The sequence below is a fragment of the Haemophilus haemolyticus genome (assembly GCF_003490935.1).
Taxonomy (GTDB): Bacteria; Pseudomonadota; Gammaproteobacteria; order Enterobacterales; family Pasteurellaceae; genus Haemophilus; species Haemophilus haemolyticus_M.
On record NZ_QQGD01000001.1, the window covers coordinates 57,128 to 172,470 of the forward strand.

At 38.0% G+C, this 115,343-nt stretch carries 116 protein-coding genes and 1 riboswitch (2 of these 117 running past the window's edge); of the genes, 43 read left to right on the top strand and 73 right to left on the bottom strand.

Annotation, left to right across the window (positions count from 1 at the left end):
• On the bottom strand, positions 1-602 hold the 5' portion of the coding sequence (locus DV417_RS00345) for a YtjB family periplasmic protein (RefSeq protein WP_118877905.1). 37 nt of this gene lie to the left of the window's left edge; 602 of the gene's 639 nt are visible here — the first part of the coding sequence; the start codon lies at positions 600-602; the stop codon falls past the left edge of the window.
• Between the two features lie 56 nt (positions 603-658).
• Between DV417_RS00345 and serB the strand changes: the two genes are divergently transcribed.
• The 3 genes from serB (at position 659) to DV417_RS00360 (ending at position 2,748) form a co-directional block, all read left to right on the top strand.
• The gene (serB, locus tag DV417_RS00350; protein WP_118877906.1) at positions 659-1,603 is read left to right on the top strand and encodes a phosphoserine phosphatase; all 945 of its coding nucleotides are present in this window, start codon (positions 659-661) and stop codon (positions 1,601-1,603) included.
• Between the two features lie 17 nt (positions 1,604-1,620).
• Positions 1,621-2,112, top strand: a complete 492-nt coding sequence (locus DV417_RS00355) for a YajQ family cyclic di-GMP-binding protein (RefSeq protein WP_118877907.1) — start codon at positions 1,621-1,623, stop codon at positions 2,110-2,112.
• 135 nt (positions 2,113-2,247) lie between these two features.
• Positions 2,248-2,748: a hypothetical protein gene (locus DV417_RS00360; RefSeq protein WP_118877908.1), complete on the top strand. Its 501-nt coding sequence runs from the start codon at positions 2,248-2,250 to the stop codon at positions 2,746-2,748.
• A gap of 26 nt (positions 2,749-2,774) precedes the next feature.
• Here DV417_RS00360 and DV417_RS00365 read toward each other — a convergent pair whose 3' ends face one another.
• Positions 2,775-3,377: a hypothetical protein gene (locus tag DV417_RS00365; protein ID WP_118877909.1), complete on the bottom strand. Its 603-nt coding sequence runs from the start codon at positions 3,375-3,377 to the stop codon at positions 2,775-2,777.
• Between the two features lie 493 nt (positions 3,378-3,870).
• On the opposite strand from DV417_RS00365, the gene corA reads away from it, so the two are divergent.
• Both corA and DV417_RS00380 read left to right on the top strand, forming a co-directional pair.
• On the top strand, positions 3,871-4,818 hold the full coding sequence (gene corA / locus DV417_RS00375; RefSeq protein ID WP_005629627.1) for a magnesium/cobalt transporter CorA: 948 nt from the start codon (positions 3,871-3,873) through the stop codon (positions 4,816-4,818).
• Positions 4,818-5,363, top strand: coding sequence for a YggT family protein (locus DV417_RS00380; RefSeq protein WP_118877910.1), 546 nt, complete (start codon positions 4,818-4,820; stop codon positions 5,361-5,363). Before corA ends, DV417_RS00380 begins: the two co-directional genes overlap by 1 nt.
• 441 nt (positions 5,364-5,804) lie before the next feature.
• On the opposite strand, the gene rlmD is transcribed toward DV417_RS00380, so the two are convergent.
• Positions 5,805-7,118 carry a 23S rRNA (uracil(1939)-C(5))-methyltransferase RlmD gene (gene rlmD / locus DV417_RS00385; RefSeq protein WP_114908631.1) on the bottom strand — a complete coding sequence of 438 codons (1,314 nt, stop codon included), beginning with the start codon at positions 7,116-7,118 and terminating at the stop codon, positions 5,805-5,807.
• Positions 7,119-7,448: 330 nt separating this feature from the next.
• Here rlmD and DV417_RS00390 point away from each other — a divergent pair, with 330 nt between their 5' ends.
• Complete coding sequence (locus DV417_RS00390; RefSeq protein ID WP_239990458.1) at positions 7,449-7,814, top strand: hypothetical protein; 366 nt, start codon at positions 7,449-7,451, stop codon at positions 7,812-7,814.
• A 4-nt stretch (positions 7,815-7,818) separates the two neighbouring features.
• On the top strand, positions 7,819-8,112 hold the full coding sequence (locus DV417_RS00395) for a hypothetical protein (RefSeq protein ID WP_114908632.1): 294 nt from the start codon (positions 7,819-7,821) through the stop codon (positions 8,110-8,112).
• A 54-nt stretch (positions 8,113-8,166) separates the two neighbouring features.
• Here DV417_RS00395 and recO read toward each other — a convergent pair whose 3' ends face one another.
• The 4 genes from recO to epmB form a co-directional block, all read right to left on the bottom strand.
• Positions 8,167-8,877: a DNA repair protein RecO gene (gene recO, locus DV417_RS00400; protein WP_114908633.1), complete on the bottom strand. Its 711-nt coding sequence runs from the start codon at positions 8,875-8,877 to the stop codon at positions 8,167-8,169.
• Positions 8,878-8,879: 2 nt separating this feature from the next.
• Positions 8,880-9,284 (bottom strand): Opacity-associated protein OapB, encoded by a 405-nt coding sequence (locus DV417_RS00405; protein ID WP_118877911.1) that lies wholly within the window; start codon positions 9,282-9,284, stop codon positions 8,880-8,882.
• A gap of 47 nt (positions 9,285-9,331) precedes the next feature.
• A complete protein-coding gene (oapA, locus tag DV417_RS00410) occupies positions 9,332-10,696 on the bottom strand; it encodes an opacity-associated protein OapA (RefSeq protein WP_118877912.1) in 1,365 nt (454 codons plus the stop codon).
• A gap of 84 nt (positions 10,697-10,780) precedes the next feature.
• The gene (gene epmB / locus DV417_RS00415) at positions 10,781-11,797 is read right to left on the bottom strand and encodes an EF-P beta-lysylation protein EpmB (RefSeq protein ID WP_118877913.1); all 1,017 of its coding nucleotides are present in this window, start codon (positions 11,795-11,797) and stop codon (positions 10,781-10,783) included.
• A gap of 37 nt (positions 11,798-11,834) precedes the next feature.
• Here epmB and efp point away from each other — a divergent pair, with 37 nt between their 5' ends.
• The 4 genes from efp to trhP all read left to right on the top strand — a co-directional run bounded on the left by efp (position 11,835) and on the right by trhP (position 15,319).
• Entirely contained in the window at positions 11,835-12,401 is a 567-nt protein-coding gene (gene efp, locus DV417_RS00420; protein WP_005635150.1) for an elongation factor P, read from the top strand.
• Between the two features lie 296 nt (positions 12,402-12,697).
• Positions 12,698-13,489: an opacity family porin gene (locus DV417_RS00425; protein ID WP_118877914.1), complete on the top strand. Its 792-nt coding sequence runs from the start codon at positions 12,698-12,700 to the stop codon at positions 13,487-13,489.
• 70 nt (positions 13,490-13,559) lie between these two features.
• Complete coding sequence (locus DV417_RS00430; protein ID WP_118775411.1) at positions 13,560-13,754, top strand: transposase; 195 nt, start codon at positions 13,560-13,562, stop codon at positions 13,752-13,754.
• A 185-nt stretch (positions 13,755-13,939) separates the two neighbouring features.
• Positions 13,940-15,319, top strand: a complete 1,380-nt coding sequence (gene trhP, locus DV417_RS00435; RefSeq protein WP_118775410.1) for a prephenate-dependent tRNA uridine(34) hydroxylase TrhP — start codon at positions 13,940-13,942, stop codon at positions 15,317-15,319.
• Between the two features lie 144 nt (positions 15,320-15,463).
• On the opposite strand, the gene ruvX is transcribed toward trhP, so the two are convergent.
• The 4 genes from ruvX to fadR all read right to left on the bottom strand — a co-directional run bounded on the left by ruvX (position 15,464) and on the right by fadR (position 17,970).
• Positions 15,464-15,889, bottom strand: coding sequence for a Holliday junction resolvase RuvX (ruvX, locus tag DV417_RS00440; protein WP_118775409.1), 426 nt, complete (start codon positions 15,887-15,889; stop codon positions 15,464-15,466).
• Positions 15,889-16,449 (bottom strand): YqgE/AlgH family protein, encoded by a 561-nt coding sequence (locus DV417_RS00445; protein ID WP_005627726.1) that lies wholly within the window; start codon positions 16,447-16,449, stop codon positions 15,889-15,891. The genes ruvX and DV417_RS00445 overlap by 1 nt, the downstream gene beginning before the upstream one ends.
• Positions 16,446-17,183, bottom strand: a complete 738-nt coding sequence (rsmE, locus tag DV417_RS00450) for a 16S rRNA (uracil(1498)-N(3))-methyltransferase (protein ID WP_118775408.1) — start codon at positions 17,181-17,183, stop codon at positions 16,446-16,448. The genes DV417_RS00445 and rsmE overlap by 4 nt, the downstream gene beginning before the upstream one ends.
• Before the next feature lie 61 nt (positions 17,184-17,244).
• Positions 17,245-17,970 (bottom strand): fatty acid metabolism transcriptional regulator FadR, encoded by a 726-nt coding sequence (fadR, locus tag DV417_RS00455; protein ID WP_118877915.1) that lies wholly within the window; start codon positions 17,968-17,970, stop codon positions 17,245-17,247.
• A 125-nt stretch (positions 17,971-18,095) separates the two neighbouring features.
• Between fadR and nhaB the strand changes: the two genes are divergently transcribed.
• Positions 18,096-19,640 (top strand): Na(+)/H(+) antiporter NhaB, encoded by a 1,545-nt coding sequence (gene nhaB, locus DV417_RS00460; protein ID WP_118877916.1) that lies wholly within the window; start codon positions 18,096-18,098, stop codon positions 19,638-19,640.
• 9 nt (positions 19,641-19,649) lie between these two features.
• Positions 19,650-20,183 (top strand): disulfide bond formation protein DsbB, encoded by a 534-nt coding sequence (gene dsbB / locus DV417_RS00465; protein ID WP_118877917.1) that lies wholly within the window; start codon positions 19,650-19,652, stop codon positions 20,181-20,183.
• A gap of 46 nt (positions 20,184-20,229) precedes the next feature.
• On the opposite strand, the gene DV417_RS00470 is transcribed toward dsbB, so the two are convergent.
• The 11 genes from DV417_RS00470 to pyrG all read right to left on the bottom strand — a co-directional run bounded on the left by DV417_RS00470 (position 20,230) and on the right by pyrG (position 31,684).
• Positions 20,230-20,712, bottom strand: coding sequence for a surface-adhesin E family protein (locus DV417_RS00470; RefSeq protein ID WP_118877918.1), 483 nt, complete (start codon positions 20,710-20,712; stop codon positions 20,230-20,232).
• A gap of 31 nt (positions 20,713-20,743) precedes the next feature.
• On the bottom strand, positions 20,744-21,484 hold the full coding sequence (gene pflA / locus DV417_RS00475) for a pyruvate formate lyase 1-activating protein (RefSeq protein WP_118877919.1): 741 nt from the start codon (positions 21,482-21,484) through the stop codon (positions 20,744-20,746).
• Positions 21,485-21,599: 115 nt separating this feature from the next.
• Complete coding sequence (locus tag DV417_RS00480; RefSeq protein ID WP_005636456.1) at positions 21,600-21,890, bottom strand: putative quinol monooxygenase; 291 nt, start codon at positions 21,888-21,890, stop codon at positions 21,600-21,602.
• An 82-nt stretch (positions 21,891-21,972) separates the two neighbouring features.
• On the bottom strand, positions 21,973-24,285 hold the full coding sequence (gene pflB, locus DV417_RS00485) for a formate C-acetyltransferase (protein WP_065250317.1): 2,313 nt from the start codon (positions 24,283-24,285) through the stop codon (positions 21,973-21,975).
• A gap of 41 nt (positions 24,286-24,326) precedes the next feature.
• Positions 24,327-25,181, bottom strand: a complete 855-nt coding sequence (focA, locus tag DV417_RS00490; protein WP_048954196.1) for a formate transporter FocA — start codon at positions 25,179-25,181, stop codon at positions 24,327-24,329.
• A gap of 285 nt (positions 25,182-25,466) precedes the next feature.
• Positions 25,467-26,648 carry a glutathionylspermidine synthase family protein gene (locus tag DV417_RS00495; protein WP_118877920.1) on the bottom strand — a complete coding sequence of 394 codons (1,182 nt, stop codon included), beginning with the start codon at positions 26,646-26,648 and terminating at the stop codon, positions 25,467-25,469.
• Entirely contained in the window at positions 26,649-27,230 is a 582-nt protein-coding gene (locus DV417_RS00500; RefSeq protein WP_118877921.1) for a DUF1190 domain-containing protein, read from the bottom strand.
• 12 nt (positions 27,231-27,242) lie between these two features.
• Complete coding sequence (locus tag DV417_RS00505; RefSeq protein WP_118877922.1) at positions 27,243-27,662, bottom strand: DUF2251 domain-containing protein; 420 nt, start codon at positions 27,660-27,662, stop codon at positions 27,243-27,245.
• A gap of 35 nt (positions 27,663-27,697) precedes the next feature.
• Complete coding sequence (locus tag DV417_RS00510; RefSeq protein ID WP_114891482.1) at positions 27,698-28,408, bottom strand: hypothetical protein; 711 nt, start codon at positions 28,406-28,408, stop codon at positions 27,698-27,700.
• A gap of 138 nt (positions 28,409-28,546) precedes the next feature.
• Positions 28,547-29,857 carry a phosphopyruvate hydratase gene (gene eno, locus DV417_RS00515; protein WP_005635098.1) on the bottom strand — a complete coding sequence of 437 codons (1,311 nt, stop codon included), beginning with the start codon at positions 29,855-29,857 and terminating at the stop codon, positions 28,547-28,549.
• A gap of 189 nt (positions 29,858-30,046) precedes the next feature.
• Positions 30,047-31,684 (bottom strand): glutamine hydrolyzing CTP synthase, encoded by a 1,638-nt coding sequence (pyrG, locus tag DV417_RS00520; RefSeq protein ID WP_118877923.1) that lies wholly within the window; start codon positions 31,682-31,684, stop codon positions 30,047-30,049.
• 28 nt (positions 31,685-31,712) lie between these two features.
• Here pyrG and DV417_RS09385 point away from each other — a divergent pair, with 28 nt between their 5' ends.
• Positions 31,713-31,853 carry a hypothetical protein gene (locus DV417_RS09385; protein ID WP_192878517.1) on the top strand — a complete coding sequence of 47 codons (141 nt, stop codon included), beginning with the start codon at positions 31,713-31,715 and terminating at the stop codon, positions 31,851-31,853.
• A 20-nt stretch (positions 31,854-31,873) separates the two neighbouring features.
• On the opposite strand, the gene xerD is transcribed toward DV417_RS09385, so the two are convergent.
• From xerD to proC, 3 genes are read right to left on the bottom strand one after another with little or no spacing between them, the layout of a single operon-like run.
• The gene (gene xerD, locus DV417_RS00525) at positions 31,874-32,767 is read right to left on the bottom strand and encodes a site-specific tyrosine recombinase XerD (RefSeq protein ID WP_118775396.1); all 894 of its coding nucleotides are present in this window, start codon (positions 32,765-32,767) and stop codon (positions 31,874-31,876) included.
• A 30-nt stretch (positions 32,768-32,797) separates the two neighbouring features.
• Positions 32,798-33,964, bottom strand: coding sequence for a 3-phenylpropionate MFS transporter (locus tag DV417_RS00530; RefSeq protein WP_118877924.1), 1,167 nt, complete (start codon positions 33,962-33,964; stop codon positions 32,798-32,800).
• Entirely contained in the window at positions 33,964-34,779 is an 816-nt protein-coding gene (gene proC, locus DV417_RS00535; RefSeq protein ID WP_118877925.1) for a pyrroline-5-carboxylate reductase, read from the bottom strand. The genes DV417_RS00530 and proC overlap by 1 nt, the downstream gene beginning before the upstream one ends.
• A 65-nt stretch (positions 34,780-34,844) precedes the next feature.
• Between proC and rdgC the strand changes: the two genes are divergently transcribed.
• Positions 34,845-35,753: a recombination-associated protein RdgC gene (rdgC, locus tag DV417_RS00540; RefSeq protein ID WP_118877926.1), complete on the top strand. Its 909-nt coding sequence runs from the start codon at positions 34,845-34,847 to the stop codon at positions 35,751-35,753.
• Positions 35,754-35,874: 121 nt separating this feature from the next.
• Here the strand turns inward: rdgC and srmB are convergent, their stop codons facing one another.
• Positions 35,875-37,200, bottom strand: a complete 1,326-nt coding sequence (gene srmB, locus DV417_RS00545) for an ATP-dependent RNA helicase SrmB (RefSeq protein ID WP_118877927.1) — start codon at positions 37,198-37,200, stop codon at positions 35,875-35,877.
• A gap of 69 nt (positions 37,201-37,269) precedes the next feature.
• On the opposite strand from srmB, the gene DV417_RS00550 reads away from it, so the two are divergent.
• Positions 37,270-37,968 (top strand): tRNA1(Val) (adenine(37)-N6)-methyltransferase, encoded by a 699-nt coding sequence (locus tag DV417_RS00550; RefSeq protein WP_118877928.1) that lies wholly within the window; start codon positions 37,270-37,272, stop codon positions 37,966-37,968.
• Between the two features lie 43 nt (positions 37,969-38,011).
• On the opposite strand, the gene DV417_RS00555 is transcribed toward DV417_RS00550, so the two are convergent.
• Positions 38,012-41,098 carry a YadA-like family protein gene (locus tag DV417_RS00555; protein WP_118877929.1) on the bottom strand — a complete coding sequence of 1,029 codons (3,087 nt, stop codon included), beginning with the start codon at positions 41,096-41,098 and terminating at the stop codon, positions 38,012-38,014.
• A gap of 144 nt (positions 41,099-41,242) precedes the next feature.
• A complete protein-coding gene (locus DV417_RS00560) occupies positions 41,243-42,298 on the bottom strand; it encodes a tRNA/rRNA methyltransferase (protein WP_118808136.1) in 1,056 nt (351 codons plus the stop codon).
• Between the two features lie 146 nt (positions 42,299-42,444).
• Between DV417_RS00560 and pssA the strand changes: the two genes are divergently transcribed.
• A complete protein-coding gene (gene pssA, locus DV417_RS00565; RefSeq protein ID WP_118808137.1) occupies positions 42,445-43,812 on the top strand; it encodes a CDP-diacylglycerol--serine O-phosphatidyltransferase in 1,368 nt (455 codons plus the stop codon).
• A gap of 167 nt (positions 43,813-43,979) precedes the next feature.
• Here pssA and pnuC read toward each other — a convergent pair whose 3' ends face one another.
• The 16 genes from pnuC to galT form a co-directional block, all read right to left on the bottom strand.
• On the bottom strand, positions 43,980-44,657 hold the full coding sequence (gene pnuC / locus DV417_RS00570; protein WP_118782009.1) for a nicotinamide riboside transporter PnuC: 678 nt from the start codon (positions 44,655-44,657) through the stop codon (positions 43,980-43,982).
• Between the two features lie 165 nt (positions 44,658-44,822).
• Positions 44,823-45,590: an amino acid ABC transporter ATP-binding protein gene (locus tag DV417_RS00575; RefSeq protein ID WP_114908661.1), complete on the bottom strand. Its 768-nt coding sequence runs from the start codon at positions 45,588-45,590 to the stop codon at positions 44,823-44,825.
• A gap of 9 nt (positions 45,591-45,599) precedes the next feature.
• A complete protein-coding gene (locus tag DV417_RS00580) occupies positions 45,600-46,316 on the bottom strand; it encodes an amino acid ABC transporter permease (RefSeq protein ID WP_118877930.1) in 717 nt (238 codons plus the stop codon).
• Positions 46,300-47,073 (bottom strand): amino acid ABC transporter substrate-binding protein, encoded by a 774-nt coding sequence (locus DV417_RS00585; protein ID WP_118877931.1) that lies wholly within the window; start codon positions 47,071-47,073, stop codon positions 46,300-46,302. Before DV417_RS00585 ends, DV417_RS00580 begins: the two co-directional genes overlap by 17 nt.
• Before the next feature lie 302 nt (positions 47,074-47,375).
• Positions 47,376-48,650, bottom strand: a complete 1,275-nt coding sequence (gene murA, locus DV417_RS00590) for a UDP-N-acetylglucosamine 1-carboxyvinyltransferase (RefSeq protein ID WP_118877932.1) — start codon at positions 48,648-48,650, stop codon at positions 47,376-47,378.
• A 10-nt stretch (positions 48,651-48,660) separates the two neighbouring features.
• On the bottom strand, positions 48,661-48,918 hold the full coding sequence (locus tag DV417_RS00595) for a BolA family protein (protein WP_005631356.1): 258 nt from the start codon (positions 48,916-48,918) through the stop codon (positions 48,661-48,663).
• Positions 48,919-48,929: 11 nt separating this feature from the next.
• Entirely contained in the window at positions 48,930-49,256 is a 327-nt protein-coding gene (locus DV417_RS00600; RefSeq protein WP_118877938.1) for an STAS domain-containing protein, read from the bottom strand.
• A 10-nt stretch (positions 49,257-49,266) separates the two neighbouring features.
• Positions 49,267-49,911 carry a phospholipid-binding protein MlaC gene (gene mlaC / locus DV417_RS00605; protein ID WP_192805953.1) on the bottom strand — a complete coding sequence of 215 codons (645 nt, stop codon included), beginning with the start codon at positions 49,909-49,911 and terminating at the stop codon, positions 49,267-49,269.
• Between the two features lie 28 nt (positions 49,912-49,939).
• Positions 49,940-50,446: an outer membrane lipid asymmetry maintenance protein MlaD gene (gene mlaD, locus DV417_RS00610; RefSeq protein ID WP_065265310.1), complete on the bottom strand. Its 507-nt coding sequence runs from the start codon at positions 50,444-50,446 to the stop codon at positions 49,940-49,942.
• A gap of 10 nt (positions 50,447-50,456) precedes the next feature.
• Positions 50,457-51,242, bottom strand: coding sequence for a lipid asymmetry maintenance ABC transporter permease subunit MlaE (mlaE, locus tag DV417_RS00615; RefSeq protein WP_005628334.1), 786 nt, complete (start codon positions 51,240-51,242; stop codon positions 50,457-50,459).
• A complete protein-coding gene (mlaF, locus tag DV417_RS00620) occupies positions 51,239-52,033 on the bottom strand; it encodes a phospholipid ABC transporter ATP-binding protein MlaF (protein ID WP_118877940.1) in 795 nt (264 codons plus the stop codon). The genes mlaE and mlaF overlap by 4 nt, the downstream gene beginning before the upstream one ends.
• 39 nt (positions 52,034-52,072) lie before the next feature.
• Complete coding sequence (gene lnt / locus DV417_RS00625) at positions 52,073-53,611, bottom strand: apolipoprotein N-acyltransferase (protein WP_118877942.1); 1,539 nt, start codon at positions 53,609-53,611, stop codon at positions 52,073-52,075.
• Between the two features lie 121 nt (positions 53,612-53,732).
• Positions 53,733-54,632, bottom strand: a complete 900-nt coding sequence (gene corC, locus DV417_RS00630) for a CNNM family magnesium/cobalt transport protein CorC (protein ID WP_118877944.1) — start codon at positions 54,630-54,632, stop codon at positions 53,733-53,735.
• A gap of 133 nt (positions 54,633-54,765) precedes the next feature.
• Positions 54,766-55,788, bottom strand: coding sequence for a galactose-1-epimerase (gene galM, locus DV417_RS00635; protein WP_118877947.1), 1,023 nt, complete (start codon positions 55,786-55,788; stop codon positions 54,766-54,768).
• A gap of 7 nt (positions 55,789-55,795) precedes the next feature.
• Positions 55,796-56,950, bottom strand: a complete 1,155-nt coding sequence (gene galK / locus DV417_RS00640) for a galactokinase (protein WP_118877949.1) — start codon at positions 56,948-56,950, stop codon at positions 55,796-55,798.
• A gap of 68 nt (positions 56,951-57,018) precedes the next feature.
• Positions 57,019-58,068, bottom strand: a complete 1,050-nt coding sequence (gene galT / locus DV417_RS00645) for a galactose-1-phosphate uridylyltransferase (protein WP_118877951.1) — start codon at positions 58,066-58,068, stop codon at positions 57,019-57,021.
• A 209-nt stretch (positions 58,069-58,277) separates the two neighbouring features.
• Here galT and DV417_RS00650 point away from each other — a divergent pair, with 209 nt between their 5' ends.
• From DV417_RS00650 to mtgA, 11 genes are all read left to right on the top strand, one after another.
• Entirely contained in the window at positions 58,278-59,276 is a 999-nt protein-coding gene (locus DV417_RS00650) for a substrate-binding domain-containing protein (RefSeq protein WP_005636818.1), read from the top strand.
• A gap of 186 nt (positions 59,277-59,462) precedes the next feature.
• Positions 59,463-60,458: a galactose/glucose ABC transporter substrate-binding protein MglB gene (mglB, locus tag DV417_RS00655; protein WP_065245758.1), complete on the top strand. Its 996-nt coding sequence runs from the start codon at positions 59,463-59,465 to the stop codon at positions 60,456-60,458.
• Between the two features lie 65 nt (positions 60,459-60,523).
• Complete coding sequence (gene mglA / locus DV417_RS00660) at positions 60,524-62,044, top strand: galactose/methyl galactoside ABC transporter ATP-binding protein MglA (RefSeq protein WP_005633425.1); 1,521 nt, start codon at positions 60,524-60,526, stop codon at positions 62,042-62,044.
• An 18-nt stretch (positions 62,045-62,062) separates the two neighbouring features.
• Complete coding sequence (gene mglC, locus DV417_RS00665; RefSeq protein WP_065250291.1) at positions 62,063-63,073, top strand: galactose/methyl galactoside ABC transporter permease MglC; 1,011 nt, start codon at positions 62,063-62,065, stop codon at positions 63,071-63,073.
• A gap of 160 nt (positions 63,074-63,233) precedes the next feature.
• The gene (locus DV417_RS00670; RefSeq protein WP_118877953.1) at positions 63,234-63,968 is read left to right on the top strand and encodes a hypothetical protein; all 735 of its coding nucleotides are present in this window, start codon (positions 63,234-63,236) and stop codon (positions 63,966-63,968) included.
• Positions 63,969-63,973: 5 nt separating this feature from the next.
• Positions 63,974-64,531 (top strand): septation protein A, encoded by a 558-nt coding sequence (locus tag DV417_RS00675; RefSeq protein WP_065245760.1) that lies wholly within the window; start codon positions 63,974-63,976, stop codon positions 64,529-64,531.
• Positions 64,531-65,010 (top strand): acyl-CoA thioester hydrolase YciA, encoded by a 480-nt coding sequence (yciA, locus tag DV417_RS00680; protein WP_005641128.1) that lies wholly within the window; start codon positions 64,531-64,533, stop codon positions 65,008-65,010. The genes DV417_RS00675 and yciA overlap by 1 nt, the downstream gene beginning before the upstream one ends.
• A 15-nt stretch (positions 65,011-65,025) precedes the next feature.
• A complete protein-coding gene (locus DV417_RS00685) occupies positions 65,026-65,322 on the top strand; it encodes a YciI family protein (RefSeq protein WP_005633433.1) in 297 nt (98 codons plus the stop codon).
• 25 nt (positions 65,323-65,347) lie between these two features.
• Entirely contained in the window at positions 65,348-67,129 is a 1,782-nt protein-coding gene (locus DV417_RS00690) for a transglycosylase SLT domain-containing protein (RefSeq protein ID WP_118877955.1), read from the top strand.
• Positions 67,130-67,165: 36 nt separating this feature from the next.
• The gene (gene trpR / locus DV417_RS00695) at positions 67,166-67,471 is read left to right on the top strand and encodes a trp operon repressor (RefSeq protein ID WP_118877957.1); all 306 of its coding nucleotides are present in this window, start codon (positions 67,166-67,168) and stop codon (positions 67,469-67,471) included.
• Entirely contained in the window at positions 67,458-68,198 is a 741-nt protein-coding gene (gene mtgA / locus DV417_RS00700) for a monofunctional biosynthetic peptidoglycan transglycosylase (protein ID WP_118877960.1), read from the top strand. Before trpR ends, mtgA begins: the two co-directional genes overlap by 14 nt.
• 104 nt (positions 68,199-68,302) lie before the next feature.
• Here the strand turns inward: mtgA and frdD are convergent, their stop codons facing one another.
• From frdD to frdA, 4 genes are read right to left on the bottom strand one after another with little or no spacing between them, the layout of a single operon-like run.
• Entirely contained in the window at positions 68,303-68,647 is a 345-nt protein-coding gene (gene frdD / locus DV417_RS00705; protein WP_005631316.1) for a fumarate reductase subunit FrdD, read from the bottom strand.
• A gap of 12 nt (positions 68,648-68,659) precedes the next feature.
• The gene (frdC, locus tag DV417_RS00710) at positions 68,660-69,070 is read right to left on the bottom strand and encodes a fumarate reductase subunit FrdC (protein ID WP_118877962.1); all 411 of its coding nucleotides are present in this window, start codon (positions 69,068-69,070) and stop codon (positions 68,660-68,662) included.
• 10 nt (positions 69,071-69,080) lie between these two features.
• Entirely contained in the window at positions 69,081-69,851 is a 771-nt protein-coding gene (locus DV417_RS00715; RefSeq protein ID WP_005631312.1) for a succinate dehydrogenase/fumarate reductase iron-sulfur subunit, read from the bottom strand.
• Positions 69,844-71,643, bottom strand: a complete 1,800-nt coding sequence (frdA, locus tag DV417_RS00720) for a fumarate reductase (quinol) flavoprotein subunit (RefSeq protein WP_118877965.1) — start codon at positions 71,641-71,643, stop codon at positions 69,844-69,846. The genes DV417_RS00715 and frdA overlap by 8 nt, the downstream gene beginning before the upstream one ends.
• A 216-nt stretch (positions 71,644-71,859) precedes the next feature.
• Here frdA and epmA point away from each other — a divergent pair, with 216 nt between their 5' ends.
• Complete coding sequence (epmA, locus tag DV417_RS00725) at positions 71,860-72,831, top strand: elongation factor P--(R)-beta-lysine ligase (protein WP_118877967.1); 972 nt, start codon at positions 71,860-71,862, stop codon at positions 72,829-72,831.
• 39 nt (positions 72,832-72,870) lie between these two features.
• On the opposite strand, the gene cpxA is transcribed toward epmA, so the two are convergent.
• The 4 genes from cpxA to yejK all read right to left on the bottom strand — a co-directional run bounded on the left by cpxA (position 72,871) and on the right by yejK (position 76,517).
• Positions 72,871-74,277, bottom strand: a complete 1,407-nt coding sequence (gene cpxA / locus DV417_RS00730; protein WP_118877969.1) for an envelope stress sensor histidine kinase CpxA — start codon at positions 74,275-74,277, stop codon at positions 72,871-72,873.
• A 4-nt stretch (positions 74,278-74,281) separates the two neighbouring features.
• Entirely contained in the window at positions 74,282-74,968 is a 687-nt protein-coding gene (locus DV417_RS00735) for a response regulator (RefSeq protein ID WP_118877971.1), read from the bottom strand.
• Between the two features lie 54 nt (positions 74,969-75,022).
• Positions 75,023-75,436: an outer membrane protein assembly factor BamE gene (bamE, locus tag DV417_RS00740; RefSeq protein ID WP_005634176.1), complete on the bottom strand. Its 414-nt coding sequence runs from the start codon at positions 75,434-75,436 to the stop codon at positions 75,023-75,025.
• A gap of 64 nt (positions 75,437-75,500) precedes the next feature.
• Positions 75,501-76,517, bottom strand: a complete 1,017-nt coding sequence (gene yejK, locus DV417_RS00745) for a nucleoid-associated protein YejK (protein ID WP_118789904.1) — start codon at positions 76,515-76,517, stop codon at positions 75,501-75,503.
• A 127-nt stretch (positions 76,518-76,644) separates the two neighbouring features.
• Between yejK and DV417_RS00750 the strand changes: the two genes are divergently transcribed.
• The 6 genes from DV417_RS00750 (at position 76,645) to acrB (ending at position 84,898) form a co-directional block, all read left to right on the top strand.
• The gene (locus tag DV417_RS00750; RefSeq protein WP_118877973.1) at positions 76,645-76,863 is read left to right on the top strand and encodes a YejL family protein; all 219 of its coding nucleotides are present in this window, start codon (positions 76,645-76,647) and stop codon (positions 76,861-76,863) included.
• Position 76,864: 1 nt separating this feature from the next.
• Positions 76,865-78,622 (top strand): DUF3413 domain-containing protein, encoded by a 1,758-nt coding sequence (locus tag DV417_RS00755; RefSeq protein ID WP_118877975.1) that lies wholly within the window; start codon positions 76,865-76,867, stop codon positions 78,620-78,622.
• 197 nt (positions 78,623-78,819) lie between these two features.
• Entirely contained in the window at positions 78,820-79,812 is a 993-nt protein-coding gene (locus tag DV417_RS00760; RefSeq protein ID WP_005631292.1) for an amidohydrolase family protein, read from the top strand.
• A gap of 196 nt (positions 79,813-80,008) precedes the next feature.
• On the top strand, positions 80,009-80,572 hold the full coding sequence (gene acrR, locus DV417_RS00765; protein ID WP_118877977.1) for an efflux transporter AcrAB transcriptional repressor AcrR: 564 nt from the start codon (positions 80,009-80,011) through the stop codon (positions 80,570-80,572).
• A 31-nt stretch (positions 80,573-80,603) separates the two neighbouring features.
• Positions 80,604-81,800: a multidrug efflux RND transporter periplasmic adaptor subunit AcrA gene (gene acrA / locus DV417_RS00770; protein WP_162790767.1), complete on the top strand. Its 1,197-nt coding sequence runs from the start codon at positions 80,604-80,606 to the stop codon at positions 81,798-81,800.
• Positions 81,801-81,817: 17 nt separating this feature from the next.
• Positions 81,818-84,898: a multidrug efflux RND transporter permease subunit AcrB gene (acrB, locus tag DV417_RS00775; protein WP_118775361.1), complete on the top strand. Its 3,081-nt coding sequence runs from the start codon at positions 81,818-81,820 to the stop codon at positions 84,896-84,898.
• Positions 84,899-84,964: 66 nt separating this feature from the next.
• Here acrB and adk read toward each other — a convergent pair whose 3' ends face one another.
• From adk to DV417_RS00845, 15 genes are all read right to left on the bottom strand, one after another.
• A complete protein-coding gene (adk, locus tag DV417_RS00780) occupies positions 84,965-85,609 on the bottom strand; it encodes an adenylate kinase (protein ID WP_005631284.1) in 645 nt (214 codons plus the stop codon).
• An 83-nt stretch (positions 85,610-85,692) separates the two neighbouring features.
• Positions 85,693-86,970 (bottom strand): MFS transporter, encoded by a 1,278-nt coding sequence (locus tag DV417_RS00785; protein WP_118877979.1) that lies wholly within the window; start codon positions 86,968-86,970, stop codon positions 85,693-85,695.
• 143 nt (positions 86,971-87,113) lie between these two features.
• Positions 87,114-88,130 carry a UDP-glucose 4-epimerase GalE gene (gene galE, locus DV417_RS00790; RefSeq protein ID WP_118877981.1) on the bottom strand — a complete coding sequence of 339 codons (1,017 nt, stop codon included), beginning with the start codon at positions 88,128-88,130 and terminating at the stop codon, positions 87,114-87,116.
• Between the two features lie 43 nt (positions 88,131-88,173).
• Complete coding sequence (gene rhlB, locus DV417_RS00795) at positions 88,174-89,421, bottom strand: ATP-dependent RNA helicase RhlB (protein ID WP_192878518.1); 1,248 nt, start codon at positions 89,419-89,421, stop codon at positions 88,174-88,176.
• A 116-nt stretch (positions 89,422-89,537) separates the two neighbouring features.
• Positions 89,538-89,744 carry a DNA gyrase inhibitor YacG gene (gene yacG, locus DV417_RS00800; RefSeq protein WP_005645697.1) on the bottom strand — a complete coding sequence of 69 codons (207 nt, stop codon included), beginning with the start codon at positions 89,742-89,744 and terminating at the stop codon, positions 89,538-89,540.
• Complete coding sequence (gene coaE / locus DV417_RS00805) at positions 89,737-90,357, bottom strand: dephospho-CoA kinase (protein WP_118877986.1); 621 nt, start codon at positions 90,355-90,357, stop codon at positions 89,737-89,739. Before coaE ends, yacG begins: the two co-directional genes overlap by 8 nt.
• 100 nt (positions 90,358-90,457) lie before the next feature.
• On the bottom strand, positions 90,458-90,751 hold the full coding sequence (locus DV417_RS00810; protein WP_118801024.1) for a DUF1294 domain-containing protein: 294 nt from the start codon (positions 90,749-90,751) through the stop codon (positions 90,458-90,460).
• Positions 90,748-92,013 carry a serine hydroxymethyltransferase gene (glyA, locus tag DV417_RS00815; RefSeq protein ID WP_118877988.1) on the bottom strand — a complete coding sequence of 422 codons (1,266 nt, stop codon included), beginning with the start codon at positions 92,011-92,013 and terminating at the stop codon, positions 90,748-90,750. The genes DV417_RS00810 and glyA overlap by 4 nt, the downstream gene beginning before the upstream one ends.
• Before the next feature lie 115 nt (positions 92,014-92,128).
• The gene (locus tag DV417_RS09465) at positions 92,129-92,425 is read right to left on the bottom strand and encodes a hypothetical protein (RefSeq protein ID WP_239990460.1); all 297 of its coding nucleotides are present in this window, start codon (positions 92,423-92,425) and stop codon (positions 92,129-92,131) included.
• Between the two features lie 7 nt (positions 92,426-92,432).
• The gene (locus DV417_RS09485; protein WP_239990461.1) at positions 92,433-92,591 is read right to left on the bottom strand and encodes a hypothetical protein; all 159 of its coding nucleotides are present in this window, start codon (positions 92,589-92,591) and stop codon (positions 92,433-92,435) included.
• A 164-nt stretch (positions 92,592-92,755) separates the two neighbouring features.
• Complete coding sequence (locus tag DV417_RS00825) at positions 92,756-93,979, bottom strand: DUF711 family protein (protein ID WP_065250269.1); 1,224 nt, start codon at positions 93,977-93,979, stop codon at positions 92,756-92,758.
• A 24-nt stretch (positions 93,980-94,003) separates the two neighbouring features.
• Positions 94,004-95,293 (bottom strand): phosphoribosylamine--glycine ligase, encoded by a 1,290-nt coding sequence (gene purD, locus DV417_RS00830; RefSeq protein ID WP_118877990.1) that lies wholly within the window; start codon positions 95,291-95,293, stop codon positions 94,004-94,006.
• Positions 95,294-95,474: 181 nt separating this feature from the next.
• A complete protein-coding gene (purH, locus tag DV417_RS00835; RefSeq protein ID WP_118877993.1) occupies positions 95,475-97,073 on the bottom strand; it encodes a bifunctional phosphoribosylaminoimidazolecarboxamide formyltransferase/IMP cyclohydrolase in 1,599 nt (532 codons plus the stop codon).
• A 181-nt stretch (positions 97,074-97,254) separates the two neighbouring features.
• Complete coding sequence (locus tag DV417_RS00840) at positions 97,255-97,659, bottom strand: DoxX family protein (protein ID WP_046939059.1); 405 nt, start codon at positions 97,657-97,659, stop codon at positions 97,255-97,257.
• Positions 97,660-97,770: 111 nt separating this feature from the next.
• Complete coding sequence (locus DV417_RS00845; RefSeq protein WP_118877995.1) at positions 97,771-99,510, bottom strand: protein-disulfide reductase DsbD; 1,740 nt, start codon at positions 99,508-99,510, stop codon at positions 97,771-97,773.
• Positions 99,511-99,700: 190 nt separating this feature from the next.
• Here DV417_RS00845 and arcA point away from each other — a divergent pair, with 190 nt between their 5' ends.
• The 6 genes from arcA (at position 99,701) to tsf (ending at position 106,085) form a co-directional block, all read left to right on the top strand.
• The gene (gene arcA, locus DV417_RS00850) at positions 99,701-100,411 is read left to right on the top strand and encodes a two-component system response regulator ArcA (RefSeq protein WP_065245785.1); all 711 of its coding nucleotides are present in this window, start codon (positions 99,701-99,703) and stop codon (positions 100,409-100,411) included.
• A gap of 198 nt (positions 100,412-100,609) precedes the next feature.
• Positions 100,610-100,720, top strand: a riboswitch (glycine riboswitch).
• A 111-nt stretch (positions 100,721-100,831) separates the two neighbouring features.
• On the top strand, positions 100,832-102,202 hold the full coding sequence (locus tag DV417_RS00855; RefSeq protein WP_118877998.1) for an alanine/glycine:cation symporter family protein: 1,371 nt from the start codon (positions 100,832-100,834) through the stop codon (positions 102,200-102,202).
• A gap of 235 nt (positions 102,203-102,437) precedes the next feature.
• Positions 102,438-102,761 (top strand): ribosome hibernation-promoting factor, HPF/YfiA family, encoded by a 324-nt coding sequence (gene hpf / locus DV417_RS00860; protein WP_118878001.1) that lies wholly within the window; start codon positions 102,438-102,440, stop codon positions 102,759-102,761.
• Positions 102,762-103,435: 674 nt separating this feature from the next.
• Positions 103,436-104,200 (top strand): class I SAM-dependent methyltransferase, encoded by a 765-nt coding sequence (locus tag DV417_RS00865; protein WP_118878005.1) that lies wholly within the window; start codon positions 103,436-103,438, stop codon positions 104,198-104,200.
• 177 nt (positions 104,201-104,377) lie between these two features.
• Positions 104,378-105,100 carry a 30S ribosomal protein S2 gene (gene rpsB, locus DV417_RS00870; RefSeq protein WP_005645552.1) on the top strand — a complete coding sequence of 241 codons (723 nt, stop codon included), beginning with the start codon at positions 104,378-104,380 and terminating at the stop codon, positions 105,098-105,100.
• A 133-nt stretch (positions 105,101-105,233) separates the two neighbouring features.
• On the top strand, positions 105,234-106,085 hold the full coding sequence (gene tsf / locus DV417_RS00875) for a translation elongation factor Ts (RefSeq protein WP_005627519.1): 852 nt from the start codon (positions 105,234-105,236) through the stop codon (positions 106,083-106,085).
• Positions 106,086-106,267: 182 nt separating this feature from the next.
• On the opposite strand, the gene lpxD is transcribed toward tsf, so the two are convergent.
• The 6 genes from lpxD to uppS form a co-directional block, all read right to left on the bottom strand.
• Positions 106,268-107,293 carry a UDP-3-O-(3-hydroxymyristoyl)glucosamine N-acyltransferase gene (gene lpxD / locus DV417_RS00880; RefSeq protein WP_118878008.1) on the bottom strand — a complete coding sequence of 342 codons (1,026 nt, stop codon included), beginning with the start codon at positions 107,291-107,293 and terminating at the stop codon, positions 106,268-106,270.
• 12 nt (positions 107,294-107,305) lie between these two features.
• Positions 107,306-107,899: an OmpH/Skp family outer membrane protein gene (locus tag DV417_RS00885; RefSeq protein WP_118861287.1), complete on the bottom strand. Its 594-nt coding sequence runs from the start codon at positions 107,897-107,899 to the stop codon at positions 107,306-107,308.
• 117 nt (positions 107,900-108,016) lie between these two features.
• A complete protein-coding gene (bamA, locus tag DV417_RS00890; protein ID WP_118878011.1) occupies positions 108,017-110,395 on the bottom strand; it encodes an outer membrane protein assembly factor BamA in 2,379 nt (792 codons plus the stop codon).
• 19 nt (positions 110,396-110,414) lie between these two features.
• The gene (rseP, locus tag DV417_RS00895; RefSeq protein WP_118878013.1) at positions 110,415-111,746 is read right to left on the bottom strand and encodes a sigma E protease regulator RseP; all 1,332 of its coding nucleotides are present in this window, start codon (positions 111,744-111,746) and stop codon (positions 110,415-110,417) included.
• A gap of 9 nt (positions 111,747-111,755) precedes the next feature.
• Positions 111,756-112,622 carry a phosphatidate cytidylyltransferase gene (locus DV417_RS00900; protein ID WP_118878016.1) on the bottom strand — a complete coding sequence of 289 codons (867 nt, stop codon included), beginning with the start codon at positions 112,620-112,622 and terminating at the stop codon, positions 111,756-111,758.
• A 21-nt stretch (positions 112,623-112,643) separates the two neighbouring features.
• Positions 112,644-113,363, bottom strand: a complete 720-nt coding sequence (uppS, locus tag DV417_RS00905; RefSeq protein ID WP_118878019.1) for a polyprenyl diphosphate synthase — start codon at positions 113,361-113,363, stop codon at positions 112,644-112,646.
• Between the two features lie 152 nt (positions 113,364-113,515).
• Here uppS and yggU point away from each other — a divergent pair, with 152 nt between their 5' ends.
• Together yggU and leuS are read left to right on the top strand one after the other, a co-directional pair.
• The gene (gene yggU, locus DV417_RS00910; protein WP_118878021.1) at positions 113,516-113,803 is read left to right on the top strand and encodes a DUF167 family protein YggU; all 288 of its coding nucleotides are present in this window, start codon (positions 113,516-113,518) and stop codon (positions 113,801-113,803) included.
• A gap of 128 nt (positions 113,804-113,931) precedes the next feature.
• Positions 113,932-115,343: the 5' portion of a leucine--tRNA ligase gene (gene leuS, locus DV417_RS00915; RefSeq protein WP_118878024.1), read on the top strand. 1,174 nt of this gene lie beyond the right edge of the window; 1,412 of the gene's 2,586 nt are visible here — the first part of the coding sequence; it begins with the start codon at positions 113,932-113,934; its stop codon lies beyond the right edge, outside the window.

Here is a 115,343-nt window from a genome sequence, read left to right on the forward strand (position 1 = left end):
CTCGATTTTACTTTCAAATTTACCGCACTTTTTTTCTCTTTGGGTTTGCGGTAAGTCCGTCGATAGTGACTTAAAAAATAATGAATAGAGCTTGCCATCACCGCGCCAAGTAAAAATACGATAATAAGCTCGCCATATAATTGGTGAAAAATTTGATTAATTTTTGATTGATTAGATTGCGTATATTGAGCATCAATGGTGACACGTAAAAATCCTTTAATGCCGCTTTGGGCGTAAAGTGGCTCTACAATTTGTTGATTATTTTCATCGGGTGAATTGTGAGTCTCGCGACTTTGAGCCAGTAATTTTCCTTCGTCATCATATAAGCTCGCATCTAAAATAAAGTCTTCTTTGACTATTTGATCAAGATTGTCCGTTAATTGCTCTGTTTTAGCATTATTTGTGAGTAAAACTGAAAATAAATTGGCTTGTTGACGAACTAAAATATGTGAGATGTTCGCCACTTGGTTTACGCTAGCAAATTGTGAACTCAGCTTAAATTGTTTTACACCAAATAAGATAACGCCAAGTGCAGTTAGGCTTAGCACAATAATCGTTGTAAGCATGGTTGATTTGATTAGTTTTTCTTTAATTATTTGCACTTTTTCAACTCACATCGGTTAAAATCTTTTCATTCGCCACAATTTACAGGATTTTTATGCAAATTCAACGTTTCGAAAGCATTACACAAAAATACCCACAATTTCCTACCGCGCTTTTAGCCAATGAGGATCCAATACAGAGCGGAGAGCCTTTTATCTTATACGGCACAAAGTTGGACATAACTAAGTTGGAGAAATTTCAACAAAAGTGCGGTCAAAATTTTCAGATTTTTGATGTTTGGATGGTGGAGCAAAATATTGTCGTTTTATTGAAAGGCCAGTGGTTTGTTGATTTCATTAACTTTGCTCATGACCTTGAAGTAGATATTGCCAAATTAGATTTTAGCCCTAAATTGTCTCAAGCTGGATTGTTGGTGATGGATATGGATTCTACCGCTATTCAAATTGAATGTATCGATGAGATCGCTAAACTGGCTGGCACGGGTGAATTAGTTTCTGCCATTACTGAAAGCGCCATGCGTGGAGAGCTCGATTTTGAACAAAGTTTGCGTCGTCGAGTGGGAACACTTAAAGGCGCGCCAGAAAGCATTTTGCAACAAGTACGTGAAAAATTGCCTTTAATGCCAGGCTTAATTGAAACCATTAAGACATTACAGCAACATGGTTGGAAAACCGCTATTGCATCTGGTGGCTTTACCTATTTCGCCGATTACTTAAAAAGTTTATTAAACCTCGACTTTGCGGCGTCCAATCAATTTGAAATTATTGATGGCACGCTTACCGGCAATGTAAAAGGTAGCGTGGTCGATGCACAATACAAAGCGAATACCTTGCAAAAACTTGCTGAAGAATACTATATTCCACGCAAAAACACCCTCGCCATTGGTGATGGAGCCAATGATTTGGCGATGATGAATGTTGCCGGATTAGGCGTGGCATTCCATGCGAAACCGAAGGTGCAACAACAAGCGCAAATTGTGGTAAACTTCGCCGACTTAACCGCACTTTTATGCCTTTTAAGTGCCAATGATCGAATTTAATAAAATGGGAGAAGACTATGCCATCTTTTGATATTGTTTCTGAAATCACTTTACACGAAGTCCGTAATGCAGTGGAAAATGCAAACCGGGTGCTTAGCACGCGTTATGATTTTCGTGGTGTAGAAGCGGTCATTGAATTAAATGAAAAAAGCGAAACAGTGAAAGTGACGACCGAATCTGATTTCCAATTAGAGCAATTAATTGAAATCTTAATTGGTGCGTTTGTAAAACGTGGCATTGAGCATAGCTCGTTGGATATTCCAACAGAAAGTGAACACCACGGTAAACTTTACACCAAAGAAATTAAATTAAAACAAGGAATTGAAACGGAGGTGGCAAAAAAAATCACTAAATTAGTGAAAGATTCAAAAATCAAAGTTCAAACTCAAATTCAAGGTGAACAAGTGCGCGTAACTGGTAAATCACGTGATGATTTACAAGCCGTTATTCAATTGGTGAAAGGCGCTGAATTAGGCCAACCATTCCAATTTAATAACTTCAGAGATTAAAAAATCTAGGTATAATCTACTTTGTTTTTTATAATACGATGTAATTATTTTATTGGTCTCGATGTTCTCAAAACATGATATTGAGAACATCAACTTAACTCAACTTACTTAGAGGTTACAATGAAAAGAATTTTAATGGCCATCGTTGCAGTTTTAACATTAGCGACAGCGAATATCACTATGGCGGAAGATGTCTATTATTGGACAGATAGAACCTTAACCACAACTGGCGAAGATACTTTCCGTGTGAATAAAGCACAAGTGAATACCGATGAAGATCGTCGTTTACTTGAGGAAGATAAACAAAAATTCAGAAATATCATCGCCTATTATAAGAAAATTGATGCGGTTATCAAAGAGAAAAACAAAAAACCGTCATCTGCTTTGCAATATTATAACTATATGTTCGAAAAATTCAAAGATGTTTTTTATGCCTCAAAAGAAAAAAATAGATATGATAAAGAATATGTGAATTTACTTAGAGAAATCGCTCAAATCACCACAAATTATTATCTATCAGTGTATAAGGAATTGGGTACAGAACAATCGAAAAAAAGATTGGAATCAAAATCAAGAATTTTAGACGATACCGTTATTCTTCGATTTGTAACTGATAACCCAAATTATTATAAGTAAAGAAAGGGCGGAAATCCGCCCTTTCTTTATATCGTAGCACTAATATTCTTAAAATCATTATCAGATAATTTTATATTATCTTCCTTATCTTGCATATTTATATCTTTATCAACACCGTTTTTGTACTCATCATAAAATTTTCTTTCTTGCCCATAGAATTCGATCGTAGATTTAAACTCACCATTTAATAACTTATCGACAGCTAAATTTAAATACTCTTCAGTCGGTGTCTCTTTTCGATCATATTGAATTTGCGCAATCAACCCTTCTTTTAATTGACTACGCAAATTTTCATTCTTTAACATAGCTTCTATATTAATACGATCAGCAATATCGGGATTCTTATCAATAAAAGCATTAACTGATGTTAATTTCATTAAACCCGCATTAAGCTTATTTATTACCACCTTTTCACCATTAGTTGAATTTGGTACGATAACCATTTTAGGATCATCAGATAAATATTGAGAAAGATAACTGTTCACAAAAGCAATATATTCTTTACCATTTCTTGATAAACCCAAAAATTCAGGATCTAAAGCCTTTGTTAGATATTTATTAGCCACTAGTAAGAAAAGCTTTCTCGACGCTTCTGTACTATTACCAGGTTCATCTGTATATACCTGCATTTCAATAAATTTTCCTGGGTGAGTTGGTGTAGCATTTTATGCTAAGCTGAAAGTGTAATAACAAGCATAAATTGTGGTAAACGTTACACTCAATAAATCAAATTCAATCAAGGAATGGAAATGGCGAAGAAAATCGCTAAATTAGTGAAAGGCGCTGAATTAGGCCAACCATTCCAATTTAATCACTTCAGAGATTAGTTTTCAAATAAGGGCGAAATGTTGTCATAGTTTTTTGATAAAACTTGACGAACACCGCTTTCAAGCGTAACATTCGCCCGATTTTTTAACGAGAAGGACACACACTTTGGACAGTCATAGTCGATACCGAATATCGCTCTAGACGCCCGCCTTTTTATTATCGGCGCGCGTTCGCCGGTAAATTTACCGTTGTTTCGGCATCTCTTAACGAAAACTTTGCGATTTTTCACCGCACTTTCGTTTCTTCTTTAATTTGTTCACTGTTAGCTGTTCATAATCCTATAAGGAGTATGAAATGATCAACGCGTTTGCTATCAATGATTCCCGCTTGGTTCGCATTGACGAAGACCAAACTGATCTCAATACTGCCATTTGGCTTGATTTACTTGAGCCGACAGGCGAAGAGCGTGAAATGCTACAAGAAGGCTTAGGCCAGAGCTTAGCATCTTTTCTAGAATTGGAAGATATCGAAGCTTCCGCCCGTTTCTTTGAAGATGAAGACGGTTTACACCTTCACTCATTTTTTTATTGCGAAGATGAAGACAATTATGCTGATTTAGCGAGTGTCGCTTTTACTATTCGTGATGGTCGTTTATTTACGTTGCGTGATCGTGAGCTACCAGCATTCCGTTTATATCGTATGCGTTCTCGTAGCCAGCGTTTATTAGAATGTAATTCTTATGAAGTTTTACTGGATTTATTTGAAACGAAAATTGAGCAATTAGCGGACGTTATTGAAAACGTTTATGCAGATTTGGAAGAGTTGAGTCGCGTTATTTTAAACGGAAAACAAGATGAAGCCTTTGATGAGGCATTAAATACGCTCACGGAACAAGAAGATACGAGCTCAAAAGTTCGTTTGTGCTTGATGGATACTCAACGCGCACTAGGTTTCTTGGTTCGCAAAACGCGCTTACCAACAAACCAGTTAGAACAAGCACGAGAAATCTTACGAGATATTGAATCTTTGCAACCGCATAATGAATCCTTGTTCCAAAAAGTAAACTTTTTAATGCAAGCTGCAATGGGTTACATCAATATTGAACAGAACAAAATTATGAAATTTTTCTCTGTTGTTTCTGTGATGTTCCTTCCGGCGACATTAGTTGCATCCACTTATGGTATGAACTTTGATTTTATGCCTGAATTACATTTTAAATATGGTTATCCAATGGCAATTGGATTAATGATCGCAGCCGCATTGACACCATATATTTATTTTAGAAGAAAAGGATGGTTATGATGGAATTATCCCAAACCGCATTATTTATCGGATCAATTATTAATCTTTATGCACTTGTCTTAATCTTACGAGCTTGGTTACAGTTTGCTCGAGTGGATTATTACAACCCTGTTTCAACATTTGCAGTAAAAATGACTGATCCAGTATTAAAACCTCTGCGTAAAATTGCGCCTACTATAAAAAATATCGATACTTCTGCTTTACTTCTAGTATTTATTATCGGTATGTTAAAAGGTATTATTTATTCTGGTGTATCGGTAAATGTACTCTTAGTATTAGGTGTATTAACTGTGTTGAAAAGTATTGGTTTATCCATTTTTTATGTGCTTTTTATTGGCGCTGTTTTAAGTTGGTTTAATCGTGGCAATAGCCCTGTGATTTATGCGTTTTATCAACTCTCAGAACCTCTTTTAAAACCTATCCGTCGATTCCTACCAACATTAGGTATGATTGATTTTTCTCCTATGGTCATCGTATTTATCTTATTGTTCTTAAATAACCTAATGCTTGATATGTTAGGTGGACTTTGGATGATTGCTGGTTAGAGACCAATAGGTTATTGAATAATAATTTAGGGGCTAATCTACGTCAGCCCTTTAAATTAATATAGTTATATGTAGGTTAAAGTCTAGCTTACTGGTGAAATTCTTACAATAGCAGGAATTGAATTAAGTGAGCAATTTGGGGCAACGTTATTTTTTCTTTTGGTAAAGCCATCCGCAAGCTCATAAAAGAGCAGAGTTTAACGCAAGAACAACTTGAATTTGAAGCGGATATTTAACGTATTTATATGAGTAAATTAGAGCTTGGTCAATAACAACCGTCTTTAACAACAATTTTTAAATTAGAGAATTGATTAAAGTGTTCTGTAAGCGAATTAATTCAGCAGACAGAAGAAATTAATAGCAAGGGATAGGAATTTAGGGGACTTCCTACCTACCATTGAAATTAATGATGTTTCGGTGGATTAGAAAGCCCACTCTACGTTATTTTCCAAACAACGTTATCGATTCCAAATGCCCCGTATGAGGGAACATATCTATCACCGCAGTTTTTTCAATCTTGTAGCCAAAATCACGTAAAATTTCCGCATCACGCACTAATGTTGCAGGATTACAAGATACATATAAAATTTTCTTTGCTTTCAGCTCGCACAAAGCATTTAACGCGAAAGCTGCACCACTACGTGGAGGATCAAGCAAAATTTTATTGAACGACTGATGAGCCCAAGGTTGTTCAACAAAGGATTGGTCAAGATCAGCTTGGAAAAATTCAATATTCTTGATTTGGTTTCTTGCGGCATTTTGCTCCGCTTTTTGTACCATTTCAAAAACACCTTCAATTCCTACCGCACTTTTCACGCGTTTGGCGAGAGGAAGCGTAAAATTTCCCATGCCGCAAAATAAATCCAATACACAATCCTGTTGGCTCAATTCAAGCCAATCCAACGCAGTATTGACCATACGTTCATTTAATGCACGATTTACTTGGATGAAATCACGAATATCAAAATGTAATTTTATGCCATCAGAAAATTGATAATAAGGTGCATTACCATAAATTTGTTCAATGCCTTCATCACTTTGTAAAAACAGCATTAACTTTTCTTGTTCAGCAAATTTGAGCAATAAAGTGCGGTCAATTTCCGCAAGTTTTTTGGTGTAACGTAACAACATTGCAACGCCATTATCGGTCGCCACTAATTCAATATGCCCAAGCTGTTTCGGCGCAGAAAATTGTTCTAAAAGTGCGGCTAATTTAGGCAGTAAATAATTAATTACAGGTTCTGCCACTTCGCAAGATTGGACGGTAATTAAATCATTGGTATTTTTCTGACGAAAGCCCATTTCGACTTGTTTTGTGTTTGGATTAAACCACAAACTCAAACGCACACGACGACGATACGCCCAAGCATCGCCACAAATCATAGGTTGAAATGAAATCGGTTCTGACTGTAATTTACTTAATCGCTTAAACAATGCGGATTCTTTAGTTTTCCTCTGCATTTCAATCGGAATATGTTGCCCTTGGCAACCACCACAACGCATAAAATGAGCACATTTAGGTTCTAAACGTTCAGAACTTTTTACTAACCATTTTTTTGCCGTAGCATGCCCATATTGGCGTTTATCTTCCAGAATACGACATTCCACTTTTTCGTGCGGAAGTGCATTTTCAATAAACCAAGTTTTACCATTAATTTTCGCGACGCCTAAACCTTGATAATCTAAATCAAGAATATCAGCGGTAATGGTTTGAACATTTTTTGTTTTTTGCTTTGGGGTATAAAGAAGAACCATTGTTTGAAGAATTACGCCAAATTAATTAAGTATACACATTGCAGAATAGTTATTCATTGATATTCCATTTGATGGAATCAATACACTTTGACCCCACAAATATTGGCATAATTTTTATTTAGAGTAAATCACTGATAAGAAAAGGTGTAAATGGCAACCGCATTTACTGTGCCATCTATGATATTTCCATCTTTATATAAGCGAGTGATCGCTGTTTTTTATACGCTTTTTATAGCCAATTTGCTAGTAAGTATACTTACTAGTGTTATCTCTTTACAGAGATAACACAAAACATCTTGCTAAGAAATTTTCTATAATAAGGAATGAAAAATGAACAAGTTTAAAATAACTGTTACTACAACATTACTCGGTTTATCATTAATGAGTGTATCTACTTACGCTAATGTAGTGACTGCTGCACAAGTAGAAATAGAAGCAGCAAGGGCGGAACGCACCCTGCAGGCATCGAATGAACTGCAAAAAGGTAATTATTCTAAAGCTATAGAATATGCTGAACCTGTAGCAAACGCACCTATTACCGAATTCAACCAAGAGATTATTTCAAATTCTCAATTTATCCTCGGCTATAGTTATTTAGCTAAGAAGAACAAAAAGAAAGCAATATTATGGTTTCAAAAATCTTGTAAAAATGGCTTTTCTAGTAGTTGCAGCATGTTAGAAAAAATTAAGAGATAGTAAAATGAATGATCTATTTATTAGTTCTGTAATTCTTATAGCTTTACCTTTAATTGCATTATTGGGATTAAAAGTAATGAATATAGAAAGAACAATTGGAAAAATTATCGTGCTTTTGTCATTAAGTGTTGGATATGCTTTTACCTTAGGCGATGTTCTTACATTTAATAATGAAAATATGCCTATCTTAAATTACATTCAGTTAGCATATTACTCTGCAATAAGTTTCTTTGTTTTCGGCTTTGCTGGATTATTTTTTAGCACAAAAGCGGGAATAAGTGAAAAGGGTTTAAAATAAACATCATAGGCAAACATTGTTTGCCTTTATTTTTGCTTTACATTTTTAAAAAAATCATTTTAACAAGAGAATGTGCTGTGAGAATAATTCTCGGCTTTTTAATGGTTTATCGCCAAGATAAGGTTTCAGCGCAATACGAGTAAAACGTTTTGCCGCTTGACGTACCGCATCATCAGAAAAATCTAGGGCTTCAAAGGCTAACAAATCTCTTCCGTAAAAAGTGAGATTATCTTTCACTAAAGAAGCGATGAAACCTTTTTCCTCACGATAACGATATGTCATTGAAAAATCGACTGGCTCGCCAGAACCCGCACAATGAAGAAAATCCACGCCGTAACCGAGAATTTGTAAAAGTTGAAATTCAAAAAGACGCAACGTTGGCTCAACGTTGGTTTCAGTTGCCAAGCCTGTTAAGCATTTTAAATAATGTTGAAACAGCGAAGGATTCGGCGTTTCAGGCTCAATGACACGAGTCAGTAACTCATTCACATAAAAACCGCTATAAAGTGCGGTTTGTTGTAAAGGAAGTGTTATTGCGGCGGGTTCAGCTTTAGTAAGGGTTTTCAATGAACTTTTTCCCGTCCAACGCAACAATAAAGGTGTGAAAGGTTGCAAAACCGACTTCCAAGATGAACGCTTTGCTCTAGCGCCCTTGGCGATCACGGTTAGGCGACCACTTTCTTCAGTAAACAAATCGACTAAAAGACTCGTTTCACTATAAGGGCGACGATGAAGAATAAAGCCTCGCTGGAGTTCGGTTTGCACAATTAATTACCGGATAAACGCTCTACGGGTTGTAATACACATTGTTCTGCTAAAACTTCACCTAAATTAGTTTTTAGCACACTGAAATCATCGCGCTCTTGCCACGTCCAACGAATATTGCCATAATTTTTACCGCGCTCAGAAATCATTAATGTCAATTTTTCTGACATAGAATTAAAAGTCACCGTAATGTGATGCAATGATTTTTTACGTTTTTTCTGAGTGGAATGAACCACACGAACTTGCTTATCATCTTTACACAAATAAACTTTAGCCTCACCTTTTTGCAAAGCTTTATCTACTTTTTCCACCTGCATCTTTTGCGGCTCTGGCTTCTTTGGTAAACCATTTTGAGCGCAACCGATCAAGCAAAGTGCGGTTAAAATTAGAAACGTTTTTTTAAACATAGAATCCTACTTGCAAAAGAAAAATGGGCGATTGCTCGCCCTAAAAATTATTTTTTATATTCATAAGAACCATCAGACTGACGGACAAATCGCGTACCGTTAGATAAACGCATTTCATTTACTCGCCCTTGACTGTTCACAGATACTGCAACTTTATCACCCGGTTTAAAGCTACTTAAAACATTGCCAGCACCCGCTGCTTTACTCATTGCATTAACATCCGAAATATTAAGTTGATTGTCACGGAATACTTGCATAAGAGAAACGCCTTTAGGCACAGTTAATGTTTTCGCCGATGCAGTTGGTGCTGCTGCTTTCGTTGCAGGTTTTGCATCAACAATTTGAACTTTAGTTTCTTTTTTAACTTGAACCGGTTTTGCTTCAACAATAGGTGCTTTTCCTGCTGTTTTAGCGACGGTTTGTTCAGTTGCTTTTGCTGGTACATGTGCTTTTTCAGCAACCTTCACTTCTTTTTTCGCGATATCTTTATGCGCAACTTGTTGTTCTACTACTTTTTTCACCGGTGGAACTGGTGCTACAACAGTTGGCGCTTTTGGCTGTTCCACTTGAGCTTGTTGAGCTTGAGTTTGTGATTGCTCAGGTTGAGCTGCTTGCATAGGTTTAGCTGAAGCTGAATCCATTGTATTTGAGGTTTGAACTGGAGCTTGAGCCATATTTTGTGACGCAACCATGTTTTGTGGCTCAGCTACGTTTTCTGCAGGTTGATTTTGAGCGGTCGCACTATTAGCCGATTCATCTGCTTTTGGCGCATTTTCAGGTTGGTTAGCTTGCTCTGCCGCCATCTGATTTTGTGCAGGAGGATTATCTAAAATCGTGGTTTCAACTGGTTGATTTTGATCTAAAGATTGGAACTGCACTGGGATTTCATTGCTGTTAGATTGAGTGAAAGACTCAACGGTGTCAGAACTTGGTTTTAATGCAAAGAAAATAATTAATAAAATGACCAACGCCAAAATAGCCATAAATAAACGGCGATGTTTTGCTGGTAATACTTGCAACACTTTCCATTTTTCTGGTTGGGCTAAAATAGGTTTTTCAGCCTTTTCGACGGTTTCATCCGTGTTATTTTCAGCACTGATTTCTTCATCAACAGTAGAAATATTTTCTTCTGTGGAAGAAGTTTGAAGAACTGGCTCTTGTGCTGTTTTCAAATTTTCACTCGGAATTAAAGGAGCATTTTCTTGCGCTGATGAATCGCCAAAAGTAGGTTCTTTACGTTGCTGAAAGTTAGTTTGCACGTGATTTTTTTTGGCAAATAACCCTTTTGCTTTACCTAAAATTGACGAACTTGGCTGAATTGTTTTCTTTGGTGTAATCGGCTCTTGGTTAAGGCCTAAATCTAATTCATCTTGAGATGATTGTTCATTTTGATTTTTATTCATAGAATCCACTGGATTACTCCTGATACTTGTTGTTATTCATGTTAATTAGCCACGGAAGTGCGGCGAAAAAATTACGCGATATTTTATCGGATCTTATTCCGCGTATAAAGTCTTATTTGGTTCGCCAGCAATTTCTCGTGCGAGTTTGGGAACAAGATAGCCAGATGTAAGAGATTGCAAGGTTTTATAAATTTGCATAGCCTCGATATCGCTAATCAGAAAATGGCTCGCTCCTTGCACTTTATCTAGCAAATGCAAGTAATAAGGCAAAATTCCTGTTTGGAAAAGTTTATCACTCAATATTTTTAGAATTTGCGCGTCATCATTCACGCCTTTTAGCAAAACGGATTGATTCAAAAGCGTGACATTCACGGCTTTTAATTTTTGCATCGCATGAGCAAAAATTTGATCAATTTCATTTGGGTGATTAATGTGTGTCACCATAACTGTTTGCAAACGAGTTTCTGCTAATAAGGTACAAAATTCATCAGTAATCCGTTGCGGAATCACAACAGGCAAACGGGTGTGAATACGCAAACGTTGTAAGTGCGGTATATTTTCCAAATGTTTTATTAACCACGCTAACTCATGATCTTTCGCCATTAAAGGATCACCGCCTGAAAAAATCACTTCTTCAATTTCAGGATGCACTGCAATGTAATCTAATGCTAGTTGCCAGCTTTTTTTATTTCCTGGGTTTTCGTCGTAAGGAAAATGTCGGCGGAAGCAATAACGACAATTCACCGCACAACCACCCTTCGCCATAAAGAGCAAGCGGTTTTGATATTTATGAAGAATATTCGGCACGGCATTGGCATTTTTTTCTTCTAAGGGATCTGTACTAAATCCTTTGGCTTGTACAAACTCAAGATCAGAACACATCACTTGCAAGAAAAGGGGATCTTGCGGATTACCTTTTTCTATTTTATCAATGAAGGGTTGTGGTACGCGAAGCGAAAAAAGTTTCCGCGCAGCAATAGATTGCTCAAAATCATCTTCTGGTAAATTTAAGGCTTTTAGCAATAATTTAGGAGCTGAAATCGCATTTTTTAGAATTGTGAGCCAATTTTGTTCTTCTCTAATGACGGGTTCTTGGGTTAAAATACGCACTTTTCAAACCATCTCTAATTTTTAGGATATTAAAAATATGGCTACATATACTACCAGTGATTTCAAACCAGGTCTAAAATTTATGCAAGACGGCGAACCTTGCGTAATCGTTGAAAATGAATTCGTAAAACCGGGTAAAGGTCAAGCTTTCACCCGTACTCGTATTCGTAAATTAATTTCAGGCAAAGTATTAGACGTAAACTTCAAATCTGGTACTTCGGTTGAAGCTGCTGATGTTATGGATCTTAACTTAACTTATTCATACAAAGACGATGCATTCTGGTATTTCATGCACCCAGAAACATTTGAACAATATTCTGCTGATGCAAAAGCTGTAGGTGATGCAGAAAAATGGTTATTAGACCAAGCAGATTGTATCGTGACTTTATGGAACGGCGCGCCAATTACTGTTACTCCACCAAACTTTGTTGAATTAGAAATCGTCGATACAGACCCAGGCCTTAAAGGCGATACAGCAGGTACTGGCGGTAAACCAGCAACATTAAGCACTGGCGCAGTCGTAAAAGTGCCTCTTTTCGTTCAAATCGGTGAAGTAATCAAAGTAGATACTCGTTCTGGCGAATACGTATCTCGCGTAAAATAATTGCTTAGATGACAAAAGTGCGGGTAATTTCTGCGATATATTATGTCGCAGTAATAAAAAGCACTACAATTCATGCGATAAAAATGCCTTTCCGTTCATAAATAGGAAAGGCATTTTTTATAAATAATATAGTTTGGTATAAAGCATAAAAAACCAATCAGTCAAATTTTTCTGTTATTTTATGCTTTAATTAAAACATTTTTACTTATATTATAGAATAGAGTAAAATGAAGCACGATTTTCAAAAATCGACTATAAAATTTTATTTTTAACAAAAATCCTTTGGAGGAACCCTAATGAATATTCGAATTGAGAAATCTTCTCTTCTCTTCTCTTCTCTTCTCTTCTCTTCTCTTCTCTTCTCTTCTCTTCTCTTCTCTTCTGCTGTACAAGCAAAGGAAGATAATGGAAAAGGGATTTATGTGCAAGCCGATTGGGTGCACGCACGTGAAAAAATAGAGACAGACGCTCCAAATCAACCTGAAATATTACAAGACTATTCATACATCAAAACTCATTCCAACCATCCTCGTTTTTCTATTGGTTATGATTTTGGCAATTGGCGAATTGCAGTAGATTATGCTCATTATCGTAAATGGAGTCACGGCAAACATCTTATTAGTGAACCTATCGAAAAAGATCCTGCTGGATCGACTCCTCCGATGAATCTAGTTAAATCTAGCACAGTAATTGATCACAAAGATGCAGGTAGTTTCCAAGCCAAGAATTCTTATGGTATTTCTGTAATTTATGATTTTGATACTGAATATAAAATTAAACCTTATATTGGTGCAAGAATTGGAGTTGGGCATGTTGCTGCCAGCGGTTACACAAAAGATGAATTTACAACAAAACTTACATTAAAGGCTAACAATATGCCAATAGGCGGAGATGTGAAGGCGGCTCAGGAAACATCATATTCCAGAACCATAAAACGCATTGGCTTTGGTTTTATTGGCGGTATTGGCTATGACATTACACCGAATATTACCTTAGACTTAGGTTATCGTTATAATGATTGGGGACATTTAGAAAACGTGCGTTTTAAAACTCACGAAGCCTCTTTCGGTGTACGTTACCGTTTTTAATTAAACAAATTTAGTTTTCTATTTATGATCTGCACCCCAAAACCTGGACACCTAATTTGAGGTGCAGATTATGTCCTACTCTTATCAATTTCGTTTGAAAATTATCAAACTCGTCACCGAACAGGATTATGGTATCCGTGAGGTGGCTAAACTTCATCAAATTTCCCATGCTCTCGTCATTTATTGGCTAAAAGCATTTCGGGAAAGAGGGCTTGATGGCGTAAAATCGCCTTATACAAACCTTCAAACACCGAAAATGCATTAAACTTGGTTTAAAAGGATTGAGCCCAGTACAATGCCGAGCTCAATATTTAAGTTAACTAACCTGTCCAACTTTTGGGGGGGGGCAGATCACTTTTCTTTACAAGCCAAATATTTTCTCTACAATACCCGACCTAACGATTTGCCTAGTGCAAATCCCTGACCTGAAATCAGACAAAAGAGAATATTATGACAACCCAATTCAAACCAGAATTACTTTCCCCTGCTGGCTCCCTTAAAAATATGCGCTACGCCTTTGCTTATGGCGCTGATGCCGTTTATGCTGGCCAACCTCGTTATAGTTTGCGTGTACGTAACAATGAATTTAATCACGCCAATTTAAAAATTGGGATCGATGAAGCCCATGCGCTTGACAAAAAATTCTATGTAGTGGTGAATATTGCACCGCATAATTCCAAACTCAAAACTTTTATCAAAGATTTACAACCTGTGATCGACATGGGCCCAGATGCCTTAATTATGTCCGACCCAGGCTTAATCATGTTGGTGCGTGAAAATTTCCCAAATATTGATATTCACCTTTCTGTACAAGCAAATGCGGTAAACTGGGCAACGGTAAAATTCTGGAAACAAATGGGATTAACTCGCGTGATTTTATCGCGCGAATTATCCATTGAAGAGATCGCAGAAATTCGCCAACACGTGCCAGATATCGAACTCGAAATCTTCGTACATGGTGCGTTATGTATGGCATATTCTGGCCGTTGCTTACTTTCTGGCTATATCAACAAACGTGACCCAAACCAAGGTACTTGCACGAATGCTTGCCGTTGGGAATACAAAATGGAAGAAGGCACCACGGATGAAGTGGGCAACATCGTGCCGAAAATCGACCCTGCTCAACAAATAGAAGTGAAAAATGTGGCACCAACCTTGGGCGAAGGTGCAGTAACGGATAAAGTCTTCCTTTACACCGAATCACAAAAGCCAGATGAGCAAATGACCGCTTTTGAAGATGAGCACGGCACCTACTTTATGAACTCAAAAGATCTGCGTGCAGTACAACACGTAGAAAAATTAACCGCTCTTGGTGTGCATTCTTTAAAAATCGAAGGCCGTACTAAATCATTCTATTATTGCGCAAGAACCGCACAAGTTTACCGCAAAGCCATTGATGATGCGGCAGCAGGCAAACCATTTGATGAAAGCTTAATGGATACTTTAGAATCCCTTGCTCATCGTGGTTATACCGAAGGTTTCTTACGTCGTCATACACACGATGAATACCAAAATTACGAATACGGTTATTCTATTTCTGATCGTCAACAGTTTGTCGGTGAATTTACGGGTAAACGTAACGAACAAGGTATGGCTGAAGTGGCGGTGAAGAATAAATTCTTGCTTGGTGATGAAGTAGAAATGATGACGCCACAAGGCAACATCGTCTTTAAGATTGAAAAAATGCTTAATCGTAAAAATGAAACGGTTGATGCAGCACTAGGCGATGGGCATTTTGTGTTCTTAGACGTACCACAAGATATCAACTTAGACTACGCCTTATTAATGCGTAATTTAGTCAATAGCAATACAAGAAATCCACATAATTAAATGATAAAAAATTATTTGTTAAAAAAATGTTGCATTTTTGTATTTTATTATTATAATACGCCACATACCTGATTTGTTAATTCAACAACTCATAGTATGACTCCAAATATTTTTGCCCTTTCAGCTTTTGAAAGGGCTTTTTTTTTATTCGGAATATTCTGCGACTTCAAACCAACTTTCTAGAATCAAACAAGCAGAGATCCCATCTACTTTGCCTTTTTTTAAGGCACGAAAACCGCCTCTGTCAAAAATTTCACTGCGTGCCTCTGTTGTTGTTAAACGTTCATCTTGTAGCTGAACATTAACACCAAAACGACCCTGTAAACGCTTTGCAAATTTACGAGCACGCAAAGTGAGATCTTGTTCTGTTCCATCCATATTTAAAGGCAAACCAACAACGACAACATCTGGTTTCCATTCTTTCAGGCATTTTTCGATCGCATCCCAGTTTGGAATACCATCTTGCGCCTTAAAAGCAGGCAAGGCTTGTGCGGTGCCAGTAATACTTTGCCCTACAGCACAGCCAATACTTTTGGTACCAAAATCAAAAGCAAGTGCAGTAATCCCCATTAGCTATGCCCCACTTGTGCAAACACAAAATTATGTGGGTGAATACCAAGTAATTGATTCGCTGCAACATAGCGCTCATCATAAGGCATATCAAATAAAATCTGATCGTTCGCAGTAGCGACTAACCAAGCATTATCAGTGATTTCTTTTTCCAACTGCCCAGCCTCCCAGCTAGAGCATCCTAGAGCGATAAGATATTTTTCTGGTGCAAGTTCAGAACCTAGCGTCTCTATTACATCAGCAGAGGTTGTCATTGAAAGATCATCCGTGATTTTATAAGTATGCTGGAATTCATTAGGTGTATTCTTATGTAGAATAAAACCTCTTTCACTATGCATGGGGCCACCTGCTACCACCATTTCATTGCTAAAAGTGCGGTCATTTTTCATCATAAAATTGAGTTTTGAATAAAGCTCCGCAATGCTTAAATCCGTTGGCTGATTAATCACTAATCCCATCGAACCTTGCTCATTATGCTCGCACATAAACACCACAGTACGATTAAAATAATCGTCTAAGTGTGGCATCGCGATCAAAAATTTTCCTTGTAACTCCATCATTCACCTAAATCTCCAAAACAAATTTGTAGTGCACTAATCGCCGCAAGCGATGCAGTTTCAGTACGCAGAACACGCTTTCCTAATAAAATTTCAGTAAATCCTTGCTGTTCAGTTTGTGCAATTTCTTGTGCAGATAATCCACCTTCTGAGCCAATTAATAAGCGAACACCTTCAACGGGAATATTCGGTAAGGTTTTAATCGAATATTGCGCGCGTGGATGCAAATTCAATTTTAGCGCGCCGTCATTTTCTGCACACCAATCTTGCAATTTCATCAGTGGACGAATCTCCGGCACAATATTACGGCCACACTGTTCACAAGCAGCAATCGCAATTTTTTGCCATTGTTGGATTTTTTTATCCATGCGTTCGCCATCAAGCTTTACGCCACAGCGTTCAGACCATAATGGTGTAATCACATTCACACCCAATTCCACCGATTTTTGAATGGTAAATTCCATTCGCTCTCCGCGAGAAATCACTTGCCCCAAATGAATTTTTAAATTGGATTCTTTATCCGCAAGCTCACGCCCCAAAATCGCTACCTTTACAATTTTTTTATTCGACTCAATAATTTTGGCTGGATAAATATGATTAGAACCATCAAAGAGTTCAATTTGCTCTCCTTCTGTCATTCTTAACACGCGCCCTACATGATTTGCCGCGTCTTCTGAAAGCTGGCATTGAGTTTGATTTTCAAGGTATTCAGGATGATAAATTCTTGGTATGCGCATAATGTTTATCTATATTAATGAAAAAGTGCGGTTAAAATTCACCGCACTTTTGATGTTGAAATTAATCCGAAAGATTCTGCGGCAATCGCTCTAGAATAGCTTTCCAATAAGTTGAAGAACGTAAATTGTGTTTACGAATACAATCCTCCACCGCATCCGCATTTCCGGCAAGGCAAATTTGTTGCATTTCTAAATAGAATGTTTTTGTAAGTTCTCGGTGTTTTTCTTCTTTAAAAAATAAAAAACCAATTCGTTGGTAAACCCCTTTCAAACTATTAAAAATTAAACGATAAAAGGGCTTATTAGCCACTACGGTAAATTGACGAAATAATTTGTAATCAAATTCTGTGTAATCTTGCGCCGTATTTTGTAATTGATCTAATTCAGCAAAAAGTGCGGCAGATTGTTGAGGAGAATTTTTTACTGCCTCATAAATATAAGATTCAGACATTTTACTGCGTAAAGACAACATATTGTCAATAATCAAAGGCGCTGACTGCATATCTAAACCGATTAGTGTTTCAATAATATTCGGCCCTGCCGTATCCCAGATATTATTTACTTTTGTTGGTTTGCCGTGCTGAATAGTCAGCCAACCATCACGCGCTAAACGTTGTAAAACTTCACGCAAAGTGGTGCGAGTCACTCCGATCTTATCGGCTAAATCACGTTCTGATGGTAAATTACTGCCTGCGGGAAAAACATCTTGCCAAATGCTTTTCACTATATATTCTTCAGCTAAAGCGGCGGGGCTTTGGGCTTTCAAAATGTCATTATCATGTTGCATAAATTAAAAAATCAGATAAAAATCAAAAAAAAATGCAATTTTATAAAAAAATTACTTACTTTTTATTATCCTTTAAAGGGGGATATATTACAATGTTAGCGCAATAAAAAATAATGGAGTACTTTATGACAAACACACAAGCTTTTATGAAAAACTTTCTTGGGGCAAGTCCAGAATGGTATAAGCTCGCCATTGTGGTTTTTCTTATTATTAATCCTATTATTTTCTTTTTAGTCAGCCCTTTTATTGCGGGTTGGTTGCTCGTCGCTGAATTCATTTTTACGTTAGCAATGGCATTAAAATGCTATCCGTTACAACCCGGTGGCTTATTAGCAATTGAAGCTATAATTATAGGGATGACTAATGTAGAACACGTAAAAACGGAAATTATGGCAAACTTTGAAGTGGTATTGCTATTAATGTTCATGGTGGCAGGGATTTTCTTCATGAAACAACTGCTTCTTTACGTATTCACGAAATTACTTGTCAAAATTCGTTCAAAAATCGCACTTTCTTTAGCTTTCTGTTTTAGCGCTGCCTTCTTATCAGCCTTCCTTGATGCATTAACGGTTGTTGCCGTAATTATCAGCGTAGCAATGGGATTCTATGGTGTTTACCACAAAGTCGCATCAGGTAATAATTTAATTGATGCCGTCGATATTGCTGATGATGGAAAAATTGCAACACAACATCATGAAACCTTAGAAAAATTCCGTTCATTCTTACGTAGCTTGATGATGCATGCTGGCGTCGGAACCGCACTTGGTGGCGTAATGACAATGGTGGGTGAACCACAAAACTTAATCATTGCCGAACAAGCCAAATGGAACTTCATCGAATTTTTCTTCCGTATGGCGCCAGTTACTGTTCCAGTATTTATCTGCGGATTGCTCACTTGCTTCTTAGTCGAAAAATTCAAATTATTCGGTTATGGTGAAAAATTACCTGAAGACGTATGGAAAATCTTGTCAGATTTAGACCGCACTAATTCAGAGAAAATGTCTAAACAAGACAAAATTAAATTAGGCGTCCAAGCGTTAATCGCAATTTGGTTAATTCTTGGATTGGCGTTCCATCTCGCGGCGGTAGGCTTAATTGGTTTAAGTATCATCATTTTTGCAACTGCATTCACTGGTGTTACTGACGAGCACACTATCGGTAAAGCATTCCAAGAATCCTTGCCTTTCACTGCATTGCTCGTGGTATTCTTCTCAGTGGTTGCCGTAATTATTGATCAAAAACTTTTTGCGCCAATCATTCACTTCGTTCTTTCTTCAGAAGAAAATACACAACTTGCCTTATTCTATGTATTTAACGGCTTGCTTTCTTCTATCTCTGATAACGTATTCGTTGCAACGGTTTACATCAATGAAGCCAAAGCGGCGTTAACGAATGGAGTAATTGCTCCGCACCAATTTGAATTGCTCTCTGTTGCAATCAATACAGGTACAAACTTGCCATCAGTAGCAACACCAAATGGGCAAGCCGCATTCTTGTTCTTATTGACCTCATCGCTAGCGCCATTAATTCGTCTTTCTTACGGAAGAATGGTTTATATGGCTTTACCTTACACGATTGTACTTTCACTCATTGGTTTACTAGCTATTGAATTTATCTTACCAGCCACCACTATTTGGCTAGCAAGTTTAGGCTTGATTTTACCAATCTAAGGAGAAGAAATGCTCGCACTTTTAAAACGATTTTCTGAAAAACGTTCTGCTTGGTTCCTGCTGGCATTCTCAAGTTTAGCACTAGAATCTACCGCACTTTACTTCCAATATGGAATGGGATTACAACCTTGTGTACTTTGTGTATATGAACGTTTAGCAATAATTGGGTTATTTATTGCGGGCATTATAGGTTTACTTCAACCTCGCGCTTTAATCATTCGATTAATCGCTTTGGCATTAGGCTTATTCAGCGGCATTAAGGGATTATTGGTTTCATTCCGTCATCTTGATTTACAAATGAATCCAGCCCCTTGGAAACAATGTGAATTTATTCCAAACTTTCCTGAGACTTTACCATTTCACCAATGGTTGCCATTTATGTTTAGCCCGACCGGCTCTTGTAATGAAAGTCAATGGTCATTATTGGGGGTGACGATGGTGCAATGGTTGGTATTTATTTTTGCAGTATATGTGATAATTCTTGCTTTATTATTAATAGTGCAAATAGTCAAAACACGAAAACAAAGAAGAATATTTAATTAAAAAAATACGGTGAAATTTCACCGTATTTTTTATTCGCGAGATTTTGTTATTTTTTATCTGAAGGTTGTGCTCTGCCATAATTCGCACAAATAATCTGAGCAGCATTATAAAGCGTTGTATCAGGTGTTAAACTTAACGTATGTTTCTTTTGCTTTTTAGGCGCGGCACGCAAACCCTGTCCCCAAAACTCATCATAGAAATCAGTTCGCACTTGAGTTAAATGATAATTTGCACAATTCAAAATCTTATACTGACGAACAGAACGTGCATAACGTTTAGGCTCAGGATAAACATACAATCCCTTATCTAAATTCACCACTGCATCAAAATGCACAATTTGTGGCTCTTGATTATCCACCCAGATCGATTCACTATCGATGTAATAATTTATATTCTTCACCAAACGTACATATCCGCTTCGTACATCAGTCGGCGGTGTCAGTTTCACATCATTTTGTTCAGCCTTTTGAGTTTGAGCAGAACAGGCGGTAAGTAACCCAAGTGATAATGTTAAAATAATTTTTTTCATTATTTACTCCTTATGTTAGCTGACATTTATTCTAGAATTTTACAGTGTGTCCATAGCCTTCTAGAATCGTTTTAATATGCTCTAACGATTCTTTGGTTGGCGGTAATACATCTTCAAGCTCATAATCTAACCCAAGGGTTTTCCATTTATGCGCACCTAATCGATGATAAGGAAGAAGTTCAACTTTTTCAATATTGGTCATACCTTCAATAAACTGACCTAATAAATGCACATCGTGATCGCTATCGGTATAACCAGGAACCACAACATAACGAATCCATGTACGTTGATGACGTTTTTGCAAATATTTTGCAAATTCAAGAGTACGTTTATTTGGTACTCCAATAAGATTTTGATGAACTTGATCATTAAGCTCTTTTAAATCGAGTAAAACAAGATCTGTTACATCTAATAATTCATCAATAATATGATCATAATGACGTACAAAACCATTTGTATCTAAGCAAGTATTAATCCCCTCTACTTTACAAGCACGGAACCAATCACGCACGAATTCAGCTTGTAGCACAGCCTCGCCACCAGATGCAGTGACACCACCGCCAGTAGCATTCATAAAATGGCGATAAGTCACTACTTCTTTCATTAAATCTTCGACACTGATTTCTTTACCACCTTCAAGATCCCAAGTATCACGATTGTGGCAATATTTACAGCGCATCAAGCAGCCTTGCATAAATAAAATAAAACGAATACCTGGCCCATCTACAGTGCCACAGGATTCAAAAGAGTGAATTCGTCCAAGAACTGACATACATAAATTTCCTAAAACTAGATATAGCTAAATTTTACCAAAGATTTAGTTTATAAAAAATGAGCCTGATTTAAATCAGGCTCATAATTAAAATATATTTATCAAAGTGCGGTCATTATTCGCTGACTTTTTGAAAAGTTTGCACCACTGGTGCTTGTTCACAATACTCGACCAATACAGGTACAATTGAGGTAAAGTGTGGCGTTGCAAAATGTTGTTCTAAATCGGCTTTGCTTTTCCATTGCTCAATAAAAACATAATGATTAGCTTGTTCGCTATTTTGTTGTAATTCATAAGATACGCATCCTGTTTCTTGACGAGTATGCTTAATTAATTCTTGGCATTGGGTTAGAAAATCATTAATTTTGTCCGCTTTTACTGAAAATTGGGCAATAACTGTTAACATAATTTGCTCTCCTATATATAAAAATAAACCACTCACAAAACTAGTCTGTGAGTGGTTTATATTAAAACATAATTTTATTTACTTAGAAAGACTCAGTAAATGTACGGGTTACGACGTCTTGTTGTTGCTCTTTAGTTAAAGAGTTGAAACGTACGGCGTAACCAGATACACGGATGGTTAATTGTGGATATTTATCCGGATTTTCCATTGCATCTAACAACATTTCACGGTTTAACACGTTCACATTTAAGTGTTGACCACCCTCTACTGTTGCTTCGTGGTGGAAGTAACCATCCATTAAGCCAGCAAGATTGCGACGTTGTGCTTCTGCATCTTTACCTAACGCATTTGGTACGATTGAGAAGGTATAAGAAATACCATCTTTCGCATAAGCAAATGGAAGTTTAGCCACAGAAGTTAATGATGCTACCGCACCTTTTTGGTCACGACCGTGCATTGGGTTCGCACCTGGTCCGAATGGCGCACCAGCACGGCGACCATCTGGAGTATTACCAGTTTTCTTACCATAAACCACGTTAGAAGTAATGGTTAATACAGATTGTGTAGGCACTGCATTGCGGTAAGTTTTAAGTTTTTGAATTTTCTTCATGAAACGTTCAACTAAGTCACAAGCGATGTCATCAACACGGTTATCGTTGTTACCATATTGTGGATATTCACCTTCGATTTCAAAGTCGATTGCTACGTTAGTTGCAACAACATTGCCATCTTTATCTTTGATATCGCCACGAACTGGTTTAACTTTCGCATATTTGATTGCTGAAAGTGAGTCAGCCGCAACAGAAAGACCTGCGATACCACAAGCCATAGTACGGTATACATCACGATCATGTAATGCCATTAATGCTGCTTCGTATGAATATTTATCGTGCATATAGTGGATTACGTTTAAGGCAGTCACATATTGTTTTGCCAACCAATCCATAAAGCTGTCCATACGGGTCATTACTGTATCGAAATCTAATACTTCATCAGTAATTGGTGCAGTTTTCGGACCTACTTGCATACCTAATTTTTCATCGATACCGCCGTTGATTGCGTATAACAATGTTTTCGCTAAGTTTGCACGTGCACCGAAGAATTGCATTTGTTTACCCACAACCATTGGTGATACACAACATGCGATTGCGTAGTCATCATTGTTGAAGTCTGGACGCATTAAATCATCGTTTTCGTATTGAACGGATGAGGTATCAATCGATACTTTCGCACAGAAACGTTTGAAGTTTTCAGGTAATTGTTCAGACCAAAGAATCGTTAAGTTTGGCTCTGGAGAAGTACCCATGTTGTAAAGGGTATGTAAAATACGGAATGTATTTTTGGTTACTAATGTACGACCGTCTAACCCCATACCTGCGATGGTTTCAGTTGCCCACATTGGGTCACCAGAGAATAATTGATCGTATTCAGGAGTACGTAAGAAACGAACCATACGAAGTTTCATAACTAAGTGGTCAACTAGTTCTTGCGCTTCAGTTTCAGTAATTTTTCCTGCTTTTAAATCACGTTCGATGTACACGTCAATAAAGGTTGCGGTACGACCGAATGACATTGCCGCACCATTTTGTGATTTGATTGCAGCAAGATAAGCAAAGTACATCCATTGAATTGCTTCTTGAGCATTAGTTGCTGGGTTAGAAATATCATAACCATAGCTTGCAGCCATTTGTTTTAATTGGCCTAATGCGCGGTGTTGTTCTGCGATTTCTTCACGTAAACGAATTGTTGCTTCAAGATTTACGCCATCTTCTAAATCTTTTTGTAAAGAAGAGAATTGTGCGTATTTATCTTTCATTAAGAAGTCAACACCATAAAGCGCTACACGACGGTAGTCACCGATAATACGGCCACGACCATAAGCATCTGGAAGACCAGTTAATACACCAGATTTACGGCAACGTAAAATATCTGGCGTATAAACATCGAATACACCTTGGTTATGTGTTTTACGGTATTCAGTGAAGATTTTTTTCACTTTTGGATCAAGTTCACGACCATAAACTTTACAAGAACCTTCCACCATTTTGATACCGCCGAATGGCATAATGGCACGTTTTAAAGGTTCATCAGTTTGAAGACCAACGATTTTTTCTAAATCTTTGTTAATGTAACCTGGAGCGTGAGAAGTAATTGTTGAAGGCGTATGCTCGTCAAAATCTAATGGCGCATGTGTGCGGTTTTCAACTTTGATTCCTTCCATTACAGCCTCCCAAAGTTTTGTTGTCGCTTCAGTTGGACCTGCTAAGAAAGAATCATCACCTTCATACGGGGTGTAGTTCTTTTGGATAAAGTCACGTACATTGACATTTTCTTGCCAATTACCACCAGTAAAACCAGCCCACGCTAATTTTTGCGCTTCATTAAGTTCTGACATAGTCATTTCCTTTGTTAATTAATAAATAAGTAAATAAATCTTTAATGCGTTTTGGTTAAATAACGTTGGAATACACCCATGCAAATTGCCCCGCCGACAATATTTCCCAACGTTACGGGAATTAAATTCTTCACAATGAAATGATACAAATCTAAATCTGCGTATTTCATCGGATCAACGCCGATTTGTTGCCAAAATTCAGGAGTACTAAAATGTGCAGTAATAATTCCCATCGGAATCATAAACATATTAGCCACACAGTGTTCAAATCCTGACGCAACAAACAAACCAATCGGCATAATCATAATAAAAGCTTTGTCTGTAACAGTCTTACCAGAATAAGACATCCAAATCGCCACACATACCATAATGTTGCATAAAATACCTAGATTAAATGCTTCAAACCACGTGTGATGAATTTTATGTTGGGCGGTTGCAAGAATTGTTAAACCCCATTGGCCATTTGCTGCCATGGTTTGCCCCCCAAACCAAATCACTGCAGCAATAAATAAACCGCCCACAAAGTTACCTAAATATACGACAATCCAATTTCGGATCATTTGCGCTGTGGTTATCTTACCACCAACACGGGCAACTAAGGTTAAAGTAGAAGAGGTGAATAATTCAGATCCTAATATCACCACCATAATCACACCTAATGAGAATACTAACCCACCCACTAATTTGGTCAGCCCCCAAGGTGCTCCGGCACTAGCAGCTTGTGTTGTCGTGTAAAATACAAAAGCTAAAGCAATACAAGCTCCAGCACTAATGCCAGACATAAACGATAAAAATGGACGTTTATTTGCTTTATAAGTAGCTGTACTTTCTGCACAATCCGTTGCTTCAACAGGTGTGAGCGCAACAGAAGACAGTTTTTGAATTTCTGATGCCATAATCAAACTCCAAATATTAAAAAAGTTAATGAAAATTTAATACTTCTAATATGTTTACAACTTCAAATACTTCTACTACCAGGGACATTTTACTCTTTTAATTTTTCATTTCAAAGAAATGCTACGATTTATTCTAACAAAATTTGATATTTTGCAAGATTTTTTCAGATAAAATAACCATAACTCTTTAGTAATAGTTTTTAGGTAAAAAAATAACCGCACTTTTATCAAAAAAGACAAAAGTGCGGTTAGTTTTCTGATTATTTTAGTAATACTCCGGACATATTAAGGTACAAAATAATGAGGTATAAAATGGCTATCATTCCCTGTCACTGCAGTAAAATCTTCGCGTAGCCCCATACCACAAGCCACATCACCCACAACCCAAGAGCCGATAATTGGATACATTCCATCAAAACTCGGCAATTCAAATTTTTGTTGATAAACATAACCTGAATTACCATAAAACCTAGAGTGTTCGCTTCCTTTCGCTGCAAATTCTACGCCATTGTTTTTCTCATAATAGAATACATTGGCACCTTCTCGACCTAACAATGGTTTTTTCACCCACATTGATAAATCTTTTGGCAATTCGAAGGGCGTAAAATAAGCAGGCAATAAATTCGGATGATTAGGATAACGCGCCCAAAGTTTTGCCAATAGTGCTTTATTGCTTAACAACATTTTCCACGAAGGTTCAATAAATCGTGTTTGAGCGGTCGTAATATGACGAGCAAACTCAGAGTGGCCTAGCCATTCCAGCGGATACAATTTAAATAACATTTCAATAGGCTGATCATTTAAATCTACAAATTTTTCTGTTTCGCTGTTATAGCCAATATCTTCCACCGCTAATTGATGAATATTCCAACCTGCGTTATAAGCCACATCAGCTAAATAATCCACATTGCCCCAATCTTCACGGCCTGCATCTTGCATGGCACTCAAATGGAAATCTTTTTTACCACTTTGTTGTTTCAAAAATTGGAAATGTTTTATTAATTCTTCATGAATCCAGTTGAACTGATCACGGTGTTTTAAGCCCTCAATTTGTTCTAACCACTGCCATTGAACAACCGCGGCCTCCAACAAAGATGTTGGCGTATCGGCGTTATATTCAAACATTTTTAGGTTTTCGCCATCATAGCCAAAATCAAAGCGTCCATATAAATAAGGATCTTGATTACGCCAAGAGCTTTCAATAAGCTGTTTTTGCAACTCCGTAAAACGATAATTTTCATAATCGCCTTTTTTAATTTCATCTGCCGCAAAATCTAAACACATTGAATGTAATTCGTTAGTTGTATCCTCAATGAGATCAATTTCCGCTAAGGTAAATTCATAGGCGACATTATCAGACCAATAATGAGATCCATCACTGGAAGGCAAATTATAGTAATCAAATCCAACATTAAGTAGCTGTTGCACCATATCTGGTCGAGTAGGAAACCCGGTTACACGTTTCATTTAGCCCCCACTACTACGATTAGTATTATTGGGGCGACTAAAACCACCACGAGATACAGGTTTGCTATTCATGCTTCCTGCATTTCCTTTCACAAGCATTGGTTTTCCAACAGAACGATTTGTTTGCGGTTGCACAACTTGCCCTGTTGGTGTGGTGACAGCTCGATTTCCAGGATAATAGCTTGGGCCAAGGAAACTACTAATTGCACGAGCCGCTATATACCCCATAACGCCACCAGCAATCGCAGCCCCTAAAGAAGGATCGGTACTTTCAGCTTTTGCAGTTGATTCCGCATTATTCTCGCTTTGATTAGCTTGTGCATTATTTTCAGCTGGATTTTTTATCGCACTTTCTGCATTACCGTTATCACGAATATTTAAACCAAGCCCCTGCTGTGGTGTGGTTTCAGTTTTCTGAGTACTTTCAGTATTTTTATCTGCCTCACAAAGCTCAATTTTTTTCCAATCCGCTAAACAATCGTCTAAAGACTGATATACATCGCGTTGTACTTGTTCTTCTGAACAGCCTCCTAATAAGGCCACAATAGATAAGCTAACTAAAATCTGATTTTTCTTTTTCATTGTTCTCAATTTTTATCGAATGGTTTTCACGCCTAGCCATTGCTCGGCTTTTTTATTAGTAATTTCGTCACGAGTCCACATGCTCATTAAATCTGGTTGTGGATATTTATTGCTGTTATAGCCGACTAAACGGGCAAAATCAAATACAGCATGAGGATAGCCATTAATAAGCAACAAGGCTAAGTAGCCACTCTCATCCCAACAAATTTCAAGTTTACGAGCCTCATGATGATTAGAGGTTGAATCAACATTATACACATGCAACATATCAACTATCGGTTGAGCATTTTGACGCATATCAAGCGCATAAAAATAGCCTGTTTCACCGTCATCTTCAAACATCACTGCCAGGTGATCATGCACAATCGAGTGTGTACCTACTTGCTTTGGTTGACCGAGAAAGAGTTGATCTTCGAGGGTTAAGTGTAACATGGTATTTCCTATTGAATTGAAGTTTTTTAATGATGCTAATCACATATTGATATGATATTAATATCTCTATCTAATTCTATCTCTATATACTCAGCTGGTAGATCTGGTAAATTATATTCTTCAGGACTAAAATCACTTTTTCTAAGAGATATTATTGATAAGTTTGATTTTATATTGAAACTTATATCTGTGATACCATAAAGATAATCTAAAACACTGGCTTCTTTATAAAGACTAAACTCTTCTGCATATTCTATTTCTAGATATTTAAATAGATGATTACTAATTTTATTTTTGTTTTTATAAATTTGTTCAAACCATTTGTTACATTTAAAAGTAAAGAGGTTTGTTTCTTTATGGAATATTTTATTTATTCTATTTAATAATTTATGTTCAAATTCAATTTGATAAATCAACATAGAATTGATTTGGTATTCTTGGCAATTATACCTTTCACCTAATAGTACAGCAGAATTGATATCATTAGGTAATACATCAAACATAGATGTATTATCATCTATAGGAATTATTTGTAAATTTTTTCCATTAAATACAACATTCTCTAGAATTTCATCAGATAAAAATAATGCTTCTTTTCTAGTTTTTGCTAGTGCTAATTCATAAATATTATCTTCATATTCTTGTTGTATAAGATAAGTGGTAGCCCATTCGGTTAATACGGAAAAATCATTAATATTTCTTTCAACACAATAATATCTTCTGTATAGCTCTAGTTTTGCATTCATGATTTTTACTGAGTTTAATTAGTTAATCAGATAATATTTAGATAAAAATAGTAGGCAAGCTATTGCTTTGCAATTTAATAAAAAACACCGCACTTTTATACAAAGTGCGGTGAGATTTTACAGTAAATTCAGCGTGAATTACGCTTGACCTTTAACCGCTTTTAAGCCTGGGAATGCTGCTGGAGTACCTGCGCGTTCTAATGCTTCTTCAATACGAATTAATTGGTTGTATTTCGCAATACGGTCAGAACGGCTCATAGAACCAGTTTTGATTTGACCTGCTGCTGTACCAACCGCTAAATCAGCGATAGTCGCATCTTCGGTTTCACCTGAACGGTGAGAGATCACAGCGGTATAACCTGCATCTTTAGCCATTTTAATTGCTGCTAAAGTTTCAGTTAAAGAACCGATTTGGTTGAATTTGATTAAGATAGAGTTTGCGATACCTTTTTCGATACCTTCTTTTAAGATTTTGGTGTTAGTTACGAATAAGTCATCGCCCACTAATTGAACGCGGTCGCCTAACACTTTAGTTTGGTATGCAAAACCTTCCCAGTCAGATTCATCTTGACCATCTTCGATAGATACGATTGGGTATTGTTTGGTTAATTCTTCAAGATAGTGAGTGAACTCTTGAGAAGTGAATGAACGGCCTTCGCCTTTCATTTCATATTTGCCAGTTTCTTTGTTGTAGAACTCAGAAGATGCGCAGTCCATCGCTAAAGTCACGTCTTTACCTAATACATAACCTGCTTTTTCTACTGCTTCTTTGATACATGCTAAAGCGTCAGCATTAGATGCTAGGTTAGGCGCGAAACCACCTTCATCACCTACAGCAGTGCTCATGCCTTTAGATTTTAATACTTTTGCAAGGTTGTGGAATACTTCAGCACCGATACGAAGTGCTTCACGTAATGTTTTCGCACCAACTGGTTGAATCATGAATTCTTGGATATCCACGTTGTTATCTGCGTGCTCACCACCGTTGATGATGTTCATCATTGGTAATGGCATAGAGTAAACGCCTGGCGTGCCGTTTAATTCTGCAATGTAAGCGTAAAGTGGTAAACCTTTAGATGCTGCAGCTGCTTTTGCGTTTGCTAAAGATACCGCTAAGATTGCGTTTGCACCAAAGTTAGATTTGTTTTCGGTTCCGTCTAAATCGATCATGATTTGGTCGATTTCAGCTTGGTTAGACGCATCTTTACCAAGAATTGCTTCAGCAATTGGGCCATTTACTGCTGCTACAGCTTTTAATACGCCTTTACCTAAGAAACGAGATTTGTCACCATCGCGCAATTCTAATGCTTCGCGAGAACCAGTTGATGCACCAGATGGAGCTGCTGCTAAACCAACAAAACCACCTTCAAGATGAACTTCAGCTTCAACAGTTGGATTACCGCGTGAGTCGATGATTTCGCGACCAATCACTTTAACGATTTTTGCCATTTTTATTTTCCTCAATTAAGTTAATTAAAACGGGTTAGGCGAGCCTAAAACAGGCGATATAATAAAGCTATTTTGAGATTTTGTCTTGTAAAAAATGCGTATGCTTTGATCTTTATCTATTTTTACAAAATAAAAGAGCGGTGAAAAATTCGTTGTTTCTCACCGCTCTTTTTACTCTAATTTAATCCATTACTTCACAGATTGTTTGTGATTTTCATAAGCTGCTTTTACAAAGCCTGCAAACAATGGATGACCATCACGAGGCGTAGAAGTAAATTCTGGATGGAATTGGCAAGCGACAAACCAAGGATGATTTGGCACTTCGATAATTTCTACCAATTTTTTATCTGCAGATAAGCCAGTTACTTTCAATCCTGCTTTTTCAATTTGTGGAAGCAAGGTATTGTTCACTTCATAGCGATGACGATGACGCTCTTCAATGGTTTCTTTGCCATAAAGCTCGCGAGCACGACTACCAGACACCAAATGACATTGCTGTGCGCCTAAACGCATTGTTCCACCAAGATCTGATTCATCGGTACGCACTTCCGTATTACCATCCGCATCTTGCCATTCTGTGATTAATGCCACCACAGGTTGTTCACAATCTTTATCAAATTCAGATGAGTTGGCTTTAGTTAAACCCGCTACATTACGTGCATATTCAATCAACGCAATCTGCATACCTAAGCAAATGCCCAAGTAAGGAATTTTGTTTTCACGTGCATATTGTGCGGTACGAATTTTGCCTTCCACACCACGATAACCGAATCCACCTGGAACAAGAATACCATCAATGCCTTTTAACACTTCAACACCTTTGGTTTCAACATCTTGGGAATCAATATATTTAATGTTAACGCTTAAACGATTAGTTAAACCTGCATGTTTCAATGCTTCATTTACAGATTTATAGGCATCGGGTAACTCAGTATATTTACCCACCATACCAATGGTCACTTCACCCACTGGATTCGCTTGTTTGTAAAGCACTTGCTCCCATTCAGAAAGATCCGCTTCAGGGCAAGTTAAACGGAAACGTTCACAGACAAAATCATCTAAACCTTGAGATTTTAATAATGCTGGGATTTGATAAATCGAATTTACATCTTTTAATGAAATGACTGCGCGTTCTGAAACGTTACAGAATAAAGCAATTTTCGCACGCTCATTTGGCGGAATCATGCGATCGGAACGACAAATCAACACATCAGGTTGAATACCAATAGAAAGCAATTCTTTTACAGAATGTTGAGTTGGTTTAGTTTTTACTTCACCCGCCGTTGGAATATAAGGCACTAAAGTTAAGTGCATAAATAACGTATGTTCACGACCAACTTGAACGGCTAATTGACGTAATGCTTCTAAGAATGGGAGTGATTCAATATCCCCAACGGTACCGCCCACTTCAACAATCACAACATCGTGACCTTGAGCGCCTTCAATGACACGATCTTTAATTTCATTGGTGATATGTGGAATCACTTGAATTGTTGCACCAAGATAATCGCCACGACGCTCTTTACGTAATACTTCAGAATAAATTTTACCTGTAGTGAAATTATTACGTTTAGTCATTTTCGTGCGGATAAAACGCTCATAGTGACCTAAGTCTAAATCTGTTTCAGCGCCATCTTGAGTGACGAAAACTTCCCCATGTTGGGTTGGGCTCATCGTACCTGGATCCACATTAATATATGGATCTAATTTCATAATAGTTACGTTTAAACCACGAGCTTCTAAAATTGCCGCCAATGATGCTGCCGCAATGCCTTTACCTAACGATGAAACCACACCGCCAGTGACGAAAATATAATTTGTAGCCATAGGGAACCTAATCTGTATTGGGATATAAATGATTATAGCTAATCATCTTACAGACAAAATCAACCAAAAGTGCGGTCAAAAATCGAAGATAACTAGCTATCAAAGACGGGACGGTAGTTTACCTGATTTAGTCAATGAACTCAATTATAAAACCACAATTAGCATGTAAAGCCTTATTAGAAGATTTATCTATCCTCTAGGATGAAATCTTTCATGCAATCGTTTCAATCTCTCTTTTGCCACATGAGTATAAATCTGTGTTGTGGATAAATCTGTATGTCCTAACAACATTTGCACCACACGTAAATCCGCACCGTGATTCACTAAATGGGTGGCAAAAGCATGGCGAAGAACGTGAGGGGAAAGTGCATCAGCATCAATATCCGCGAGAATGGCATAATGTTTTACACGATGCCAGAAAGTTTGACGAGTCATTTGCTGTGCACGCTGACTTGGAAACACAATATCAGAACTCTGACCATTTAAGAGAACAGGGCGACCATAAAGCATAAATTGACGAACCCAATAGGCAGCTTCTTCCCCCATTGGCACAATACGCTCTTTATTCCCTTTACCAATTACTCGCACCACGCCTTGTTGCACGCTCATGTTTTCAATCGTCAGCGAAACTAACTCCGTTACACGAAGCCCAGTTGCATAAAGCAACTCTAACATTGCTTTATCGCGTAACTCCAAAGGGACTTCCATATCTGGCGTATTGAGCAAATCTGATACTTGTTGCTCAGTTAAATATTTTGGCAGGCGACTAGGTAATTTAGGCGAACTTAGCACCGCACTCGGATCATCCACTCGATATTTTTCCCGATATAAATATTGGAAAAGTTTACGCATTGCACTTAACATTCGCGCGGTGCTCGTAGCTTTGTAACCTTTCTCCAAGCGCTCACCTAGAAAACCTTGCAAATCAACAGCATCTAAGGTTTCCAAAGACAAGTCATTTTTATCCAACCAATCACAAAGTGCGGTTAAATCTAAACGATAAGATTGAACGGTATTTTCTGAAAGCCCTTTTTCAATCCAATATTCGTTAAGAAACAAATCAATGAGCGCAAGATTTTTCATATTACTTTTCTACAAGACAAGCGATGCGTCCTATTTATGCTGAACAATTAAAAAGGCATTTAACTTGCGTGGAATCACAAAAAATGCAGCCGCCGCGATGATACTCATAAATACAAATGTCATCGCTGGCGAAGTCGGATAAATCATACCAGCAACCGCGGTGAAAATGGCAATGAGTACCCCATTCGATAAACCATTATACAAACCTTGCAACTTCGCAATATGGCTTTGCGGCTGAGTGGTGATATAGCGAACAATCGCATAATGGCACACGGCATAAGTCAAACTATGCATAAGTTGCAATAAGAATATCAACCAAAAATCTTCAATATATCCCATTACAGCCCAGCGTCCGATGCACGCAAGCGCAGAAATATAAAGCAGCACACTGATAGAAATATTTTGAAATAAGCGACGAGAGAAGAAAAATAATACAATTTCTGCCAATACCCCAATTCCCCAAAGTAAGCTCGTTTGAGAAACGGAGATCCCAATGCTTGTCCAATAAATTGTGCTATAAACATAATAAGCCGCATGAGAGCCTTGAATGAGCCCTACTGCTATCATGACTCGCAATGTAATAGGATTTTTCAGTAAAGCAATAAACCCAATATTATTTTGAGCGCCACCTTCAGGTATTTCATCTTTTGGGGGAATGGTCGGTTTTAAAAGCTGAATGATAGTATAGAAGGATAAAAGTGCGGTTAAAATCCACACGATATTTTGCTCGCCAACCCAGCCAATCATGCCACCAAACACCACTACGCCAAGGATAAAGGCAGAAGAGCCAATTAAACGCACTTTGCCGTAATCCAAGCCGATTTGGCGTTGCCAAGTGGATGCCAAAGAATCCCCAATCGGCATTCCCGCTGAATTCACAGAAGCATACAAACCGATAGCAATAAACAACAACCAAAAATTATGCGCAACTAAACTCATAGCCGCCATAATAATGGCCGATGCTAACGCCAATAGGCGTAAGGAACTAATAATATGATTGGCTTTTTTAATTAACGATGAAAAAAATAATCCGCCCGCAAATCGGAAAATATAAGCACTCCCAATCACCAGACCAATCATTTCTTCACCATATTGTTGAGATTTCAACCATGCTGGGAAAAACGGCAAAAACACACCATAAGCGCAGTAGTAACCTAGAAAGCTCAGTGCGAGCCAATAAAAAGGACGAACTTGCATCAGAATAAAGTTTCCATTTCTTGTGAACGAGACAAACAAGCCTGCATAGCTTGCTCTATTGTTTGATTAAAATGTTGAGCGTCAAATACCGCTAATGCCGCCGCAGTAGTGCCCCCTTTCGAGGTAACATTTTCACGCAAAGTTGAAAGTGCAATTTGAGGATTTTCTGTCACCATTTTTGCTGCACCAAGCATAGATTGCTGCACTAATTCACGCGCTGTTTTTTCATCTATATTCATTTTGATTAAGGCTTGCTGCATCGCTTCCAGCATCAAAAAGAAATAGGCTGGGCTACTTCCTGACGCGGCAGTGACTGCGTGCATTTGAGTTTCATCATCCACCCAAACCGTTCTTCCCACAGCTCCCAATAAATCTTGTGAAAAAGTGCGGTAATTTTCACTCGTATTTTTCGGTGCAAATAACCCCGCCATACCTTCCCCCACCAATGCGGGCGTATTTGGCATGACACGTACTATCGATTTTATACTTGGAATTAATGCGTTCAAGCGTTCAGTTGAAATGCCCGCAGCAATGGAAATTAATAATTTATCGGAAAAATCCACCGCACTTAGTGGAGAACAAACTTCAGCCATCATTTGAGGTTTTACCGCAAGCAATACAACTTCTGCTTTGATTACACTTTCCACATTATTTTCTGAAGTTGCCACGCCAAGATTAGCAAAAAATGCTCTTTTTTCCTCATTCGGGTCATTCACAATAATTTGCTCGGCAGGATAACCTTGTTTCAATAATCCCAAAATAATAGCCTGCGCCATATTTCCGCCGCCAATAAAGGCAATCAATTTGTGTTGCATCGTTTTTCCTACTTTTATGGGCTATAATGCTGCACATTCTACCCTATATTGAAGGAAGTGTTACGATGTGGTTTAAAAATTTAATGACTTATAGACTGACTAAACCGCTAGATTGGGATCTTGCACAGCTACAAACTCAACTGGAAGATTGTCAATTCCACCCTTGCGGTGCTCAAGATCAAAGTAAATTTGGCTGGTCAGCCCCATTACGAGGCTCTGATTTACTCTATTTTTCTGTAGGAAAGCAAATTCTATTAATCGCCAAAAAAGAAGAAAAAATCTTGCCGGCAAATGTGGTTAAACGTGAACTTGATGAACGCATTGAAAACCTTGAACAAAAAGAAAATCGCAAACTTAAAAAGGTAGAAAAACAAACATTAAAAGATGATGTTGTTATGAATTTATTACCTCGTGCGTTTAGTAAAAATCAGCATACAGCACTGTGGATTGATACGGAAAATAATCTTGTTCATGTTGATGCCGCATCAAGTAAACGTGCGGAAGATGCGCTCGCATTACTGCGCAAATCCTTAGGTTCGCTCCCTGTCGTGCCTTTAGCCTTTGCTAATGAACCCAGCACGATTTTAACCAATTGGATCGTTCAAGATACTTTACCGCATTGGTTAATTGTATTGGAAGAAGCCGAGCTTCGTGGCAGTCAGGAAGACAGCGTTATCCGTTGCAAAAAACAACCTTTAGAAAATGAAGAAATTCTCGCCCTTCTGCAAGATGGTAAAAAAGTAGTAAGTAAATTATCCTTAGAATGGGAAGATACCTTAACTTTCGTTTTTAACGAGGATTGCACCCTTAAACGTTTAAAATTTGCAGATAGTGTACGCGAAAAAAATGATGATATTCTGAAAGAAGATTTTGCACAGCGTTTCGATGCAGATTTTGTACTGATGACTGGTATTTTAGCCAAACTCACCGAAAATTTATTAGATGAATTTGGTGGCGAAAAAACTAGACTGTAAAATCATATTACAAATTTACCGCACTTTTGATTAAACAATGCTTGCCTAGACAGACAGAGGTTAAATCAAGCATAGACAAAAGCCTTTCCAAAATCTTAGGAAAGGCTTTCTTATCATTAAATTATTGTTCAGTATTTGAGTTGCTTGGCTTACGTCGTTTTCCGATATTTTTCGTATCCTTATGACGTAATTTTACTTTTTTCTTCGTCTCTGTTTTTTTCTTTTCTTCACGTTTTTCTTTAATACGTGCCTTTTGTTTTTTGCTGACAGATTTCACTTCACCATCTTTTGGTGGCTTAGTGCGAGGTTCTAAACCTTCTAAAACGCGCGCCTTTAAAATTTCCTCGGTATAGCGTTTGATTTTACCTAGTAACTTGTAATCATGGGCTTCGACAAAAGAGACCGCCGTGCCCTTTTTACCTGCTCGCGCTGTACGTCCAATTCGATGCAAATAAGTATCCGCACTATACGGCAAATCAAAATTCATTACATGGCTTACATCGTCAATATCAATACCACGCGCAGCCACATCCGTTGCAACCAATACCGTCACAATACCTGATTTCAATTTATCAATCGCATTATTACGTTGAGTTTGTGCCATTTCACCTTCTAAATACGCGGAACGAATGCCTCGTTTACGCAATGTTTCAGAAAGCTCACGCGCATCTTCACGACGACGAACAAACACAATTCCACGGGTCACTTCTTCAGTTTCAATAAAACGCGCGAGCAATTTGATTTTGTGTTCATTGCTGTCTGCGTGATAATACCATTGATTAATTTTTTTTCTCTCTCGACGGCTTGGTTCAGCATCCACTTTCACAGGATCATTCAATAAACGCTCCGCGAAATCGACCAACAACTCCCCTTCCAATGTCGCAGAAAACAACAAGGTTTGTTTTCGCCAACGGGTTTCAGCCGCAATTTTTTCTGCATCTTGCCCAAATCCCATTTGCAACATTCTATCGGCTTCGTCAAAAATCAGCATTTCAACGGAACGGCAATCAAAATTTTCCTCCTTAATGTATTGCAATAAACGACCAGGCGTAGCCACCACCAAATCTTGATTGGTATTGAATACATCGCCGTGATTTTGATACGCCACACCACCTGTAATTGTCGCAATATTTAAATGGGTGAACTGTGCTAATTCTTCCGCTTGTTCTGCCACTTGCATTGCCAGTTCACGGGTTGGTGTTAATACCAAAATACGCGGCGGACCTGGTTTACGACGCGGATAATCCAATAAATGTTGTAGCGCAGGTAATAAAAAAGCAGCCGTTTTCCCTGTTCCCGTTGGTGCAGAGCCTAATACATCACGCTCTTCCATTGCTGCTGGAATGGCTTCCATTTGAATAGCTGTTGGGCGATAATAACCTTTTTTCTCAAGCGCCTTTAAAAGCTCAGGAGAAAGATCGAATTGTTCAAATTGGGATAAATTCATTATTGTGCGGTTCTTTGTTAAAATTAGCGCGAATTATACCTGAAATTAGGGGCAATTTACGAAAAATTTATGAGCGGGTTTACCTTTAAACAATTCCATATCAATCAAGACGTCTGTGCGATGAAAGTCGGCACTGATGGCATTTTGTTAGGTGCTTGGGCTGATGTAAAACATTGTAAAAATATTTTAGATATGGGGAGTGGTACAGGGTTATTGGCTTTAATGTTGGCTCAACGAACAGAAGAAAACTGCCAAATTCAAGCGGTTGAGTTGGATCCCATTGCAGCAAAACAAGCGCAAGAAAATATCAATGATTCAGTGTGGAAAAATCGCATTCAGCTTATTCAAACGGATATACAACATTTTTTACAAACCACTGAACAAACCTTTGATTTAATTGTGGCAAATCCACCTTATTTTGAACAAGGTATTGCTTGCAAAAATGAGGAACGAGAATTAGCTCGTTATACCAAGCAAAGCCACTTAAATTGGTTAGAATGGGCTGCAATGCGCTTAGCGGAAAATGGGAAAATAAGTTTTGTTTTGCCTTATGATGCAGGGAAAACGCTTATAAAATCCACCGCACTTTTTTGCATAAAACAAACGAATATCATTACAAAAATGGGAAAAACGCCCCAAAGAATGCTACTTACCTTTGCCAAACAGCTACAAGTTTTAATGCAAGATCAATTAGTGATTTATGATGCGGATAATCAATACACAGAAGCGTTTATTGAATTGACTAAAGACTTTTATTTAAAATTTTAAAGGGGAGAAAATTCTCCCCTTGAACTGATAAAAAAACGCTTAATTACCATTCATAACCATAAGCAGCTCCAACCATAACATCTTTCTTACCTGACATATTGGATGCTCCACTGAATTTAACAATATGTTTACCATTATCTGTCAAGCGAGAATATCCAACTGCTAAGGCTTGTTCTCCACGGTAATGCGTGGTGGCGGTACTTATAGATGATCTACCTGCAGTATGTGGCTGAGGCAGCAACCCCATTGCACCCGCAATAGCAACTCCTCGACGTCCACGACGATCAACTTCATCCATTTTATTGTTTAAGTGATTAATTGAACGTGTATTTTGTGCCACAGATTGATTAGTTTCATATAATTGCTGACCATTTACCGCCTCTTTTGATATTGCAGAAATCTCACCAGCAGCTACATTCACTACTTTATTTCCGCCATTATCTAAGCCGTTTTCAGTAATAGAAACAGTTTTACTGCTGTTATTAATAGTCACGCCATTGGTATTCATAACTGTATTACCAGTGTGGACTTCTTTAACATTAACAATGTCATTTGGTGTGAGACTACTACCATTCGTACCATCTCTGCCGTCTCTGCCATCTCTACCGTTTTGTCCATCTTTACCATCTCTGCCGTCTCTACCATTTTGCCCTTTCAAATCAGGATTAGTTTTAATGGCATCGCTATCTAATTCCATAAATAGAACCTGATTATTTCCATCATTTTTTAGCGATGCTTTTAAGCCATTACCAAAAGAAAAACGAAGATTCGTTAAATTAAATGGTGTACCTAGTTGTGTACCAATATTAAAGTTAGCACCATTAACACTTCCACCGTTATAGAACTGTACAGGCGCGGCTGCCAGAGCTTTTAATTGTGCTACATTCACTGCATCAGTATCTTCTGAACCCGCAGCGACATTTGTGATTTGGCGAGTGATGCCTAAATCAGAATTACCCACAGATACCGCACCGGCAGAACTTCTCCAAGTATTGGCGTCATTGTAGTTGGCTTGAATCTCTGCTAGTGCCAATTTTTTAGCTGCAATGGCATCATCACGATTCTTACGCATCTTTGTCGTCGTTTCAGAAGCCTTATTACGAATATCTTCAGTTTTGCCATATAAACGGTCATATTCCGATACCTTTAAGATTTCATTATACGAAAAAATCTTCTCGTCTAATTCAATAATCTTTGCTCGTAAGTTGTTATAAGCTTCTAATTTCTTAGTTGATAGAACAGTACTCATATCTTTTAGTAGCGTTTCTGGTTTAGTCGCATTATATGCTGTAGATGCATAGCCTAATGGATCAAAACCAATTACATCGCTTTTTGTATTTGCTAAGGAGTTATCTCCTAGAGCTACTGTCGAATCAAATGTAGCCATAGCACTTGGACCAAGTGCGACAGAATTAACGCCTGTTGTTTGAGCTCCCGTACCAACAGAAACAGCATTTACTGCTTTTGTTTGTGCTTGATACCCAAAAGCAACACTATTGTTATACAATGATTCTGATTTTGAACCAATAGCACTGGAGTATATCCCGCGAGCATGAGCGTAAAGACCAATGGCATTAGAACCATATCCCCATGCACCATGTGTATGGTCTTTTGTATCATTTTGTACACCAATTGATACCGAATAATGCCCCATAGCTCTTGAATGTGTCCCTAAAGCTGATGAATAAGTACCTTGTGCATTTGATGATGTACCAATCGCTGTACCATAAGCCAAGATTTCTCCACTAATTTCATCTGTATTTGCATGAGCACCATTACCGATAGCTGTGGCACCTGTTGGCTCTTGTTTTGATCCAGATTTACCTGTTACTGCCCCTGTACCAACAGCAGTATTACCTGAATAAACTCCTCCGTCATGGTTCACAGAATCTGCACCAATGGCAATAGAAAGACCCGCTTGAGAATTTGCATTCCGACCGATAGCAATAGAGCCTCTAAAATCAGGACCTCCTATTTTCACTTTAGCACCTGAACCAATAGCGATAGCTTCTGTCATCCCTGCATTAGAACCATATCCTAGTGCTATAGATGTATAGCCCATAGCTTTCGCAGCTGTTCCGATAGATGAGCTAAAGTCACCTGTCGCCTCTGCTGCAAAACCATTTGCTAATGCTTGCATTCCAGTTGCTTTTGCCTTATATCCTGTTGCGATGCTTGCATAGTTAGTTGCTTTTGATTCAGCACCGAGCGCGACAGAATATACACCAGAAGCTAATGATTCATTACCAATCGCAACAGCTTGTCCACCAGTTGCGCCGAATGGGTTGGCTAACCCGAAACGAGCTAATTCTGGATTATTTGGATATAACGTTTTTTGTTCATTAAGTTTATTACGTGCCTTCGCAAATTTTTGGGCAAAATCAATAAACTTGTTACGTTTATCTTCTTCAGGAATAAGTTGTATTAATTTTGCATTATCTTGAATAAGTGTGGCTAAATTAGCCTCGCCCTGATTCGCATCCAATAATGATGTTAGAGTTGCTTCATCAGTAATATTATTTTTAATAGTTGTCTCATAATTAAGGAACATTCTAAGCTGATTTGGATCATCATAGAATTTCTTCATTTCATCTGTACTAGTATGCACTCCAATCGCAATTGCTCGTTCTCCTACCGAATAAGCATCTGCACCGACTGCAATACCATACTGATCAGTTGCCTCCGCGTATGCACCTAATGCGGTTGTATTAATACCAGTGGCCTGAGAGTTTGTCCCCATCGCTATTGCGTCAGTTTTAGTGGCTTTGGCGCCTAAGCCTATCGCAGCTGAATTACTGCCACTGGCTTCTGAATTCACTCCCACAGTAGTTGATTGATTGCCTGTCGCTTGTGCATTCATACCTACAGCAGTACCAAATAATGCCGCTTGAGAGTTTTTTCCCACAGTTGTACTACCGTTAGTATTTTCGCCCATTTTTTGTTCTAATTGGGTAATTCGATTAATTAATGTATTGTATTCTTCTTGTGTGAGAGTGACATTATCTGCCCATGCTGGAGCACTTAAAGCAGAAAAGAGAGAAAGGGAAACAAGAGAAATTTTTGCACTAAAGTGCGGTTGATTTTTGCTGTGTTTTGCTAAATTATGGCTGGCTGGCAGATTGTACATCATAAGTTATTCCTTTTTGTTGTTATATTTGTTTAAAAAATTTCATTGTTTTCTCTAAAAAAGAAGGCGTGAATTCTACTTAAACACTCAACAAAAAGCTATAAAATAATTTATCGTGAGTATGTTCACTCACGATAAAGCGAAGACTTATCTAAAATACCACTTAGCTAACAACACACCCGCATTCACTGCAATGTTTAAGCCTGATTTAATTGGGCTTGCGAGCGTTAAACGCACTTGTGTATCTTCTGGATTAGCTAAACTTTCCGTAGAACTTTCACTTAGCAGAAAAACTACTTTATTTTTTAGCTGCACTTTATCCAACGGCTCGCCTTGTTTATTGTGCGATACGTGAATAATTTGATAGCCTGATTTGCGCAATTGCATTAAAGCCGAATCAATATAATCCATTTCTAACACACGAATATATTCCGCGCCACCTTCTGCTACGCGCATTGAGGCTGCCGAATACAGATTTTCCGCATTATCGGCGACAATATTTTTCACGCCAAAATAAGCACAAGTACGCAATACGCCACCAATATTTTGCGCATTATTCACATTGTCCAATAGCACTAAACAATCCTCTTCACGAGGAATATCCAAATACCCTTGCAACGTGAAAGCACGAGGTTTCTTCACCAATAAGCAAATGCCTCCATGATGCTCTGTTCCGCTCACGCGAGCTAATTCTTCACTATCTACAATATGATAAGCCTTTTTGTTTTCAGCTAAATAACTTAATACCTCACCAATTTTGTGTGACATTTGCACGGTTGCCCATAAGCGAACAATACTTTCAGGGCGTTCTGCAAATAAAGCTAAACAGGCATTTTCACTGTAAACTTTCATTTCTTCCGCACGGTTTTTCTTAATTTTTTCAGGTGCTCGAGGAGAAAGTGCGCCAGTTTTCTTTTCTTTTGTTTTATAAACAGTACCCGTACTTTTTATCGTCACTTGAACCTTAGGTTGTTCTGCGTTTTTATTTGATGGCGCACGAGATAAAGAAAGTTGCGTAATTTTAGTTTCTTTTACTTCTTGTTTATCACGAGGAAAACGAGATTTTTCGTTTCTCTTTCCATTAAATTTATCATTAGAGTGCGGTCTATTTTGAGTTGGTTTTTCTCTGTATTTTTCACCTACTGAGCGTTCTTGAAAGGATCTGCCGGCGGATTGAAAAGACGGTTTGCGTTTGTCGTTCATAGGGTTTCCCTGAATAAAAATGGCTATTTTTTAGCCGAAAAATGCTAAAATTTGTGAGCATTATAACGAAAAAAAGCCTTTTTTCTATTAATAAGCGCGTGAAATATTGTAAACTAACGCACTAGTCTTTAATCACGAGATGGATTATGTTAATCAATAAAACCAAACGCGCTGAACAAAATTTAAATAATTTGCCATTCCTTGCCTTGCAAGCAGAGCAAATTGAATTTTTGGGTAGCCCGGCTGAATTTAAAACTCAAATTATTGAATTAATCAGAAACGCAAAAAAACGCATTTATGTCACCGCACTTTATTGGCAAAAAGATGAAGCGGGGCAGGAAATCCTCGATGAAATTTATCGCGTGAAGCAAGAAAATCCACACTTGGATGTAAAAATTCTCATAGATTGGCATCGCGCACAACGTAATTTATTAGGTGCGGAAAAATCTGCCACCAATGCAGATTGGTATTGCGAGCAACGCCAAACTTATCAGTTACCTGACGATCCAAATATGTTCTTTGGCGTGCCAATTAATACACGAGAAGTTTTTGGTGTATTGCACGTTAAAGGCTTTGTATTTGATGATACGGTGCTTTATAGCGGTGCAAGCATAAATAATGTCTATCTTCATCAATTTGAAAAATATCGTTACGACCGCTATCAAAAAATCGCTAATGCAGAATTGGCTGATTCGATGGTAAATTTCATCAATGATTACTTGTTAGATTTCAGTGCAGTTTATCCACTTGATGTCACCAACCGCCCTCGCACCAAAGAGATCCGCGGCAATATTCGCGCTTATCGTAAAGACCTTGCTCAAAATGGTGAATATTCATTAAAAAGTGCGGTGAAATTACCGAATGTTTTAAGCGTATCACCACTATTTGGCTTAGGTGCGTCAGGCAATGAATTAAATCAAGTGATTGAAGATTTATTCTTGCAAGTGCAAGAAAAATTGGTGATTTGTACGCCATACTTTAATTTCCCACGTACATTGCAACATAAAATAGCGACGTTGTTGGAAAATGGTAAACAAGTAGAAATTATTGTTGGCGATAAAGTCGCAAACGATTTTTATATTCCACCAGAACAACCATTCAAAATGGCGGGGGCGTTACCTTATCTTTATGAAAGTAATCTTCGCCGTTTCTGTGAAAAATTTGAGACTCAAATTGAAAATGGTCAGCTTGTGGTGCGTTTATGGCGTGATGGCGACAATACTTACCACTTAAAAGGCGTGTGGGTAGATGACCGTTATATTTTACTCACGGGTAATAATCTTAACCCTCGAGCATGGCGTTTGGATGCAGAAAATGGCTTATTAATTTACGATCCACAACAACAACTTTTAGCCCAAGTGGAAAAAGAGCAAAACCAAATTCGCCAACATACAAAAGTATTAAAACATTACACTGAATTAGAAGAATTGAATCAATACCCCGAACCAGTGCAAAAACTTTTGAAAAAATTTGCACGAATTAAAGCGGATAAATTAGTGAAAATGATTCTGTAATGCGATCTAATATTTAGATCCGATAACAAAGCCTTGTAAAAATGATCTATCCTAAAAAATTAGGCTGTTTAATCAGGATCTCGGTCCTTGATTAAACAGTCTAATTTTTTAGGAAAAGCTTCATTATTATCATTCTTTGGTTTTTAATTTTGCTTGAGTATGTTTAGTTAGCTATGTTTAACCAATTTCGTCCAGTTATAATAACCGTACAACGAGTTAAGTAAGTAGGCTGAATACATTAAGTACATCGCTGGTGTTTCTGCCCATAAGAAAATAGAAAGGATATTTAAAGCAATCCATAACAACCACTGTTCACGATAGCGCAAAATCATTAAAATCTGTGCAGCAACCGTAATAATTGTGGTTAGACCATCTAAACCTGTTGAACTACCACCAGCCGCTTGTAATGCTTGAACAAAAAGCAAAGTCCCAACCGTAGTCACAACAATTAATGTCATCCATCCTTTAACAGTTAAAGCTTTAGCAATCACGCTTTCTCCACCATCACTATTTTGCATATTGGCTTTCCACATAAAGTAACCAATAAATTGAGATGGCAAATATACATAGAGCACGGTATTCATTTCGCCTAAGAAATTCGATCCCCAAGCAACATAAAAATAAGTGTAAGCAAAAATTAATCCGAAGAAATAGTTACTAATTTTACCTTTACTTACCAATACCACACACAAAATACCGGAAATACCAGAAATCATTGCCAGCCAAGAATCAGGTGTTTGTACATAAGCCCAAATTTGCGCAATGATGAAAAGCGCAAGCCAAACTACCTCAAAAGGTTTCCAACCAGAAACAAATTCTTGTTTTAAACGTTCTGCCAAAGTCATTATTTACCCCTGTTGACTTAAATTTGAATGCGAGCATTCTTGCATTGTGCGTTGATAATGTAAAGATTCAGAGACATTTAATTCTCAACTTGTGAAATTCATCACATTTCGTTCAAATCCTAAGTAATTTATTATTCAGAAAACTCTCTAAAAATTTACCGCACTTTAAATACAATAATCTGGCTCAAGTGGTATTTTTGCTTGTAGTAAGAACTGTTTAGTCCGCTCGTGTTGTGGGCAAGAGAAGAATTTATCTGCTGTATTTTGTTCTACAATATGCCCATCCGCCATCAAAATTACACGATCTGCAACATCTTTCGCAAACTGCATTTCATGAGTAACGATAATCATTGTCCAGCCTTCTTGAGCGAGCATTTTTAGTGTTTGTAAAACTTCGCCAACCAATTCTGGATCTAACGCCGATGTAGGTTCATCTAATAAAATAATATCAGGTTTTACCGCAAGGGCTCGGGCAATTCCGACTCGCTGTTGCTGACCGCCAGAAAGTTGGGATGGAAATAAATCCGCTTTATTTTTTAGCCCTACCTTCTCTAACAAGCTAAGAGCCTTTTCTCTCGCCTGACTCTTATCTTGTTTTTGCACAACAACCATTCCTTCCATGATATTTTCAAGGGCGGAACGATGAGGAAATAAATTATATTGTTGAAATACCATTGATGAACGTCGGCGCAACTTCAATTCATCTGCTTTACTAATTTTCTGGCTAAAATCAATTTTTAGACTACCATCAGTAAATTCCAAAATGCCTTGCTCTGGTCTTTCAAGCAAATTTAAGCAACGTAAAAAGGTAGTTTTTCCAGAACCAGAAGGCCCTAAAATTGCGACCACTTCACCTTTATTAATTTCAAAATCAATACCTTTTAACACATGATTGCCATTAAAGTTTTTCTGAATATTACTTACTTTTAACATAGACAATCCTTACAAGTGACGAGAAAGACGTTTTTCTAAACGCATTTGACCAATAGATAACACAAGGCAGAAAACCCAATAAATTAATGCAGCCTCAGTATAAATCAAAATAAACTCATAATTCTCAGCTGTAATATTTTGTGCGACACGAAAGAGTTCTGCAATCCATACTAAAGAAGCCAAAGAGGTATCTTTCACCGTACTAATAAAAGTGTTAGAAAGCGATGGCACGGAAATGCGTAATGCCTGTGGCATTATCGTACGAATAAATGCCTGTTGATAATTCATTCCTATAGCATAAGAAGCCTCCCACTGCCCTTTGGGGATCGCAATAATTGATGCGCGCACAGTTTCTGCAGCATAAGCACCGATATTGACTGAGAAGGCAATAATTGCAGTTGGGAAAGGCTCGAGTTTAATGCCGACTTCAGGCAATCCATAGAAAATAATAAAAATCTGCACAAGCATTGGCGTACCACGAATAATAGAAATATAAGCGCGACAAATACTTTGCAAAAGTTTAGTCATAAAATTTGGATGAGGAAGCGTACAAATTACGGCAACAATTACCGCAATAAATAAGCCACAAAAAAAGGAAATAACGGCTAAGGGAATCGTATATAAAATTGCACCTTCCAACATAGGCCAAAACGAGCTGATTAAATAATCAGCTCGTTCTGCACTCATAAATGGAAGACTCGCTAACAAATTATTGAGTAATGTCATCACCAAACCATTTAATTGAAAGTTGTTTTAATGTACCGTCTTGGCGTAGTTCATCTAGTGCTTTATTCACTTTTACAATGAGTTCTTTTTCACCTTTCAAAAATGCAAAACCTGTCGGAATTTTCTTATCACTCTCAACGGCAATTTTTAAACCTGCATTTGGTTGTTTTTTGAAATAATCAAGCACAGCTAATTTATCATTCACTGTTGCATCAACACGTTCTTGTTTAACTGCTTCAAGATTTTGCGCAAGGCTATCTACTGTTACAATAATCGCGCCATTATCACGAGCATCTTTGCTCCAGTTACTCGTTGCTGATTGCGCTGATTTTTTACCTTTTAAATCAGAGAAAGTCTTAATGCTGTTATTATTTTCTTTCGTCACAATAACGCCAGCAGAATAATTATAAGGCGCAGAATAATCATATTTTTTTAAGCGCTCTGGACTTGGATTCGTTTGGTTTGCAATAACATCAAATCGTTTCGCATTCAAACCTGCATACATTCCATCCCAAGCGGTTTCTTTAAATTCAATTTTCAAACCTAGTTTTTCTGCCACTTTCTCAATGATTTCTACATCAAAACCGGTCAATTTTCCGTCTTTACCATGGAAAGTAAATGGAGCATAAGTACCCTCAGTTCCCACTAATAAAGTTTTAGTTTTTTCAACGCGATCAGCAATTTCACCAGCGTGAGAAAATGCAGAGAAAGCAATACCAGCACTTAAAAGTGCGGTTGTAAAAAATAATTTTTTCATTTTTTATTCCTTGTGTTGTGTTTGTCTAAGCATGATTATAAAAATCAAACTTATGAAAAAACAAGATTATTTATTTATATTTTATGAATTTTAGTTATAACAAAGCGAGATATGACCAATTACTATCAAAACAAGAAAATAATCTACCGCATTTTCTTGTAGAAAAACACATTTCTAAACAATGTAATCAATCTATTCTTATAACATTTCGGTAAAAAAATGCCTTTCTAAAGAAAGGCATTAGTAGAAATTTAAGATTATAAATAAACTTGTAATGTCTAATAGAAAAGTAGCGTACCTAATTACGCTTCATCACTTCCAGAAAAACGTTCAATTTTTGCACCTAAGCCACGTAATTTATCTTCGATATGTTCATAACCACGATCGATATGATAAATACGATCTACAATAGTCTCACCTGTTGCGATACAACCTGCAAGAACCAAACTGATTGATGCGCGTAAATCTGTCGCCATCACTTCTGCACCAGATAACTGCTCAACACCGTGACATACCGCAGTATTCCCTTCAATTTCAGCTTTACCGCCCATGCGAATTAATTCAGGAATATGCATAAAACGATTTTCAAAAATCGTTTCAGTAATAATACTTGTGCCCTCTGCCACCATATTTAATAAGGTGAATTGAGCCTGCATATCAGTAGGGAAACCCGGATGTGGCGCAGTACGAATATTCACTGCTTTAGGGCTCTTTCCAAACATATCTAAAGTAATGCTATTCTCAGTAACATCAACTTGAGCGCCAGCTTCACGAAGTTTATCGATCACTGCATCTAAAGTATCAGCCTTAGTATTTTGACAAACAACACGACCGCCCGAAATTGCTGCGGCAATTAAGAATGTACCCGTTTCAATGCGATCTGGCACGACACTATGCTCACAACCAGTTAAACGTTCAACACCTTCAATCATAATGTGATCAGAACCTGCACCAGATATTTTTGCGCCCATTTTATTGAGGAAGTCAGCGGTATCTACAATTTCAGGCTCACGAGCCGCGTTTTCAATCACGGTAGTGCCTTTCGCAAGCGTTGCGGCCATCATAATAGATAAAGTTGCACCTACGCTCACTTTTTCCATTACAATGCGAGTTCCCACAAGACGATCTAATACTTGTGCTTTTACATATCCTTCTTCAAGGACGATGTCCGCGCCTAATTTTTCTAAACCGCTAATATGGAGATCAACTGGACGAGCACCGATAGAGCAACCGCCAGGCAAAGATACTTGGCCTTGATGAAAACGAGCGACTAAAGGCGCCAATGCCCAAATCGAAGCACGCATAGTTTTAACCAATTCATAAGGTGCGGTGAAATGATCGATATTCGATGCATCTAATAAAACTGCGCCAGTTTCATCACGATCTACAACCACACCTAATTTACGTAAAATTTTCAAAGTGGTTTCAATATCTTTAAGCGCAGGAACGTTCGTGAGTTTAACTGGTTCTGTTGCCAAAATAGTGGCAAAAAGAATTGGAAGTGCGGCATTTTTGGCACCTGAAATATTCACTGTTCCACTTAAACGAGATTGCCCATAAACACGAAATTTTTCCATTTTTGAATCCTTAATTAAGTTGGTTTAATGCACGATCACGTTTCCACTTTTCAGTGGTATAAGTTTTAATTGTTAACGCGTGAATTTCGCCAGTAGTAAAATAAGCCATTAACGGAGCATAAATTGTTTGTTGTTGTTTTACGCGAGAAAGTGCAGCAATTTCATCACTCACGACAATCACGCCAAAATGCGCGTTTTCACCTTGAGCATAAACCTCTTCTACGTTTAGCGCATCTTTTAAAATTCGTTCAATTTCTTGAAGTTCCATCAGATTTCCGTTTAATTAAGATCTGTAAAATTTGCGATCCAATCAGACAAACCAACAAGATCTGCAAGGGTTAATAATTGTTTTGGTGGATAAACTAATCGCACTGTTTTGTTAAGCTTTTGACACTCTCGTAGAAAATCACAAAGAGCTGCAAAACCGGCTGAATCAATATGTTGAATACCAGACAAATCCCATTCAACAACCGTTTTATCCAGCGCATTATCTGATAAAAAAACGTCACGTTGCTGCCACATAGGCAACAACGTGTTGCGAGATAGCTCCCCTGACAAAAGGAGCGCTATCTTATCATCATTTTTCTTTAAATCCCAATTTAACATGGCAACAAGATTATTTGCTTAACGTTACAGGTTGGGCTGCTGATTTTTGTACTTGTGCAGTTAATGCATCAATGCCATGTTGACGCAAGATACCACTCCATTCTTGTTGTTTTGTCACAACCATGCTCACACCTTCAGCAACCATGTCATAAGCTTGCCATTCGCCAGTTTTACTATTTTTACGCCATTTAAAATCTAATTTAATTGGCGCAGCTCCGTTAACTTGAATAATATTCACACGAATATTTACTAAGTTTTTATCGCCTAATGCTTTTTCTGGCTCGATTTGAATTTGTTGATTTGAATATGCCGTTAATACTTGTGCATAAGCTTGTTCAATAAAATCACCAAAAGCTTTAAAGAATTTCTCACGTTGTTCAGGTGTAGTAGATTTGAAATGAGAACCTAGCACCAAAGAACCTGCATAATTGACTTGAACATAAGGCAGTAAATCATTACGAACGATAGTACGTAGATAATTTGGGTTCTTTTTAATTTGGCTTTGATTTGCCTGAATATCAGAAAACAATTTATCTGACGCTTGTTGCATCAATACATAAGGACTTGTTTCAGCCATAGCAGTACCAGCAGTAAAAAGTGCGGTAAATACTAAGGTTAAAATTGCAAACCATTTTTTCACTTGGAAAAATTTCATCATAAATCTCCTAAATAAATGTTAGTTGTTATTGTACTGTAGGCTCAGTCTTTTCACTGTTACCATCAGATTTTTTATCGCCGTAAAGGAATTGGCCGATTAAATCCTCCAACACCATAGCAGATTTTGTGTCTTGAATTTGGCTACCCTCTTTAAGCATAGCTGATTCACCATCATCAAATCCCATTGTTAATGCAATATATTGCTCACCTAATAAGCCAGATGTCTTAATTGATAAAGAACTGTTTTCTGGGATTTCATTATATTCCTGATTAATTGCAATACTAACTTTTGGTAAATAGCTTTTTTCATCAAGCGTAATACCGCTCACACGCCCAATAACCACTCCACCAATTTTTAATGGTGCACGTACTTTTAGTCCCCCAATATTATCAAAAGTTGCCGTCACAGTATAAGATTTCGTCTCACCAAAACCTTGTACGTTGGCTACGCGTAAACCTAAAAAAACTAAGGCGCCAATACCAAGTAATAAAAATAACCCGACCCAAAATTCATATTTAATTGTTTGTCTCATAAAAAAATCCTTAACCTGCTCCAAACATAATAGCAGTCAAAATAAAATCTAATCCTAGAACAACAAGAGATGCATGCACAACTGTGCGTGTTGTAGCTTGGCTGATGCCTTCTGATGTTGGCATACAATCATAACCATTAAAAAGCGCAATCCAAGTTACGGCTACAGCAAAGAAAACCGCTTTAATAAAGCCATTTAAAATATCATAGCTCCAACTGACGGAATTTTGCATAACAGACCAAAAGCTGCCTGAATCAACACCTTTCCAATCCACACCGACTAAGGAACCGCCCCAAATACCAATCGCGATAAACAAGATTGACAAAATTGGCATGGAAATAACGCCTGCCCAAAAACGAGGTGCAATCACTCGACGTAAAGGATCAACAGCCATCATTTCAAGACTAGAAAGTTGTTCAGTGGCTTTCATTAAGCCTATTTCAGCCGTCAATGCAGAACCCGCTCGACCAGCAAATAAAAGTGCGGTAACAACAGGCCCTAATTCTCGCAAAAGAGAAAGCGCTACAAGCTGCCCCAAACTTGTTTCAGCAGAAAAATCGACTAACACGACATAACCTTGTAGTCCTAATACCATTCCAATAAATAAACCGGACAACAAAATGATGAGTAACGATTGGACACCTAACACATGCATTTGCTTCACAAGCAAAGGAAAATGCTTACGAATTTGTGGCTTGCCGATCAATGCGCCAAATAACATAAAACCTGCTCGCCCTAATGCACGGAAAAAGTCGATCACCTGTTTTCCTAAAGCAGAAATAAAATTGACGATCATTCAAACAATTCCTTCACATAATCTTGCGCTGGGTACTTAAAGCGCACAGGACCATCAGATTCACCTTTTAAGAATTGCACCACTCGCGGATCTTGGCTTTGTAAAAGCTGCTCTGATGTTCCTTCTGCGATGACTTTTTGGTCTGCAATAATATAGGCATAATCTGCAATACTCAATACTTCCTCCACATCGTGCGACACCACGATAGAAGTCAAATTTAACGCTTCATTTAATCGTTTAATCAGGCTCAAAATTACGCCCATACTGATCGGATCTTGCCCAGTAAATGGCTCATCAAACATAATTAAATCTGGATCAAGCGCAATAGCGCGTGCTAACGCAGCTCGACGAGCCATACCACCAGAAAGTTCTGAAGGCATCAATGCGGCTGCGCCTCGCAACCCAACAGCCTCCAATTTCATCAACACGATTTGACGAATTAAACTTTCAGGCAAATGCGTATGTTCACGAATTGGAAAGGCGACATTATCAAAAGTAGAAATATCCGTAAAAAGCGCACCTGATTGGAATAACATCCCCATCCGCTTACGTACTTCGTACAGTTCACTATTAGATAGACGACAAATATCTTGCCCATCAAACAAAATTTCACCTTGTTCTGGTATTAGCTGCCCACCTATCAATTTAAGTAAGGTAGTTTTACCAATCCCCGACGGCCCCATGATCGCAGTGATTTTTCCCTTTTTTACTTGCAAATTCAGGTTATCGTAAATCACGCGATCACCGCGTTTAAAGGTGAGACTCTTAACTTCAATTAGATTTTGATTCATTAAAATCTCGTTTATAAATAAAAAGTGCGGTCGTTTTGACTAGCGTTTTTGTGAAAGGTTCATCTTACGACGAACAAATGCCATCATGCCGTGTAATACTAAAAACAACAATGATAAAGCATATAAAGGCATATTTCCCAACGCAGAATAAGGGGTTTTGCCTTCCGCAGGTGCAATTTTATGCGTCAACGTTGTTTCAATAAACTGTGGTGCCTGCGCTAACACCTTACCTTGTGCATCAACAAAGACGGAAATCCCCGTATTCGTTGCACGAATAAGTGGTTTACCCAATTCTAAAGCGCGCATTCTTGCCATCTGTAAATGTTGCCAAGGCCCAATCGAATCACCAAACCACGCATCATTAGATAACGTGAGCAAATAATCCGTATCTGGTTTCAAATTTTGTCGCACTTGTTCACCAAAAATAATCTCGTAGCAAATTGCTGGCGAAAAAGAGCGTTTTTTTGCCATTAAAGATGGCTGAATCGCATCCCCGCTTTGAAATGCAGACATCGGCAAATTAAACACTGAATTAAGTGGTCGCAGAATACTTTCTAGTGGAACATATTCACCGAACGGCACGAGATGATGCTTACTATAACGATTTGAAGTATCTGGCTGATAAGGAAAGTCTGGGTTTCCAGCAGTCATAATAGAATTAAGCAACTTACCAGATCTCGTATCTTGGAATACGGTTCCAACCATTATCTCCGTTTTCGTTTCTTTAGCTGCTCGATCTAATCCTTCAAAAAATGGGGTAATCGCATTTTCAAGAGTTGGCAACGCTGATTCAGGCAAAATAATTAAATCTGTTTTACCAAGATTTTCTGCAATTAATTTTTGATAAATCTCCAAAGTAGAATAGAAATAAGCTGGATCCCATTTGAGATTTTGTTCAATATTTCCTTGAGCAAGTGTGACTGAAATTGCCTTATCTTCAACAGATTTTACAAAGTGAATTCGGGATGAATAAGCACTTAATCCCCCCACGATGATCAATAACAAAACATTCGCCAAGACTAATTTAAGATTTTTCGTTTTAAACAAAGACGAAACGAGATTAAACATCACCGCACTTGCCCAAACGGTAAAAAACGTCAATCCTGTTACGCCAAAAATCGGGGCAATGCCATAAAATGGGCTGTCAATTTGTGTATAACCAAACTGAAGCCAAGGAAAACCGGTAAAAATCCAACCACGTAAAAACTCTGTCAATGTCCAAATCACGGCAAAAATTACCGCACTTTGAACGTTGAAACGCTGAACCAAATAGGTAAAGAGCATCGGGTATAGCGCAAGATAAGCCGCAAGTAAACCGACAAGGAAATAACTCACACCTAAAGACGCACCACCAAATTGGTGAATACTGACATTAAGCCAACTCACCCCAAAGCAGAAAAATCCCATCGACCACAAAAACGTCGCTAAAAGTGCGGTGGATTTTTTAGAATTTTTAGCGACATAAAGTAAACCGAGTAAAGAAACATAGGCTAAAGGCCAATAATCAAATGGCGAAAAGGCAAAAACACCGACTAAACCAGATATAATCGCAATAAGATAAGTAAAATATTTATTCATAAATTCAATATATTTTGCACGCCTTCACGAGCGTCTTTTGTATTGGGATTTGAAATCCCATTCCAAGTAAATAAAAAGCACGCGTTAGAAAACGCGCGCCATCATTGAGGATGATAAAATGCTATTCGGCTTTTTCTTCCACATCATCTATTTCAGCCAAATGTTCATCTGGCACGGTCACTCGAAGTTGAATCAATCGGCGACTATCTGCCGAGGTGACTTTAAATTGAAGATTTTTCAACGTAATTTCTTCACCACGTTTTGGTAAATAACCAAAAGTTTGCATAATCAGCCCACCAATGGTATCGACTTCCTCATCATCAAAATCCGTATTAAATTGCGCATTGAAATCATCAATATCGGTGAGTGCACGCACCGCATAAGTATGGCGAGAAAGCTGACGAATATCCGCAACTTCTTCTTCATCAAATTCATCTTCAATATCGCCAACAATTTGTTCCAAAATATCTTCAATGGTAACAAGGCCTGATACCGCACCAAATTCATCCACCACAATGGCCATATGGAAACGCTCAGAGCGGAAATCTTTCAACATACGATCCACTCTTTTGCTTTCTGGCACAATCACTACTGGGCGCAATAATGAAGATAAATCAAACTCTTCCGCATCTTCACGTAAAAATTTCAATAAATCTTTCGCATGCAAAATACCTACGATATTATCGCGATCATCCGCATCGGCAATCACAGGAAAACGAGAATGAGCGGATTCAATAATTGTGTTTAAACAAGTATTTAAATCTTGTTGATCTTCAATAAAAATAATTTGTGAACGGGGAATCATAATATCTCGAACACGAAGCTCCGCTATTTCCATCACGCCTTCAATCATTTCACGAGTATTTTGATCAATTAAATCGTTTTGTTCTGAATCGCGAATCACTTCCACAAGCTCTTCACGATTTTTTAGTTCACCTTGAAAAAAGCGACCAAATAAAGATTGGAAAAAAGGTTTTTTCGTATTTTCGGATTGGTTTGAATTTTGCTGTTCGTCGTTCATATTGGTTTGTAGTTGATGTCTTATTGACAGCGAAAAAGTATCATATTTTGAGCATCTTCGCAAAGATAAAGATAAAGCAAGGGAAAAGAAAAGTGCGGTGAAATATCTCTTTGTTTTCTACCGCACTTCAATTCTATAAGAACTTAAACTCCGTCCATTGATAATATCGCTCTCCTGCTTTTTGAATTCCGCCGTAATTTTGCCATTCAGGATGATTTGGGGTGTCGGGTAAACATTGGGTTTCTAGTGCTACGCCAGAAAAATCGGCATATAATTCGCCATTTCTCGTTGGTGTACCTGCAAGATAATTACCCGTATAAACCTGCAATGCGGCTTGCGAGGTTCTGACTTCCAAACTTAAATCACCAGTTGGAGAGGTCAGTAAAACACAAGGCTTTTGCCAAGCTTTATTGACAATAAAGGAATGATCGTAACCTTTTGTTGCTTGCTGATCCCCTTGTAAAAAATCTTGCTTGATGCATTTAGCAATACGGAAATCAAAACTCGTATTCACTACGTGTTTTAATGGAGAATTAGGAATCCCCTCATTATCTACAGGCAGATAAAAATCAGCATTTAAACGTAATGTATGTTCACGCACGTCACTGCCTTGCTCTGCATTTTCTAAATTGAAATAGGCATGATTAGTTAGGTTCAATGCAGAATCCGTATCACACATCCCTGCATATTCAATTTTTACGCTATTATCATCTGTTAGCGTATAGGTTACCGACACATCCACATTACCAGGAAAACCTTGATCACCATCCTCTGAATGTAATGAAAAGCACACAAAATTCTCACCGCACTCTTGAATTTTCCAACGGCGTTTATCAAAGCCCTCTCCACCATGAAGTTGATGTTTACCTTGATTACTTTTCAATTGAATGAGTTCACCGTTCAATTCAAATTGTGCATTTGCAATACGATTTGCATAACGCCCTACGCTTGCGCCTAAATAGCTTTGATGAGTGGGATAATCCTCTACCTTACAACCCAATAAAACCTCGCGCAAGGTGCCATTTACAGGCACTTTACAAGAAAGCCAAGTTGCGCCCCAATCCATAAATTGAACACGCATTCCATTTTCATTTTGCAAGGTTATCAGCTGATAAGGTACACCATCAGGCGCATTAAAAGTGGTTTGTTCTAACATCATTTTCTTAAATCACTCGAACACCTTGTGATGCAGTGCACACATAAAAAGTTTCTTTTAAACCTGTCGTTTTCTCGTAATTATCCGCAATAATTTTACGAACTGCATCGACTTTATCATGCGGCGCAAGTGCGACAATACAGCCACCAAAACCGCCGCCCGTCATACGTGCACCGCCACTTTTGCCAATAACAAGTTGAGCCAATTCAACTAAATAATCAATTTGTGGCACGGTGATTTCAAAATCATCACGCATTGAATCATGAGATTCCCCCATTAACTCACCTAAACGAGTCAAATCATTCTTCTTCAATGCTTCTACTGCATCAAGTACTCGTTGATTTTCTGTTACGACATGACGAGCACGTTTTGCTGCTAACGGAGAAAGTGCGGTCAATTCTGCTTCTCTTTTTCGGAATTGTTCAACTGAAACATCACGCAACGCTTTTACTCCAAAAAATTTTGCAGCCTCTTCACATTGCTGACGGCGAGTATTGTATTCGCCTGTTACCAAATCGTGCGGTACGTTTGAATTCACAATAATTACGGCGACATCTTGTGGTACGGGGGTTGTAGTGGTTTCAAGACTACGACAATCAATCATCAATAAGTGATTTTCCTGCCCAAGCGCAGAAATTAACTGATCCATATTGCCACAATTAGCACCAACAAATTGGTTTTCAGCCTTTTGCCCATTCAATGCTATATCCGTGTGAGAAAGTGGTAAATCGCCAAGTTGTTGGCAGAATTTACCCACCGCAACTTCTAACGCTGCAGATGAACTTAATCCAGAAGAAAGAGGTACATTTCCAGAAATCACTAAATTTGCACCTTGTTGAAAATCTGGGTAACGTTCTTGGATAAATTTTATAACCCCACGCACATAATTAGCCCATTTGTGTCCACTCTTAGGAATTTCAACATTGAGAGAAAATTCATCAGTTTCATCAAGATCCGCCGCATAAACATTCCAAATATGATCATCTCGTTTTGTACCAGAAACGGCCGTGCCAAAATTAATCGCACAAGGCATAACAAAGCCGTCGTTGTAGTCGGTATGTTCACCGATGATATTTACTCGGCCAGGTGCATAGACGGTAATTTCTGGCAAATTTTTATGCTGTTTATTGAAAATTTGTTGAGCATTTTGGATTGGGGTCATATTTCTATCCTTTATATTAAATCTGTACTAGATCTGCCCCCTCTTTGCTAAAGAGGAGGCTGGCTATATTATTTAGTTCTTTCTTTATAATGAACTTCACTCAAAGCACGTAATCGCTCTGCAGCCTGTTCTGCCGTTAAATCGCGTTGGCTTTCGCCTAACATTTCATATCCCACCATAAATTTACGCACGGTTGCTGAGCGTAAAAGAGGAGGGTAAAAATGAGCATGTAGCTGCCAATGTTCGTTCTCTTCGCCATTAAATGGTGCGGCATGAAATCCCATTGAATATGGGAAAGAGGTCTCGAATAGATTGTCGTATTTGGTCGTCAATTTTTTCAAAATAACCGCAAGATCTTTTGATTGTTCGTCACTTAATTCAGTTAAACGTTTTACATGAGTTTTTGGTAAAAGCAATGTTTCAAACGGCCAAACAGCCCAATAAGGCACTAAAGCTACCCAATGTTCAGTTTCAACGACAATACGTTCTTTTAATTCCAGTTCTCGTTTCACATAATCAACTAGCATTACTGAACCATGTTTTAATAAATAATCGCGTTGTGTGCGATCTTCACGAGCAACTTCATTTGGCAAGAAACTATTCGCCCAAATTTGACCATGTGGATGAGGGTTCGAACACCCCATTGCTGCCCCTTTGTTTTCAAAAATTTGCACCCATTGGTATTTTGCGCCGAGTTCACGAAGTTGTTCTTGCCATACTTTAATCACTTCTTCAATCTCAAGTGCGGTCAATAATGGCAATGTTTTACTATGATCTGGAGAGAAACAAATAACGCGACTTTCACCACGAGCTTGAGAACTTTGGAAAAGCGGATCTGAGGATTTTTCAGGGGCTGGCGTATCTTCTAAAAGCGCGGAAAAATCATTTTTAAACACATAAGGTTTACGATAATCTGGATTTAATTCACCTGTAATACGCTTATTACTCGGGCAAAGATAACAAGTTGGATCATAACTTGGTTTTTGTTCTTCATTCGCTTTTTCTTGTTGCCCTTGCCATGGACGTTTAGCACGATGTGGTGATACCAAAACCCATTGATCAATTAACGGATTATAGCGACGATGTGGATGCTCTGTTGGTTCAAAAATATCACTCATAATTGGCCCCTTTCTAAATTGTAAACGGTTACACAAAATACTGCGCATAAGATAGCAAATTCACAAAAATAAACCGTGATCAGTATCACATAATGGGAAAATCTCTGAAAGTTTTTTGTGATCTCGGTTACAAATCAGAAAGTAACCGCTTTCAATTTTATCTAGAAAGAACATAATAAGAAACGTGATTTCATTATGGAGAGCATTCTATGAGCACCATTCATGATGTAGCCGAATTAGCCCATGTATCTATTGCTACTGTTTCTCGTGTTGTAAATCAACATCCCTCAGTGAGTGAAGATACCCGCCTTGCAGTAAAACAAGCAATTGAACAACTTAATTATCAGCCCAATGCAAATGCTAAAGCCCTTGCAATACAAAACACCGATACAATTGGAGTGGTTGTCACCGATGTAACAGACTCGTTTTTTGCTATTTTAGTGAAAGCCGTAGATAAAGTCGCAGAAGCACACCGTAAAACAATCTTGATTGGCATTGGCTATCACCATGCAGAAAAGGAGCGTGAAGCTATTGATACTTTACTTCGCAAACGTTGTAGTTGTTTAGTTGTGCATTCGAAAGCGTTATCTGACGATGAACTTAGCCATTATTTGAAAACAGTACCAGGAATGGTGATTATCAACCGAGTGATTCAAGGCTATGAAAATCGTTGCGTAAGTTTAGATAATAAAAAGGGAACCTACTTAGCAACAGAAATGCTTATCCGTTGTGGTCATAAACATATCGCCTATATTGGTTCTAATCATGCTATTTTCGATGAAATTGAGCGTCGCGATGGTTATCTTACTGCATTAAAAGATCACAATTATCCAATTATTGAGCATGCCATAACGCACAATTCACCAGACTTCGAGGGTGGTGAAAAAGCAATGATTGATTTACTTAGTTATAACAAAGATCTCACTGCGGTCGTAGCTTATAACGATTCAATGGCTGCGGGAGCCATTTCAGTTCTCAATGAAAACAATATTAGTGTACCAAGCCAATTTTCAATCATTGGTTTTGACGATATGCCAATCGCTCGTTATTTAATTCCTAAATTGACCACAATTCGCTATCCTATTGATTTAATGGCAACTTATGCAGCCAACCTTGCATTAAGCCTTGTCGATAATGAGGTGAGAACGCCATCAACAATTCAATTTAACCCAACATTAGTACGTCGTTTTTCTGTGGAATCTATCTAAATTTGAAGATAAACGCACTCATAAAATGTGATAGCGATCACAAATCCGAATTTTTAATGTAATCGTTTTCATTTATGTGAGTTTGATCACAGATTCCAAGCAGATTATTCGCTAATATGGCATCAATTGCAGAATGTAATGCAATATTTATCTCTAACATCAACATTCCAAAATAGGAGCGTTATTATGAAAAAAACAGCAGTATTAAGTGCGGTTGCTTTGGCTATCGGTTTAGGTGCAGCATCTTCTAGCTTCGCAGCAAGTAACAAAATTGGTGTAACCATTTACAAATACGATGACAACTTCATGTCTTTAATGCGTAAAGAAATTGATAAAGAAGCTAAAGCACTTGGTGGCATTAACTTATTAATGAATGACTCCCAAAATGCACAATCAATTCAAAATGACCAAGTTGATGTATTACTTTCCAAAGGTGTGAAAGCTCTTGCAATTAACTTAGTTGACCCTGCTGCAGCACCAACCATTATTAGCAAAGCAAAACCAGATAACATTCCTGTTGTATTCTTTAATAAAGACCCAGGTGCAAAAGCTATCGGTTCTTATGAACACGCTTACTATGTAGGTACTGATCCAAAAGAATCTGGCTTAATTCAAGGGGATTTAATTGCAAAACAATGGAAAGAGAATCCAGCTCTAGACTTAAATAAAGATGGTAAAATCCAATTTGTATTATTAAAAGGTGAACCAGGTCACCCAGATGCTGAAGCACGTACAAAATTCGTAGTTGAAGAACTTAATGCGAAAGGTATCCAAACTGAACAATTATTTATTGATACTGGTATGTGGGATGCTGCAATGGCGAAAGATAAAGTAGATGCTTGGTTATCTAGCTCTAAAGCGAACGACATTGAAGTCATTATTTCTAACAACGATGGTATGGCATTAGGCGCATTAGAAGCAACCAAAGCACATGGTAAAAAACTCCCAATCTTTGGTGTGGATGCATTACCAGAAGCATTACAACTCATCAAAAAAGGTGAACTTGCTGGTACTGTGTTAAACGATGGTGTGAACCAAGGTAAAGCGGTTGTTCAATTATCTAACAACTTAGCACAAGGCAAAGCAGCAACTGAAGGCACAAAATGGGAATTAAAAGATCGTGTTGTACGTATCCCTTATGTTGGTGTAGATAAAGACAACTTAGGCGACTTCTTAAAATAATTTCTCATCAATTTTTGTTGTAATCCAAGGGGAAGTTGCCCTTCCCCTTTTTAACGAGGTTGGATATGACATCTCAAACTCAAAGTCAAGACAGCCAAGTGCTGCTCACAATGACCAATGTCTGCAAGTCCTTTCCTGGCGTAAAAGCCTTAGATAACGCAAACTTAACGGTTCGTTCACATTCTGTTCATGCTTTAATGGGTGAGAACGGCGCGGGAAAATCTACATTACTAAAATGCTTATTCGGCATTTATGCCAAAGATGAAGGTGAAATCCTTTTCTTAGGTCAACCCGTCAATTTTAAAACATCTAAAGAAGCCCTTGAAAATGGTATTTCAATGGTGCACCAAGAACTCAACCTCGTACGCCAAACTAGCGTAATGGATAATTTGTGGCTTGGACGCTACCCACTTAAAGGACCTTTTGTCGATCACGCAAAAATGTACCGTGATACTAAAGCGATTTTTGACGAATTAGATATTGATGTAGATCCTAAAGAAAAGGTCGCCAAACTTTCAGTTTCTCAAATGCAGATGATCGAAATTGCGAAGGCGTTCTCGTATAACGCGAAAATCGTAATCATGGATGAACCAACATCCTCACTTTCTGAAAAAGAAGTTGAGCATCTGTTTAAAATTATCGACAAATTAAAACAACGCGGTTGCGGAATTATTTATATTTCTCACAAAATGGATGAAATCTTCAAAATCTGTGATGAAATTACTATTTTACGCGACGGTAAATGGATCAACACAGTAAACGTGAAAGAATCCAGCATGGAACAAATTGTCGGAATGATGGTAGGTCGTGAATTAACACAACGTTTCCCCGAAAAAACAAACACGCCAAAAGAAGTAATTTTACAGGTAGAAAATCTTACCGCTAAAAATCAACCATCCATTCAAGACGTATCTTTTGAATTACGAAAAGGTGAAATTCTCGGTATTGCAGGTCTTGTAGGGGCTAAACGTACCGATATCGTTGAAGCTATTTTTGGCGTACGTGAATTAACCGAAGGAACTATCAAGTTACACGGAAAAACCGTGAAAAATCATACCGCACTTGAAGCGATTAATAATGGCTTTGCATTGGTAACTGAAGAGCGTCGTTCAACAGGTATTTACTCTAATTTAAGCATTGAATTTAACTCTTTGATTTCAAATATGAAATCTTATCTCACACCATGGAAATTACTTAGCACGAAGAAAATGAAAAGTGATACCCAGTGGGTAATTGATTCAATGAATGTTAAAACGCCATCACATAGAACAACAATTGGTTCTCTTTCTGGCGGCAACCAACAAAAGGTCATTATCGGTCGTTGGCTTTTAACTCAACCTGAAATTCTGATGCTTGATGAGCCGACTCGTGGTATCGACATCGGGGCAAAATTTGAAATTTACCAACTCATTCAAGAACTCGCTAAAAAAGATAAAGGCATTATTATGATTTCATCAGAAATGCCTGAATTACTAGGTGTAACTGACCGTATTTTAGTGATGAGTAACGGTAAATTAGCGGGTATTGTAGAAACTGCAAAAACTTCACAAGAAGAAATCTTGCAACTCGCTGCGAAATATTTATAAAGATAAAAGGAACAAATCATGAGTGCCTTACAAAAAAACAAATCCTTTGATTTATTAAAACAAAATGCGATTTATTTTGTCTTGCTGATTTTGCTCGGCATTATTATTGCGCAAGATCCAACCTTTTTAAATTTAATCAACTTCAGTAACATCTTAACCCAATCTTCTGTGCGCTTAATTATTGCTCTCGGGGTTGCTGGATTGTTGATTACACAAGGGACTGACTTATCTGCTGGTCGCCAAGTTGGTTTGGCTGCGGTTATCTCTGCAACCATGTTGCAATCAATGGAAAATATGAACCGCGTATTCCCTGAAATGGGTGAAATTCCAATTCCTGTGGTAATTCTTGCAGTTTGTGCTGTGGGTGCGCTAATTGGCTTGATTAATGGGTTAGTTATCGCTTATTTAAACGTTACCCCATTCATTGCAACAATGGGTACAATGATCATCGTATATGGTTTCAACTCACTATACTATGATGCTGTGGGTGGTTCGCCAATCGCAGGTTTTAGCGAAAATTTCTCAACATTCGCTCAAGGATTCTTCCGAGTTGGTAGTTTTAAACTCTCTTACATCACGATCTATGCAGCTATCGCAGCATTATTAGTATGGATTATGTGGAACAAAACTCGTTTCGGTAAAAACGTATTTGCTATCGGTGGTAACCCAGAAGCTGCGAAAGTATCTGGCGTAAACGTTGCGCGTAACTTAGTTGTCATCTACATGATTGCAGGTATGTTCTATGCCTTTGGTGGTATGCTCGAAGCTGGTCGTATCGGTTCTGCAACTAACAATTTAGGGTTCATGTATGAATTAGATGCTATCGCCGCTTGCGTAGTGGGTGGCGTATCCTTCGCGGGTGGTGTAGGTACCGTAATTGGTGTAATCACTGGGGTTATCATCTTTACAGTTATCAACTACGGTTTAACTTACATCGGTGTAAACCCTTACTGGCAATATATCATCAAAGGTAGCATTATCATCCTCGCGGTTGCTATCGACTCCTTAAAATACGCGAAGAAAAAATAATACGAATAATCTCTCTAAAGATAACAAAAAAGTGGGCGTCCTTGCCCACTTTTGTTTTATATACTCAATTCAATATGAATTCATCACCTCACTAACGATATTTATGCAATAATCAGCAAACCCTGTATAATTGCGCCACCATTTTTATAGAGAGATAATCATGCAAATTAACTTTACACAAGTATTGCAAGACAGTTGGAACTTTTTCCGTAATCAACAAAAAATCATGCTGCAATTTGTCGCAATTTTATTTATTGTGCAAAGCGCGAGTGCACTTTTAAGCTTTCCAGTTAATGATGAAAATAAAAATGATGTATTAAATCTCGCCAATACAGATATCACGAGTTTTCTCTTTTCAGTTGCAATCACTCAGATTCTAACGAGTTTTATTGCAGCTTGGGGATTAACCTCAATCCATAAAATTAGCTTACAAAATTACCGCACTTTAGGTGAAACCTTCTCACTTACCTTGCGTCGTTTTGCAGGCGTAATTCTGTTAGATCTATTAATGGTTGCCCCAATGTTACTTGGTCTTGGTGAAGCATTTGCTGCGTTACTCACAAAAAAATCGCCCCCTATCATGTCACTTATCGCGATGATTGTTGGAGTTTGGTTCTTCGTCCGTTTAAATTTGACGGCAGTACATTATCTTTCGACTCAAGATACACTTTCGCAAACTATCCGAAAAATTTGGATACGAGGAAATACTCGAAAAGGCGTATTGTTTATTTACACCCTACTGGTTTATTTTCTAGTGCCAGTTCTCATTTTCCAATTAAGCGTATTTTCCAATAATGCTGTATTTGATATGGTAATAGGCATTTTCACCGCATTACTTAATATTTTTATGCTAGTAGTGACTTATCGTTTCTACAGTTTATTTATGAAGGATTAATCAATATGAAACAACTCCTTGACTTTATCCCTTTAATTTTATTTTTTGTCACTTATAAACTCGGTGGTGTACGTGAAGCAGCCATCGTATTAGTGGTTGCAACAATTTTGCAGATCGTGATTTTAAAATGTAAATACGGAACCGTTGAAAAACAACAAAAAATCATGGCAAGTGCGGTCGTTTTTTTTGGACTTTTAACCGCTTACTTTAATGAAATCCGCTATTTGCAATGGAAAGTGACAATTATCAATGCCTTGTTTGCCATTGTTTTGCTCGTCGCACAATTTCAATTTAAAACGCCATTAATCAAAAAATTACTTGGGAAAGAGCTACAACTGCCCGAAAAGGCTTGGAATACACTTAACCTCGGTTGGGCAGTATTCTTTATTATTTGTATGTTGGTGAATATTTATATCACCCATAATATGTCGGAAGAAGCTTGGGTTGATTTCAAATCTTTCGGAATTATTGGTATGACGGTAATTGCAACAATTATTTCAGGTGCTTATATCTATCGCTATTTACCTAAAGATGATTCAAATTCAAAAAATGGAGAAAAATAATGTCTTCCAATTTTACTGATAAAAATGGCCGCCATTCCAAAGGGATTCTATTACTAAGAACCTTAGCAATGCCTTCTGATACCAATGCTAACGGAGATATTTTCGGTGGTTGGATCATGTCTCAAATGGATATGGGTGGGGCAATTTTAGCAAAAGAAATCGCACATGGGCGCGTAGTTACCGTTGCGGTTGAAAGCATGAATTTCATCAAACCAATCTCTGTGGGCGATGTGGTTTGTTGCTATGGCCAATGTCTAAAAGTTGGACGTTCTTCCATTAAAATTAAAGTAGAAGTATGGGTGAAAAAAGTAGCGAGTGAGCCAATTGGTGAACGCTATTGCGTGACTGATGCGGTATTTACTTTCGTTGCAGTAGATAATAATAGTCGCTCACGCACGATTCCTCGTGAAAATAACCACGAATTAGAAAAAGCATTGGCCTCAATTGCAGAGTTAGAGGCTGAACAAAACGCTTGTTAATAGAAGGAAATAATGATGTTCTATGTGATTTTTGCCCAAGACATTCCAAATACATTAGAAAAACGTCTTGCAGTACGTGAGCAACACTTAGCTCGTTTAAAACAACTTCAAGCAGAAAACCGTTTACTTACGGCAGGTCCCAATCCAGCTATTGACGATGAAAATCCAGGAGAGGCTGGTTTTACTGGTTCAACCGTAATTGCACAATTCGCAAACTTACAAGCAGCAAAAGACTGGGCGGCACAAGATCCTTATGTAGAAGCTGGCGTATATGGTGATGTTATTGTAAAACCATTTAAAAAAGTATTTTAGCCCTCCTCAATTGTAATAAGCTAATATGAAAAAAGTCGCTGTAATTTCTCTCTGTATTTTGACCGCACTTTCTGCTTTTGCCGATACACCTAACACGGCAACAGCATCAATCAATCTTGAGCAAGAAAAACAAAACTGGGCATCAATACAGCATCAAGACTACTTAAAACGTTTAAAACAACGTGAAACCTTTTTGCAAGTTGAAGGTTTGTTAAAAAGTGCGGTAAAAAACCAACAATTTTCTGAAGCGACTCAAAATATCACAAAAACCTTAATATATTCATTGCAAGGCTATCCTTTGCAATACGATTTGCTAGCACGTTTTTGGGAAACAAAAATCTCTTTTTTAAAGGCTGATGACATTCAAGGCAAACAACAAGCAATAAATGAACTCAATGCATTAGTGCAACAAAATTACCCTTTTGTGACGCCAGCATTTCAAGCCTTATTACAAAAGCTATCCACGCTTGAGGAACAACAAACATCAGCAACGTCTGATAATGCTAAAGAAAATAACAGGGTTCAAGAAGAACAAAATCAAGTAGAAAATCCTAAACAACTTGCTGAGATGATAAAGAACAGTAACGCTAACACGTTAGATAAAAGTGTATTAATCGATGCTTTTCCTCGTTATCTAAAAACATTATCGGAACAAATAGAGAATCCAAATTTTGAACTCTATCAGCAATTGGCTGAAACTTGGCAACTCTCAGAAGATGAAATCAAACAGTGGAAAACAGCCTTTTTAAATCGTTTTTTTGATAATGAAAACGCGGATTTTCAAAAATGGCGTGATGAACAAATCCAACAATTAAAAACTGATAATCTAACTGAACGCCGTTTACGAATGGCAATTTGGCAGAAGACAGACCTTTCTCCGTGGCTTAATTCACTTACTACTGAAGGAAAAGCAAAACAAGAATGGCGTTATTGGGAAGCTAAACAAGATATATCAAAAAATATAGAAAAACTGACCGCACTTTCAAAAGAGCGAGGATTCTATCCAATGTTAGCTGCTGCGCAATTAAAGCAAGCATATAAAGTCGATTTTCCCGTAGCTCCAAGTTTTACCACGGCAGAAAAACTCCCTTTCGAGCAAGTTTTCGCTATGATTCGAGAGCTGAGAGAACTTGGGCGAAATGGTTTAGCAAAACAACGTTGGCGAATTTTACTTGATAATGCTGATTTCACAACACAGCTAAAACTTGCAGAATATGCTGAAAACCAACAATGGTTTGAATTAGCTGTTGATGCTTCTATTGTTGCAAAAGCGTGGGATTACCTTTCTCTTAGACTGCCAAATGCTTATCCTGAATACTTCAATGCAGCATTACAGAATTTGAATATCAGCAAAACTTTTGCAATGGCAATCGCCCGTCAAGAAAGTGCTTGGAATCCAATGGCACAATCTTCTGCAAATGCGCGGGGCTTAATGCAACTTCTACCAAGCACGGCAAAATTGACTGCAGAGAATAATCAGCTGCCTTATCAAGGCGAACAAGATTTATTCAAACCATTGAATAATATTTTGCTAGGTACCACACATCTGAATGAACTCAATGGAAAATATCCTAATAATCGAATATTGATTGCAGCAGCTTACAATGCAGGAGCAAATCGAGTAGAAAAATGGTTAAGTCGCGCCAATGGAAAATTAGCATTAGACGAATTTGTCGCATCTATTCCTTTTTACGAAACTCGTGGTTATGTGCAAAATGTAGTCACTTATGATTTTTACTATCAAATTTTACAAAATCAAGAAAACCCACAAATCTTTAGCCAAGAAGAATTGAATCGGCTATACTAAACGCACTAGTTTAATAGTGTGAATGGGAGCGTAATTATGTATATCAGCCGCAATTTAGAACAATGGAATGCATTTCTTCAAATGCTAAAAATTGCCTTTGAAGAAAACAAAGCGCTGGAGTTTCTAACCTTATTATTAACGGCAGACGAACGAGATGCTGTAGGATTGCGCTTGCAAATTGTCTCTCAGCTGATTGATAAAAATATGCCTCAGCGTGAAATTCAACAAAATTTGAATACAAGTGCCGCCACAATCACTCGAGGTTCCAATATGATTAAAACGATGGATCCTGATTTTATGCAATGGATGAAACAACATCTTGATCTCATTGAAAAAAACTAAGCGAATTTTTACCGCACTTTCACGCTTATTTAGTCCTAAATGGTGGAAAAAGAACTGGCAGCGAGTTGTCTTTCGTTTTTTTTTCGCCGTTTTTGCTTTGTTGCTACTTTTTCGCTTTATCCCTATTCCATTTTCCGCTTATATGGTACAACAAAAAGTCGCTAATCTTTTACAAGGCGATTTTCGATATCAAATCCAATATAACTGGGTCAGCCTAGAAAATATCTCCCCAAACATTCAATTAGCTGTGATTTCATCAGAGGATCAGCGTTTTCCTGAACATTTAGGCTTTGATTTTGAGGCTATCCAACGAGCAATTCGGTATAACGAAAAATCTAAAAAAGGAATCCGAGGAGCATCAACCATTTCCCAGCAAACCGCTAAAAACTTAATGCTTTGGCACGGACAAAATTGGCTACGAAAAGGTTTAGAAGTTCCAGCAACTATGTTGCTCGAGCTAACTTGGTCAAAAAAACGTATTTTAGAAGTGTATTTAAATATTGCAGAATTTGGGAATGGCATTTTTGGTGTGGAAGCGGCAAGTCGCTATTACTTTAAAAAATCAGCTAAAAATTTAGCTCAAAATGAAGCCGCACTTTTAGCTGCAGTGTTACCCAATCCAATCATTTATAAAGTAAATAAGCCAAGCTTATTAGTTCGTAAAAAACAAGCTTGGATTTTGAGACAAATGGGAAATTTAGGTACAGAATACTTAAGCCATTTATAAAAAATCCAATCAAATTTCTAAAGTAAAAAAACTGAAAAATATTTACTTAATACATAAAATAAAAAAACGAGTCTTAGACTCGTTTTTTATTTATAGCATTTTTATTACAGATTTATTACCGCAAATAATACCCAAACAGTATAAATTGTGGCTAAACCATAAAAAATAAATCCACCAGCTGGCACGTGCACTTTAAGATCGTGCATACCGTGGTGAATACGGTGTAAACCGCACCACATTGGAAAAATAGTAAGCACTAAAATAACTAATTTACCAATCCAAGAATAAGCAAAAGTAATTAAATTATGCGCATCGACTAAACCAAATGGTAATAACAAACCTATAATTAAAATAACGACAGGGAAGAAAATTGCACTCACTGTGCCGCCTGCACCGAACATTAACCATACTGGCGGTTCGCCGGAGCGTTTTGGATTTTGATCAACCATTTTTTCTCTCCCTTAAATATAAACTAAAACTAACGCAATCACGCTAACTAATGCGGTTACCGCCCAAAGTGCATTTCTTACCACAGTGTGTGGTAAGCGTTCATTTTTCACAATGATATTCATCACTTTTGGTGTCATTAAGAAATATGTCACCGTATGATAAAGCATTGCGATAAGTGTAATAATATTTAAGAACACCACAATTGGGTTTCTTAAAAACTCAATAAAGCTCAAGATGCCTAAGCCTGGCATCGGATTGCTTGCGAGGCAAAGAACACCATAAAGCAATACGATACAAAACCATACAGCAAAGATTGAAGTCGCTTCACGTAGCATATAAGCTTTGTAGAAGTCCAATTTTTGCCACCAAGTCGCTGTCATTGGACGAACATATTTTTTACGTTTACTCACTGTTACTGACATTCCTTCCCCCTTAGCCTTTTGGTTTTAGCATAGAGATAACATAATCTTTGGCACTTTCCACTTTTCCTTGGTTAATTGCAGAAGCAGGATCCACATGTTTTGGACAAACTTCTGAGCAATAACCAACGAAAGTACAACTCCAAACCCCGTTTTTACCATTTAATAATGACATACGTTTTGCTTTACCATGGTCACGGTTATCAAGATTATAACGATGAGCCATCGTAATAGCTGCAGGGCCTAAGAATTCAGGATTTAAACCAAATTGAGGGCAAGCGGCATAGCATAAACCACAGTTGATACACATTGAGAATTGACGATATTTCTCAAGCTGTGCTGGCGTTTGTTTAGTGCGACTTGCTTGCAATTCTTTCGAAGGATGTGGTTTACCATCTAATGCTGGTGCTTCGTTACCAATAATATAAGGTTTAATTGCCTCTAAACTTTCGATAAAGTGGCTTAAATCAACCACTAAGTCACGTTCAATTGGGAAGTTTGCTAACGGCTCAATACGCATATGGCCACTGTAATCACGTAAGAACGTTTTACAAGCCAATTTCGGTTTGTTATTCACCATCATCCCGCAAGAACCGCAAATCGCCATACGGCAAGACCAACGATAAGAAAGAGATGGTTCAAGCTTATCCTTGATATAACCTAACGCATCAAGCAAGGAGGTTTGGTTATCATAAGGTACTTGATACGTACTTAGATGCGGCTCTTGATCGATTTCAGGATTGTAGCGTAATACTTCAACATTCATTACTGGTGAATTAGCCATTTGCTTGCTCCTTAGCTTTCGCAGCTGCTTCTTGAGCTTCTGCTTCCGCACCGTAAACACGTTTTGCAGGTTGAGATTTAGTAATTTTCACCGGACTGTATTCAATGCTCGGTGCACCATTCTCATTGTAGAAAGCAAGTGTGTGTTTTAAATAATTTACATCATCACGTTCAGTGTAATCTAAGCGTTGGTGAGCACCACGAGATTCTTTACGTTCAATCGCTGAATTTGCAATAGATTGTGCAACATCTAGAATGTACCCCAACTCAACTGTGTAAAGTACATCTGTATTGAACACACTTGAGTTATCTGCAACACGAATACGTTTATAACGTTCTTTTAATTCTGCAATTTTATCTACTGCTTTTTGCATGCTTGCTTGGTCACGGTAAATACCACAACCTTCTTCCATTATAGAACCCATTTCATCACGGATTTCAGACCAAGATTCATTACCTTCTTGTTTATGAAGGGCTTCTAAACGAGCAACAACATCTTTTGCTTGAGCATCAACCGCACTTTGATTTACAGATTGAGCCTCAACTGCACGTTGTGCCGCATATTCGCCAGCAACACGACCTAACACAACAAGTTCAGCTAAAGAGTTAGATCCTAAGCGGTTTGCACCATGTAAACCTGAAGATGCACATTCACCTACAGCAAATAAACCTTTGATACGAGTTTCGCTATTGAAATCGACTTCAATACCGCCCATGGTGTAGTGAACAACTGGACGAACTGGAATTGGCTCATTCACTGGATTTACACCTTCATAAGCACTTGCTAATTCACAAATGAATGGCAGGCGCTCATGTAAATATTTTTCACCAAGATGACGTAAATCTAAATGCACAACATCTACGCCTTTCGCGGTTTTTAAGGTATTACCTTTTTTCCATTCTTGCCAGAATGCTTGAGAAACTTTATCGCGAGGACCAAGTTCCATATATTTATTTTGAGGTTTTCCAATTGGTGTTTCTGGTCCTAGACCGTAATCTTGAAGATAGCGATAGCCATCTTTATTCACTAAGATACCACCTTCACCACGACAACCTTCAGTCATTAAAATACCAGTATTCGGTAAACCTGTTGGGTGATATTGAACAAACTCCATATCACGAAGTGGTACACCATGACGATACGCCATAGATAAGCCGTCACCTGTTACAATACCGCCATTGGTATTGAATTTAAATGCACGACAACCACCACCAGTTGCAATAACAACCGCATTTGCATTAATTTGAACCAGCGAACCTTCCATCATGTTCATTGCAACCATACCACGAGCATGGCCATCATCAACAAGAATATCTAATACGAAGTGTTCATCAAAACGTTGGATTTGTGGATATTGAATAGAAGTTTGGAAAAGCGTGTGTAATAAGTGGAAACCTGTTTTATCAGCGGCGAACCAAGTACGCTCAATTTTCATTCCACCAAAACGACGTACGTTTACATCGCCATCAGCTTTACGGCTCCAAGGACATCCCCAACGTTCTAATTGAGTCATTTCCACTGGTGAATGTTGTACGAAATATTCCACAACATCCTGTTCGCAAAGCCAGTCACCACCAGCCACAGTATCTTGGAAGTGTTTATCGTAAGAATCTTCTTCTTTGATAACTGCCGCTGCGCCACCTTCTGCTGCCACAGTATGGCTACGCATTGGGTACACTTTTGAAACTAATGCAATTTTTAAGTTAGGATTTGCTTCTGCTGCTGCAATCGCTGCACGTAAACCGCCACCACCAGCGCCAACAATCGCAATATCGACATTAACAATTTGCACGATATCCTCCAATAAATGTAGAAAGTAAAAAATAGAAATCACCCTAAAAGGGTAATCTAGTGAGGCCATTCTGCCATTTTTTGTTACAAATTAATAACGTTTTTTTATGTAGGGAAAGGGGAAAAGTATGATTTTGTGATCTACCTCAAAAAACCTTAGATTGAGTTGAGAAGGGCTCTCGTTTACAATGATGCAAATTTAAAAATGGGAATAAAAATGACCGCACTTACTCATTGGCAACCTTCTGCCGATATAAAAAATCTTCTTAAACGTGCAAAAATTATTGCTGAAATTCGTCAATTTTTTACAGAGCGAGGCTTACTTGAAGTTGAGACGCCTGTTCTAAGTGAATTTGGCGTCACTGATTTACACCTTTCCACATTTAGCACAGAATTTCTGGCACCTTTTGGTGAACAATCCAAAACACTTTGGCTTTCTACAAGCCCTGAATATCATATGAAACGCTTGCTCGCTGCAGGTAGTGGACCGATATTCCAAATCAGTAAAGTGTTCCGTAATGAAGAAGCCGGTAATCGCCACAATCCAGAGTTTACCATGTTGGAATGGTATCGACCGCACTTTAGTATGCATCGTTTAATTAATGAGGTAGATGATTTACTCCAACAAATTTTAGATTGCCCACCTGCAGAAAGTTTAAGCTATCAATTTGTTTTCCAAGAATATGTAGGCTTAGATCCATTATCAGCAGAACGTTCAGAATTAATCGAAGCCGCGCGTAAACATAACTTTATGGCTAAAGATGATGAAGAACGCGATACTTTATTACAGTTCTTATTTAGTGAAGTCGTTGAACCTCAAATAGGAAAAGATCGACCTGTTGCGGTTTATTATTTCCCTTCAACACAAGCAGCCCTAGCACAAGTGAGCCCAGAAGATCAGCGGGTTGCAGAACGCTTTGAGTTTTATTACAAAGGCTTGGAACTGGCAAATGGTTTCCATGAATTGACAGATGCACGAGAACAAAGACATCGTTTTGAATTAGATAATCAGCAAAGAAAAAAACATGGATTGCCAATTCGAGACATTGACGAACGCTTTCTAGCAGCATTAGAAGCAGGCTTACCAAATTCTTCTGGCGTTGCGCTAGGAGTCGATCGCCTAATTATGGTTGCGTTAGGTTGTGAGAAAATTAATGAAGTGATTTCTTTTGCCGTGGATAATGCCTAGACGAAAAGTGCGGTAAAAAATCTACCACACTTTTGATTCTTAGTTACTGATCCATAATGGCAATCGTATAGTAACAGCAAGCCCGCCTAGTGGGCTTTTTTCAGCCCAGACCTTTCCTTGATGCTCCTGAACAACATTAGACACAATCGCCAATCCTAGTCCTGTTCCGCCAGTCGTTCTAGTTCGCGTCTCATCTACTCGATAAAATGGTTTGAAGATTTTTTCAAATTCATCTGGATGGACTCCAGATCCGTTGTCATCTATACGGATCCTGAGAAATTCTTCTTCTTCTTCTTCTTCTTCTTGGATAAAAATATGAAGTTCGATCTTATCCTTGGTGTATTTAAGAGCATTTGTCACAATGTTTTCGACCGCACTTTCTAGCAATCTAAAATTGCCGTTAAGTTGTAATTCATTTTTAGGTAAACGAATATTTGTGAGAAACGCTATACCACGTTGCTCAGCCTCAAATTTGGCATCGTTGATAATATCAGTCCAAAGCGTATTGGCATAAAAAATATCCCGTTCCATTTGGCTATTCATTTGCTGGCGTGAAAGTAGAAGCAATTCACTAATCATTTTATCCATGCGCCCAATTTCTCTTTGAATGCGTTTTACGCTATCTGTTTCACCACATTCATGGCGAACAAGCGCTGTAGCCAACTGTAAACGAGTGAGTGGTGTTTTTAATTCATGTGAAATAGATGAAAGTAGTGTTTGTTGATTAGAGATTAGATGATCAATAGAGGCTGCCATTCGATTAAAACTTTGACCAACTTGACGTAATTCTAATGGACCATTAGCTACTAAGCTCTTATCAATTTTAAAATTGCCTAATGCCACTGAATTCGCAGCTTCTTGCAAGCGAGAAATCGGATTAGTCAGCATTCTTGTAAACCACCAAAGCAACGGGCTAGTGATTAAAAGAATAAGCAGAATCAATATAATAGGTCTATCAAAAACATAATTAAAGATCTCACGCTGTGGGTTAACGTAAGAAATAAAATACAAGGCATAAGAGGCTGTATCCCCTAAATAAACCTGGAACGGTCCTGAAAGCTGAAGCTCATTAAAATTTTTACGTTTAGGTTCTGAAAAATCGCCGGATACATCTGCAAATCTTCGAATATAAGGCGCTTCCTCTGGTAATTCACCGAGAATATTTTTAGTTTTTAAATTAATCAGAACAGGTCTGGAAGGTTGAAATTTATCTGAATGTAAAATAGGAACTTCTGAAATTAGTCCTTGTAACTGACCATTACGAACGATGTTCAGAATTTCTTTTTGGTAGTTAACAATATCCGATTCTTTTAGAGGAGAATAGAGTCTGAGATCGAAATTAGGTAGTGCGATCACAAGACTCATCATGATGAAAAAAGAAAACCAGAACAGAGCAAATATTCTGATTGCAAGTTGATTTAAACTGAAAAGACTACGCAATTTCATAAAATTAAGTGACTAAAAGATATCCTTTTCCGCGTAAGGTTTTCAACCAAGGCAATTTGCTTTCTCGCTCTGGTAATTTGCGTCTCAAATTAGATATATGCATATCAAGAGAGCGGTCGAACGGACTTAATGTTTTTCCTAGCACTTCCAAACTTAATTCTTCACGAGTAACAATATCCCCCTTTGATTCTATTAATCGCTGAAGGATCTTAAACTCATAATCCGTTAAATTTAAGTTTTCCTCACCATACATCGCAGTTTGGCGAGTCAAGTATAAGGTTACGTTCTCAAAAGATAATATTTCTTTTGTATCGTCAACATTATTTGATGGAGACACACTTCGACGCAAAATCGCTCTAATTCTTGCAACTAATTCACGATCATTAAATGGTTTAGGCAAGTAATCATCCGCACCCAATTCTAAGCCTAATACGCGATCAATGTCTTCATCTCTTGCAGTAAGCATCATCACTGGCACATTAGAGACTTTACGAATTTCTTTTAATGTATCAAGACCATTTAGCTTCGGCATCATCACATCAAGTAAAACCAACTCATGGCTTTCATCAAGTTTTTGTAATGCCTCTAATCCATTATTTGCTGTTTGAACATCAAACCCTTCTAGCGTTAAAAGGGATGAAAGTAATTCCGTCAATTCAACATCGTCATCAACGAGCAAGAGTTTTGACATTGGGGATTCCTTTTTATCAATCGTTCTTGTTGTAGTGCGGTGAAAATAGAAAGATTATTTCCAGAATTGCCACCAGCTGGATTTTGCTTTCTCACCAGTTTGAATAATGGTGTTGTTCTCGCCTTGTTGAGAAACTTCTGGCAAAGGTTTATCAAGATTGGTTTCTGTCACAATACCACGTTGATCAAATTTTACAGTGAAAGTATGTTGAACAGGTGTTTCATAAGCACGTTGTTGTAAGAACACATAGTACCAAGTCTGACTATTATAAGGATCGATTAATACTGGCGTACCCAACAAATATTGTACTTGTTGAGCAGTCATGCCTTCTTTAACTTGAGCAACTGTAGTCGCTTCTAAATAGTTGCCTTGTGGTACATCAATTCGATATACAACTTTTTCAACGGTGGAACAAGAAGCGACGCTTAATGCTAAAAAGGTTGCGCCTAAAAGTGTTTTAACTTGCATTTTCTTTACCTTATTTGTGCAAAAGTACTGTCAAATAATACCCAAGTTTGAGCATATTTCCAAATTAATTCTCTGATTTTAAAGCCTTTTGTAATTGATCTTTTAAATTCGGCGGTAAACCTTTGATAGTAAGTGTATCCGTCATCGGTTCCCATTGAATTCGAGTATTTAATAAATCGGCATCAAAACTAATACTCACTCCCTTTCCAGAGCCAGTAAATTTTGTTAAGGATTTTAAGGTTGAACGTACTGGCGGAATACTGTCTTCCAAACCATAATTCTGTTCTTCCGCAAAAGTAACAAAAGGCTGTTCGTTTAGAGTGGGTAAAGAATCAGAAAGTTCCTGCAATTCAATTTCATCACCGCCTGCAAGTTGAGCTTTGCAATATTCAAACACTTGTTTTTTCACTGCTTGAGTTTGCTCTTTGTTGAGCTCACCTTGATCACAATAATCACTCACAGCTTGCAATAAACATTGATTTTGAACTTGTGGATTTAATCCTTCTTCGGCACCTAAAAAATCCATGAAAAAATCACTAATTTTGCGACCAACACGACCTTTTATGAAAGTTAAATAACGATTAGAGTTTGCATTCACCTGTAAATCCGTCAAATTCACTCTTGCCGCAATATCAAACTGAGTAATATCAAGATATTCTGTACGGCGAATATCTAAATGCTCATCGACCAGCATACTATGACGGCTATCAAGCAATGCAATAAACAAATAATCTGTCGCTAAGAAATTATATTGACATAAAATCAAAGTACCACTTTCTGCAAAGTTATATTTACCTAGCTCATCTGCAAGCAATTTTGTTGAGTATTGACTAAAACCTAAAAACTCAATTTCTTGTTCCAATAAACGATTTAAATGTTGTGCAAATATAGACTTTTCCTGAAACACGCCAAAAGCCTTAGCTTTATTTTGATAACCTTGATGAAGTTGCAACATCATTTGTTCTACTTCTGGCGTAATTGACAGCAACTCATCGCGTAATACGCTTTCCATTTTTATGCTGTCGCCATCCACATTTTTGACTAACTGATGCAAAACAATTTGATTAACGGTAATACTCATTTTTGTCACCTTTGAAAAATTTGCTGCAAATTATAACCGCACTTTTTAAGCAAGAAAAAAGAAATTATTTAGGTTCTACCAAATAATCGGGTATCATAAGCCAAATTTTTGTTTTATTTTTAACATTATGGCTCAATATTCTAAATATTCTGATGCACAGCTAAGTGCAATTGTGAACGATATGATTGCAGTATTAGAAAAGCATAAAGCCCCTGTAGATCTATCCTTAATCGCACTGGGTAACATGGCAAGTAATTTATTAACCACCAGTGTGCCGCAAACTCAACGTGAGGCATTAGCCCAAGCGTTTTCTAATTCCTTAATTAATGCGGTAAAAACACGTTAATATGAAATGGATTAAAAAAGGCATCTTCAGCGGCAAGCAATACCGAGATGACGTTTCACGAAAAATTTCGTGGGGTCATTGGTTTGCCTTTTTTAATATTATTGTTGCTATTCTTATTGGCACTCGTTATGCCTTTATCATTGACTGGCCAGATACTCTAGCAGGAAAACTTTATTTCTTTGTGAGTTTGCTCGGACATTTCAGTTTCAACGTTTTTGCGTTGTACTTACTCGTGGTCTTTCCACTGAGTTTCATTGTTAAAAATCATCGCACTTTTCGCGGATTAACCGTGATATTTTCCACGATTTGTACAACCTTATTATTATTTGATACCGCCGTTTTCAATCGTTTTAATCTACATTTATCCTCTGTTGTATGGAATTTACTCGTTAATCCAGAAAATGGCGAAATGTCACGCGATTGGCAAATTTTCTTTGCACCAATGCCCATTATTTTATTAGCGCAAATGTTATTTTCTCGCTGGAGTTGGGAAAAATTACGTAGTCTTGAACGCCAAAAATGGCTAAAAGCTGTCGGTGTATTCTTGACTTCCACATTTATTACGACGCACTTAATTTATGCTTGGGCAGATGCTTATTTATATCGCCCAATTACGATGCAACGCTCTAATTTTCCTCTTTCTTATCCAATGACAGCTCGTTCTTTTTTAGAAAAACACGGTTTCTTGGATGGAGAAGAATATACGCAAAAATTGGCGCAAGAAGGTCGTTTAGATGCCTTAAAAATTGATTATCCGAAAAAAGAACTCTCTTACGCACCAATTACGCACAAACCTAATGTTCTGATCGTAACGGTTTCTGGTTTACGCCATGATGCGATTTCTAGTGAAAAGATGCCAAAACTTGCTGAATTTGCGACAAATTCAACAGAATTCACTAATCATTACAGCACAGGCAATAGTAATAACACAGGCTTAATTGGGTTATTTTACGGGCTAAATGCAAATTACACAGATAGTATTTTAAGCAATCATACCCAATCTGTTTTAATCGAAAAATTACGTGCTGAAAATTATCAATTGGGTTTATTTTCGGCTACAAATTTCAAAGATAGCGTCTTCCGCCAAGCATTATTTCGAGAAATGAAACTTTCATCGAATAAAACCAACAAACCAAATAATGAAAGTGCGGTAAAAAATCTCAATGATTTTATTAAAGCACAAAAAACTGACTCACCTTGGTTTGCTTATTTGGATTTAGCCTTGGAGGCTAAAAATCCATCAGATTATGACCGCACTTTGCAGGACATTGATTCTCTTTTAGCAAAAGCGTTAGAAAGTACACCGCTTGAAAATACATTAGTCATCATCACGTCAGAGCATGGTTTAAGTTTTAATGAAATGAATGAAAAAGAGCGAGAAAACTACTTTGGGCGTGATGAAATTCAAGTCCCATTGCTTGTGTATTGGAAAGATTTACCGGTAGGCAAACAAAATGGATTAAGTAATCATGCGGATATTTTCTCTGCATTAATGCAAACAGTGTTCGGCGTAGAAAACCCGTTGATGGATTATAGTCAAGGACGCAATCTCTTTGATCTCAAGGGAGATGACTGGGTACTTGCCTCTAATTTCCACTGGAACGTGGTGATTCAACCTGATGGAACGCAATACCACATTGATCGCAAAGGTAATTACAAAAAATTCGATAAGGATTATATTGAGCAATCTTCAGACAGACCGCCACTTGGAATCTTCTTAGAAGCCTTCCAATTACAAAATTTCTTCTTTGAAAAATAATCTGTAAGGGCATAAAAGAATAGATTTTTTGCCCTTAAGCCTTTATACTCACGTCTCAGTTTAAGACTGAAAAATGTTATTAATGAAAATCCGTGAGTTTTTCATAACATTATCATAATGCTTCTCGTCGTACTTACAGTACCTTTCAATTAATATACATTCTCGTCTTTTTATCCTTTCTTTTTTACGGAGTTTGTATGAAAAGCCACGTTCGTAGTTTTAAAACCTATATTCGCGATGAAATTATCAAAAAAGGCGGATGGGTAAATGCCCATGCACATGCTGACCGCGCTTTTACGATGACGCCAGAGAAAATTGGGATTTATCATAGCAGTAATTTGCAACAAAAATGGGATTTAGTGGATGAAGTAAAACGCACTTCCAGTGTTGATGATTATTACGCACGTTTTTGCCAATCTATTGAATTAATGATATCCCAAGGTGTAACCGCATTTGGTACTTTTGTCGATATAGACCCAATTTGTGAAGATCGTGCAATTATTGCCGCACATAAAGCCCGCGAAGTGTATAAACATGACATCATTTTAAAATTTGCCAATCAAACTTTAAAAGGGGTAATTGAACCCACTGCGCGTAAATGGTTTGATATTGGTGCGGAAATGGTAGATATGATTGGCGGCTTACCATATCGTGATGAATTGGATTATGGGCGCGGCCTAGAGGCGATGGATATTTTGTTAGATAAGGCCAAATCTCTTGGGATTATGTGTCATGTACATGTCGACCAATTCAACAATCCAAGTGAAAAAGAAACTGAGCAACTTTGCGACAAAACCATTGAACATGGAATGGAGGGGCGAGTTGTGGGTATCCACGGTATTTCCATTGGCTCACATTCGAAAGAATATCGTTACAAACTTTACGAAAAAATGCGTAAAGCCAAAATGATGATGATAGCCTGTCCGATGGCATGGATTGACAGTAATCGCAAAGAAGATCTTATGCCATTCCATAATGCACTCACGCCAGCAGATGAAATGATTCCCGAAGGTATCACTGTTGCCCTAGGCACAGATAATATTTGTGATTACATGGTTCCTCTATGTGAAGGCGATTTATGGCAAGAATTAAGCCTATTGGCTGCGGGTTGCCGTTTCCCTCACTTAGATGAAATGGTCAACATCGCAAGTATTAACGGTCGTAAAGTGTTAGGACTAGAGCCAATTTAGCTTTTTATTCCACCCAACCAAAAGTGTGGTCAAAATGGACAACATTTAAAAGTTGATTCAAAAATCTAGCTTTTAAATGTTGTCCATTTTCATTGTTCTTTTGTGTTTTTTAACTTGCCAAAAAACAAAAAATAAATAAAATGAACGCTCATTCATTTTTGAGCAATTATTGCTCCTTATTTTACTCAAGGATCTTATGCGACAAGCAAAAACAGACTTAGCTGAACAGATTTTTTCAGCGACAGATCGTTTAATGGCAAAAGAAGGGTTGAAACAACTTTCTATGCACAAACTTGCGAAAGAAGCGAATGTAGCCGCAGGAACGATTTACCTTTATTTTAAAAACAAAGATGAGTTGCTTGAACAATTTGCACACAGAGTATTTTCAATGTTTATGGCAACACTTGAAAAAGATTTTGATGAATCTAAGCCTTTTTTCGAACAGTATCGACAAATGTGGAAAAACATTTGGTATTTCTTACAAGAAAATCCCACCATTCTATCCAATTTAAAGCAATATGAATCTTTGCCTAATTTCAAGGATATTTGTAAAAACGTTAAAAATTGCCGTTGGGATTTATTTTGTCATCAAGCACAAAAAGCTGGCTTATTAGCGGAATTATCTGAAGATATTCTCTTTTTATTAAGTTTGAAAACGGCGATAAATTTAGCCTCTGATGCAAAATTTATCGATTTTGATCTTAATCCTGAAATTTTAGAATCTGTGATTAAACGCTCCTGGCGTGCAATTCAGAAATAATTGTTGTTATTTTTATAACGGAGCTTTAAACATGAGTCAAACTCAACATCAAAGACCAAAACGCTCACATATTTTCTTTATGAAAATAATTTTAGTGGTATTTGTCTTAATTTTTGCCGGTGTCATCGCTTTTAATATGATAAAAGGCGTAATGATAAGCCGAGCCATTGCGGGAATGCCAGAACCTTCAAGCCCAGTAACCGCACTTGAAGTTCAACCCCGTGAATGGACGCCAGTTATCAACACAACAGGTCTTGTGCGTCCAAATCAAGGCGCGATGCTCAGTACACAAAATGCAGGTACGATTTCTCAAGTGCTCGTGCGAAATGGCCAACAAGTGAAAAAAGGCGATTTACTCATTGAACTCGATAGTTCTGTTGAACATGCAAGCCTTCAAGCCGCACAGGCACAACTCCCAGCTCTTCGTCAAACTTATCAACGTTATGCTAATTTATTGAAAAGCAATGCTGTTTCACGACAAGAAATGGATAACGCAAAAGCGGCTTATGACGCTCAACTAGCCAATATCGAATCTTTAAAAGCAGCAATTGAGCGCCGTAAAATTGTTGCGCCATTTGATGGCAAAGCAGGTATTGTGAAAGTAAACGTAGGTCAATATGTGAATGTAGGAACAGAAATTGTGCGTGTAGAAGATACTAGCTCAATGAAAGTGGATTTTGCCCTTTCACAAAATGATTTAGATAAATTGCATATCGGTCAACGCGTCACAGTGACAACAGATGCTCGCTTGGGCGAAACATTTTCAGCTCGAATCACGGCTATTGAACCAGCCATTAATTCATCAACTGGTTTAGTTGATGTTCAGGCTACATTTGATCCTGAAGATGGGCGTAAATTGCTTTCAGGTATGTTCTCTCGCTTACGCATTGCGCTTCCAACTGAAACAAATCAAGTTGTCGTTCCACAAGTAGCTATTAGCTACAACATGTATGGTGAAATTGCTTATTTACTCAAACCATTATCTGATGAAGACAAAGAGAAAATGGCTGAGAATAAAAAATTAGATCGTTTATATCGAGCAAAACAAATTACTGTATTTACTAAGGATCGCCAAGGTATTTATTCTCAATTACAAGGTAATGAGGTAAAACCTGGTGATAAAATTATTACTGGTGGTCAACAAGGTATCGGCAATGGCAGTCTTGTAGAATGGATTGAAAAAGATATTGTAGGTGCAACAGAACCAGTAAATAAAACTAACCTTTAATTAACTAGGAAATACGAATGAAATTTACCGATATATTTATTCGTCGTCCTGTTTTAGCGATTTCAATTAGCTTGCTTATTATTATTTTAGGTTTGCAAGCTATTTCGAAATTGTCAGTGCGTGAATATCCTAAAATGACCACCACGGTAATTACGGTAACAACCGCCTACCCTGGTGCTGATGCAAATCTAATTCAAGCATTTGTTACCTCTACATTAGAAGAATCTATCGCTCAAGCGGATAACATTGACTATATGTCATCCAGTAGTGCACCAAATGCATCGACTATTACAGTCAAAATGAAACTGAATACCGATCCTGCCGGAGCACTTGCTGATGTATTAGCAAAAGTAAATGCTGTGCGTTCTGAATTACCAAGTGGAATTGAAGCACCAAGCGTCGCCTCTTCCTCTGGCGGGACGGGGATTATGTATATAAGTTTCCGCTCCAACAAACTAGACTCAAGTCAAGTAACTGACTACATTAATCGTGTAGTCAAACCTCAATTCTTTACGATTGAAGGCGTGGCTGGAGTACAAGTATTTGGTGCGGCTGAATATGCATTACGTATTTGGCTAGATCCTCAAAAAATGGCGTCACAAAATCTTTCTGCGCCAACAGTGATGTCTGCCCTTTCTGCAAATAATGTACAAACTGCGGCTGGTAATGATAATGGCTACTATGTTACTTACCGCAATAAAGTTGAAACAACGACCAAATCCGTTGAGCAATTAGGTAACTTAATTGTTGCTTCTCGTGGTGATGATTTAGTACGCCTGCGCGATATTGCGACCATTGAATTGAACAAAGAAAGTGATAATTCTCGTGCAACCGCAAACGGTGCAGATTCTGTGGTATTAGGCATCAATCCAACTTCATCGGCTAACCCATTAACCGTTGCAGAAAAAATCCGACCGCTCTTTGAAAATATCAAAAAGCAACTACCGGATAGTATGGAAACTGACATTCTTTATGACAGTACTATTGCGATTAATAGTTCAATCCATGAAGTAATTAAAACTATTGTGGAAGCAACTGTTATTGTATTAGTGGTTATTTTGATGTTTATTGGATCGCTTCGCGCAATTTTAATTCCAGTTCTCACCATTCCGATTTCGTTGATCGGTGTTTTAATGATGCTACAAAGTTTAGATTTTTCTATTAACTTAATGACATTATTAGCGCTTATTCTCGCTATCGGCTTAGTCGTTGATGATGCGATTGTCGTGTTAGAAAACGTAGATCGCCATATTAAAGAAGGAGAAACACCATTCCGCGCTGCAATTATTGGTACTCGTGAAATTGCCGTGCCTGTAATTTCCATGACTATCGCATTGATCGCGGTTTACTCACCAATGGCTTTAATGGGGGGCATTACTGGCACATTGTTTAAAGAGTTTGCTTTAACCCTTGCTGGTGCGGTATTTATTTCTGGTATCGTGGCATTAACGTTATCGCCAATGATGAGTAGTAAATTACTTAAATCCAATGCTAAACCAACATGGATGGAAGAACGCGTAGAACATACCTTAGGTAAAGTAAATCGTATTTACGAATACATGCTTGATCTCGTTATGCTAAATCGTAAATCCATGCTGGCTTTTGCTGTGGTAATTTTCTCAACGCTCCCATTTTTATTTAATTCACTTTCTAGTGAATTAACGCCAAATGAAGATAAAGGCGCATTTATTGCGATTGGTAATGCGCCATCTAGCGTAAATGTGGATTATATTCAAAATGCAATGCAACCGTACATGAAAAATGTAATGGAAACACCTGAAGTCTCTTTTGGTATGAGCATTGCTGGTGCGCCAAATTCTAATGGCTCGTTAAATATAATCACATTGAAAGACTGGAAAGAACGTTCACGCAAGCAATCTGCCGTAATGAACGAAATCAATGCAAAAGCGAAATCAATTCCAGAAGTCTCCGTATCTGCATTTAACTTTCCTGAAATTGATACAGGGGAACAAGGCCCTCCAATCGCTATTGTGTTAAAAACTGCTCAAGATTATAAATCTTTGGCAAATACCGCAGAGAAATTCCTAAGTGCGATGAAAGCCTCTGGCAAATTTATTTATACGGATTTAGATTTGACCTATGACACGGCGCAAATGACAATTTCAGTCGATAAAGAGAAAGCTGGGACTTACGGTATCACGATGCAACAAATTAGTAATACTTTAGGGAGTTTCTTATCTGGAGCAACAATTACGCGAGTCGATGTGGATGGACGTGCCTATAAGGTTATTTCACAAGTAAAACGTGACGACCGTTTATCGCCCGAAGCATTCAAAAACTATTACTTAACGGCAAGTAATGGACAATCTGTGCCATTAAGCAGTTTAATCACGATGAAGCTAGAAACACAGCCAACTTCATTATCACGCTTTAGCCAATTAAACTCAGCACAGATTAGCGCAGTACCAATGCCAGGTTCATCAACGGGTGATGCAGTTGCATGGCTACAACAACATGCGACAGACAATTTACCGCAAGGCTATACGTTTGACTTTAAATCTGAAGCACGTCAATTAGTACAAGAAGGTAACGCATTAGCCGTCACTTTTGCATTGGCTGTTATCATCATATTCTTGGTACTTGCCATTCAGTTTGAATCTATACGGGATCCAATGGTAATTATGATTTCCGTACCATTAGCCGTAAGTGGTGCATTAGTGAGCTTAAATATTTTATCCTTCTTTGGCATCGCGGGAACAACATTAAATATCTACTCTCAAGTTGGGTTGATTACTCTCGTAGGATTAATCACCAAACACGGTATCTTAATGTGTGAAGTGGCAAAAGAAGAGCAGCTAAACCATGGTAAAACTCGAATTGAGGCAATCACTCATGCAGCCAAAGTACGTTTACGCCCAATCCTAATGACAACGGCGGCAATGGTAGCAGGCTTAATTCCATTGCTCTATGCTACAGGTGCGGGAGCGGTATCTCGCTTTAGTATGGGGATAGTGATTGTAGCGGGATTATCCATTGGTACTATTTTCACCTTGTTCGTATTGCCTGTGGTATATAGCTATGTCGCAACCGAACACAAACCATTGCCGGTTTTTGATGAAAATAAAACAACCCACTAATTAAAACATAGAAAAAACAAACCGCACTTAGGTGACCCAAAGTGCGGTTTATTTTTTAGATTATTTTTAGCCTAAGATTTTATCTAACTCTTGGCTAACTTCTTCTACTTTTTGTGTACCGTCTAAACGGAAATATTGAGTATTCCCCGCTTTCGCTTCTGCTTGGTAATAATCAATTAATGGGCTGGTTTGTTTATGATATACGGCTAAACGATCTAACACAGTTTCAGGTTTATCATCTGCACGAATAATTAAATCTTCACCAGTTACATCATCCTTACCTTCCACTTTTGGTGGATTATAAACGATGTGGTAAGAACGGCCAGATGCTTGGTGTACACGACGGCCACTCATACGTTCAACAATCACTTCATCTGGCACATCGAATTCTAAAACAAAGTCAATTTTAACGCCTGAATCTTTCAGCGCATCCGCTTGTGGAATAGTACGAGGGAAACCATCTAACAAGAAACCATTTGCGCAGTCAGGTTGTGCAATACGATCTTTTACAAGGGCAACGGTTAATTCATCTGGTACTAATTTACCTTCATCCATTAATGCTTTGGCTTGTTTGCCAAGTTCAGTCCCTGCTTTGATTGCAGCACGGAACATATCGCCAGTTGAAATTTGCGGGATACCAAATTTGTTCATAATAAATTGTGCTTGAGTGCCTTTACCTGCGCCCGGTGCACCTAAAAGAATAATTTTCATAAAAAATCTCCATTAATAAAAACGTGATTAAGATACTGATAAAGCATAGTGCGGTCAAATTTTTTATAATTTTTACCGCACTTTTATAGTGAATTTGTCGTATTATTTTCTTGATTCCAAGGCGCTACCCAAAATAAACAAAGCATGCCTGGAATCGCTAAAAATAAACAAAACCAAAAATACTGATAATACCCCACTGCTCCCACAACATAACCAGAAAGCATACCTAAAACTTTACTTGGCAAGGCTGAAAGGCTTGTAAAAAGTGCAAGCTGTGTTGCGGTATAAAGGGGATTACTCTCACGCGCCATAAAAGCCACGAAAGCTGCGGTACCAAGTCCAACGCCGATATATTCTGCCGCAATCACAACACCTAGTTTCCATAACTCGGCTGATGTAATAACATCAAAATGACCGAAAGCCGCCAACCAAATAAACCCACCAATTGTCACCATCTGTACAAGCCCAAATAGCCACAATGCACGATTAATACCCAGTTTTAACATTATCACACCACCAGCAAGCCCAGATAAAATGCTTGACCAAAGTGCGGTACTTTTTACAACAATGGCTATATCCTCTTTGCTAAACCCCATATCATAAATAAATTTGGTTTGTAGCGTTGTAGCAAAAGAATCCCCGAACTTATACAAAAACAAAAACAGTAAAAAACCGATAGCCTGAACGACGCCCTTACGCTGGAAAAATTCTTGTAATGGAATCCAAAATGCTTGATAGAACGGCTGATTAGATTGTTGCACGTTGATTTTGGGCTCTTTAGCTAAAAATAGTGTCATGAAGATGCCCGCTAACATACAAAGTGCGGTCCATAAAAAGACGGTTTCCCAAGGATAAATCGCCGCCAAATAGAGCGATAATCCACCGGGAATTAATCCCGCAATTCGATAAGCATTAATATGAATAGTGTTTCCCAAACCTAATTCATGATCACTCAAAATTTCACGACGATAAGCGTCTAACACGATATCTTGTGTGGCTGAAAAAAAGGCGATAAGCAACGCAATATTTGCTACCGTGCTAAGTTGTGTGAGTGGATCAAAAAGGCTAATGATGTAAAGTAAAATCAATAATGCTACTTGTGAAAGCAACATCCAGCTACGACGACGCCCTAAAAAACTCGGGAAATAACGATCCAATAATGGTGCCCACAAAAATTTTAATCCATAAGGCAACATCACACCGGTTACAGCACCAATAAGCTCAATTGAAAGATGTTTATCTGTCAGCCAAACAGGCAACATTTGCAATAACACAAATAATGGCAAACCAGAATTAAAACCTGTGAATACGCAAATCAACATCTTGCGCGTAAAAATTTGGGAAGAAAGGGAATTTGACATAAAGTGCGGTTAATTTTGGTTGTATTTTAGAAACTTCTGCTTTCAATTAAAGGACAAGTGTAAAAATTAGGGGGATTTTTAATTACATCCCCCAATGTTTAGCATTCTTCTTCCTAAAAAAGAAAAACAAATATTAGAGAATATTAATCTCTATACCCTTTTGGATTATTTTTCTGCCAGTTCCACGTATCTTGCATCATCTTTTCAAGACCTCGTTCTGCCACCCAACCAAGCTCTTTTGCAGCTAAACTAGGATCAGAATAGCATGCTGCAATATCACCAGGACGGCGTTCTACAAGTTTATATGCAATTGTAATGTCGTTGGCTTTTTCAAAGGCTTTTACCATATCTAATACAGAATAACCATGGCCTGTACCGAGGTTATAAATATGTAAACCAGCATCATTTTCATGACGTTGAAGCGCTTTTAAATGCCCCACAGCTAAATCCACTACATGAATATAATCACGCACGCCTGTTCCATCATGAGTGTTGTAATCACTACCAAATACAGAAAGTTGCGCTAATTTACCGATGGCAACTTGGCTAATATAAGGCAACAAATTATTTGGAATACCATTTGGATCTTCACCAATTAAACCACTTTCATGCGCGCCAACTGGATTAAAATAACGCAAGATAGTCATGCTAAATTTTGGTTCTGCTTTTGCTGTATCGCGTAAAATCTGTTCAACCATATATTTAGATGTACCATAAGGATTGGTTGTACCGCCGACTTCACAATCTTCTGTAATTGGAATAATTTTTGGATCACCATAAACCGTTGCAGATGAACTAAATACAAAGTTCCAAACACCTGCTTTTTTCATTTCTTGAATTAATACAAGGGTGCCAGCGACATTGTTCATGTAATATTCTGTCGGCTTTTGAACACTTTCTCCTACGGCTTTCAATCCAGCAAAATGAATAACAGAGCTAACCTCATTTTCTGCAAAAATTTTTTGTAACAAAGCACGATCTAAAATATCCCCCTCATAAAACTTTGCTTCTTTGCCTGTAATTTGTTTTACACGCTCAAGGGATTTTGGCGATGAATTGCAAAGATTATCTAATACCACCACCTCTTTGCCAGCATTTAATAATTCTACAACTGTGTGAGAACCGATATAACCGGCGCCACCTGTCACTAAAATGGCCATAATGATTTCCTTATTAATTATTGAGACTAAAAAAATTATATCACTATTTTGTGTGATAAGAACGATGTCTTGTATGCCCTTGCGGTGGTACCGCACGTTTTAAACGATATGGTTTCGGCAGTTCAAGTAAGGCTTCTGTTTCATATTGGCTCACAGGGATAGAATGGCCAATATATTCTTCAATTGCTGGTAAATTCATCGCATATTCTTCGCAAGCGAAACTAATAGAAACGCCACTTTCCCCTGCTCGTCCAGTACGGCCGATTCGGTGAACATAATCTTCTCGATCATCAGGTAAATCATAATTGAAAACATGAGTCACATCAGAAATATGCAAGCCACGAGCGGCAACATCTGTTGCCACTAAAATATCTAAATCACCATCAGTAAATTGTTTTAATAACGACAAACGTTTTTTCTGTGCTACATCGCCAGTCAGTAAACCAACACGATGTCCATCAGCCGCCAAATAACCCCAAATTTCTTCACAACGATGTTTCGTATTCGCAAATACAATACAACGCTCAGGCCATTCATCTTCCATTAAGGTTAAGAGAAGTGCCATTTTATCCTGATTAGATGGATAAAAAAGTTCTTCTTTGATTCGATGCCCTGTTTTTTGTTCTGGTTCAATTTCAATATATTCAGGCTCATTCATATCTTCAAATGCTAATTCACGCACTTTATAAGAAAGGGTCGCTGAAAATAACATCGTTAAACGCGCTTGTGGAGCGGGGCATTTACGCAATAAATAACGGATATCACGGATAAATCCAAGATCGAACATTCGATCCGCTTCATCTAGCACGATAACTTGAATTTCATCTAAACTAATTACGCCTTGTTTTACATAATCAATGACTCGCCCCGTCGTACCAATCAAAATATCTACGCCACGCTCAATCGCTTGTAGCTGTTTGTCATAACCATCGCCACCATAGGCAAGTGCGGTCTTTAATCCACTCGCTTTTGAAAGAAACTCAGCGTCATTACTAATCTGCACCGCTAATTCTCGAGTAGGTGCTAAAATCAAAGCTCTTGGGTGAGGATATTCCAGATTAGGATCTTGGTGAGTTAAAAGATGATGAAAAGTAGCCGTTAAAAAAGCCATTGTCTTGCCTGTACCAGTTTGAGCTTGTCCTGCGACATCTCGTCCATTTAAAGTGATAGGCAAAGATAAAGCCTGAATTGGGGTACAAAAATCAAAACCTTTTTTTGCCAAAGCATCTCGTACAATCGGATGTAGAGGAAGATCAGAGAATCGTTTTTGGCTTAAATAATCTTGTTGCATAAAAATCACATTTTAGAATAATAAAATTACGTTTAGCATAGCATGCTTAGGGAAAATCCTCAAAAAAGGACCGCACTTATAAAAATTAACCGATAGGGTTTCCTATCGGTTAATCTCTATTTAATGCTCCATTCATCACTCACATTTGGATCCATCGCAAAATCTGCAGTATCACTTGGAATCGCTTTTTCTTCAGCCGCCCATTCGCCAAGATCGATTAATTGGCAACGTTTACTACAAAAAGGTCGAAAAGTACTTTCATTTGTCCAAGGCACAGATTTTTGGCAAATCGGACAAGGTACTTCAATAATTTCGTCAGACATTTTTATTTTCCGCTTGTTGTAAATAAAACTGGTGCAATTCTAGCACCTTTTGCTGCAAGTGCGGTAAGTTTTGGGCCAGTTCAGCATCATTGTTAATCACATCATCCGCCCATTTCAAACGCGTTTGTTGAGAAACTTGAGAATTCATAATTCGTTGAATTTGTTCAAAATTATTGTTATCTCGTTGTGATGAACGAGCAAGTTGAGTTTGTGGACTCACATCCACCACCAAAATACGATCACAAAGTGCGGTCAATTTATTTTCTATTAATAAAGGGACGACAAATAATGTGTAAGGAGCAGTTTGTTCTGCAAGTTGTTGTTTCATTCGTTCGCGAATAGCGGGATGTAAAAGATTATTTAACCACAATTTATCTTCATCATAACTAAACACTCGCTCTCGTAAAGCCGCGCGATTAAGCTCGCCTTGTTCCGTTAAAATTTGAGCACCAAAATGTTCAACAATTTTAGACAATAAAAGGGAATCTTTCTCGACGACTTCTCTAGCAACTACATCCGCATCCACTAGAGGTACACCAAGATCGGCGAATAAATTAGCAATCGTTGTTTTACCACTACCAATGCCACCAGTTAATCCAACAATATAAGTCATATGATTTCCAATAAAAAAATTTTCAATATTATACAAAATAACGATAGTAAAAATCAGCTCTTCAAGCCAATGGTTAATAAGCCATAATAAATTAGTTTATCTACATTATCATGCTTTTATATATTGAAAAATATAACCATGGAAAAACGATAACCCAAAGAAATGCACTAATAACAGCAACAAATTTAAAACTAAAATGCAGCGTTTTATGACGAAAATGTTTCATGGCTAAATGTATTCCCATAAAGCCACCTAAAAGACTTAGAAGAAAAAACGTTTTTTCAGGAATTCGCCACTCGTTACGCATGGCCCGAATTTTATCTCTCCACATAAAAAAATAAGCGGCGATATTTATCGCCGCTAACCATATAATCAACGAAAGAAAATAAATCATTTTGGATAAACTGGAAGACGTTTACAAATTGCTAATACTTTTTCTTTAGTTTCAGCAATCACTTGTTCTTCATTTTCTTTGCCTAAAGCATCTAAAACATCACACATCCAGCCAGCTAATTCACGCACATCATTTTCATTGAAACCACGGCGAGTTACAGATGGTGTACCTACACGGATACCTGAAGTGACAAATGGTTTTTGCGGATCGTTTGGTACAGCATTTTTATTCACCGTAATATTTGCTTTGCCTAATGCCGCATCAGCTGCTTTACCTGTTAATCCTTGTTTAATGAAACTTACTAAGAACAAGTGGTTTTCAGTACCATTTGATACAACGTCATAACCACGTTGTTTAAATACCTCAACCATTGCTTTCGCATTTTTGATTACATTTGCTTGGTATTCTTTATATTGAGGCTCTAATGCTTCTTTAAAGCAAACTGCTTTTGCCGCAATAATATGAACTAATGGACCACCTTGGTTTGCAGGGAATACAGATGATTGTAATTTTTTGTAGATTTCTTCATCACCACAAGATGAAAGAATTAAACCACCACGCGGACCGCCCAATGTTTTATGGGTTGTTGTTGTCACAACATGTGCATGAGGCAGTGGATTTGGATATAAACCCGCTGCAATTAATCCCGCTACATGCGCCATATCCACAAATAAATACGCACCGACTTCATCTGCGATTTCACGCATTTTCGCCCAATCCACAATTTGTGAATAAGCCGAGAAACCCGCAACGATAAGTTTTGGTTTACATTCTAATGCTTTTTGACGAACATCTTCATACTCAATTAAGCCATCCGCAGTGATTCCATAAAGCACAGAGTTATAAATCTTGCCGGAGAAACTGACTTTTGCGCCGTGAGTTAAGTGCCCACCGTGAGCCAAATCCATACCTAAAATAGTATCGCCCGCATTAATCAATGCACCATACACCGCAGCATTCGCTTGTGAACCAGAGTGCGGTTGAACATTCACGTAATCTGCACCAAATAATTCTTTCGCGCGGTCAATTGCTAACTGTTCCACAATGTCTGCATACTCACAACCACCATAATAGCGTTTGCCGGGATAGCCTTCCGCATATTTATTGGTGAATTGAGAACCTTGCGCTTGCATTACGCGCGGGCTGGCATAGTTTTCAGAAGCGATTAATTCAATATGTTCTTCTTGACGACGATTCTCATCTTGAATGGCTTGCCATAAAACCGGATCGTAATCAGCGATGTTCATGCTCTTTTTAAACATTGTGTTTTCCTCTTTGTTTGAATTATTTGTGTATAGTTTATCTGTTTCCAAGTAAAAACTTAATCAAAAATTTCGATCATATTTTTCATTATTACAATGAAAAACATTCATTTATCTAAATCAGGCTTTTTTCTTTCACTAATGTCTCAATTAGTTTAACTTCTTTTGTTTTCTCGCCAGCACCAAGTTTACGGCATTGGCTGGTTTCTTTCGTATAAGTATTAAAATTGGTCATCCTTGTTGGGCTTTTCATTTTAATCTTCATATCCAAATGATTACCACAGCTATTACAAGGTGAAACAAATTCCTTATCTAATTCTTTAAATTCTGGAGATTGTTCAATAATTTTTGCGACTAGTGGTGAATGGGCGGTTTTAAATAGACGAACGGTAAAATCATAACTTACCATCACTTGCCTGCTATTTGGCTTTGGCTTGCAATAAATAGCGCATCCAACCTTCTTTTGTATCAATCTGAGAGATACCACGCATCAGCACGGTTTGATCCGCTCGATAAGTGACATAATCAAAATGCTCAACTGGCAAAGGCTCCTTGGCGGCTGGTTTCATATGACGCATCCAATCGCCTACCAACGCTTTTTTCTCTTCGGTTTGCTAATGTGCCGTTGCATATCCCGATAGCAATACGGCGACAAGACTACCCAATATTAATTTTCTCATGAGATATTTCTTTTACTAACAGTAGAGATAACATTCATCAATACAAAGTAGGGAAAATTTTTTTAATCCGGAATATGTAAAAGGCGGCAGTTACATAAATCATCACTCTCAAATTCGGATATTTCACCTGCAATCTTATTCGGAATGGGGAATAAACGCACAGTTAGAGGTTTATTTAAGCGAAATGCCATCGTTCCCGTATCACGCATAATAGCTGCGATGCTTTCAGCCTTAGCATTTCCCGCCACAGGAACCGTATCTAAACCGATACCACATACGGCGCTATAAGTTAGTAAAGCGCGAATATCAAAATAGTGTTTTTGTGTCCCTTCGGCTAAACCTAAATCTTCTGTCACCGCCAACATTAATCCAGAAAATCCAACCAATGGTACACGCTGGATTGATTTAAAGATTTTTGTCAGTAAAGCAGAAACCTCTACTGAACCAGCCGCACCAAAATAGGGCAATCCCATTAATTCATACACTTTTGTCATGGATGAACAATTTTTAGATGGTGCCGCCGAACTATCAATGCCTGCAAATTCAAATTCACCTGATAATTTGACCGCACTTAACATCTCTAATACTTGATCTACATGATATTGCAACGCTTGCGACATCGCTTGATAACAATCCGCATAAAATTGATTATGAGGTGATTTGGGTACAGATTTTAATACTTCGACTAATAAATCAGGCGTTTCTAAACCAATGACAAAACTATTTGGTAAATGACTTAGATGATAACCGGCGGGGAAATAAGGAATAAATGGCTTGCAGTTAAAATTCACAGTAAAATTAAAGTTACCTTCGCCACGTGGTGTGATATTTGCAATCCGTTGTACCGCATAAACAGATTGCTCAATAAGTTCATTATCTAACACGCCATTTTCATCTAATGGCACATTAACACAGGCATTACACAAGTCACCATAAGCTGCGATTAACTCTGGCAATAACGCTATTTCCTCTTTATTTCTCGCCGCGCCTATTGCAAATCGAAGACGAATTCCACTTTCATTAAATTTATTCAGTAACTCCGTTAAATACTGCAAATCTGCTTTTGCCGTCTGCAAATTGGTTAAATCCAAATATTCACCAAAGGGATTGGTAATCACTCGAATCGATTGCAAGGTATAACCTGCTTTCTGCACAGCTGGCAATAACAAATCCACATCACGTTTGACTGAATAAAGGGCGTCTTCCCATTGCGTTTTATTTTTATGTAACGTTAGAAAAAAACTTATGGTACGAAAACGACATAATTCTTTATTTTTATAATCCATTCGATCCCTTAACATTAAATGTAGTTATTTTTTCTGCTCACGAGCCACAGCGCGATAGCCGATATCACGGCGATAAAAATGACCGTTCCATTGAATTTGTTCAGCCAGTTTCAGCGCTTTCTGTTGTGCCTCAAATACGCTTTCTCCTAATGCCGTAGCACAAAGCACGCGGCCGCCGTTGGTGACTAACTTGCCCGCTTTCGCTTCTACGCCCGCCAAAAAAACTTTCTCATTTTCGACCGCACTTTGAGGCAAACCGCTGATTTCATCGCCTTTGCGATAATCGCCCGGATAGCCTTCTGCTGCCAATATGATACCTAAAGAAGCTTTCGGATTCCATTGGGATTTCACTTCGTCTAATTTGCCATCACAGGCTTTAAGACAAAGCTCCACCAAATCCGATTCCAAACGTAACATAATCGGTTGGGTTTCCGGATCACCAAAACGGCAGTTAAATTCGATCACTTTCGGCTGGCCATTCGGCATGATCATCAAACCGGCATACAAGAAACCGGTGTAAATATTGCCCTCTGCCGCCATGCCGTTGACCGTTGGATAGATCACTTCACGCATTACCCGCGCATGAATTTCAGGTGTCACCACAGGCGCAGGAGAATAAGCCCCCATACCGCCGGTGTTTAAGCCCGTGTCTTTCTCACCCACACGCTTGTGGTCTTGACTGGTCGCCATAGGTTCGACATTTTTGCCGTCCACCATGACGATAAAGCTCGCCTCTTCGCCATCTAAAAATTCTTCAATGACCACTCGACTACCGGCTTCACCAAAGGCATTGCCGGAAAGCATATCGCGCACTGCGTCTTCCGCTTCTTGCAATGTCATCGCCACAATCACGCCTTTGCCAGCCGCCAAGCCATCCGCTTTAACGACAATTGGCGCGCCTTTTTCACGCAAGTAAGCCAATGCCGGTTCGACTTCGATGAAATTTTGATATTCTGCGGTTGGGATTTTATGACGGGATAAGAAATCTTTAGTAAAGGCTTTGGAACCTTCCAATTGCGCAGCCGCTTGCGTTGGTCCGAAAATGTTTAAACCCGCAGCACGAAAAGCGTCCACCACCCCAATCACAAGTGGCGCTTCAGGCCCCACGATCGTTAAATCAATGTGGTTATCTTGGGCAAATTTAACCAATGAAGGAATATCCGTTGCACTGATATTAACGTTTTCGACCTTTTGTTCTAATGCCGTTCCGGCATTGCCCGGTGCAACAAAAATTTTATCCGCTAATGGAGATTGCGCCGCTTTCCAAGCGAGGGCGTGTTCACGACCGCCGTTTCCGATGATGAGGATGTTCATAATGCTCCTTGTATCTTTTTGAATTTAATCCCCTCTTTAGCAAAGAGGGGTAGGGGAGATTTGGCAGAAGTTATTTCAACCTCATAGTACATTTAGCATCGTTTAAATCTCCCCCTCACCCCCTCTTTACGAAAGAGGGGGGAATAAGTAAGTCGCTCATTAAGCGAAGTTGCTGCATAAATTAATGTCTAAAATGCCGCATTCCGGTCAATACCATCACCATATTATGCTCATCTGCCGCATCAATCACTTCCTGATCGCGCATTGAACCGCCCGGATGAATCACACATTGAATCCCTACTTTCGCTGCAGCATCAATACCGTCACGGAATGGGAAGAACGCATCAGATGCCATCACACAACCAGCTACGGTCAAGCCTTCATCCTGTGCTTTGATACCTGCAATTTTGGCCGAATACACACGGCTCATTTGACCTGCACCAATGCCGATGGTTTGGTTATCTTTGGCGTAAACAATGGCATTGGATTTCACGAATTTCGCCACTTTCCAGCAGAATAATAAGTCTTTTAATTCTTGTTCTGTTGGTTGACGTTTACTCACCACTTTTAAATCATCCAAACCAACCATGCCTAAATCTGCATCTTGTACTAATAAACCGCCATTTACACGTTTGAAATCTAAACGTTCAGAACGAGAGGTCCATTCACCACATTCAAGCAAACGAACATTTTTCTTGCGTTTCACCACTTCTTGCGCTTCAGCAGAAACTTTCGGTGCAATAATTACTTCAACGAATTGACGCTCCACAATTTCATTCGCGGTTTTTTCGTCTAATTCACGGTTGAAAGCAATAATGCCGCCAAATGCAGAAGTTGGATCGGTTTGGTAAGCGCGATTATAGGCGTCTAAAATATCTTTACCTAAAGCCACACCGCATGGATTAGCGTGTTTAACAATCACACAAGCTGGCTCATCAAATTCTTTCACACATTCAAGTGCCGCATCGGTGTCTGCAATATTATTGTAAGACAAGGCTTTACCTTGGAGTTGATTAGCCGTAGCCACGCTCGCCTCTTTCACATTCAAATCAACATAGAAGGCAGCATTTTGATGGGCATTTTCACCGTAACGCATGGTTTGTTTACGCACGAAGTTAAGATTTAAAGTACGTGGGAATTGACCGCACTTCGCATTCGCATCTTCTTCCTCTGCCACATGATACGGTTTTACCATTTGTCCAAAGTAGTTGGCAATCATGGAATCATATTGAGCGGTATGTTCAAATGCTTTAATCGCAAGGTCAAAACGAGTTTCAAGTGTTAGGCTGTTTTGGTGTTTATCCATCTCCGCAAGAATAGCGTTGAAATCATGATTATTCACTACGATCGCCACATCTTTATGGTTTTTCGCTGCAGAACGCACCATGGTTGGGCCACCGATATCGATATTTTCTACCGCATCAGACAAGGTACAATCTGGTTTCGCCACAGTGGCAGCAAACGGATATAAATTCACGACAACCATATCAATGCCTTCAATGCCATGTTGCTGCATGATGGCATCATCTGTACCACGACGACCAAGAATACCGCCATGTACTTTTGGATGTAAGGTTTTTACACGACCGTCCATCATTTCTGGGAATCCCGTATAATCAGACACTTCAGTCACTGGCAAACCATGCTGCTCTAGCAATTTTGCGGTACCGCCTGTGGAAAGTAGTTTTACACCACGCTGTACTAAGCCTTGAGCAAATTCTACGATACCGGTTTTATCAGAAACACTCAGTAAAGCCTGACGAATTGGACGATCTGTCATTACATTTTCCTTCATTAAATGGTTAAAAATAAGCAGAGTGAATTATAGCGCAAACGTTTGCGCAGATATAGAAAAGATTAAATAAAATGTAATCAGAATAAAGTGCGGTAAATTTTAAGCATAAAAAAGCCCACATAAATGTGGGCAAATAAAAGGATTAAATTATGAAACTACAACTAAACTACTTTTTAAAAAACTTGTTATCTAAGGCACAAGCACCTGCACCAAAAAATACAAAATATAAGAAGAGTACAGAGTAAAGTAACGCAAGCTCACCGCCATTTGCAATTGGGAATAGTAAATTCCCTTTTCCAGCCACATGCATAAAGAAATACGCAAAAGCCATTTGGCCAGATAAAATAAACGCAGCTGGGCGCGTAAATAATCCTAAAATTAATAAGATTGAGCCGACAATTTCAATCACGCCACCTACAATCATCATAGAGTCACCGACTGGACCATTTCCACCCGTCATAGAAATTGGGAACTCCCAAAATTTTGCTGTACCATGCAAAATAAACATGTAAGCAGCCGTGATGCGTAATAGAGCCAATACATAAGGGCGATATTTTTCAAGATTGTTCATTTGCTTTCCTTTTGTTTAAAGATGAATTAAAACGGCGTCATATTAATCTTTAACGGATAGTTAAACAATAATCAAAATTGAAAAATACTTTTCACCAAAAGTAAAAAATAACTAAAGTAGCTTTTCAATCCAACTAGAAAAAGAATCAGCATCCATAAAGCCCGTTACCCTACTTCCTTGAATCTCATTATTTTGCTTATCAAAAAATAAAATTGTGGGTAATCCCATCACATTAAAGCGCTCCATTAATGCTTTATTTTCAGGGCTATTCTTTGTCATATTCACTTGTAACAATAAGATATTTTGAAATTGCTGTTGCACTTTTGGATCTGAAAAAGTCAGCTTTTCAAATTCTTTACAAGCAACACACCAATCCGCGTATAAATCCAACATTGCGATCGAATGCGGATTTTCCGCTAAAGTGCGGTCAAGTTCTTCAATATTTTTAATTTGCTTAAATTTAACCTGAGAAACAGGCTTATTTTCTACCGCACTTTCTGTTGTTGCCTGAGTTTGCCAAATCCAATTTTGCAAAGGTTGTACGGAAACCATAGCCAACGCAAAACTAATAATTTTAATGGCATAGCCAAAACCGCTCTTAGGCATCTGCAACGCAAACCAAATAAAGAATGCTGTCGCTAATCCAGCCCATAAGCGTGGCTCCCATACTTCAGGCAAAATACGAGAAAGTAAAAACACAGGTAATGCTAACATAACAAAGCCGAATGTTTGTTTCACTGTGTTCATCCACTCACCTGATTTTGGCAAAATTTTATTACCAAACAATGTGATTAACATTAGCGGCACGCCCATACCAAGTGCGAGTAAATAAAGGGTTGCTGCGCCTGTGAATAAATCACCACTTTGCGCAACATAAAGTAAAGCACCAGAAAGTGGTGCAGATGTGCAAGGTGATGCCACAAGCCCAGCAATCATGCCCATCGCAAAGGAACCGCCAAAAGCACCTGAGGTTTGTTTTTGGCTCCATGTATTCAATTTATTTTGTAAGCTATTTGGCAATTGAATAGTAAATAAGCCAAACATTGAAAGGGCAAGAACAACAAATAAAATAGAAAGCCCGATCATCACATAAGGATGTTGCAAGGCAATTTGAAACGGCAAACCGATAGCCGCTACTGCGAGCCCTAACAAGGTGTAAGTCAGTGCCATGCCTTGAACATAAAGAAAAGCTAAACTAAACGCTCGCATCATATTTGGACGTTGTTGCTGACCGATAACAATGGCAGAAAGCAACGGTAACATTGGCAATACGCAAGGCGTAAAAGCCAATCCTAATCCCAATAAGAAGAAACCAAAAATCGCCCATTTACTATGGAATAAACCATCAGCTAAACGATCTTGTTCAGATAAAAGTGCGGTATTTTTTTCAAGTGTTTTTTCGACAGTTTTCTCTTGAGAAACGGCTAAATCCCCAATTCGTAATACTTTAGTTTCAGGCGGATAGCAAAAACCTTCGGTACATCCTTGATAAGTGATTTCAAGCTGATCATCAGAATGACTAAATGCTCCGCTAAATACGCCATCAATTGAGCGAGTAAACACCTTCACTTCACCAAAATAAGGATCTTGATGTAATTCAGCGGTTTGCTGAGCATGCAAAGTGAGAGAATCCGATTTACCCACTAATTCAGCACTGATCTTATCTTGATATAGATAATAGCCATCGGCAATGTCCCAATGAACCTGTAACTGACTTTTATCCGTAGATAAAGTGGCAGAGAATGCAAAAGCATCATCTACTTTCAAGAAAGATTGTTTTTTATCAAATAGACCTGCATTAGCTGCAAGTGCGGTAAAAATCAGTGTAAAAAAAAGAAAAAGTTTTTTCATAGAATTGAAAGGAAAAGTAAAAATGCGCGAAATTCTATCACAAAGAAACTTGAATATCTAAAACTATGATTTAGATCATAAAAAGGAAAATCTTATAAAAAATAACCGCACTTTTTTATTGTTACAACAATGTTACACCGCTAGAATGGAATCATGATAGCATACACCAAAATAAGTATAAGGATGGAAAATGGCTACTCCACAAATTCTCGTTGTTGAAGATGAAATCGTTACCCGAAATACGCTTAAAGGGATTTTTGAAGCGGAAGGGTATGATGTGCTTGAAGCAGAAAATGGTGCAGAGATGCATCACATGTTAGAAAACCACAATATAAATTTGGTTGTAATGGATATTAATTTACCAGGTAAAAACGGTTTATTATTAGCAAGAGAGCTCCGCGAAGAACTCAACTTGCCGCTTATATTCTTAACTGGTCGTGATAATGAAGTCGATAAAATTCTAGGGCTAGAAATCGGTGCCGACGATTATTTGACTAAGCCTTTTAACCCTCGAGAATTGACTATCCGTGCACGGAATTTATTGCATCGAACAATGCCACATCAAGAAAAAGAAAATACATTTGGTCGAGAATTCTATCGTTTTAATGGCTGGAAATTAGATTTAAATAGTCACAGTTTAATTACGCCAGAAGGTGAAGAATTTAAACTTCCGCGCAGTGAATTTCGTGCAATGCTGCATTTCTGTGAAAATCCAGGAAAATTACAAACTCGCGAAGAATTACTAAAAAAAATGACGGGACGTGAATTGAAACCTCAGGATCGTACCGTAGATGTCACAATTCGACGCATTAGAAAACATTTTGAAGATCATCCTAATACCCCAAATATCATTATGACGGTGCATGGTGAAGGATATCGTTTTTGTGGGGATATAGAATAAAGCCATTATTTCTATCAACTGAGAGGCTATTTTAAAATTCCTTTTTGAAATTAATTTCCCATTTTGATAGAATTCACACGCTTTCATTGTGATTGTCATAATGAAAAGTGAGTTCGGATGAAGGTAGCTGGAGAGCGGGGAATAGACCCCACACCGACGATGTAAAATCTTTCAGGTGCGATGGCAGGGACTGTTACTGGACGAACCCTTGGAGAGATCCATTTTAGAAATGGACGCCGAAGGCGCAAAAGAGCGGTTAATTTTTCAATCGTTTTTCAAACGCTCAGGCAAAAGGACAGGGGCAAAAGACAATCTATCGTAAGTGTGGAAATTATCTATCTTTTCACCGCACTTTCTTTTCCATTGTATCTTTTCGTCTTCTTGTCGTGTTTATTTTTGATTTAAACGACGAGGAATCACATGACAATTGAGTCAATTCTTTCAGATATTGATAGCTTTATTTGGGGCGCTCCGCTACTCATACTCTTATCGGGCACAGGGCTCTATTTAACGCTACGTTTAGGCTTTATTCAAATTCGCTATTTACCACGTGCGCTGGGTTATTTATTTAAAAAAGATAAAGGTGGAAAAGGTGATGTGTCATCTTTTGCCGCACTTTGTACCGCATTAGCAGCAACAATCGGAACTGGTAATATTGTAGGCGTTGCAACTGCTGTACAAGCAGGTGGGCCTGGCGCTATTTTTTGGATGTGGCTGGTTGCCTTATTAGGAATGGCAACAAAATATGCCGAATGCTTGCTCGCGGTAAAATACCGTGTTCGCGATAAAAATGGCTTTATGGCTGGCGGTCCAATGTATTACATTGAACGCGGTCTAGGCATCAAATGGCTAGCAAAATTATTTGCATTATTTGGTGTAATGGTTGCCTTTTTCGGGATCGGTACATTCCCACAGGTCAATGCGATTACCCATGCAATGCAAGATACTTTTAATATTCCTGTTTTAGTTACTGCAATTATTGTGACTCTGTTAGTCGGCTTAATCATTCTTGGTGGTGTAAAACGTATTGCAACCGCATCATCGCTAATTGTACCGTTTATGGCGATTTTATATGTCACTACTTCACTGGTTATTATCCTTTTAAATATAGAAAAAGTACCAGATGCGATCTCATTAATTATTTATAGTGCTTTTGATCCGCAAGCTGCGCTAGGTGGCGCTGTTGGCTTCACTGTAATGAAGGCTATTCAATCAGGTGTCGCTCGAGGTATATTCTCCAATGAATCAGGTTTAGGAAGCGCACCAATTGCAGCCGCAGCGGCACAAACTCGTGAACCTGTTCGCCAAGGCTTAATTTCCATGACAGGTACATTCTTGGATACCATCATCGTTTGTACAATGACAGGCATTGTATTAGTGTTAACAGGCGCTTGGAATAACCCTGAATTAGCGGGTGCAACAGTCACAAACTACGCCTTTGCACAAGGCTTAGGGACATCAATTGGCGCAACGATTGTAACTGTCGGTTTATTATTTTTTGCATTCACAACTATTTTAGGCTGGTGTTACTACGGTGAACGTTGTTTTGTTTATCTCGTTGGTATTCGTGGCGTAAAACTATATCGTTTAGCTTATATTGTGTTGGTGGGGTTAGGCTCATTCTTACACTTAAATTTAATATGGATTATCGCCGATATCGTAAATGGTTTAATGGCCTTTCCAAATCTCATCGCTCTCATTGGATTGCGAAAAGTTGTGATTGAAGAAACAAAAGATTATTTCCAACGCTTGAAAATAAATCATCACGATCAAGATGAAATCGTAGAATAATCAAATGAAAAAAAGGTGTGGATACAGTCAATATCCACACCTTTTTTCTTATCACAATTTCCCATCTTAACAACTTATCTTAGAAAGAAAAGCAGCTTTTTTCAGAAATTAGACATAGATCATATTTTTAAAAATTACTTTGACATTTCCTCTTAAAGCCCTTGAAAACCTGAATTAACAAGGCTATTTTGTAATTAAAGAAAACTGTAAATCACGCAACAAAGAGGTAAATGCTATGACACTTAATATCACCAGCAAACAAATGGAAATCACCCCTGCAATTCGTGAACACGTGGAGGAAAGACTTGCTAAATTAGGTAAATGGCAAACACAGTTAATTAACCCCCATTTTGTTTTAAACAAAGTACCGAATGGATTTACTGTAGAAGCATCTATTGGCACGCGACTGGGCAATTTATTGGCAAGTGCAACCTCAGATGATATGTATAAAGCAATTAATGAAGTTGAAGAAAAATTGGAACGTCAGCTTAATAAACTTCAACATAAAAGTGAATCTCGACGAGCAGATGAACGCTTAAAAGATTCGTTTGAAAACTAGTATTGAAAATAAACTAAACAAAGAAAAGCAAAAGAGCGGTGAAATTTTATCCCTCCAAAAAAAGTTAAGTTATTAAATCAAGGACTAAGCTCTGTGATTCACAGGGCTTAGTTTTTTAGTTTACACCGAATACTCTCATGGTGGTAATAATGAATATCCACTTTTCATGACAAAAGAAAACATTGAGTGCTAACGCCGTTAAATCAAGCAATATCTGAATTAGAAAGTCTATCCTTAATGCTTTGACGATTGTGGCTTTTTCTGTTAGTTGAGACTTATAACTTTTCTAGAATAGTATTCTCCGCATAAAGTTTGAGCTTCTCTAATTCTAACGTTTCTTCTCGTATTTTGGACTTAAGTAGCATTTTAGTGCGTTGGATGCCTTTTAGGCATTAAGCTGTTTATACCTTGTCTTTCAAAGACTTGTAACCATTGATTCTACCAAGATTAAATTGTTTACATTCAACGATGTAATGTTTGTTCGGGACGTTTAAGATGCCTTAGGGGAGAAAATGATTTTTACTGCATTGAAGATAAACATTGAGCACTTATTGTTTGAAGAGTTGCTTGTAGTTAGTCATAAAAAATCTACACTTTAATCAGTTAGTTGTCTAATATAAATTTGGGGGCAACAGATCAATATTCTCCTTTTTATTTGTAATATAGGATACGAGATGAATAATAAAACTAGCGTTTATGACAAAGAAAACTTCTTTGAGCTTTATCAGAAACTCCGCGCAAATCCAATTAGCCTCAATGAAATTATTGAAAAGCCCACTATGCTCTCATTATTGCCTGATTTAAAAGGGAAAAAATTACTCGATTTAGGCTGTGGCACGGGAGGGCATTTACAACTTTATCTAGAACGAGGCGCGGCTAAAGTTATCGGAACCGATCTTTCCGAAAAAATGCTTGAACAAGCTGAAAAAGATCTGCAAAAGTGCGGTGAATTTTCAAGGCGTTTTTCCTTATATCACTTACCAATGGAAAAATTAGCTGAGTTACCAGAACGTCATTTTGATGTGATTACTAGCTCTTTCGCCTTTCATTATATTGAAAATTTCCCAGCCTTATTATCAACCATCCATAACAAACTCTTGTCTAATGGCATATTGGTTTTCTCACAAGAACACCCGATAACCACCTGCCACAAAGAAGGTGAACGCTGGGAAAAAAATGACAAAAAACAGCAAGTTGCTTATCGTTTAAATCATTATCGAGAAGAGGGTGAACGCAATAGAAATTGGTTCAAACAGCCTTTTCAAACCTATCATCGAACAACTGCGACAATTATCAATAATTTAATTTTCGCAGGGTTTCAAATCGAGCAAATAGAAGAACCCATGCTTGCCGATCAACCGCAATGGCATAATGAATTTAAAGATTTATCACACCGCCCTCCATTGTTATTTATCAAAGCAAGAAAAGTGGAGAAATAAACAAAATAAACTGGTTTTTAACCGCACTTTATGGTATAAATCGCCCCGCTGTTTTTGCCTTTCAAAAGCAGCTTTTTAATTACTAACAACACACACATATCAACAAGGCTTAATCGGGGTGCCAAACGGTCGATTAGCTGATATGTGGAGGCTCAACCCCAACAAAAGGAAAATATTATGGCACAAGTTTCAATGCGCGACATGATCAACGCAGGCGTACACTTCGGACACCAAACTCGTTACTGGAACCCACAAATGAAACCTTTCATTTTTGGTGCTCGTAACGGTGTTCACATCATCAACTTAGAAAAAACTTTACCTTTATTCAACGAAGCTTTAGCGGAATTAACTCGCATTGCTAGCAACAACGGTAAAGTATTATTCGTTGGTACAAAACGTGCAGCGTCTGAAGCAGTTCAAGCAGCAGCATTAGATTGTCAGCAATATTACGTAAACCACCGTTGGTTAGGTGGTATGTTGACTAACTGGAAAACCGTTCGTCAATCAATTAAACGTTTAAAAGATTTAGAAACCCAATCTCAAGACGGTACTTTTGATAAATTAACCAAAAAAGAAGCGTTAATGCGTAGCCGTGAGATGGAAAAACTTGAATTAAGCCTTGGCGGTATCAAAGATATGGGCGGCTTACCAGATGCATTATTTGTTATTGGTGCTGACCACGAACATATCGCAGTTAAAGAAGCAAACAACCTAGGTATTCCTGTATTTGCTATCGTTGATACTAACTCAACTCCAGCTGGCGTAGATTTCGTTATCCCTGGTAACGATGATGCGACTCGTGCTATCCAACTTTACGTTTCTGCAGCTGCAGCAGCGGTTAAAGAAGGTCGTGGTAACGAAGCTCAAGTTGCTGAAGAATTAGCAGCTGACGCAGAATAATTTAAGTTTTGCAATAAGGCGAAGCCCTTAATAATCAAACGATTAATTGGCATAGGGGCTAAAATTTAGCCCCTATATTTTTATCTAAAAGTGCGGTCAAAATAAACCGCATTTTCGACAGAGGATTTTAAAAATGGCTGAAATCACAGCATCATTAGTAAAAGAACTTCGTGAACGTACCGGCGCAGGTATGATGGAATGTAAAAAAGCATTAGTTGAAGCAAACGGTGATATCGAGTTAGCGATCGACAACATGCGTAAATCAGGTCAAGCTAAAGCAGCTAAAAAAGCAGGCCGTGTTGCCGCTGAAGGTGTTATCCTTGCTCGTGTAGAAAATGGTTTCGGTGTATTAGTTGAAATGAACTGTGAAACTGACTTCGTAGCAAAAGATGCTGGTTTCTTAGGTTTAGCAAACGAAGTAGCTGATTTCGCAGCAGCAAACAAAGGTACCACTATCGAAGCATTACAAGCACAATTCGAAGAAAAACGTGCTGCATTAGTCGCTAAAATTGGTGAGAACATGAATATTCGTCGTGTTGCTTACTTAGATGGTCAAGTAATTGCTCAATACTTACACGGCGCAAAAATCGGTGTATTAGTTGCAGGTCAAGGTTCTGCAGATGAACTTAAAAAAGTAGCTATGCACGTAGCTGCATCTAAACCTGAATTCGTAAATCCAGAAGATGTATCAGCAGAAGTAGTTGAACACGAACGCCAAATCCAAATCGACATCGCAGTTAACTCTGGCAAACCAAAAGAAATCGCAGAGAAAATGGTTGAAGGTCGTATGAAGAAATTCACTGGTGAAGTTTCACTAACTGGCCAACCATTCGTAATGGATCCTTCTGTATCTGTAGGTGATTTCTTAAAATCAGTAAACACCTCAGTTTCTAATTTCATCCGTTTAGAAGTTGGTGAAGGTATCGAGAAAAAAGAAGAAGACTTTGCTGCTGAAGTAGCAAAAATCACTGGCGGTAATGCGTAATTCTTTAAAGATAACGATATGTTAATAAGCCCAACTTAAGTTGGGCTTATTTGTTTTATAGGATAAGTTGTGCTTAATTAACGGGCTTAAACTTTTTTTAGTTACGTTTAGTAAAATAAAAAACCCACACTTAAATAGTAAACTTTTAAAATGTGGATTTTGTAATAAAACTTCAGAAGAAATTAAGAAATTTTCTTTTCTAACGCTTTTAAACGTTTATTTATTCCATCAATACCTAATGTCAGCGTCGCTGTTTTACGCCATTCTTTATTCGTTTGCAATGGAATACCAGAGGAATATACGCCAGGCTCTGTAATTGGGCGCATAACCATTCCCATTCCAGTAATCGTGACTTTATCGCAAATTTCCATATGGCCATTAATCACGCTTGCACCACCAATTAAGCAATAACGCCCAACAGTCAAACTACCCGCCATGATAACGCCACCCGCAACCGCTGTACCTGTGCCGATATGAACATTATGTGCAATTTGACAAAGGTTATCGATGATCACGTTATCTTCAATAATTGTTGCGTCTAATGCGCCTCTATCGATACAGGTATTCGCACCAATCTCAACGTTATTACCAATTATTACTTGCCCTACTTGTGGAATTTTAATCCAACGACCACGATCATTTGCGTAACCAAAACCATCACTACCGATGACTGTTCCTGATTGAATTAAGCAATTAGTGCCAATCTCAACGTTATGGTAAACAGTGACATTAGCCCAAAGTTGAGTGCCTGAACCTATCTTGGTATTTTTACCAACAAAGCAATTTGCACCAATGATCACGTTATCACCAAGTACAACACCTTCTTCAATCACTGCATTGGCGCCAATTGAAACATTATTCCCTAAAGATGCACCATCAAAAATTACCGCACTTTTTGCAATGCCTTGCGCAGCCTTTGGTGTGCCATCCATATATTGAGCTAAAATTGCGTAAGCTACATAAGGATCTTTAACAATAAGTAAATTGCTTTCTGGAGAACAGTGTTCAACATCCCCTTCAGAAACAACCAAAATTCCTGCGTTAGAATCCTTCAATAATGCACGGAATTTTGCGTTAGAAATAAAAGTAAGTTGATTTGATTGGGCTTTATCGAGTGGTGCGATATTCTCAACAACAACATCGGCGTTACCGCGAACGGTAGCGCCGATTTGAGTTGCCAATTCTTGTAAAGAATAGGATTTTTGCATTATGAGAACCTATTATTTTTTCTCTTGTGCTTTTTCAGAAGCGGGGATAGATTTTAACACTTCTTCTGTGATGTCTTTACCCTCTACCGCAAATACAACTGAATTTGCATCAAGTACATAAGTATAACCTTTGGCTTTTGCTAAATTATTTGTTGCTGTTTGAATACTATCTAATAATTTACCACGCTCTTCTGCCTGACGTTTTTCATTTTGCGCTTGGAACTCTTGAACTTTTTTATCTTGTTCTTGCATTAATTTTTGTAATTCAGCATCTTCAGCTGCACCTAATTTATTAATTTCCTCTTGGCGTTTTTGAATATCTGCTTGACGTAAGCGAGGTGCATCTTTTTCTAAAGCCGCAACTTTTGCTTCTACTTTTTTACGAGCAGCTGCAATTTTATCATCAACTTCTTTTTTGCTTGCCGCTAATTTCTCAGCTACAGGTTTAAATTCAGCATCAAGTTTATCCGCTACGGCTTGACGATCTGGGTGATTTTGGAAAATATAACCTGCATTAATAAAAGCAATTTTTTCTTCAGCTGCAGCATAGCCTGAAGCAAGTGCGATACCTAAAGCAAGTGCGGTTACTTTTGCGATGTTTTTCATTTGATAAAGATCCTTAATTAAAATTAAATTGTGGTTAGTTTAATATTTTCTCTGTCTAACAAAATTAGGCAGAGAACGTTATCTTTGACATTCGAATGATAAAAAAGTTCAATCTAATTAGAAAGAACCACCAATACTAAATTGGAACTGTTCTACATCATCATTTTCATATTTTTTAATCGGTTTGGCATAAGAGAATACCAATGGCCCAATAGGGGATTGCCATTGGAAGCCTACACCCGCAGAGGCACGAACTCGACTAACTTTTCCATAATCGGGTAAGCTTTTCAATACATTGTTATCTAACCCACTCTTATCCGATTTCCATTTAGTATTCCAAACGCTTGCCGCATCAACAAATAAGGAAGTTCGGACTGTATTTTGGCTCTTATCGCTCACAAACGGTGTTGGTACAATAAGTTCTGCGCTCGCAGTTGTGATTGCATTACCACCAATCACATCAGAACTTATCTTATTAAAATTACCATGTTGATCGGCATAAATTGCATTAGGTCCAATACTACCATAAGCAAAACCACGTAATGAACCAATACCACCTGCAGTATAAGTTTGATAGAACGGTAAACGCTTGTTTCCAAAACCATTTGCATATCCTGCAGATGCTTTTGCAGATATAACCCAACGGTGATCTCTGTCTAATGGGTAGAAACCTTGTACATCTGCACTTAATTTGTAGTATTTGTTATCCGAACCTGGAATTGTAACTCGTCCACCAAGACTTGCCTTTACCCCTTTAGTTGGGAAGTATCCCCGATTAAGGCTGTTATAGTTCCAACCAAAAGAAAAATCAAAGTCACTGGTTTTGATTGAATTCCCATTAAAATTCATGGAATCAAGATATAATTCACGGTTATATTCTGGAGCAAAGTTACTGATCTTATTATAAGTATAACCCAATCCAACATAGTAAGAGTTATTTTCATTTACAGGGAAACCTAAAGTGACATTACCACCGTAAGTCGTACGTTTATAATTAGAAGATGTATCACTTTTAGAGTTATCATAGTTTTCAAAGAAAACATTTCCACCAAGACTTACGCCATCTTTAGTAAAGTAGGGTTCGGTATAACCCAAATTGACACTAGTACCATAATCATTTTTCGTACCAGCTATACTTACTGCTGCTCCTGTTCCCAAGAAATTATCTTGTTTAACACTAGCTTGATAACTAATACCACTCTCTGTACCGTAACCAATACCAAAGTTGATACTACCTGTATTACGCTCTTTAACTTTATACACAACATCGACTTCGTCATCCGTACCTTTTACAGGATCAATTCGGTTTTCTACGGTTTCGAAGAATCCTGTACGATCTAAACGGATTTTACCTAACTCAACTAATTGCGAGTTATACCATGCCCCTTCTTGTTGGCGCATTTCTTGACGTAAAGTACTATCTGCTGAAACAGTATTTCCTTCAAAGCGTAGTTGACGAACAGTTAAACGTCGACCAGCATCAACAACAAAAGTAATTGCTAACGTTTTATTTGCATCATCAAAATCAGGTACAGCATTCACCGTTGCACTACCGTAACCGCGTTCACCCAATTTTGCTTTAATAGCATTTTCAACATCGGCGATATCACTGCGACGGAAAGTGTCATTTAAATGTAATGAAGAAAGTAACGGTTCAAGTTCAGAAGCCATACCACCCACATTACCAACAATACGAGCACTTCGAAGGTCATACTGTAAACCTTCATTTACATCAATGGTTACATTTACTTTCGTTTTTTCATCATTTAGCTGTACATCAGTTTTAGTGATTTGTGCTTTAGCATAACCATTATTTAAATAATAATCACGAATTGACTGTAAATCTTTATCGAACTGAGCGCCTTCAAATTTATTACCCCATAATTTCCACCAAGAATCAGGTTGTAATTCCATTTGCTCTTGCAACGTACTGCTACTAATAGATTCATTACCATTGAAAGTTAATGATGCTAATTTTGCTGTATCATCTTCATTGATCTGAATTAAAATTTCAGCACGATTATTTGGTAACGTATTTACAATAGGTTCAACGGTTGCGTTATAGCGACCTACACTTGCATAGTGCTCTTTCACACTTTTTGCAAATTCATTTAATTTTTCTCGAATTAAAACATCGCCAACTTTAAACCCGTTAGCATCTAAGTTTTGTTTAAGTGCTTCAGTTGGAATAACAGAGTTACCTTTGATTTTAACATCTGAAATGATCGATTTAGCCACAACGCTAACAACAAGTACATCGCCTTCTTGATGTGCATTCACATCATCGAATCGACCACTTACGAATAAAGAGCGGACAATATTAGCCACATCATTGTCAGTCACACGCTGACCGGCACGAACAGGTAGACTTGCTCGGATTTGTTGTTCTAAGTCACCTTGAACACCATCCACACGAATATCTTTTGCCACAAAAGGTGCGGCAAACACAGTCGTTGTCGTACCGAATAATAAACTTGCGATTAGAAGTTTTTTCATCGATTGTATCCTATATAAATTATAGACGTAAAAAATCATTAAATAATGCAAACACCGTTAAGCTTAATAACAGTGCTGCGCCAATTCGATAACAGATGCTTTGCACCCGCTCAGAAACAGGTTTTCCTTTAACAGCTTCCATTGCTAAAAAAACTAAATGACCACCATCTAATACAGGCAATGGGAATAAATTCATAATGCCTAAATTAACACTAATCAATGCCATAAAACTTAAAAAATACACCAATCCAATATTAGCGGATGCACCAGCACCTTTAGCAATAGAAATCGGGCCGCTTAAATTGTTTAATGACAAATCACCCGTAATTAATTTTCCTAACACTTTCAAGGTTAACACAGAAAGTTGACCAGTCTTTTCAATGCCTTTTTGCAATGATTCAAGAATATCATATTTTAATTCGGTATGATATTCATCAGATAATTTTACGAAAGTTGGGCTTAAACCTACAAACCATTTTCCATTCTGATTACGCACTGGAGTGATAATTTTGTCAAGCGTTTCCCCATTACGTTCAACTTTAATAGAAAAAGATTCGCCTTGTTCGACCTGTTTTATAAAATCTTGCCAAGGAAGTGCGGTTAAATTTTCTTTTAAAATTTTATCACCGATTTGTAAACCTGATTTCTCAGCTGGAGAACCTTGAACAACTTTAGAAAGCACCATTTCAAATTTAGGATGCATAGGCATAATCCCTAATGCCTCAAAAGCACTTTCTTTTTCAGGATCAAAAGTCCAATTTGTAAGATCTAAAGTGCGTTGTTGTTCAATATTAGAACCAAAAGGAGAAAGGGTAATCTCAATATTAGGCTCACCCATTTTTGTGGCAAGTAGCATATTAATAGTTTCCCAATCTTGAGTTTCTTCGCCATCAACCGCTAGAATTTGTGTATTAGGTTCAATATGAGCTTGTGCCGCGATTGAACTTGGCTTTATCGATTCAATCACAGGTTTAACACTTGGCATTCCATAAAGGTAGATGACCCAATAGGCAAAAATCGCGAAAATAAAATTTGCCAAAGGACCTGAAATAATCACAAATGCGCGTTGTAATACACTTTTACTGTCAAATGCTTGTGACTTTTGTTCAACAGGAACCGCTTCATTACGTCCATCAAGCATTTTTACATAGCCGCCTAAAGGGATCATTGAAACCGCAAATTCTGTACCGTGCTTATCGATACGTTTCCAAATTACCTTACCAAAGCCAATTGAAAAACGATGAACTTTTATACCGCACTTTCTCGCCGCCCAAAAGTGACCATATTCGTGAACGGATACTAATACCGCAATAGCAATGATAAAAGAACCTAGCGACCACAAAAATGACATTCAGAATCCTTATAACACAAAGAAATAGAAGTAGCTGAAAAAAGGTACCGCGGCAGTCAAGCTATCAATGCGATCTAATACACCACCATGGCCCGGAATTAATTGACTGCTGTCTTTAACTCCTGACTCACGTTTAAACATACTTTCAGTTAAATCGCCCAATACTGAAATTGCAACTGTTGCAACGGAAAGGATAACGAATCCAGTGATATTTCGCTCACCAACTAAAGCATCGCCAGAGAAATGAATAAATACAAAAGCAAGCACTAACGCTGTAATTAAGCCACCAACAACACCTTCCCAGCTTTTACCCGGTGAAACTTTAGGCGCAAGTTTACGTTTACCAAATGCTCGTCCGCTAAAATAAGCGCCTGAATCAGCAGCCCAAACAAGCACAAACACGTAAAGTAATAAAAATAAGCCGTGATAAGGATCATGGGTATAGTGTTCTAAACGTAAACGTAATACCCCCGCGATAAATGGGATTAAAGTAGAAAAGGCAAATAAAAGCTGTAAAAGAGGATTTTTAGACCAAAATTTAGCTGATTTAGGATAACTCACTACAAGCAATAAAGCTAAAATCCACCAACCAACAGCATTCATCAATAAAAGCTGAAGATGCTGTTCAAACACACGACCCGCATCTAAATAGTTGCCCTCAGTGTAGAGCCATAAAAAGATAAAGGCGCCTAAAAAGGCTGCAACACAAAAACGCGCTAAAGGCTGTTTAAGGCGGGCAAACTGAGTCCATTCCCAAATGCCTAAAGTCGCTACTGCACCTAACGCGAGGGCAAAATAAAAAGGCGTGAATAAAAATAGCGCACATAACACTGCTGCGATTAACACAATGGCAGATAAAACTCGTTGTTTAAGCATAATTTTAATCCATTTATTGAATTATTCTGTCCCACCAAAACGGCGATGACGTTGTTGATAACAGGCGATGGCGCGGTTAAATTCCGCCTCATCAAAATCTGGCCACAGCACATCGGAAAAATAAAGTTCCGCATATGCAATTTGCCATAATAAAAAATTACTAATTCGTTGTTCACCACTGGTACGAATCAATAGATCAACTGGTGGTTCATCTTGTGTCACCAAATGACGCTGAAAAGCAATTTCATCAATCTCGTCAACGCTCATTTCATTATTTTTTACTTTTTCTGCGAGTTGTTTTGCTGCTTGGACAATATCCCAACAACCGCCGTAATTTGCAGCAATATTAAGCGTAAGTGCGGTATTTTTTTCTGTTAAATTTTCCGCTTTTGAGATTTTATCTTGCAAAGATTCACTAAAACGAGATACATCGCCAATAATTTTCAGGCGAATATTATTTTTATGTAATTTTTTCACTTCGCGATCTAAAGCTTGCATAAAAAGCGTCATTAACGCGCTGACTTCTTGCTCTGGTCGATTCCAATTTTCGCTACTAAAAGCATAAAGCGTAAGAAAATTCACGCCAGTTTGGCGAGCATAACTTACTGCTCGACGAACTGCAGATACGCCATTGGTATGGCCAAAAATACGCATTTTATTTTTCTGTTTTGCCCACCGCCCATTACCATCCATAATAATGGCAACGTGTTTTGGAATATTGTTTTGATCGAGTTCTATCATTATTTTTATTATAAAAAGATCCCTATAAATTCGGCTGTGAACTATATCATAAGTTGTATTTGCTTGCTATGGATTAGCGCTCCCTAATCCACACTTTATTTTTTACATAATTCATTTTTATAATAAAGAAAAATAAACAAAACGAAGAATTTATGTCTGCGATTGAACAAAATAAAGACGGCATTAGATTAAGAATATTCTTACAGCCAAAAGCCAGTAAAGATCATATTGCTGGCATTCACGATGATGAATTAAAAATTACCATTACTGCGCCACCTGTTGATGGTCAAGCAAATGCGCATTTATTGAAATTTTTAAGTAAATCCTTCAAGGTACCCAAAAGCAGTATTATTTTAGAAAAAGGGGAATTTAGCCGACACAAACAAGTTTGGATTCCTGAACCCAAATTAATTCCAAAAGAAATTCAAAATCTATTGTAAAAACAAAGAAAAAAATCACCGCACTTTGGACTCTCACCCTATCAATTTATGCGGTTTTACGGTATTCTATGCCACATTTTCTATTGTCAAAATGCTGCAGAAGTGCGGTTAAAATTTAAGGTGATTTTATGCAAGAACAATATCGTCCCGATATGATCGAACCAAAGGTTCAACAATATTGGGCAGAAAATAAAGTTTTCAAAGCAATCAAAGACGAATCTAAAGAAAAATATTACTGTCTTTCTATGTTCCCGTATCCTTCTGGCCGCCTGCATATGGGGCATGTACGCAACTACACTATTGGTGATGTAATTTCTCGTTATCAACGTATGCTAGGTAAAAACGTATTGCAACCATTTGGTTGGGATGCTTTCGGCTTACCGGCAGAAGGTGCGGCGATCAAAAATAAAACTGCGCCTGCTAAATGGACATACGAAAACATTGCCTACATGAAAAAACAACTTCAGCTTTTAGGCTTTGGTTTCGACTGGGATCGTGAAATCGCAACCTGTAAACCAGAATACTACAAATGGGAGCAATGGTTCTTCACTGAGCTTTATAAAAAAGGCTTAGTGTACAAAAAAACCTCAACAGTAAACTGGTGTCCGAATGATGAAACTGTACTCGCAAACGAGCAAGTACACGAAGGTTGTTGCTGGCGTTGTGATACACCAGTGGAACAAAAAGAAATCCCACAATGGTTTATCAAAATTACTGACTATGCAGAGCAATTATTAGGTGGTTTAGATACCCTTCCACAATGGCCTGACATGGTAAAAACTATGCAGCGTAACTGGATCGGTCGTTCTGAAGGGGTAGAAATTACTTTTGATGTTGTAGATACCAACGAAAAAGTAGCAGTTTACACCACGCGTCCAGATACCTTTTACGGCGTAAGTTATTTAGGCATTGCGGCGGCACATCCATTAGCAAGTTTAGCGGCTCAAAATAATCCTGAATTAGCCGCCTTTATTCAGGAAGCGAAAAATGCCAAAGTAGCAGAAGCTGATCTTGCGACAATGGAGAAAAAAGGAATGGCAACGGGTTTATTTGCCATTCATCCATTGACGGGTGAAAAATTACCAATTTGGGTTGCGAATTTCGTGTTAATGCACTATGGCACAGGCGCTGTCATGGCGGTTTCAGCTCACGACCAACGTGACTTTGAATTTGCTCAAAAATACAGTTTGCCAATTAAACAAGTGATCGCACCTCTTGCGGATGAAGAAATTGATTTAACCAAACAAGCTTTCGTTGAACACGGTAAATTAGTGAACTCAGCTGAGTTTGATGGTTTAGATTTTAATGGCGCTTTCAATGGTATTGCAGATAAATTAGAAAAATTAGGTGTTGGAAAACGTCAAGTTAATTACCGTTTACGTGACTGGGGCGTTTCTCGCCAACGTTATTGGGGAGCGCCAATTCCGATGCTAACCCTTGAAAATGGCGATGTAGTACCTGCACCAATGGAAGATTTACCCATTATTCTTCCTGAAGATGTGGTAATGGATGGCGTAAAAAGTCCAATTAAAGCAGATCC

Bases quoted from the DNA above. Each gene is read 5' to 3' on its own strand.
- focA (WP_048954196.1), bottom strand. From the start codon at position 25,181: ATGGCATCAGAAATTCAAAAACTGTCTTCTGTTGCGCTCACACCTGTT.
- epmA (WP_118877967.1), top strand. From the start codon at position 71,860: ATGACCGCACTTACTCATTGGCAACCTTCTGCCGATATAAAAAATCTT.
- acrR (WP_118877977.1), top strand. From the start codon at position 80,009: ATGCGACAAGCAAAAACAGACTTAGCTGAACAGATTTTTTCAGCGACA.
- DV417_RS00380 (WP_118877910.1), top strand. From the start codon at position 4,818: ATGGAATTATCCCAAACCGCATTATTTATCGGATCAATTATTAATCTT.
- DV417_RS00750 (WP_118877973.1), top strand. From the start codon at position 76,645: ATGGCTCAATATTCTAAATATTCTGATGCACAGCTAAGTGCAATTGTG.
- DV417_RS00735 (WP_118877971.1), bottom strand. From the start codon at position 74,968: ATGTCAAAACTCTTGCTCGTTGATGACGATGTTGAATTGACGGAATTA.
- DV417_RS00395 (WP_114908632.1), top strand. From the start codon at position 7,819: ATGAATGATCTATTTATTAGTTCTGTAATTCTTATAGCTTTACCTTTA.
- frdD (WP_005631316.1), bottom strand. From the start codon at position 68,647: ATGGTTGATCAAAATCCAAAACGCTCCGGCGAACCGCCAGTATGGTTA.
- srmB (WP_118877927.1), bottom strand. From the start codon at position 37,200: ATGAATTTATCCCAATTTGAACAATTCGATCTTTCTCCTGAGCTTTTA.
- DV417_RS00810 (WP_118801024.1), bottom strand. From the start codon at position 90,751: ATGATTTATTTTCTTTCGTTGATTATATGGTTAGCGGCGATAAATATC.
- ruvX (WP_118775409.1), bottom strand. From the start codon at position 15,889: ATGGGGATTACTGCACTTGCTTTTGATTTTGGTACCAAAAGTATTGGC.
- mglA (WP_005633425.1), top strand. From the start codon at position 60,524: ATGACATCTCAAACTCAAAGTCAAGACAGCCAAGTGCTGCTCACAATG.
- DV417_RS00555 (WP_118877929.1), bottom strand. From the start codon at position 41,098: ATGATGTACAATCTGCCAGCCAGCCATAATTTAGCAAAACACAGCAAA.
- galM (WP_118877947.1), bottom strand. From the start codon at position 55,788: ATGTTAGAACAAACCACTTTTAATGCGCCTGATGGTGTACCTTATCAG.
- yggU (WP_118878021.1), top strand. From the start codon at position 113,516: ATGTCTGCGATTGAACAAAATAAAGACGGCATTAGATTAAGAATATTC.
- acrB (WP_118775361.1), top strand. From the start codon at position 81,818: ATGAAATTTACCGATATATTTATTCGTCGTCCTGTTTTAGCGATTTCA.
- DV417_RS00425 (WP_118877914.1), top strand. From the start codon at position 12,698: ATGAATATTCGAATTGAGAAATCTTCTCTTCTCTTCTCTTCTCTTCTC.
- DV417_RS00900 (WP_118878016.1), bottom strand. From the start codon at position 112,622: ATGCTTAAACAACGAGTTTTATCTGCCATTGTGTTAATCGCAGCAGTG.
- rseP (WP_118878013.1), bottom strand. From the start codon at position 111,746: ATGTCATTTTTGTGGTCGCTAGGTTCTTTTATCATTGCTATTGCGGTA.
- DV417_RS00855 (WP_118877998.1), top strand. From the start codon at position 100,832: ATGACAATTGAGTCAATTCTTTCAGATATTGATAGCTTTATTTGGGGC.
- mglC (WP_065250291.1), top strand. From the start codon at position 62,063: ATGAGTGCCTTACAAAAAAACAAATCCTTTGATTTATTAAAACAAAAT.
- fadR (WP_118877915.1), bottom strand. From the start codon at position 17,970: ATGCAACATGATAATGACATTTTGAAAGCCCAAAGCCCCGCCGCTTTA.
- DV417_RS00785 (WP_118877979.1), bottom strand. From the start codon at position 86,970: ATGTCAAATTCCCTTTCTTCCCAAATTTTTACGCGCAAGATGTTGATT.
- galT (WP_118877951.1), bottom strand. From the start codon at position 58,068: ATGAGTGATATTTTTGAACCAACAGAGCATCCACATCGTCGCTATAAT.
- acrA (WP_162790767.1), top strand. From the start codon at position 80,604: ATGAGTCAAACTCAACATCAAAGACCAAAACGCTCACATATTTTCTTT.
- mlaE (WP_005628334.1), bottom strand. From the start codon at position 51,242: ATGATCGTCAATTTTATTTCTGCTTTAGGAAAACAGGTGATCGACTTT.
- DV417_RS00715 (WP_005631312.1), bottom strand. From the start codon at position 69,851: ATGGCTAATTCACCAGTAATGAATGTTGAAGTATTACGCTACAATCCT.
- purD (WP_118877990.1), bottom strand. From the start codon at position 95,293: ATGAACATCCTCATCATCGGAAACGGCGGTCGTGAACACGCCCTCGCT.
- DV417_RS00755 (WP_118877975.1), top strand. From the start codon at position 76,865: ATGAAATGGATTAAAAAAGGCATCTTCAGCGGCAAGCAATACCGAGAT.
- DV417_RS09385 (WP_192878517.1), top strand. From the start codon at position 31,713: ATGATTATAGCTAATCATCTTACAGACAAAATCAACCAAAAGTGCGGT.
- eno (WP_005635098.1), bottom strand. From the start codon at position 29,857: ATGGCAAAAATCGTTAAAGTGATTGGTCGCGAAATCATCGACTCACGC.
- DV417_RS00430 (WP_118775411.1), top strand. From the start codon at position 13,560: ATGTCCTACTCTTATCAATTTCGTTTGAAAATTATCAAACTCGTCACC.
- pflB (WP_065250317.1), bottom strand. From the start codon at position 24,285: ATGTCAGAACTTAATGAAGCGCAAAAATTAGCGTGGGCTGGTTTTACT.
- DV417_RS00500 (WP_118877921.1), bottom strand. From the start codon at position 27,230: ATGAAAAAGAAAAATCAGATTTTAGTTAGCTTATCTATTGTGGCCTTA.
- DV417_RS00845 (WP_118877995.1), bottom strand. From the start codon at position 99,510: ATGAAAAAACTTTTTCTTTTTTTTACACTGATTTTTACCGCACTTGCA.
- DV417_RS00690 (WP_118877955.1), top strand. From the start codon at position 65,348: ATGAAAAAAGTCGCTGTAATTTCTCTCTGTATTTTGACCGCACTTTCT.
- coaE (WP_118877986.1), bottom strand. From the start codon at position 90,357: ATGACTTATATTGTTGGATTAACTGGTGGCATTGGTAGTGGTAAAACA.
- DV417_RS00355 (WP_118877907.1), top strand. From the start codon at position 1,621: ATGCCATCTTTTGATATTGTTTCTGAAATCACTTTACACGAAGTCCGT.
- DV417_RS00580 (WP_118877930.1), bottom strand. From the start codon at position 46,316: ATGACATTACTCAATAATTTGTTAGCGAGTCTTCCATTTATGAGTGCA.
- murA (WP_118877932.1), bottom strand. From the start codon at position 48,650: ATGGAAAAATTTCGTGTTTATGGGCAATCTCGTTTAAGTGGAACAGTG.
- trhP (WP_118775410.1), top strand. From the start codon at position 13,940: ATGACAACCCAATTCAAACCAGAATTACTTTCCCCTGCTGGCTCCCTT.
- pflA (WP_118877919.1), bottom strand. From the start codon at position 21,484: ATGTCAGTTCTTGGACGAATTCACTCTTTTGAATCCTGTGGCACTGTA.
- DV417_RS00825 (WP_065250269.1), bottom strand. From the start codon at position 93,979: ATGGATTATAAAAATAAAGAATTATGTCGTTTTCGTACCATAAGTTTT.
- DV417_RS00390 (WP_239990458.1), top strand. From the start codon at position 7,449: ATGAACAAGTTTAAAATAACTGTTACTACAACATTACTCGGTTTATCA.
- tsf (WP_005627519.1), top strand. From the start codon at position 105,234: ATGGCTGAAATCACAGCATCATTAGTAAAAGAACTTCGTGAACGTACC.
- DV417_RS00650 (WP_005636818.1), top strand. From the start codon at position 58,278: ATGAGCACCATTCATGATGTAGCCGAATTAGCCCATGTATCTATTGCT.
- DV417_RS00550 (WP_118877928.1), top strand. From the start codon at position 37,270: ATGAGCGGGTTTACCTTTAAACAATTCCATATCAATCAAGACGTCTGT.
- rpsB (WP_005645552.1), top strand. From the start codon at position 104,378: ATGGCACAAGTTTCAATGCGCGACATGATCAACGCAGGCGTACACTTC.
- DV417_RS00670 (WP_118877953.1), top strand. From the start codon at position 63,234: ATGCAAATTAACTTTACACAAGTATTGCAAGACAGTTGGAACTTTTTC.
- DV417_RS00560 (WP_118808136.1), bottom strand. From the start codon at position 42,298: ATGAACGACAAACGCAAACCGTCTTTTCAATCCGCCGGCAGATCCTTT.
- DV417_RS09485 (WP_239990461.1), bottom strand. From the start codon at position 92,591: ATGCGTCATATGAAACCAGCCGCCAAGGAGCCTTTGCCAGTTGAGCAT.
- DV417_RS00445 (WP_005627726.1), bottom strand. From the start codon at position 16,449: ATGATGGAGTTACAAGGAAAATTTTTGATCGCGATGCCACACTTAGAC.
- cpxA (WP_118877969.1), bottom strand. From the start codon at position 74,277: ATGAAATTGCGTAGTCTTTTCAGTTTAAATCAACTTGCAATCAGAATA.
- lnt (WP_118877942.1), bottom strand. From the start codon at position 53,611: ATGAATAAATATTTTACTTATCTTATTGCGATTATATCTGGTTTAGTC.
- mlaD (WP_065265310.1), bottom strand. From the start codon at position 50,446: ATGAGACAAACAATTAAATATGAATTTTGGGTCGGGTTATTTTTATTA.
- yciA (WP_005641128.1), top strand. From the start codon at position 64,531: ATGTCTTCCAATTTTACTGATAAAAATGGCCGCCATTCCAAAGGGATT.
- adk (WP_005631284.1), bottom strand. From the start codon at position 85,609: ATGAAAATTATTCTTTTAGGTGCACCGGGCGCAGGTAAAGGCACTCAA.
- galK (WP_118877949.1), bottom strand. From the start codon at position 56,950: ATGACCCCAATCCAAAATGCTCAACAAATTTTCAATAAACAGCATAAA.
- rhlB (WP_192878518.1), bottom strand. From the start codon at position 89,421: ATGCAACAAGATTATTTAAGCCAAAAACGATTCTCTGATCTTCCTCTA.
- DV417_RS00585 (WP_118877931.1), bottom strand. From the start codon at position 47,073: ATGAAAAAATTATTTTTTACAACCGCACTTTTAAGTGCTGGTATTGCT.
- DV417_RS00885 (WP_118861287.1), bottom strand. From the start codon at position 107,899: ATGAAAAACATCGCAAAAGTAACCGCACTTGCTTTAGGTATCGCACTT.
- DV417_RS00865 (WP_118878005.1), top strand. From the start codon at position 103,436: ATGAATAATAAAACTAGCGTTTATGACAAAGAAAACTTCTTTGAGCTT.
- DV417_RS00365 (WP_118877909.1), bottom strand. From the start codon at position 3,377: ATGCAGGTATATACAGATGAACCTGGTAATAGTACAGAAGCGTCGAGA.
- DV417_RS00685 (WP_005633433.1), top strand. From the start codon at position 65,026: ATGTTCTATGTGATTTTTGCCCAAGACATTCCAAATACATTAGAAAAA.
- glyA (WP_118877988.1), bottom strand. From the start codon at position 92,013: ATGTTTAAAAAGAGCATGAACATCGCTGATTACGATCCGGTTTTATGG.
- frdC (WP_118877962.1), bottom strand. From the start codon at position 69,070: ATGTCAGTAACAGTGAGTAAACGTAAAAAATATGTTCGTCCAATGACA.
- efp (WP_005635150.1), top strand. From the start codon at position 11,835: ATGGCTACATATACTACCAGTGATTTCAAACCAGGTCTAAAATTTATG.
- rdgC (WP_118877926.1), top strand. From the start codon at position 34,845: ATGTGGTTTAAAAATTTAATGACTTATAGACTGACTAAACCGCTAGAT.
- pnuC (WP_118782009.1), bottom strand. From the start codon at position 44,657: ATGACTTTGGCAGAACGTTTAAAACAAGAATTTGTTTCTGGTTGGAAA.
- pssA (WP_118808137.1), top strand. From the start codon at position 42,445: ATGTTAATCAATAAAACCAAACGCGCTGAACAAAATTTAAATAATTTG.
- mglB (WP_065245758.1), top strand. From the start codon at position 59,463: ATGAAAAAAACAGCAGTATTAAGTGCGGTTGCTTTGGCTATCGGTTTA.
- dsbB (WP_118877917.1), top strand. From the start codon at position 19,650: ATGCTCGCACTTTTAAAACGATTTTCTGAAAAACGTTCTGCTTGGTTC.
- mlaC (WP_192805953.1), bottom strand. From the start codon at position 49,911: ATGAAATTTTTCCAAGTGAAAAAATGGTTTGCAATTTTAACCTTAGTA.
- xerD (WP_118775396.1), bottom strand. From the start codon at position 32,767: ATGAAAAATCTTGCGCTCATTGATTTGTTTCTTAACGAATATTGGATT.
- yacG (WP_005645697.1), bottom strand. From the start codon at position 89,744: ATGTCTGACGAAATTATTGAAGTACCTTGTCCGATTTGCCAAAAATCT.
- rsmE (WP_118775408.1), bottom strand. From the start codon at position 17,183: ATGCGCATACCAAGAATTTATCATCCTGAATACCTTGAAAATCAAACT.
- DV417_RS00470 (WP_118877918.1), bottom strand. From the start codon at position 20,712: ATGAAAAAAATTATTTTAACATTATCACTTGGGTTACTTACCGCCTGT.
- rlmD (WP_114908631.1), bottom strand. From the start codon at position 7,118: ATGGTTCTTCTTTATACCCCAAAGCAAAAAACAAAAAATGTTCAAACC.
- DV417_RS00510 (WP_114891482.1), bottom strand. From the start codon at position 28,408: ATGAATGCAAAACTAGAGCTATACAGAAGATATTATTGTGTTGAAAGA.
- DV417_RS00675 (WP_065245760.1), top strand. From the start codon at position 63,974: ATGAAACAACTCCTTGACTTTATCCCTTTAATTTTATTTTTTGTCACT.
- DV417_RS00405 (WP_118877911.1), bottom strand. From the start codon at position 9,284: ATGTTTAAAAAAACGTTTCTAATTTTAACCGCACTTTGCTTGATCGGT.
- DV417_RS00480 (WP_005636456.1), bottom strand. From the start codon at position 21,890: ATGTTAACAGTTATTGCCCAATTTTCAGTAAAAGCGGACAAAATTAAT.
- purH (WP_118877993.1), bottom strand. From the start codon at position 97,073: ATGACAGATCGTCCAATTCGTCAGGCTTTACTGAGTGTTTCTGATAAA.
- DV417_RS00495 (WP_118877920.1), bottom strand. From the start codon at position 26,648: ATGAAACGTGTAACCGGGTTTCCTACTCGACCAGATATGGTGCAACAG.
- DV417_RS00760 (WP_005631292.1), top strand. From the start codon at position 78,820: ATGAAAAGCCACGTTCGTAGTTTTAAAACCTATATTCGCGATGAAATT.
- DV417_RS00575 (WP_114908661.1), bottom strand. From the start codon at position 45,590: ATGTTAAAAGTAAGTAATATTCAGAAAAACTTTAATGGCAATCATGTG.
- DV417_RS00530 (WP_118877924.1), bottom strand. From the start codon at position 33,964: ATGCAAGTTCGTCCTTTTTATTGGCTCGCACTGAGCTTTCTAGGTTAC.
- lpxD (WP_118878008.1), bottom strand. From the start codon at position 107,293: ATGCAAAAATCCTATTCTTTACAAGAATTGGCAACTCAAATCGGCGCT.
- serB (WP_118877906.1), top strand. From the start codon at position 659: ATGCAAATTCAACGTTTCGAAAGCATTACACAAAAATACCCACAATTT.
- pyrG (WP_118877923.1), bottom strand. From the start codon at position 31,684: ATGGCTACAAATTATATTTTCGTCACTGGCGGTGTGGTTTCATCGTTA.
- bamE (WP_005634176.1), bottom strand. From the start codon at position 75,436: ATGCAAGTTAAAACACTTTTAGGCGCAACCTTTTTAGCATTAAGCGTC.
- DV417_RS00595 (WP_005631356.1), bottom strand. From the start codon at position 48,918: ATGGAACTTCAAGAAATTGAACGAATTTTAAAAGATGCGCTAAACGTA.
- arcA (WP_065245785.1), top strand. From the start codon at position 99,701: ATGGCTACTCCACAAATTCTCGTTGTTGAAGATGAAATCGTTACCCGA.
- proC (WP_118877925.1), bottom strand. From the start codon at position 34,779: ATGCAACACAAATTGATTGCCTTTATTGGCGGCGGAAATATGGCGCAG.
- mlaF (WP_118877940.1), bottom strand. From the start codon at position 52,033: ATGAATCAAAATCTAATTGAAGTTAAGAGTCTCACCTTTAAACGCGGT.
- nhaB (WP_118877916.1), top strand. From the start codon at position 18,096: ATGACAAACACACAAGCTTTTATGAAAAACTTTCTTGGGGCAAGTCCA.
- galE (WP_118877981.1), bottom strand. From the start codon at position 88,130: ATGGCCATTTTAGTGACAGGTGGCGCCGGTTATATCGGTTCTCACACA.
- DV417_RS00600 (WP_118877938.1), bottom strand. From the start codon at position 49,256: ATGTTAAATTGGGATTTAAAGAAAAATGATGATAAGATAGCGCTCCTT.
- corA (WP_005629627.1), top strand. From the start codon at position 3,871: ATGATCAACGCGTTTGCTATCAATGATTCCCGCTTGGTTCGCATTGAC.
- DV417_RS00360 (WP_118877908.1), top strand. From the start codon at position 2,248: ATGGCCATCGTTGCAGTTTTAACATTAGCGACAGCGAATATCACTATG.
- DV417_RS00505 (WP_118877922.1), bottom strand. From the start codon at position 27,662: ATGTTACACTTAACCCTCGAAGATCAACTCTTTCTCGGTCAACCAAAG.
- trpR (WP_118877957.1), top strand. From the start codon at position 67,166: ATGTATATCAGCCGCAATTTAGAACAATGGAATGCATTTCTTCAAATG.
- corC (WP_118877944.1), bottom strand. From the start codon at position 54,632: ATGAACGACGAACAGCAAAATTCAAACCAATCCGAAAATACGAAAAAA.
- uppS (WP_118878019.1), bottom strand. From the start codon at position 113,363: ATGATAGAACTCGATCAAAACAATATTCCAAAACACGTTGCCATTATT.
- bamA (WP_118878011.1), bottom strand. From the start codon at position 110,395: ATGAAAAAACTTCTAATCGCAAGTTTATTATTCGGTACGACAACGACT.
- DV417_RS00840 (WP_046939059.1), bottom strand. From the start codon at position 97,659: ATGAACAATCTTGAAAAATATCGCCCTTATGTATTGGCTCTATTACGC.
- yejK (WP_118789904.1), bottom strand. From the start codon at position 76,517: ATGAGTATTACCGTTAATCAAATTGTTTTGCATCAGTTAGTCAAAAAT.
- hpf (WP_118878001.1), top strand. From the start codon at position 102,438: ATGACACTTAATATCACCAGCAAACAAATGGAAATCACCCCTGCAATT.